The sequence below is a fragment of the Streptomyces olindensis genome (assembly GCF_040645895.1).
GTDB classification, from domain to species: domain Bacteria; phylum Actinomycetota; class Actinomycetes; order Streptomycetales; family Streptomycetaceae; genus Streptomyces; species Streptomyces olindensis.
In genome coordinates this window covers 1-107318 of the sequence record NZ_JBEYZD010000022.1, presented here as the reverse complement: position 1 = coordinate 107318, position 107318 = coordinate 1, and the positions used below count along the sequence as shown (strand labels likewise).

Annotated in this window: 120 protein-coding genes and 1 pseudogene (1 of these 121 running past the window's edge); 72 read left to right on the top strand and 49 right to left on the bottom strand. The window is 71.5% G+C overall.

Annotation, left to right across the window (positions count from 1 at the left end):
* On the bottom strand, positions 1-316 hold the 5' end (the start) of the coding sequence (locus tag ABZ948_RS16925) for an FAD-binding oxidoreductase (protein ID WP_359760224.1). It extends 1229 nt beyond the left edge of the window; only the first 316 of its 1545 coding nucleotides appear in the window; the start codon lies at positions 314-316; the stop codon falls past the left edge of the window.
* A 70-nt stretch (positions 317-386) separates the two neighbouring features.
* Positions 387-578, bottom strand: a complete 192-nt coding sequence (locus ABZ948_RS16920; protein WP_359760222.1) for a hypothetical protein — start codon at positions 576-578, stop codon at positions 387-389.
* A gap of 120 nt (positions 579-698) precedes the next feature.
* On the opposite strand from ABZ948_RS16920, the gene ABZ948_RS16915 reads away from it, so the two are divergent.
* On the top strand, positions 699-1550 hold the full coding sequence (locus ABZ948_RS16915; protein WP_359760220.1) for an SCO4651 family lipoprotein: 852 nt from the start codon (positions 699-701) through the stop codon (positions 1548-1550).
* A 91-nt stretch (positions 1551-1641) separates the two neighbouring features.
* Positions 1642-1809 (top strand): hypothetical protein, encoded by a 168-nt coding sequence (locus tag ABZ948_RS16910; RefSeq protein ID WP_356616644.1) that lies wholly within the window; start codon positions 1642-1644, stop codon positions 1807-1809.
* Positions 1810-1822: 13 nt separating this feature from the next.
* Here ABZ948_RS16910 and ABZ948_RS16905 read toward each other — a convergent pair whose 3' ends face one another.
* Complete coding sequence (locus ABZ948_RS16905; RefSeq protein ID WP_359760218.1) at positions 1823-2221, bottom strand: metal-sensitive transcriptional regulator; 399 nt, start codon at positions 2219-2221, stop codon at positions 1823-1825.
* A gap of 246 nt (positions 2222-2467) precedes the next feature.
* On the opposite strand from ABZ948_RS16905, the gene ABZ948_RS16900 reads away from it, so the two are divergent.
* Together ABZ948_RS16900 and ABZ948_RS16895 are read left to right on the top strand one after the other, a co-directional pair.
* Positions 2468-3088, top strand: a complete 621-nt coding sequence (locus ABZ948_RS16900; RefSeq protein WP_020269925.1) for a DUF47 domain-containing protein — start codon at positions 2468-2470, stop codon at positions 3086-3088.
* 7 nt (positions 3089-3095) lie between these two features.
* Positions 3096-4094, top strand: a complete 999-nt coding sequence (locus tag ABZ948_RS16895) for an inorganic phosphate transporter (RefSeq protein WP_359760216.1) — start codon at positions 3096-3098, stop codon at positions 4092-4094.
* A 114-nt stretch (positions 4095-4208) separates the two neighbouring features.
* Here ABZ948_RS16895 and pstB read toward each other — a convergent pair whose 3' ends face one another.
* The 7 genes from pstB to ABZ948_RS16860 form a co-directional block, all read right to left on the bottom strand.
* Positions 4209-4985, bottom strand: coding sequence for a phosphate ABC transporter ATP-binding protein PstB (gene pstB / locus ABZ948_RS16890; protein ID WP_359760214.1), 777 nt, complete (start codon positions 4983-4985; stop codon positions 4209-4211).
* 40 nt (positions 4986-5025) lie between these two features.
* Positions 5026-6087 (bottom strand): phosphate ABC transporter permease PstA, encoded by a 1062-nt coding sequence (gene pstA / locus ABZ948_RS16885; protein ID WP_359760212.1) that lies wholly within the window; start codon positions 6085-6087, stop codon positions 5026-5028.
* Positions 6084-7085: a phosphate ABC transporter permease subunit PstC gene (gene pstC, locus ABZ948_RS16880; RefSeq protein ID WP_359760210.1), complete on the bottom strand. Its 1002-nt coding sequence runs from the start codon at positions 7083-7085 to the stop codon at positions 6084-6086. Before pstC ends, pstA begins: the two co-directional genes overlap by 4 nt.
* Positions 7086-7218: 133 nt before the next feature.
* Positions 7219-8346, bottom strand: a complete 1128-nt coding sequence (pstS, locus tag ABZ948_RS16875) for a phosphate ABC transporter substrate-binding protein PstS (protein WP_359760208.1) — start codon at positions 8344-8346, stop codon at positions 7219-7221.
* A 247-nt stretch (positions 8347-8593) separates the two neighbouring features.
* The gene (locus ABZ948_RS16870) at positions 8594-9040 is read right to left on the bottom strand and encodes an NUDIX hydrolase (protein ID WP_359760206.1); all 447 of its coding nucleotides are present in this window, start codon (positions 9038-9040) and stop codon (positions 8594-8596) included.
* A complete protein-coding gene (locus tag ABZ948_RS16865) occupies positions 9037-10110 on the bottom strand; it encodes a CHAD domain-containing protein (protein WP_359760204.1) in 1074 nt (357 codons plus the stop codon). Before ABZ948_RS16865 ends, ABZ948_RS16870 begins: the two co-directional genes overlap by 4 nt.
* On the bottom strand, positions 10091-12457 hold the full coding sequence (locus ABZ948_RS16860; RefSeq protein WP_359760202.1) for an RNA degradosome polyphosphate kinase: 2367 nt from the start codon (positions 12455-12457) through the stop codon (positions 10091-10093). Before ABZ948_RS16860 ends, ABZ948_RS16865 begins: the two co-directional genes overlap by 20 nt.
* A gap of 193 nt (positions 12458-12650) precedes the next feature.
* On the opposite strand from ABZ948_RS16860, the gene ABZ948_RS16855 reads away from it, so the two are divergent.
* Genes ABZ948_RS16855 through ABZ948_RS16830 form a run of 6 tightly spaced genes read left to right on the top strand, consistent with a single transcriptional unit; the run spans position 12651 to position 17974 of the window.
* A complete protein-coding gene (locus ABZ948_RS16855) occupies positions 12651-13193 on the top strand; it encodes an RNA polymerase sigma factor (RefSeq protein ID WP_359760201.1) in 543 nt (180 codons plus the stop codon).
* The gene (locus ABZ948_RS16850; RefSeq protein WP_359760199.1) at positions 13190-14026 is read left to right on the top strand and encodes a cupin domain-containing protein; all 837 of its coding nucleotides are present in this window, start codon (positions 13190-13192) and stop codon (positions 14024-14026) included. The genes ABZ948_RS16855 and ABZ948_RS16850 overlap by 4 nt, the downstream gene beginning before the upstream one ends.
* Positions 14023-14883: an ABC transporter ATP-binding protein gene (locus ABZ948_RS16845; protein ID WP_359760198.1), complete on the top strand. Its 861-nt coding sequence runs from the start codon at positions 14023-14025 to the stop codon at positions 14881-14883. The genes ABZ948_RS16850 and ABZ948_RS16845 overlap by 4 nt, the downstream gene beginning before the upstream one ends.
* Entirely contained in the window at positions 14880-16397 is a 1518-nt protein-coding gene (locus tag ABZ948_RS16840) for an ABC transporter permease (protein WP_359760196.1), read from the top strand. Before ABZ948_RS16845 ends, ABZ948_RS16840 begins: the two co-directional genes overlap by 4 nt.
* Positions 16385-17032 carry an ABC transporter gene (locus tag ABZ948_RS16835; RefSeq protein ID WP_359760195.1) on the top strand — a complete coding sequence of 216 codons (648 nt, stop codon included), beginning with the start codon at positions 16385-16387 and terminating at the stop codon, positions 17030-17032. Before ABZ948_RS16840 ends, ABZ948_RS16835 begins: the two co-directional genes overlap by 13 nt.
* A 12-nt stretch (positions 17033-17044) precedes the next feature.
* Positions 17045-17974: a LysR family transcriptional regulator gene (locus ABZ948_RS16830; RefSeq protein WP_359760194.1), complete on the top strand. Its 930-nt coding sequence runs from the start codon at positions 17045-17047 to the stop codon at positions 17972-17974.
* 1 nt (position 17975) lies between these two features.
* On the opposite strand, the gene ABZ948_RS16825 is transcribed toward ABZ948_RS16830, so the two are convergent.
* The 3 genes from ABZ948_RS16825 to ABZ948_RS16815 are packed head-to-tail and all read right to left on the bottom strand — an operon-like array spanning position 17976 to position 19344.
* Positions 17976-18323 (bottom strand): DUF397 domain-containing protein, encoded by a 348-nt coding sequence (locus ABZ948_RS16825; protein WP_359760192.1) that lies wholly within the window; start codon positions 18321-18323, stop codon positions 17976-17978.
* On the bottom strand, positions 18320-18523 hold the full coding sequence (locus tag ABZ948_RS16820; protein ID WP_359760190.1) for a DUF397 domain-containing protein: 204 nt from the start codon (positions 18521-18523) through the stop codon (positions 18320-18322). Before ABZ948_RS16820 ends, ABZ948_RS16825 begins: the two co-directional genes overlap by 4 nt.
* Complete coding sequence (locus tag ABZ948_RS16815) at positions 18520-19344, bottom strand: helix-turn-helix domain-containing protein (protein WP_359760188.1); 825 nt, start codon at positions 19342-19344, stop codon at positions 18520-18522. The genes ABZ948_RS16820 and ABZ948_RS16815 overlap by 4 nt, the downstream gene beginning before the upstream one ends.
* Before the next feature lie 134 nt (positions 19345-19478).
* Here ABZ948_RS16815 and ABZ948_RS16810 point away from each other — a divergent pair, with 134 nt between their 5' ends.
* The 4 genes from ABZ948_RS16810 (at position 19479) to ABZ948_RS16795 (ending at position 23016) form a co-directional block, all read left to right on the top strand.
* Positions 19479-19640, top strand: a complete 162-nt coding sequence (locus ABZ948_RS16810) for a hypothetical protein (protein ID WP_359760186.1) — start codon at positions 19479-19481, stop codon at positions 19638-19640.
* Positions 19637-19894, top strand: coding sequence for a hypothetical protein (locus ABZ948_RS16805; RefSeq protein ID WP_359760184.1), 258 nt, complete (start codon positions 19637-19639; stop codon positions 19892-19894). Before ABZ948_RS16810 ends, ABZ948_RS16805 begins: the two co-directional genes overlap by 4 nt.
* A gap of 128 nt (positions 19895-20022) precedes the next feature.
* Entirely contained in the window at positions 20023-20871 is an 849-nt protein-coding gene (locus ABZ948_RS16800) for a hypothetical protein (RefSeq protein WP_359760182.1), read from the top strand.
* A gap of 84 nt (positions 20872-20955) precedes the next feature.
* Positions 20956-23016, top strand: coding sequence for a pectinesterase family protein (locus ABZ948_RS16795; protein ID WP_359760180.1), 2061 nt, complete (start codon positions 20956-20958; stop codon positions 23014-23016).
* Between the two features lie 74 nt (positions 23017-23090).
* On the opposite strand, the gene ABZ948_RS16790 is transcribed toward ABZ948_RS16795, so the two are convergent.
* The 3 genes from ABZ948_RS16790 to ABZ948_RS16780 form a co-directional block, all read right to left on the bottom strand.
* A complete protein-coding gene (locus ABZ948_RS16790; protein WP_359760178.1) occupies positions 23091-24113 on the bottom strand; it encodes a glycoside hydrolase family 5 protein in 1023 nt (340 codons plus the stop codon).
* A gap of 178 nt (positions 24114-24291) precedes the next feature.
* Positions 24292-25524 carry an LmeA family phospholipid-binding protein gene (locus ABZ948_RS16785; RefSeq protein WP_359760176.1) on the bottom strand — a complete coding sequence of 411 codons (1233 nt, stop codon included), beginning with the start codon at positions 25522-25524 and terminating at the stop codon, positions 24292-24294.
* Positions 25525-25582: 58 nt separating this feature from the next.
* A complete protein-coding gene (locus ABZ948_RS16780) occupies positions 25583-27400 on the bottom strand; it encodes a bifunctional metallophosphatase/5'-nucleotidase (protein ID WP_359760174.1) in 1818 nt (605 codons plus the stop codon).
* A gap of 145 nt (positions 27401-27545) precedes the next feature.
* Here ABZ948_RS16780 and mshD point away from each other — a divergent pair, with 145 nt between their 5' ends.
* Both mshD and ABZ948_RS16770 read left to right on the top strand, forming a co-directional pair.
* Positions 27546-28472, top strand: coding sequence for a mycothiol synthase (gene mshD, locus ABZ948_RS16775; RefSeq protein WP_359760172.1), 927 nt, complete (start codon positions 27546-27548; stop codon positions 28470-28472).
* A gap of 54 nt (positions 28473-28526) precedes the next feature.
* Positions 28527-29093 (top strand): GNAT family N-acetyltransferase, encoded by a 567-nt coding sequence (locus tag ABZ948_RS16770; RefSeq protein ID WP_359760170.1) that lies wholly within the window; start codon positions 28527-28529, stop codon positions 29091-29093.
* 132 nt (positions 29094-29225) lie between these two features.
* Here the strand turns inward: ABZ948_RS16770 and ABZ948_RS16765 are convergent, their stop codons facing one another.
* The 6 genes from ABZ948_RS16765 to ABZ948_RS16740 all read right to left on the bottom strand — a co-directional run bounded on the left by ABZ948_RS16765 (position 29226) and on the right by ABZ948_RS16740 (position 34765).
* Positions 29226-30683, bottom strand: coding sequence for a HAMP domain-containing sensor histidine kinase (locus ABZ948_RS16765; protein WP_359760168.1), 1458 nt, complete (start codon positions 30681-30683; stop codon positions 29226-29228).
* Positions 30680-31417, bottom strand: a complete 738-nt coding sequence (locus ABZ948_RS16760) for a response regulator transcription factor (protein ID WP_359760166.1) — start codon at positions 31415-31417, stop codon at positions 30680-30682. The genes ABZ948_RS16765 and ABZ948_RS16760 overlap by 4 nt, the downstream gene beginning before the upstream one ends.
* A 119-nt stretch (positions 31418-31536) precedes the next feature.
* Positions 31537-31713: a hypothetical protein gene (locus ABZ948_RS16755; RefSeq protein WP_359760165.1), complete on the bottom strand. Its 177-nt coding sequence runs from the start codon at positions 31711-31713 to the stop codon at positions 31537-31539.
* A 20-nt stretch (positions 31714-31733) separates the two neighbouring features.
* Positions 31734-32735, bottom strand: a complete 1002-nt coding sequence (locus tag ABZ948_RS16750) for a S1C family serine protease (protein WP_359760163.1) — start codon at positions 32733-32735, stop codon at positions 31734-31736.
* 100 nt (positions 32736-32835) lie between these two features.
* The gene (locus tag ABZ948_RS16745) at positions 32836-33858 is read right to left on the bottom strand and encodes a LacI family DNA-binding transcriptional regulator (RefSeq protein WP_359760161.1); all 1023 of its coding nucleotides are present in this window, start codon (positions 33856-33858) and stop codon (positions 32836-32838) included.
* A gap of 127 nt (positions 33859-33985) precedes the next feature.
* A complete protein-coding gene (locus ABZ948_RS16740) occupies positions 33986-34765 on the bottom strand; it encodes a response regulator transcription factor (protein ID WP_359760159.1) in 780 nt (259 codons plus the stop codon).
* Positions 34766-34936: 171 nt separating this feature from the next.
* Between ABZ948_RS16740 and ABZ948_RS16735 the strand changes: the two genes are divergently transcribed.
* From ABZ948_RS16735 to ABZ948_RS16695, 9 genes are all read left to right on the top strand, one after another.
* Positions 34937-35788 (top strand): alpha/beta hydrolase, encoded by an 852-nt coding sequence (locus ABZ948_RS16735; RefSeq protein WP_359760157.1) that lies wholly within the window; start codon positions 34937-34939, stop codon positions 35786-35788.
* 56 nt (positions 35789-35844) lie between these two features.
* Entirely contained in the window at positions 35845-36099 is a 255-nt protein-coding gene (locus ABZ948_RS16730; RefSeq protein WP_359760155.1) for a MoaD/ThiS family protein, read from the top strand.
* A 2-nt stretch (positions 36100-36101) separates the two neighbouring features.
* Entirely contained in the window at positions 36102-37232 is a 1131-nt protein-coding gene (locus ABZ948_RS16725) for a hypothetical protein (protein ID WP_359760154.1), read from the top strand.
* A gap of 127 nt (positions 37233-37359) precedes the next feature.
* Complete coding sequence (locus tag ABZ948_RS16720) at positions 37360-38100, top strand: LmeA family phospholipid-binding protein (protein ID WP_359760152.1); 741 nt, start codon at positions 37360-37362, stop codon at positions 38098-38100.
* A 196-nt stretch (positions 38101-38296) separates the two neighbouring features.
* On the top strand, positions 38297-38377 hold the full coding sequence (locus tag ABZ948_RS16715) for a putative leader peptide (protein ID WP_350310325.1): 81 nt from the start codon (positions 38297-38299) through the stop codon (positions 38375-38377).
* A gap of 138 nt (positions 38378-38515) precedes the next feature.
* Positions 38516-39361 carry a sulfurtransferase gene (locus tag ABZ948_RS16710; protein ID WP_359760150.1) on the top strand — a complete coding sequence of 282 codons (846 nt, stop codon included), beginning with the start codon at positions 38516-38518 and terminating at the stop codon, positions 39359-39361.
* 42 nt (positions 39362-39403) lie between these two features.
* A complete protein-coding gene (locus ABZ948_RS16705) occupies positions 39404-39691 on the top strand; it encodes a DUF1416 domain-containing protein (RefSeq protein ID WP_031121416.1) in 288 nt (95 codons plus the stop codon).
* A gap of 85 nt (positions 39692-39776) precedes the next feature.
* Entirely contained in the window at positions 39777-40037 is a 261-nt protein-coding gene (locus ABZ948_RS16700; protein WP_359760148.1) for a DUF3099 domain-containing protein, read from the top strand.
* A gap of 17 nt (positions 40038-40054) precedes the next feature.
* Positions 40055-40429, top strand: a complete 375-nt coding sequence (locus ABZ948_RS16695; RefSeq protein ID WP_359760146.1) for a VOC family protein — start codon at positions 40055-40057, stop codon at positions 40427-40429.
* Here ABZ948_RS16695 and ABZ948_RS16690 read toward each other — a convergent pair.
* Positions 40423-40785, bottom strand: coding sequence for a DsrE family protein (locus ABZ948_RS16690; RefSeq protein ID WP_359760145.1), 363 nt, complete (start codon positions 40783-40785; stop codon positions 40423-40425). The genes ABZ948_RS16695 and ABZ948_RS16690 overlap by 7 nt on opposite strands.
* A 203-nt stretch (positions 40786-40988) precedes the next feature.
* Between ABZ948_RS16690 and ABZ948_RS16685 the strand changes: the two genes are divergently transcribed.
* From ABZ948_RS16685 to ygfZ, 3 genes are read left to right on the top strand one after another with little or no spacing between them, the layout of a single operon-like run.
* The gene (locus ABZ948_RS16685; protein WP_031121412.1) at positions 40989-41564 is read left to right on the top strand and encodes a heme-binding beta-barrel domain-containing protein; all 576 of its coding nucleotides are present in this window, start codon (positions 40989-40991) and stop codon (positions 41562-41564) included.
* Between the two features lie 16 nt (positions 41565-41580).
* Entirely contained in the window at positions 41581-42018 is a 438-nt protein-coding gene (locus ABZ948_RS16680; protein ID WP_031121411.1) for a Fur family transcriptional regulator, read from the top strand.
* A 10-nt stretch (positions 42019-42028) separates the two neighbouring features.
* Positions 42029-42994 (top strand): CAF17-like 4Fe-4S cluster assembly/insertion protein YgfZ, encoded by a 966-nt coding sequence (gene ygfZ / locus ABZ948_RS16675; protein ID WP_359760143.1) that lies wholly within the window; start codon positions 42029-42031, stop codon positions 42992-42994.
* A gap of 19 nt (positions 42995-43013) precedes the next feature.
* Here the strand turns inward: ygfZ and dtd are convergent, their stop codons facing one another.
* Positions 43014-43439 carry a D-aminoacyl-tRNA deacylase gene (gene dtd / locus ABZ948_RS16670; protein WP_359760141.1) on the bottom strand — a complete coding sequence of 142 codons (426 nt, stop codon included), beginning with the start codon at positions 43437-43439 and terminating at the stop codon, positions 43014-43016.
* Between the two features lie 212 nt (positions 43440-43651).
* On the opposite strand from dtd, the gene ABZ948_RS16665 reads away from it, so the two are divergent.
* From ABZ948_RS16665 to ABZ948_RS16655, 3 genes are all read left to right on the top strand, one after another.
* On the top strand, positions 43652-44293 hold the full coding sequence (locus tag ABZ948_RS16665) for an RsiG family protein (protein WP_359760139.1): 642 nt from the start codon (positions 43652-43654) through the stop codon (positions 44291-44293).
* A 76-nt stretch (positions 44294-44369) separates the two neighbouring features.
* Positions 44370-45632 carry a GNAT family N-acetyltransferase gene (locus ABZ948_RS16660; RefSeq protein WP_359760137.1) on the top strand — a complete coding sequence of 421 codons (1263 nt, stop codon included), beginning with the start codon at positions 44370-44372 and terminating at the stop codon, positions 45630-45632.
* A gap of 263 nt (positions 45633-45895) precedes the next feature.
* Positions 45896-46798, top strand: a complete 903-nt coding sequence (locus ABZ948_RS16655) for a FadR/GntR family transcriptional regulator (protein ID WP_359760135.1) — start codon at positions 45896-45898, stop codon at positions 46796-46798.
* Between the two features lies 1 nt (position 46799).
* Here ABZ948_RS16655 and ABZ948_RS16650 read toward each other — a convergent pair whose 3' ends face one another.
* Positions 46800-46988, bottom strand: a complete 189-nt coding sequence (locus ABZ948_RS16650; RefSeq protein ID WP_010036177.1) for a hypothetical protein — start codon at positions 46986-46988, stop codon at positions 46800-46802.
* 138 nt (positions 46989-47126) lie between these two features.
* Between ABZ948_RS16650 and ABZ948_RS16645 the strand changes: the two genes are divergently transcribed.
* The 6 genes from ABZ948_RS16645 (at position 47127) to ABZ948_RS16620 (ending at position 55122) form a co-directional block, all read left to right on the top strand.
* Positions 47127-48005, top strand: a complete 879-nt coding sequence (locus tag ABZ948_RS16645; protein ID WP_359760133.1) for a GntR family transcriptional regulator — start codon at positions 47127-47129, stop codon at positions 48003-48005.
* A 29-nt stretch (positions 48006-48034) separates the two neighbouring features.
* Entirely contained in the window at positions 48035-48745 is a 711-nt protein-coding gene (locus tag ABZ948_RS16640) for an HAD family hydrolase (RefSeq protein ID WP_359760131.1), read from the top strand.
* 613 nt (positions 48746-49358) lie between these two features.
* Complete coding sequence (locus ABZ948_RS16635; RefSeq protein WP_359760129.1) at positions 49359-51476, top strand: aminoglycoside phosphotransferase family protein; 2118 nt, start codon at positions 49359-49361, stop codon at positions 51474-51476.
* A 296-nt stretch (positions 51477-51772) separates the two neighbouring features.
* Positions 51773-52396: a TetR family transcriptional regulator gene (locus ABZ948_RS16630; RefSeq protein ID WP_359760127.1), complete on the top strand. Its 624-nt coding sequence runs from the start codon at positions 51773-51775 to the stop codon at positions 52394-52396.
* Positions 52397-52437: 41 nt separating this feature from the next.
* A complete protein-coding gene (locus ABZ948_RS16625) occupies positions 52438-54453 on the top strand; it encodes a HelD family protein (protein ID WP_359760125.1) in 2016 nt (671 codons plus the stop codon).
* A 24-nt stretch (positions 54454-54477) separates the two neighbouring features.
* Entirely contained in the window at positions 54478-55122 is a 645-nt protein-coding gene (locus tag ABZ948_RS16620; RefSeq protein ID WP_359760123.1) for an RraA family protein, read from the top strand.
* 30 nt (positions 55123-55152) lie between these two features.
* On the opposite strand, the gene ABZ948_RS16615 is transcribed toward ABZ948_RS16620, so the two are convergent.
* Positions 55153-56082: an NAD(P)-dependent oxidoreductase gene (locus tag ABZ948_RS16615; protein ID WP_359760122.1), complete on the bottom strand. Its 930-nt coding sequence runs from the start codon at positions 56080-56082 to the stop codon at positions 55153-55155.
* 84 nt (positions 56083-56166) lie between these two features.
* Between ABZ948_RS16615 and ABZ948_RS16610 the strand changes: the two genes are divergently transcribed.
* Positions 56167-56517, top strand: a complete 351-nt coding sequence (locus tag ABZ948_RS16610) for a winged helix-turn-helix transcriptional regulator (protein ID WP_359760120.1) — start codon at positions 56167-56169, stop codon at positions 56515-56517.
* Positions 56518-56638: 121 nt separating this feature from the next.
* On the opposite strand, the gene ABZ948_RS16605 is transcribed toward ABZ948_RS16610, so the two are convergent.
* The 4 genes from ABZ948_RS16605 to ABZ948_RS16590 all read right to left on the bottom strand — a co-directional run bounded on the left by ABZ948_RS16605 (position 56639) and on the right by ABZ948_RS16590 (position 59874).
* The gene (locus tag ABZ948_RS16605; RefSeq protein ID WP_359760119.1) at positions 56639-57469 is read right to left on the bottom strand and encodes a transglutaminase-like domain-containing protein; all 831 of its coding nucleotides are present in this window, start codon (positions 57467-57469) and stop codon (positions 56639-56641) included.
* A gap of 40 nt (positions 57470-57509) precedes the next feature.
* Positions 57510-58691, bottom strand: a complete 1182-nt coding sequence (locus ABZ948_RS16600; protein WP_359760117.1) for a GDSL-type esterase/lipase family protein — start codon at positions 58689-58691, stop codon at positions 57510-57512.
* Positions 58692-58695: 4 nt separating this feature from the next.
* Entirely contained in the window at positions 58696-59283 is a 588-nt protein-coding gene (locus ABZ948_RS16595) for a TetR/AcrR family transcriptional regulator (protein WP_359760115.1), read from the bottom strand.
* 69 nt (positions 59284-59352) lie between these two features.
* On the bottom strand, positions 59353-59874 hold the full coding sequence (locus ABZ948_RS16590) for a DUF2269 domain-containing protein (RefSeq protein ID WP_359760267.1): 522 nt from the start codon (positions 59872-59874) through the stop codon (positions 59353-59355).
* 202 nt (positions 59875-60076) lie between these two features.
* Here ABZ948_RS16590 and ABZ948_RS16585 point away from each other — a divergent pair, with 202 nt between their 5' ends.
* Positions 60077-60724: a class I SAM-dependent DNA methyltransferase gene (locus tag ABZ948_RS16585; protein ID WP_359760113.1), complete on the top strand. Its 648-nt coding sequence runs from the start codon at positions 60077-60079 to the stop codon at positions 60722-60724.
* Positions 60725-60743: 19 nt separating this feature from the next.
* Here ABZ948_RS16585 and ABZ948_RS16580 read toward each other — a convergent pair whose 3' ends face one another.
* Positions 60744-61463, bottom strand: a complete 720-nt coding sequence (locus tag ABZ948_RS16580; protein WP_359760111.1) for a hypothetical protein — start codon at positions 61461-61463, stop codon at positions 60744-60746.
* 153 nt (positions 61464-61616) lie between these two features.
* Here ABZ948_RS16580 and ABZ948_RS16575 point away from each other — a divergent pair, with 153 nt between their 5' ends.
* Positions 61617-61982 carry a VOC family protein gene (locus ABZ948_RS16575; RefSeq protein ID WP_435857516.1) on the top strand — a complete coding sequence of 122 codons (366 nt, stop codon included), beginning with the start codon at positions 61617-61619 and terminating at the stop codon, positions 61980-61982.
* Here ABZ948_RS16575 and ABZ948_RS16570 read toward each other — a convergent pair.
* The gene (locus tag ABZ948_RS16570) at positions 61975-63507 is read right to left on the bottom strand and encodes a VWA domain-containing protein (RefSeq protein WP_359760107.1); all 1533 of its coding nucleotides are present in this window, start codon (positions 63505-63507) and stop codon (positions 61975-61977) included. The genes ABZ948_RS16575 and ABZ948_RS16570 overlap by 8 nt on opposite strands.
* A 350-nt stretch (positions 63508-63857) precedes the next feature.
* Positions 63858-65048: an AAA family ATPase gene (locus ABZ948_RS16565; protein WP_359760105.1), complete on the bottom strand. Its 1191-nt coding sequence runs from the start codon at positions 65046-65048 to the stop codon at positions 63858-63860.
* Positions 65049-65326: 278 nt separating this feature from the next.
* On the opposite strand from ABZ948_RS16565, the gene ABZ948_RS16560 reads away from it, so the two are divergent.
* Positions 65327-66160 (top strand): NAD(P)H-binding protein, encoded by an 834-nt coding sequence (locus ABZ948_RS16560; protein ID WP_359760103.1) that lies wholly within the window; start codon positions 65327-65329, stop codon positions 66158-66160.
* Positions 66161-66225: 65 nt separating this feature from the next.
* Here ABZ948_RS16560 and ABZ948_RS16555 read toward each other — a convergent pair whose 3' ends face one another.
* Complete coding sequence (locus ABZ948_RS16555) at positions 66226-66594, bottom strand: winged helix-turn-helix transcriptional regulator (RefSeq protein ID WP_435857514.1); 369 nt, start codon at positions 66592-66594, stop codon at positions 66226-66228.
* 198 nt (positions 66595-66792) lie between these two features.
* Here ABZ948_RS16555 and nadC point away from each other — a divergent pair, with 198 nt between their 5' ends.
* A complete protein-coding gene (gene nadC / locus ABZ948_RS16550) occupies positions 66793-67686 on the top strand; it encodes a carboxylating nicotinate-nucleotide diphosphorylase (protein ID WP_359760099.1) in 894 nt (297 codons plus the stop codon).
* Between the two features lie 178 nt (positions 67687-67864).
* Positions 67865-68161 carry a DUF1330 domain-containing protein gene (locus ABZ948_RS16545; protein WP_359760097.1) on the top strand — a complete coding sequence of 99 codons (297 nt, stop codon included), beginning with the start codon at positions 67865-67867 and terminating at the stop codon, positions 68159-68161.
* Positions 68162-68385: 224 nt separating this feature from the next.
* Here the strand turns inward: ABZ948_RS16545 and ABZ948_RS16540 are convergent, their stop codons facing one another.
* Positions 68386-68895 (bottom strand): NUDIX hydrolase, encoded by a 510-nt coding sequence (locus tag ABZ948_RS16540; protein WP_359760265.1) that lies wholly within the window; start codon positions 68893-68895, stop codon positions 68386-68388.
* A gap of 161 nt (positions 68896-69056) precedes the next feature.
* On the opposite strand from ABZ948_RS16540, the gene ABZ948_RS16535 reads away from it, so the two are divergent.
* The 3 genes from ABZ948_RS16535 to ABZ948_RS16525 all read left to right on the top strand — a co-directional run bounded on the left by ABZ948_RS16535 (position 69057) and on the right by ABZ948_RS16525 (position 70886).
* Positions 69057-69665, top strand: a complete 609-nt coding sequence (locus ABZ948_RS16535; protein ID WP_359760095.1) for a helix-turn-helix domain-containing protein — start codon at positions 69057-69059, stop codon at positions 69663-69665.
* A gap of 88 nt (positions 69666-69753) precedes the next feature.
* Complete coding sequence (locus ABZ948_RS16530) at positions 69754-70419, top strand: hypothetical protein (RefSeq protein WP_359760093.1); 666 nt, start codon at positions 69754-69756, stop codon at positions 70417-70419.
* 134 nt (positions 70420-70553) lie between these two features.
* Positions 70554-70886 (top strand): DUF2516 family protein, encoded by a 333-nt coding sequence (locus ABZ948_RS16525; protein WP_359760263.1) that lies wholly within the window; start codon positions 70554-70556, stop codon positions 70884-70886.
* A 91-nt stretch (positions 70887-70977) separates the two neighbouring features.
* On the opposite strand, the gene ABZ948_RS16520 is transcribed toward ABZ948_RS16525, so the two are convergent.
* The 3 genes from ABZ948_RS16520 to ABZ948_RS16510 all read right to left on the bottom strand — a co-directional run bounded on the left by ABZ948_RS16520 (position 70978) and on the right by ABZ948_RS16510 (position 74791).
* Positions 70978-72321, bottom strand: coding sequence for a PP2C family protein-serine/threonine phosphatase (locus ABZ948_RS16520; RefSeq protein WP_359760091.1), 1344 nt, complete (start codon positions 72319-72321; stop codon positions 70978-70980).
* Positions 72322-72637: 316 nt separating this feature from the next.
* Positions 72638-73714, bottom strand: a complete 1077-nt coding sequence (locus ABZ948_RS16515) for a C40 family peptidase (RefSeq protein ID WP_359760089.1) — start codon at positions 73712-73714, stop codon at positions 72638-72640.
* A gap of 258 nt (positions 73715-73972) precedes the next feature.
* Entirely contained in the window at positions 73973-74791 is an 819-nt protein-coding gene (locus tag ABZ948_RS16510; protein ID WP_359760087.1) for a class I SAM-dependent methyltransferase, read from the bottom strand.
* Between the two features lie 513 nt (positions 74792-75304).
* Here ABZ948_RS16510 and mshA point away from each other — a divergent pair.
* Positions 75305-76642, top strand: coding sequence for a D-inositol-3-phosphate glycosyltransferase (gene mshA / locus ABZ948_RS16505; protein ID WP_359760085.1), 1338 nt, complete (start codon positions 75305-75307; stop codon positions 76640-76642).
* Complete coding sequence (locus ABZ948_RS16500) at positions 76635-77168, top strand: type III secretion system chaperone family protein (RefSeq protein ID WP_359760083.1); 534 nt, start codon at positions 76635-76637, stop codon at positions 77166-77168. The genes mshA and ABZ948_RS16500 overlap by 8 nt, the downstream gene beginning before the upstream one ends.
* On the opposite strand, the gene ABZ948_RS16495 is transcribed toward ABZ948_RS16500, so the two are convergent.
* Positions 77165-77983 carry a helix-turn-helix transcriptional regulator gene (locus ABZ948_RS16495; RefSeq protein WP_359760082.1) on the bottom strand — a complete coding sequence of 273 codons (819 nt, stop codon included), beginning with the start codon at positions 77981-77983 and terminating at the stop codon, positions 77165-77167. The genes ABZ948_RS16500 and ABZ948_RS16495 overlap by 4 nt on opposite strands.
* A gap of 49 nt (positions 77984-78032) precedes the next feature.
* On the opposite strand from ABZ948_RS16495, the gene ABZ948_RS16490 reads away from it, so the two are divergent.
* Together ABZ948_RS16490 and ABZ948_RS16485 are read left to right on the top strand one after the other, a co-directional pair.
* On the top strand, positions 78033-78479 hold the full coding sequence (locus ABZ948_RS16490) for a DUF2000 family protein (protein ID WP_359760080.1): 447 nt from the start codon (positions 78033-78035) through the stop codon (positions 78477-78479).
* Between the two features lie 116 nt (positions 78480-78595).
* Positions 78596-79315 carry a YqeB family protein gene (locus tag ABZ948_RS16485; RefSeq protein WP_359760078.1) on the top strand — a complete coding sequence of 240 codons (720 nt, stop codon included), beginning with the start codon at positions 78596-78598 and terminating at the stop codon, positions 79313-79315.
* Here ABZ948_RS16485 and ABZ948_RS16480 read toward each other — a convergent pair.
* Positions 79305-79763 carry a DUF5707 domain-containing protein gene (locus tag ABZ948_RS16480; protein WP_359760077.1) on the bottom strand — a complete coding sequence of 153 codons (459 nt, stop codon included), beginning with the start codon at positions 79761-79763 and terminating at the stop codon, positions 79305-79307. The two genes, ABZ948_RS16485 and ABZ948_RS16480, sit on opposite strands and share 11 nt — an antisense overlap.
* A 203-nt stretch (positions 79764-79966) precedes the next feature.
* Between ABZ948_RS16480 and ABZ948_RS16475 the strand changes: the two genes are divergently transcribed.
* Genes ABZ948_RS16475 through ABZ948_RS16465 form a run of 3 tightly spaced genes read left to right on the top strand, consistent with a single transcriptional unit; the run spans position 79967 to position 83380 of the window.
* Complete coding sequence (locus tag ABZ948_RS16475; protein WP_359760075.1) at positions 79967-82354, top strand: sensor histidine kinase; 2388 nt, start codon at positions 79967-79969, stop codon at positions 82352-82354.
* Positions 82351-83028 carry a response regulator gene (locus ABZ948_RS16470; protein WP_359760073.1) on the top strand — a complete coding sequence of 226 codons (678 nt, stop codon included), beginning with the start codon at positions 82351-82353 and terminating at the stop codon, positions 83026-83028. Before ABZ948_RS16475 ends, ABZ948_RS16470 begins: the two co-directional genes overlap by 4 nt.
* 22 nt (positions 83029-83050) lie before the next feature.
* On the top strand, positions 83051-83380 hold the full coding sequence (locus ABZ948_RS16465; RefSeq protein WP_359760072.1) for an SCO4225 family membrane protein: 330 nt from the start codon (positions 83051-83053) through the stop codon (positions 83378-83380).
* Positions 83381-83414: 34 nt separating this feature from the next.
* Here the strand turns inward: ABZ948_RS16465 and ABZ948_RS16460 are convergent, their stop codons facing one another.
* A complete protein-coding gene (locus ABZ948_RS16460) occupies positions 83415-83837 on the bottom strand; it encodes a nuclear transport factor 2 family protein (RefSeq protein WP_359760070.1) in 423 nt (140 codons plus the stop codon).
* 127 nt (positions 83838-83964) lie between these two features.
* On the opposite strand from ABZ948_RS16460, the gene ABZ948_RS16455 reads away from it, so the two are divergent.
* From ABZ948_RS16455 to ABZ948_RS16440, 4 genes and pseudogenes are all read left to right on the top strand, one after another.
* Positions 83965-84309 (top strand): PadR family transcriptional regulator, encoded by a 345-nt coding sequence (locus tag ABZ948_RS16455; protein WP_359760068.1) that lies wholly within the window; start codon positions 83965-83967, stop codon positions 84307-84309.
* Between the two features lie 42 nt (positions 84310-84351).
* A pseudogene (locus ABZ948_RS16450) lies at positions 84352-84511 on the top strand (Rho termination factor N-terminal domain-containing protein); the annotation flags it as partial.
* A gap of 5 nt (positions 84512-84516) precedes the next feature.
* Positions 84517-85050 carry a Rho termination factor N-terminal domain-containing protein gene (locus tag ABZ948_RS16445; RefSeq protein WP_359760261.1) on the top strand — a complete coding sequence of 178 codons (534 nt, stop codon included), beginning with the start codon at positions 84517-84519 and terminating at the stop codon, positions 85048-85050.
* A 155-nt stretch (positions 85051-85205) separates the two neighbouring features.
* Positions 85206-85448, top strand: coding sequence for a hypothetical protein (locus tag ABZ948_RS16440; protein ID WP_359760066.1), 243 nt, complete (start codon positions 85206-85208; stop codon positions 85446-85448).
* Positions 85449-85566: 118 nt separating this feature from the next.
* On the opposite strand, the gene ABZ948_RS16435 is transcribed toward ABZ948_RS16440, so the two are convergent.
* Entirely contained in the window at positions 85567-85755 is a 189-nt protein-coding gene (locus ABZ948_RS16435; RefSeq protein WP_359760064.1) for a hypothetical protein, read from the bottom strand.
* Positions 85756-85905: 150 nt separating this feature from the next.
* Here ABZ948_RS16435 and ABZ948_RS16430 point away from each other — a divergent pair, with 150 nt between their 5' ends.
* Positions 85906-86352, top strand: coding sequence for a hypothetical protein (locus tag ABZ948_RS16430; RefSeq protein WP_359760063.1), 447 nt, complete (start codon positions 85906-85908; stop codon positions 86350-86352).
* A gap of 765 nt (positions 86353-87117) precedes the next feature.
* On the opposite strand, the gene ABZ948_RS16425 is transcribed toward ABZ948_RS16430, so the two are convergent.
* Together ABZ948_RS16425 and ABZ948_RS16420 are read right to left on the bottom strand one after the other, a co-directional pair.
* A complete protein-coding gene (locus ABZ948_RS16425) occupies positions 87118-87780 on the bottom strand; it encodes a hypothetical protein (RefSeq protein WP_359760062.1) in 663 nt (220 codons plus the stop codon).
* A gap of 1251 nt (positions 87781-89031) precedes the next feature.
* Entirely contained in the window at positions 89032-89277 is a 246-nt protein-coding gene (locus ABZ948_RS16420; RefSeq protein ID WP_359760061.1) for a hypothetical protein, read from the bottom strand.
* A 35-nt stretch (positions 89278-89312) separates the two neighbouring features.
* Here ABZ948_RS16420 and ABZ948_RS16415 point away from each other — a divergent pair, with 35 nt between their 5' ends.
* Both ABZ948_RS16415 and ABZ948_RS16410 read left to right on the top strand, forming a co-directional pair.
* The gene (locus tag ABZ948_RS16415; protein ID WP_359760059.1) at positions 89313-90572 is read left to right on the top strand and encodes a tyrosine-type recombinase/integrase; all 1260 of its coding nucleotides are present in this window, start codon (positions 89313-89315) and stop codon (positions 90570-90572) included.
* Between the two features lie 394 nt (positions 90573-90966).
* Positions 90967-91152 (top strand): hypothetical protein, encoded by a 186-nt coding sequence (locus ABZ948_RS16410; protein WP_359760057.1) that lies wholly within the window; start codon positions 90967-90969, stop codon positions 91150-91152.
* An 80-nt stretch (positions 91153-91232) separates the two neighbouring features.
* On the opposite strand, the gene ABZ948_RS16405 is transcribed toward ABZ948_RS16410, so the two are convergent.
* A complete protein-coding gene (locus tag ABZ948_RS16405; RefSeq protein WP_359760056.1) occupies positions 91233-91994 on the bottom strand; it encodes a phosphoglyceromutase in 762 nt (253 codons plus the stop codon).
* Positions 91995-92175: 181 nt separating this feature from the next.
* Here ABZ948_RS16405 and ABZ948_RS16400 point away from each other — a divergent pair, with 181 nt between their 5' ends.
* The 4 genes from ABZ948_RS16400 to ABZ948_RS16385 all read left to right on the top strand — a co-directional run bounded on the left by ABZ948_RS16400 (position 92176) and on the right by ABZ948_RS16385 (position 95922).
* Positions 92176-93486: an MDR family MFS transporter gene (locus tag ABZ948_RS16400; RefSeq protein WP_359760054.1), complete on the top strand. Its 1311-nt coding sequence runs from the start codon at positions 92176-92178 to the stop codon at positions 93484-93486.
* A gap of 157 nt (positions 93487-93643) precedes the next feature.
* Complete coding sequence (locus ABZ948_RS16395) at positions 93644-94603, top strand: sulfotransferase family protein (protein ID WP_359760052.1); 960 nt, start codon at positions 93644-93646, stop codon at positions 94601-94603.
* 201 nt (positions 94604-94804) lie between these two features.
* Positions 94805-95365, top strand: coding sequence for a DinB family protein (locus tag ABZ948_RS16390; protein WP_359760259.1), 561 nt, complete (start codon positions 94805-94807; stop codon positions 95363-95365).
* Positions 95362-95922, top strand: a complete 561-nt coding sequence (locus tag ABZ948_RS16385) for a GNAT family N-acetyltransferase (protein ID WP_359760050.1) — start codon at positions 95362-95364, stop codon at positions 95920-95922. Before ABZ948_RS16390 ends, ABZ948_RS16385 begins: the two co-directional genes overlap by 4 nt.
* Before the next feature lie 20 nt (positions 95923-95942).
* Here the strand turns inward: ABZ948_RS16385 and ABZ948_RS16380 are convergent, their stop codons facing one another.
* The 3 genes from ABZ948_RS16380 to phoU all read right to left on the bottom strand — a co-directional run bounded on the left by ABZ948_RS16380 (position 95943) and on the right by phoU (position 97382).
* Entirely contained in the window at positions 95943-96194 is a 252-nt protein-coding gene (locus tag ABZ948_RS16380; RefSeq protein ID WP_359760048.1) for an SCO4226 family nickel-binding protein, read from the bottom strand.
* Positions 96195-96391: 197 nt separating this feature from the next.
* A complete protein-coding gene (locus ABZ948_RS16375) occupies positions 96392-96547 on the bottom strand; it encodes a hypothetical protein (protein ID WP_359760047.1) in 156 nt (51 codons plus the stop codon).
* A 133-nt stretch (positions 96548-96680) separates the two neighbouring features.
* Positions 96681-97382, bottom strand: coding sequence for a phosphate signaling complex protein PhoU (gene phoU / locus ABZ948_RS16370; RefSeq protein WP_359760257.1), 702 nt, complete (start codon positions 97380-97382; stop codon positions 96681-96683).
* A gap of 246 nt (positions 97383-97628) precedes the next feature.
* On the opposite strand from phoU, the gene phoR reads away from it, so the two are divergent.
* Both phoR and phoP read left to right on the top strand, forming a co-directional pair.
* Complete coding sequence (gene phoR, locus ABZ948_RS16365) at positions 97629-98921, top strand: two-component system sensor histidine kinase PhoR (protein WP_359760045.1); 1293 nt, start codon at positions 97629-97631, stop codon at positions 98919-98921.
* A gap of 5 nt (positions 98922-98926) precedes the next feature.
* A complete protein-coding gene (phoP, locus tag ABZ948_RS16360) occupies positions 98927-99598 on the top strand; it encodes a two-component system response regulator PhoP (RefSeq protein WP_465270560.1) in 672 nt (223 codons plus the stop codon).
* Positions 99599-99682: 84 nt separating this feature from the next.
* Here phoP and ABZ948_RS16355 read toward each other — a convergent pair whose 3' ends face one another.
* Complete coding sequence (locus ABZ948_RS16355) at positions 99683-100369, bottom strand: copper chaperone PCu(A)C domain-containing protein (protein WP_359760043.1); 687 nt, start codon at positions 100367-100369, stop codon at positions 99683-99685.
* 602 nt (positions 100370-100971) lie between these two features.
* Here ABZ948_RS16355 and ABZ948_RS16350 point away from each other — a divergent pair.
* From ABZ948_RS16350 to ABZ948_RS16325, 6 genes are all read left to right on the top strand, one after another.
* Positions 100972-101454: a CarD family transcriptional regulator gene (locus tag ABZ948_RS16350; protein ID WP_003953493.1), complete on the top strand. Its 483-nt coding sequence runs from the start codon at positions 100972-100974 to the stop codon at positions 101452-101454.
* Positions 101455-101774: 320 nt separating this feature from the next.
* Positions 101775-102527: a 2-C-methyl-D-erythritol 4-phosphate cytidylyltransferase gene (ispD, locus tag ABZ948_RS16345; protein WP_359760041.1), complete on the top strand. Its 753-nt coding sequence runs from the start codon at positions 101775-101777 to the stop codon at positions 102525-102527.
* On the top strand, positions 102517-103011 hold the full coding sequence (gene ispF / locus ABZ948_RS16340; RefSeq protein WP_359760039.1) for a 2-C-methyl-D-erythritol 2,4-cyclodiphosphate synthase: 495 nt from the start codon (positions 102517-102519) through the stop codon (positions 103009-103011). Before ispD ends, ispF begins: the two co-directional genes overlap by 11 nt.
* 44 nt (positions 103012-103055) lie before the next feature.
* Positions 103056-104450, top strand: a complete 1395-nt coding sequence (gene cysS / locus ABZ948_RS16335) for a cysteine--tRNA ligase (RefSeq protein WP_359760037.1) — start codon at positions 103056-103058, stop codon at positions 104448-104450.
* 94 nt (positions 104451-104544) lie between these two features.
* Entirely contained in the window at positions 104545-105480 is a 936-nt protein-coding gene (gene rlmB / locus ABZ948_RS16330; protein WP_359760035.1) for a 23S rRNA (guanosine(2251)-2'-O)-methyltransferase RlmB, read from the top strand.
* A 128-nt stretch (positions 105481-105608) separates the two neighbouring features.
* Positions 105609-107276 carry a DoxX family membrane protein gene (locus ABZ948_RS16325; RefSeq protein WP_359760033.1) on the top strand — a complete coding sequence of 556 codons (1668 nt, stop codon included), beginning with the start codon at positions 105609-105611 and terminating at the stop codon, positions 107274-107276.
* The last annotated feature ends 42 nt before the right edge of the window (positions 107277-107318 follow it).

Sequence of the window (107318 nt, the reverse complement as noted above, 5' to 3'; positions counted from 1 at the left end):
CGCGGGCGTAGGACAGGGCCGTGCGGATGTCGTCCGGGTGGGCCACGTAGGCGACGGCGGCGGGCTTCAGGTTGTCGAAGCGGGTGTTGTACAGCTGCCGGGCCGTCGGCCAACTGGTGTCGCCCGGGCGGACGAGGGGGCCGTCGAGGTCGCGGGCGAGGGCGGACCAGTCGGCGGCCGTGGTGCGTGTCCGCGTGGTCGTGGTGGTGGCCGTGGCCGTGGAGCGGGTGTCCGACTTCGTGCAGGCGGTGGTGAGGGGCGTGGCGGCCGCGGCGATGCCCGCCGTGCCGGCTGCGAGGAATGTACGCCGTTCCATGGGGCCTCCCGGTGGTTCCGTCTGGGGAGACGGGGTGGTGGGGCAACGGGTTCCACGCGATCCGGTGCCGCTAGGCGAGACCCTCGTGCCGCTCCGCGTCCGAGCGGGCCTGGCTTCGGGCCCGTCTCGCCGGGCCGCGCCAGCCGCATATGCAGCGGGCCATGCAGAAATGGCCCTTCTCCGTTGTCGTCGTGCGGTGTTCTGGGAGGTTGGGGGGAGGTTCCAGCCCGTCCTGCTGCGCCACGGCGACAACGTTACCCATCGCAGGTAAAGGGTGCGTAGGGCGGTGCCGGTGCGCTCGCGTGACGGGGGCACATACCCGTCGTTAACCGGAACAACAAGGGGGCCCGTGACGGACGTACCGGCTGGGGGTAGGCAGGCGATGACTGGGCGGCAGCGGGAGTGGCGGCACAGGCGGACGGGTGCGGCGCTCGCCGCGGCCGGGGCCGTGGCCGGCGCGGTACTGGGGGCGGGCGGGTGCTCCGGAGGAGACGCGGTCGCCGGGGACGCCCGCGGCGGGGACGCGGTCCTCGCGCTGCGCCGGGCCCCCGACCGGCTGGTGGACGCGGGGAGTTCGAAGGCCCGGACGTCGATGGAGATGGCCGCCGGCGGGACCCGGGTGACCATCCGGGGAGCGGGGGTCTACGACTACCGCAAGCGGCTCGGGCAGCTGAAGGTGCTGCTGCCGCAGGATCCGGCGGGGGCCGCCGAGCGCCGGCCCATCACCGAACTGCTCGCGCCCGGTGCCCTTTTCATGAAGAACCGGGGCGCCGGTGTGCCCCCGGACAAGTGGGTGCGGGTGGACACGCGGACCCTGTCCGACGGGAACCTCGTCACCGGCGGGGCCACCGACCCGTACGCCGCCGCCGAGGTGCTGCGCGGCACGCGGACGGCGACGTACCTGGGCAGGACGGAGGTCGCGGGCACCGGCGTGCGGCACTACCGGGGCACGGCCGACCTCGGCGACGCCGCCCGGCGCGCCTCCGACGGCAACGCGCAGTCGCTGGGCGCGGCGGCGAAAGGGTTCGCCACCGCCGAAGTGCCGTTCGACGCCTACCTCGACGACGAGGGGCGCGTCCGCAAGGTCCGCCACCGGTTCAGCTTCCTGAACGGGCAGCAGAAGAGCCCCGTCGCCGTCGCCTCGACCACTCTGCTCTACGATTTCGGGGCCTCGGTGCGCGTGCGGCTGCCGGACGACGGCGACATCTACGCGGGCAAGATCGCCGAGGAGTGACCGGCGCGAACTAGCCCGTCCGTGCCATGCGCGGTGTGTAGGCCGCTCCCTACTCTAGGAAGTCGGTAACGGCAGAGATGAGGTGATGCACGTGGCTCCGGTCGGCGGTACGGCAGTTCAGGACCACGTGGCCCTCGCCGAGATCGAGCTGTGCGGAGAGCTGATCATCGCGGCCTCGGCCGCCCAGGAGCGGCTCAGCCTGGAGAGCATCGACGAGGTGCTGAGAGTGGCCGAGGAACGGGACACCTCCGGGAGCTGAACCCGGGCCGGGCTCACGTCCGCAGCATGCGGGCGATCGCCTGGGTCGCCTCCTTCACCTTCGCGTCGATCTCGTCACCGCCCTTGAGGGCCGCGTCGGCGACGCAGTGGCGCAGATGCTCCTCCAGCAGCTGGAGGGCGAAGGACTGCAGGGCCTTGGTGGAGGCGGAGACCTGCGTGAGTATGTCGATGCAGTAGACGTCCTCGTCGACCATGCGCTGCAGGCCGCGGATCTGGCCCTCGATGCGGCGCAGGCGCTTGAGGTGTTCGTCCTTCTGCTTGTGGTACCCGTGCACACCGTGATCGTGATCGGTCATGACCTCGGCGGTGGGGGTGACTTCCGTGACGTCCGTGACGTTCGCGACATCCGTGCCGTCGGAGGGCGCTCCCGCGCCGGCCTTGGTGGTCGTCATCGCGTCCTCCTGGGCGGTGAGCCGACATATACCCCTGGTGGGTATATGGTACCGAACTTTACTGGGTATACGCCCCTTGGCCGATGGCGTACACAGTCGTGCGCAACGGCTGGATCCTGCCCCTGGACCGCCCCCGTGCTCATCACTGTGCCTGATGGGCGACACTGGTGGGCGGCCCGATAGCCGTGGCCGGATGATGCGCCTAGCATCAGCCTGACCGAAACCGAAGCACCCCGAGGACCCCACGTGCGCTTTCGTCTGACCCCCAGGGAGACGAGCTTCTACGACATGTTCGCCGCCTCCGCGGACAACATCGTCACGGGCTCGAAGCTCCTGATGGAACTGCTCGGGGCGGACGCTTCCGCCCGGGCCGAGATCGCAGAGCGTATGCGGGCAGCGGAACACGCAGGTGACGACGCCACGCACGCGATCTTCCACCAGCTGAACTCCTCGTTCATCACGCCGTTCGACCGCGAGGACATCTACTCCCTCGCCTCTTCCCTCGACGACATCATGGACTTCATGGAGGAGGCCGTCGACCTGGTCGTCCTCTACAACGTCGAGGAACTGCCCAAGGGCGTCGAGCAGCAGATCGAGGTCCTGGCGCGCGCCGCCGAACTGACGGCCGAGGCGATGCCGCACCTGCGCACCATGGAGAACCTCACCGAGTACTGGATCGAGGTCAACCGGCTGGAGAACCAGGCCGACCAGATCCACCGCAAGCTGCTGGCGCACCTCTTCAACGGCAAGTACGACGCCATCGAGGTCCTCAAGCTCAAGCAGATCGTGGACGTGCTGGAGGAAGCGGCGGACGCGTTCGAGCACGTGGCGAACACGGTGGAGACCATCGCCGTCAAGGAGTCCTGAGCCCTTCATGGACACCTTCGCTCTGGTCGTGACCATCGGGGTCGCGCTCTTCTTCACGTACACCAACGGTTTCCACGATTCGGCGAACGCCATCGCCACGTCCGTCTCGACGCGGGCGCTGACGCCGAAGGCCGCGCTGGCCATGGCCGCGGTGATGAACCTCGCCGGTGCCTTCATGGGCTCCGGGGTCGCCAAGACCGTCAGTGAGGGGCTGATCCAGACGCCCGTCGGCTCGAAGGGGATGGGGATCCTCTTCGCCGCGCTGGTGGGCGCGATCGTCTGGAACCTCATCACCTGGTACTTCGGGCTGCCCTCGTCCTCCTCGCACGCGCTGTTCGGCGGCATGGTGGGAGCGGCGCTGGCCGGCGGGACGACGGTCTACTGGCACGGGGTGCTGGAGAAGATCGTCATCCCCATGTTCATCTCCCCGGTCGTCGGTCTGCTGGCCGGCTACCTGGTGATGACCGCGATCATGTGGATATTCAGGAGGGCCAACCCTCACAAGGCCAAGCGCGGCTTCCGCATCGCGCAGACCGTCTCGGCCGCCGGCATGGCGCTGGGCCACGGTCTGCAGGACGCGCAGAAGACCATGGGCATCGTGGTCATGGCGCTCGTCATCGCGGACGTCGAGGACTACGGCGATCCGATCCCGGTCTGGGTGAAGATCGCCTGTGCGGTGATGCTGTCGCTGGGGACGTACGCCGGCGGCTGGCGGATCATGCGGACGCTGGGGCGGAAGATCATCGAGCTGGACCCGCCGCAGGGCTTCGCGGCCGAGACGACCGGCGCGTCGATCATGTTCACCACCGCGTTCCTGTTCAAGGCGCCGATCTCCACGACCCACGTCATCACCTCGGCGATCATGGGCGTGGGCGCGACCAAGCGCGTGAACGCCGTGCGGTGGGGCGTCGCCAAGAACATCATCCTGGGCTGGTTCATCACGATGCCGGCCGCCGCGCTGGTGGCCGCCGCGTCGTTCGGGATCGTGAACCTGGCGTTCCTGTAGGCGGTCGGAGCACGCGAAAAGGCCCGCCCCCGGGAGCCAGGGGCGGGCCCTTTTTCGGCCTCGCGGTGGCACCGCCATGCAGCACCGCGAGGAGTCTCGGCGGAGTCGGACCGGTCAGCCGAAGCGGCCGGAGATGTAGTCCTCCGTGGCCTGGACCGACGGGTTGGAGAAGATGCGCTCCGTGTCGTCGATCTCGATGAGCTTGCCGGGCTGGCCGACCGCCGCGAGGTTGAAGAACGCCGTGCGGTCGGAGACCCGCGCCGCCTGCTGCATGTTGTGCGTCACGATGACGATCGTGAAGCGCTCCTTCAGCTCGCCGATCAGGTCCTCGATCGCCAGGGTGGAGATCGGGTCCAGGGCCGAGCAGGGCTCGTCCATGAGCAGGACGTTCGGCTCCACCGCGATCGCCCGCGCGATGCACAGACGCTGCTGCTGACCACCCGACAGGCCCGAGCCGGGCTTGTTCAGGCGGTCCTTGACCTCGTTCCAGAGGTTGGCGCCCTTGAGCGAGCGCTCGACGACGTCCGCCAGCTCGCTCTTCTTGTAGTTGCCGTTCAGCCGCAGTCCCGCCGCCACGTTGTCGAAGATCGACATCGTGGGGAACGGGTTCGGCCGCTGGAACACCATGCCGACCTCGCGCCGCACCGACACCGGGTCGATGCTCGCGCCGTAGAGGTCCTCGTCGTCCAGCAGCACCTTGCCCTCGACCCGGCCGCCGGCCGTGACCTCGTGCATACGGTTCAGGGTGCGCAGGAACGTCGACTTGCCGCAGCCGGACGGGCCGATGAACGCCGTCACCGAGCGCGGCTCGACGGTCATCGAGATGTCCTCGATCGCCTTGTGGGAGCCGTAGTAGGCGGTCAGTCCGCTTACGTCGATTCGCTTGGCCATTACTACTTCACTTCCAGACTCATCAGTCGCTGTGGCCGCGTCAGCGACCGGTCTTCGGGGCCTTCCAGCGGGCGATGCCGCGGGCCACCAGGTTCAGGATCATCACGAAGGCGATCAGGGTGAGCGACGCCGCCCATGCGCGGTCGTACGCGGCACCGGAGCCCGCGCTGTTGGCCCACTGCTGGTAGATGTACAGCGGCAGCGAGGCCTGCGCCCCCTCGAAGGGGTTGGGGTTGATCAACGGGTTGCCCCACACCAGCAGCAGGACCGGGGCGGTCTCACCCGCGATGCGGGCGATCGCCAGCATGATGCCCGTGGTGATGCCGCCGATGGAGGTCGGCAGGACCACCTTCAGGATGGTGCGCCACTTCGGGACGCCGAGCGCCAGGGAGGCCTCGCGCAGCTCGTTCGGGACGAGCTTCAGCATCTCCTCCGTGGAGCGGACCACGACCGGCATCATCAGGATGGCCAGGGCCAGCGATCCGGCGAAGCCGAAGGGCTGCATCTCGAAGATCAGCATGAGGCTGAGGATGAACAGACCCGCGACGATCGACGGGATGCCGGTCATGACGTCGACGAAGAACGTGATGGCCTTGGAGAGCCGGCCCCGGCCGTACTCCACCAGGTAGATCGCGGTGAGGACGCCGATCGGCGCGGCGATCAGCGTGGCGAGACCGACCTGCTCCAGGGTGCCGAGGATGGCGTGGTAGATGCCGCCGCCCGGCTCGGTGTCGGCGACGACGCCCATGGAGTGCGTCAGGAAGTAGAGGTCGAGGACCTTCACGCCGCGCGCGACGGTCGACCACACCAGCGAGGCCAGCGGGACGATGGCGAGCAGGAAGGCGACCCAGACGAGGGAGGTCGCGATGCGGTCCTTGGCCTGCCGCTTGCCCTCGACGGCCGTGGCGATGCCGTACGTGCCGACGACGTAGAGGATCGCGGCGATCAGACCCCACTGGACGCGGCTGTGCAGGCCGGCGGCGAGGCCGATGCCGATCGCGACGGCGATCGAACCGGCGGCGATCCCGTAGGGGGCCCACTTGGGCAGGCGGGCGCCGCGCAGGGTGCTGGGGCCCTTCGGGGCGACGGTTGCGGTGCTCATGCGTTGGCCCCCGAGTACTCCTTGCGGCGGGCGATGATCGCGCGGGCCGCGCCGTTGACCAGCAGGGTGATGACGAACAGGACCAGACCGGAGGCGATCAGCGCGTCCTGGCCGAAGACACTGGCCTCACCGAACTTGCTGGCGATGTTCTGCGCGAACGTGCCGCCGCCCGGGTCGAGCAGGCTGGCCTGGATGTCGAAGGTCGGGGAGAGCACCGTGGCGACGGCCATGGTCTCGCCGAGGGCGCGGCCGAGGCCGAGCATCGAGGCGGAGATCACGCCGGAGCGGCCGAAGGGCAGCACCGCCATGCGGATCACTTCCCAGCGGGTGGCGCCGAGCGCCAGGGCCGCTTCCTCGTGCATCTGCGGGACCTGGCGGAAGACCTCGCGGCTCACGTTGGTGATGATCGGCAGGATCATGATCGCGAGCAGGATCCCGACGGTCAGCATCGAGCGGGCGGGTCCGCCCTCCCAGGAGAAGATGCCGGTCCAGCCGAGGTAGTCGTTCAGCCAGCCGAAGAGGCCGTTCATGTGCGGCACGAGGATCAGGGCGCCCCAGAGGCCGTACACGATGGACGGCACGGCGGCGAGCAGGTCGATCACGTAGGCGATCGGGCCGCTCAGCTTGCGCGGGGCGTAGTGCGTGAGGAACAGCGCGATGGACACGGCGATCGGGACCGCGATGACCATGGCGATGATCGAGGAGACCACCGTGCCGAAGGCCAGGACGGCGATGCCGAAGACCGGCGGGGTGGCGTTGGTGTCCCACTGGAACGTGGTGAGGAAGTTGCCCTCGTCCTTGCTGATGGCGAGGGAGGCGCGGTAGGTGAGGAAGGCCGCGATCGCGGCCATGATCACCAGCAGCAGGATGCCGGAGCCGCGGGAGAGACCGAGGAAGATCCGGTCTCCGGGCCGGGTGACCCCGCGCGCGACGCGCTTGTCGACGGCGGGCGGTGATGCGGGGGGAGGAGCGTCGGTTATCTGCGTTGATGTGTCCATCAGGTTCTCCGGTCTGCGGAGCCGTGCGCGGTCTGCGGCGGCTCTGCGGAGCCGTACGTGACGTACGGCCACTGGCGGCGGTGCACCGGACGGTGCGGCCCGGTCCCCGGGAGGAGACCGGGCCGCACTCGGATCAGCTCAGGCCCTCGATGGTGGTGCGGACCTGGGAGATGATGTCGGCGGGGATCGGCGCGTAGTCGTTCTCGGCGAGGACCTTCTGGCCGTCCTCGGAGGCGATGTAGCGCAGGAACGCCTTGGTGGCGGGCAGCGTGTCGGACTTGTTGCCCTTGTCGCAGACGATCTCGTAGGTGACGAGGACCATCGGGTAGGCGCCCTCGGCCTTGGTGCCGTAGTTCAGCTCCAGGGCGAGGTCCTTGCCCGTGCCGACGACCTTGGCCTCGGAGATGGCCTTGGTGGCGTTCTCGATGGTGGCCTTGACGGGCTGGGCGGCACCGGTGTCGAGGTCGACGGTCTTCATGCCGTCCTTGGCGTAGGACAGCTCGAAGTAGCTGATGGCGCCGTTGGTCTGCTTCACCTGCTGGGCGAGGCCGGAGGAGCCGGAGGCGGACTGGCCGCCCTTGGCCTGCCAGGTCTTGCCGCCCTCGTAGGGCCAGTCCTTCTTGGCCGTGGCGATCAGGTACTTGGTGAAGTTGTCGGTGGTGCCGGAGTCGTCCGAGCGGTGGAACGCCTGGATCTTGAGGTTCGGAAGCTTCGCGTTGGGGTTCAGCTTCTTGATCGCCGGGTCGTTCCAGTTGGTGATCTCGTTGTTGAAGATCTTGGCCAGGGTCGAGGCGTCCAGGACGAGGTTGTCCACGCCGTTGACGTTGTAGCCGACCGCGATCGGGCCGCCGACCATCGGCAGGTCGATGCCCTGGCCGCCGGAGCAGACCTTCTTCGACGCCTCGACCTCTTCGGGCTTCAGGGCGGAGTCGGAGCCGGCGAAGGCGACGCGGCCCTGGGTGAACGCGGTGACGCCGGCGCCGGAGCCGCCGCCCTTGTAGTTGATCTGCACGCCCTGGCAGGCGGCGGCGAACTGCTTCACCCAGGCGTCGATCGCGTTCTTCTGCGCGGACGAGCCGTCGGCCAGCAGCTGGCCCTTGGCGTCGTCGCACTTGACGTTGCTCGGCGCGGCGGCGTTGGAGGAGCCGCCGGGGGTGTTGCCGCCGGTGTCGTCGGAGCCGCACGCCGTGAGGGCCAGGGCGCCGGAGACGGCGAGAGCACCGAGAGCGAGGGCCCGCCGGTTCATGCGCTGAAGCTTCACTTGAGTTCCTTCCAGGAGCCGCCGTCCTGATCGGCGGCGTGCGAGGACTGGCTGACGCGGGACGCGACTGCACCCGACAGGGCGCGGCTCACGTCGGTAAGGCTGAAATTAGGCAGATCAGGTGAAGCCGCCGATGGGCGCAAATGAACGAGGGGTGAACCCCTGCCTAAGGCCTGGTTAGGTCACGGAACGCTTACGGGGAGAGCACGTACGCATTCCGCTTCGGGAGCGGACCGACGAAATCCGGTCAGCCGGCCGTGCGGGGCAGGTGAAGTACGGCGAGCAGCGCGTCGACCAGGGGCCGGTCGTAGGGCTGGGTGAGGCGGGCGCGGGCTGCCGCCGGAGCCAGCCACAGGACCCGGTCCACCTCGTCCGTCGGGGAAAAAGCGCAGGTCACCGCCTCGGCCGCCCAGTAGCGCACCTGCTTGGGGCGGCCGTTCGCCCGATAGCGCAGGGTGGGCAGCTCGGCGCCCGGCACGGCCCGGCAGCCGGTCTCCTCCGCGACCTCGCGCAGAGCGCCGGCGAGCGCGTCCTCGCCGCGCTTGAGCTTGCCCTTCGGCCAGGACCAGTCGTCGTATTTCGGCCGGTGGACGAGGCACAGTTCCAGCCCGGCGGTGGCGGGGGAGCGGCGCCACAGGACGCAGCCGGCCGCCCGGACGGTGCGGTCCTCGCCGGGACCGGGGCCGGGGTTCACCGGGTACTCACCGCCTCCTTCTGCCAGGACTGCTGGAACGCGAACCGCGCGGCCTCCACCTCGTGCCGCTGGTCGGCGTGGAGCACGCCGAGGGCGTACGCCGTGGCCGGGGCGATGCGGGGGGTGCGGGCCGCCTGGGCCGCTGCCGCCGCTGCCTCGGAGGCGTCGCGGTGGCGGTTCAGGGCCTGGCCCGCGGAGAGCAGGCGCAGGTCGACGACGGCGTTGCCCTTGGGGCCGCTGACGGCCTCGCGGGCGTAGCGGTGCAGGCGCAGCAGCAGGCGGACCTGGTGCCAGGGGGCGTCCTGCGGGTGCGGGACCGTGTCCGGGGACAGGCCGTGGACGAGCGCCGCGGCGTTGTACGGGCTGCCCGCGGTGATGAGCGGCAGGGCGGTGACGGCGTCCCTGAGGCGTTCCTCCGCCGCCGTGGCGTGGGGGCGGAGGTCGGTGGCGGCGGCCGTCGTGGTGAGGGGGACCTCGCTGGCCAGGACCGCGACCTTGTCTGCGATGGCGTGGAAGCGGCTGCTGCCCAGGGCTTGCAGGGCCGTGGAGTGGGCCCGGGTGCGGGCGAGGGTGAGCTGGCGGTCCAGCAGGGCGCCTGCTTTCGCTGCTCCCACGGTGAGGTTGCCGCGTTCCTGCGTCGCCGTCTGGTGGGACTGGGCGTCGGCCCGGTGCCCCGCGGCCGGCTCGGTCGCCTGTGCGGGGAACGCCGTCGACCCCGACAGGCGGTGCAGGGCCGACAGCAGGCGTTCCAGGCGGGCCGTGTACGCGTGCTCCATGGCCAGGGTGCCGGAGACCCAGGCCAGTTCCGGGCGCATGCCCTCGCACCAGTCCGTGTCCAGCAGGGGCTGGAACGTGTGCAGGCTGGCGCTGATGCGGCGGGCCGAGCGGCGCAGAGCGCGGGCCGCCTCGGCGGACCCCTCCGAGCCGCTCGCCCCGGACCCCGTCTCCCGGTGCAGGCGCAGCGCTCGGAGGAACTCCGTGGCCTGGGTCCGCAGGTAGCCCGCGAGGGCGTCACCGGTGGGGGCGGGACCGGCCACAGGGTTCGTCGGGTCAAGGTGTTGCTGTGCCACGCCGGCGCCTCCGGGCGTCTATGAGCATCTCCTGGACGTTGCGCAGGGGCTGGCCGTCCGCGTCGGTCGCATGCCGGGTCCAGTCGCCGTCCGGGCCGAGGTGCCAGGAGGCGGTGGCGTCGGACATGCCGGTCTCCAGCAGCCGGTTCAGGGCCGCCCGGTGGGCCGGGTCGGTGACCCGGACCAGGGCCTCTATCCGGCGGTCGAGGTTGCGGTGCATCATGTCGGCGCTGCCGAACCACACCTCGGGCTCGCCGCCGTTGCCGAAGGCGAAGACCCGGGAGTGCTCCAGGAACCGGCCGAGGATCGAGCGGACCCGGATGTTCTCCGACAGGCCGGCCACGCCCGGGCGCAGCGCGCAGATGCCGCGCACCCACACGTCCACCGGCACGCCCGCCTGGGCCGCGCGATAGCAGGCGTCGATGACGGCCTCGTCGACCATCGAGTTGACCTTGATGCGGACGTACGCGGGGCGTCCCGCACGGTGGTGCTGGATCTCCTTGGTGATCCGCGAGACCAGACCGTCGCGCAGCGACTTGGGCGCCACGAGCAGGCGGCGGTAGGTCTCGCGGCGCGAGTAGCCGGAGAGGCGGTTGAAGAGGTCCGAGAGGTCGGCGCCGACCTGCGGGTCGGCCGTGAGCAGGCCGAGGTCCTCGTAGAGGCGGGCCGTCTTCGGGTGGTAGTTGCCGGTGCCGACGTGGCTGTAGCGGCGGAGCGTCTCGCCCTCCTGGCGGACCACCAGCGACAGCTTGCAGTGGGTCTTCAGCCCGACCAGGCCGTAGACCACGTGGCAGCCGGCCTCCTCCAGCTTGCGGGCCCACTTGATGTTGGCGTGCTCGTCGAAGCGGGCCTTGATCTCGACCAGGACCAGGACCTGCTTGCCGGACTCGGCGGCCTCGATGAGCGCGTCGACTATGGGGGAGTCGCCGGAGGTGCGGTACAGGGTCTGCTTGATCGCGAGGACGTCCGGGTCGCCGGCCGCCTGCTCCAGGAAGGCCTGGACGGAGGTGGAGAACGAGTCGTACGGGTGGTGCAACAGCACGTCCCGCTCGCGCAGGGCGGCGAAGATGTCCGGCGCGGACGCCGACTCGACCTCGGCGAGGTCGCGGTGGGTGCCGGCGACGAACTTGCGGTACTTCAGCTCCGGGCGGTCCAGGGAGGCGATGCGGAACAGGCCCGTGAGGTCCAGCGGGCCGGGCAGCGGGTACACCTCGGCCTCGCTGATCTTCAGCTCGCGCACGAGGAGGTCCAGGACCTCGCGGTCGATGGACTCCTCGACCTCCAGGCGCACCGGCGGCCCGAAGCGGCGTCGCATGAGCTCCTTCTCCAGGGCCTGGAGCAGGTTCTCCGCGTCGTCCTCCTCGACCTCCAGGTCCTCGTTGCGGGTGAGGCGGAAGGCGTGGTGCTCCAGGACCTCCATGCCCGGGAACAGCTCCTCCAGGTGGGCGGCGATGACGTCCTCGATGGGGACGTAGCGGCCCGGGGAGCTCTCCAGGAAGCGGGACAGCAGCGGCGGTACCTTCACGCGGGCGAAGTGCTTGTGGCCCGTGACCGGGTTGCGCACGACGACGGCCAGGTTCAGGGACAGGCCGGAGATGTACGGGAAGGGATGTGCCGGGTCGACCGCCAGCGGGGTCAGCACCGGGAAGATCTGGTGCCGGAAGAGGGTGAACAGGCGGGCCTGCTCCTTCTCCTGGAGCTCGCTCCAGCGGACCAGGTGGATGCCCTCCTCCGCGAGTGCGGGGGCGACGTCCTCGTGGTAGCAGGCGGCGTGCCGGGCCATGAGCTCGCGGGAGCGGGCCCAGATCATCTCCAGCACCTCGCGGGGCTGGAGGCCGGAGGCGGAGCGGGTGGCGACGCCGGTGGCGATGCGGCGCTTCAGGCCGGCCACCCGGACCATGAAGAACTCGTCCAGGTTGCTGGCGAAGATCGCGAGGAAGTTGGCCCGCTCCAGCAGCGGCGTGTTCGGGTCCTCGGCGAGTTCGAGCACGCGCTCGTTGAACGCGAGCCAGCTGCGCTCCCGGTCGAGGAAGCGGCCCTGCGGCAGCTGGACGCCGTCGACCTGCGACTCCTCGTACGCGTCGAGGTCGGCGTCGATGTCGGGTTCCAGGTCGGAGACGGCCGCGGCCACCGTGTGCGGGCGGTGGGCTGCTATGGAGCCCACGGAGGGCTGCGCGTGCTGGACCTGTGCCTGGGTGTTCGGCTGGCTCATGGACCCATTCTTCCGCGCCGCGAGCATCACGGGCGCGTCGGAGAGCGCGGGTGGGAGCGGGGGCGTCACATGAGTGTTCCCGTTTCCCTCAGGCCCCTGCTGGGGCGGCGAAGGCTCTGGCACGGCGGGATTCATTGGCCGAGCTTCGCAAGCTCGTCTGAATCGATGGTTACGGAGACATGACGTGCGGGATAGCGGGGGGCGGCTCGCGGGCGTCCACAGGCCCGGGGCGGGGCGCGGGCGGCTGCCCACAGGCTGTGGACGGCGCCCGGGAAAGTCAAGCCGTGCTTTTGTGAACCGTTCCGGCCGGGCCGTGCGATGAGGGGACGTGAGCGAAACGAGAAGCGACGGGGAGCTGCTGCGGGCCGTTGCCGCGGACGCCGACCGGCGTGCCTTCGAGGAGCTGTACCGGCGGTACGCGCCGTGGCTCCGGGCCCGGCTGCGGGGGCGGTGCGCCGATCCGAGTGTCGTCGACGACGTCGTACAGGAGACGTTCCTCGCGGTGTGGCGGGGCAAGGCCCGCTACCGGGAGGACGGCGATGTGGCCGGGTGGCTGTGGCGCATCGGGTCGCGGCGGCTGGTGGACGCGCTGCGCGGGGACGGGGCGCGGGGGCGGCTGCGGCAGGCCCTGGCACGCCTGCGGCACCGGGACGAGGCGTCGGCGGAGGAGCGCGTGCTCGCGGGGGTGGAGCACGGGGACCTCGCCGGCGCCCTGGTCCGGCTGTCGCCGGAGCTGCGTGCGGTGCTGCAGGCGACGGTGATCGACGGGCTGACGACCCGTGAGGCGGCCGTGCTGCTCGGGATTCCGCCGGGGACGGTCAAGACGCGGGCCATGCGGGCCCGGAAGCAGTTGCGGGAGGCGTTGGCATGAGCTGGCACGTGCCTGAAGAGGATCTGCGCGCCTATGCGCGGGGGGAGCTGGCCGCGCCCGCGCTGTGGTCGGCGGACACCCATCTGACGTCGTGCGCCCGGTGCCGTGGCGCGCTCGCCGAGGTCGGTGACCCCGTCGAGCTCGACGCGGGCTGGGAGCGGCTCGACGCCGAGCTCGACGCGCCGCGGACCGGGGTGCTGGAGTCGCTGCTGGTGAGGGTGGGGGTGGCCGGGCACACCGCGCGGCTGCTGGCGGCGGCGCCGGTGCTGCGGCGGTCCTGGCTGGGGGCCGTCGTCGCCGTGCTGCTGCTGAGCGTCGGGGCGTCGCACGCCGTGCGGGGCGGGGAGTTCCCGACGCTGTTCCTCGCCCTCGCGCCCCTGCTGCCGCTGGCCGGGGTGGCGCTGTCGTACGGGCCGGCGCTGGATCCGACGTACGAGATGGCCGTGGTGGCGCCGCTGCACGGGTTCCGGCTGCTGATGATCCGGACGGTGGCCGTGCTGGGCGTGGTGCTGGGGCTGAACGGGCTGGCGACCCTGGCCCTGCCCGAGTACGGGCTGCGGGCCCTGGCCTGGCTGCTGCCCGCGCTCGCGCTCACCGCGACCGGACTGGCCCTGACGCCGCGGCTGGGGCCGGTGCTCGCGCCGTCGCTGGTCGGCGGGGCGTGGGTCGGGCTGCTGGTGACGGCCGACGCGCTGCGGGCGGGGGCCGAGGCGCCGCTCGCGCCGTTCACCCCGGCCGGACAGGGCGTGGCGGCGGCGGTCGCCGGGCTCGGCGCCGGGCTGCTCTATCTCCTCCGTGACCGTTTCGATCTCTTCCAGGGACGTGCCGTATGACTCCGACCGTGTCCGCCTCCGGCCTCAGCCTGCACTACGGCGGCACCCGTGCCCTCGACGACGTGTCGCTGCGGCTGACCGGCGGCGTCACCGGCCTGCTCGGGCCCAACGGCGCCGGCAAGACCACACTGCTGCGGGTGCTCGCCACGGCCCTGCCCGCCGACCGGGGCGCCTTCACCGTGCTCGGGCACGATCCGGGCACCACCCGGGGCAGGCAGGAGGTGCGCCGTCGCCTGGGCTACCTGCCGCAGACGCCGGGGCTCCACCCCGACTTCACGGCCTTCGAGTTCGTCGACTACGTGGCGATCCTCAAGGAGATGAACGGCCGGGCCGCCCGGCACCGCGAGGTGCGGCGGGTGCTCGACGAGGTGGGGCTGGCCGACGTCCGGGGGAAACGGATCCGCAGGCTGTCCGGCGGGATGCGGCAGCGCGTCGCCCTGGCAGCCGCCCTGGTCGGCGATCCGGGGTTCCTGGTGCTGGACGAGCCCACCGTCGGGCTGGACCCGGAACAGCGCATGCGCTTCCGGGAGTTGATCGCCGGGGCCGGTGAGGGCCGCACGGTGTTGCTCTCCACCCACCAGACGGAGGACGTGGCGATGCTCTGCCACCGCGTGCTCGTCATGGCCGGCGGCCGGGTCCGCTTCGAGGGAACTCCGGCCGAGCTGACGGCCCGGGCCTCGGGGAGGGTGTGGAGCAGCGCGGAGCGCGACCCGGGCGCCAAGGCGGGATGGCGTACCGGGACCGGGACCTTCCGGAACATCGGAGATCCGCCGGACGGGGCCGACCTGCTCGAACCCACCCTGGAGGACGGCTATCTGCTCACCCTCGACGGTGCCGGGGCGGGGGTGGCCGCATGACCGCCGTGGTGGACAAGCCGGTGCGGCCCGCTGTCCGGTCCGAGCCGGGCGGGCCCTGGGCCGCCGTGTTCGCGCTGGCCCTGTTCGAGACGCGCCGACTGCTGACGAGACTGCCGGTGATCATCGCCTTCGTCGGGTACGCCGGCTGGACCGTGTGGCGCTCCGGCAAGGCCTGGGGCGACTTTCCGGCCCTCCAGGACGCCGACCGCGACACCCAGGCGGCGCCGATGCTCATCGGCCTCGCGGTCCTGCTGTGCGTCAACCACGCCGCGCTGCGTTCGCGACGGCACGGGACGGAGCACCACTTCGGGGTGCTCGTGCTCCCGCCGTGGCGGCGTACGGTCGCCCACGCGCTGTCGGCCGTGACCGCGGCGCTGTTCGTCGCCGGGTGCGTGGCCGCGCAGTTCGGCCGGGAGGCGCTCAGGCCCGGCGCGATCGGGCGGGGGTCGGTGGGCGAACTGCTCGTGGGGCCGCTGACCGTGCTGCTGTTCGGGCTGGTCGGGCTGCTCCTCGCCGGTCTGGTGAGGTCGGTTCTCGCGGCCCCGCTGCTGGTCGTGGTCTTCCTGTTCCTGTTCCTGTTCTTCTCGGGCATGAGCGCCGACGGGAGCCGCTGGCTGCTGCCGGTGGTCGCCGAGGGCACCAGCAACACGCTGCCGTCCGACCTGATGGGCCGGCCCGCCGCCTGGCACGCCCTGTATCTGGCAGGGCTGGCCCTGTTCCTCGGGCTGCTCGCGGTGCTCGTCGCCGGGAACCGCAAGCCGCTGGTGCTGGCGGGTGTCGCCGGTGCGGTCGCGATGACGCTGGTCGGCGGGGTGGCCCAGGCGGGCGGCGACTCGCCCGAGCTGATCCGGGCCCGTGAACGGGCCACGCTCGACCCGGAGCGGGTGCAGTCCTGCGTCCGGCGGGACGGATCGACGTACTGCGCCTTCCCCGAGTGGGGGCCGCGGGTCGACGACTGGGCCGGGGTGGTGGACCGCGTCCGGTCCCTGGCCGGGGGCAGCGCCCACCGGCAGGACGTCGTCGTGCGCCAGCGGGTCGAGGCGCGCTACGGCCTCAGCGGCGACGGTGCCCTGATGCCTCTGGAGCGTCCGCACGAGGTGACCGTGGGCACCCAGTGGGGCGGGAACCGCGTCCCCGAGTTCTCGGCCGCCGTGGCCGGTGTGCTGGTGGCGGGGAACGAGAAGGCGTCCACCTCGATGTGCGACGGCCGCATGGTCACGGTCATGTGGCTGACCGTGGGCTGGGAGTCCGACCCGTTGGCGGCGCTGCGCCGCGTCCGCCTCAACGACACCGTGACCGGCTCGGACCTGGTGCTCCAGCCGACGGACGGGCTGTACATGACGGACGCCCAGACCGAGGTGCTGCGCGAACTGCTGCGGCGACCCCGGAGTGAGGTCACCGCACGAGTCAAGGCCCACTGGGCCGAGCTGACGGCGCCGAAGGTGACGGCGGCCCGGGCGGCCGGACTGCTGGGCGTCGAGGCACCCGAGGGGGACGACAAGTGCCTGGACTGAGGGTCGAGTTGACCGTCGCCGTCGCCCGGACCCTGCCGTGGGGCGTGGTCGGCGCGGCCGGTGCGACGGGGCTGCTGATCGCCGCGCTGTCCCGGACGGCGGGCGAGGAGGGCGACTGGCTCGCGCTGCCCCTGCTGCGCGCGGCGATCCTGGCCTTCGCGATGGGCCTGGTGTTCCTCCTGGACGACCCGGCCCGGCACACCACGTCGACGGTGCCGACTTCGCGCCCGCTCCGCGTCGCGCTGCGGGTGGCCCTCGTCGCCCCGGCCGTGGCGGCCTGGTGGACGGTCGCGCTGCTGCTCGTGCCGCCGGACATCCGGCCGCCGGTCGCCGCCGTGACGCTGGAGGCCGGTGCGGCCTTCGCGCTGGCGGTGGCCGGTGCGGTGGCCGTGGTGCGCTGCAGCGACCTCACCCGGCCCGGCCCGCCGGTCGCGGCCGGCCTGCTGACCTCGTCGCTGCTGGCCCTGCTGCTCTCGCCGCCCTGGTGGGCGTTGTTCGTGCCGGTCGACGACGACCGGTGGGCGGCGGCGCACGACCGGTGGGCGGTGCTGCTGGCCGGGGCGGTGGCCGTGGGGGTCGTCGGCGCGGTGGAGCCGGTGCGCCGGTGGTCCTTGCGGCGGGCCGGGCCCCGTTAGGACCATGCACCGGTGGACCTCAAAGCCGTACGGGCCTTCGTCGCGATCGCGGACTCCGGGCAGTTCCAGAAGGCCGCGGTGGATCTCTCGCTCACCCAGCAGGCCGTGTCCAAGCGGATCGCCGCGCTGGAGAAGGACCTCGGGGTGCGGTTGCTGGTCCGTACACCGCGGGGAGCGGAACTCACCATCGACGGGCAGGCCCTCCTGCCCCACGCCCGCGCGCTGCTCCGGGCGGAGGAACGGGCGCTGGCCGCGGTACGCCCGGGGGACCGCGCGCTGCGTGTGGACGTCGTGGGCCGCAGGGCCGCCACGGCCGGCCTGGTACGGGACTTCCACGGCGCCCGTCCGGAGATCGCGCTGGACGTCATCGCGCTGTTCGGCGCGGACGCGGCGGTGACGGCCGTGCGGGACGGGGCGGTGGACGCCACGTTTCGCGCGGTGACCATGCCCGGGCACCGGCTGCCGGACGGTGTCTCGGCCGTTCCCGTCCTGGACGAACCGCTCCGTCTGTGCGTCGGCCCCGGCCACGAGTTCGCCGACGCGCCCTCGATCACTCCGTCGCGGCTGGCCGGGCAACGGATCTGGATGCCGGGCAACACGCCGGGGACGGAATGGTCCGCCTACTACGACGAACTCGCCGAGACGTTCGGCCCGACGATCGACACGATCGGCCCCGACTTCGGCATCGAAGCGCTCCTCGACACCATCGCGGACTCCCCGACCCTGGCGACGTTCCTCAGCGAACGCACGCCCCTGGTCTGGCCGGCCGACCACGACCTACGCCTCGTCCCGGTGATCGATCCGACCCCGGTGTACCCCCACTCCCTGCTCTGGCGGACGGACAATCCCCATCCGGGCCTGGCGGCACTCCGCGACCACTTGGTGGCCACGCGGCCGCGGCTGACGGAGGGGGAGGTGTGGAAGCCGGGTTGGGCGAGGTGAGTCAGCCCTTCACCCCGCTGAGAAACGCCGCCCACGGCCCCGACCGGAACACGAGCACGGGGCCGTGCGGCGTCTTGCTGTCGCGGACCGGGACTATGCCGGGGTGGTTGTCGGCGACTTCGAGGCAGTCGTTGGCTCCCCCTTCGCTGTAGGAGGACTTACGCCAGACGGCAGTAGTGAACGAGGACCAGGTGCTTGCGCCGAACACGACTACTGGACCGTGCGGCTGCTTGCTGTCGCGGACCGGGACTATGCCGAGGTCGTTGTCGGCGACCTCGACGCAGTTGTTGTCTCCTCCGTCGCTGTAGCTCGACTTGCGCCACACAGCGCTGCTGAGCTCGGGGATCACGCGGTCTCCCGCACGCCGCGCACGAATGCGGACCAGGACGCGGCGGAGAAGAGCAGCGGGCGGGCCGCGGGTGTTTTGCTGTCGCGGACGGGGACTATGCCGGGGTGGTCGTCGGCGACTTCGAGGCAGTTGTTGGCGCCCCCGTCGCTGTAGCTCGACTTGCGCCACAGGGCGGTGGTGAGGTCGAGGTTGTTCGTCATGATCTGTGCTCCTCCCGTACGTCCCTGATGAACGTGAGCGAATCCGACGGGGACAACGCCAGGTCGCGAAGCCGATCGTAGGACGCTCGCTCCCGAAGAACCTCGCCCGGATCCTCGATGAGCCGACCGCTGCTGTTGCCTTCCGTGTAGGCAACAGCGCTTCCGTCCAACTGCCAGAGCAGCGTCAGCGACCCGTTCATATGGTGGTGCGCTCCCGCTGAGAACGGCAGTACCTGGAGCGCCATGTTGGGCCACAACGCGGCGCTCTCGAGGTGCAGCAGCTGGTCCTCCCAGGTCTTGCCCTGGGCAGCGGGGCGTCGGAGTGCGAACTCGTCGACGATGACGCGGACTTCGGGTTCCGGCTTCTGACGCAGCAGGTACTGGCGACCGAGCCGCGCCGCCACCTGTTCCTCGACGACCTCGTCCCCGTCGGCCGTTGTCTGGGCCCCAGACAACACCTCCCGGGTGAAGTCCTCGGTCTGCAGAAGCCCTGGCACACCCAGCGAGAACACCCACATGATCCGTGCTGTCGCCTCCAGGGCCATGTACTCCTTGTACTGGTCCTTGAACGCGTCCAGCCGAGCCGCCTTCCAGTGGCTCAGCAGCAGGTCACCGGTGCCGTAGTAGCCGTCCAGGTCCTCCATGACAGTGACCTTGGAGAGCCGCTCCCCGGACTCCAGCCGGCTCAGATAGCTCTTCTCGTACCCGGTCTCGTCGGCCAGTTGCCCCAGTGACTTCCCGGCCTTCTCCCGCAGGACCTTGAGCGTCTGCCCGAGCATCGCCCGCCCGGAGACCGGCTGAGCGTCAACCTTCTCCCCCATGTCACCCCTCCCCGTTGCCTGGCCCGCCAGACAACACCTGGCCTCTTCCGCAGCGTACGCGCGATCAGTGACGATCGAGACACGAACGGTAATCACCGCTCGTCATCCCCCTGCTCATGCCGAAGGGCACCGCCATGCCTCTGCGTCTGCGTCTGCGCCTCGCCGGACTCTGCGAGACGGTCCTGCTCGCTCTCCTACGGCTCCTGCTCCCCTCGGAGGGGCGCCACCGAGCCACACAGCCCCAGCTCGTACACCCGTACCTGCCGACCACCGAAGCGATGGAGGTCTCCGCATGAGGCTGCTCCCCTGGACCGACGCCGACGGCAAGCCCTGCTACCTCAGCACCGACAACCCGCACAGCCTGCTCTCCCAGCTCGCCGACGACATCGAGGCCGCCCAACTGGCCTCCGCGGAGCAGGTGCTCGCCGGCGCCAGGGCCGTGCTGGGTGACCCCAAGGCCGGTGATCGCGCCCTGCGCTTCGCGTTGACCCGTGCCCTGGAGTCGCTCGGGGACGTGCTGCGGGTCGCCGTTCGGAAGGGCGCCGGGTGACAAAGCCGGACAGGTGCCCCCAGCCAGCTGTCAATGTCCTGTCATACCCGTCGGTAGCGCGAACTCCCGCCTCTCATCTGACATCTTCATCGCCGTCAGAGAACCGCAAGCAGGAGTGAGCCCCCCACATGCGACTCACACGCAAGTCAACTCTGAAGCAGTGCGGCGCAGTTGCTGCTTCCGTCGTCCTCGCCATAACCGGTCTGCTGACCGGCGCGGGGACCGCCACGGCCGGGCCCGCCGGGGCCACCAACATCCGGGGTGTCGACCCGGGCGACACCGACCGGATGATCGAGCGGCTCTGCGGTCAGGAGACGAGCCTCACCGGCGTCTACGGCGCCCTGAACGTCGACACCGGTGAGTTCAAGACCCGCGACGAGTACCTGCGGGACGTCTTCGGGCTGTGGCAGCCGGCAGGGCCGTGGGAGCTGTTCCGCGGCTGGTGCGGGTACGCCGAGGCCTCCACCTGGTCGATCAAGGGCGACACCGTCCGCACCTCCCGGTGGATCGGCAACAAGGGGTCCGCCGACGACAAGGAGACCTTCGTCAGCAGCTACAGCACCAAGACCTTCGCCAAGAAGAGCGTCGGCGGCACCATCAGCCTCTCCCTCGCCAAGAGCATCTTCTCCGGCACTGTGGGCGGCAGCGCCGGCTACGAGTGGGGCTGGGAGAAGGAGTCCCGGTTCGAGACCCGCAGCGAGAAGACCATCCCGCCCTGCCGGCAGGTCGCCGTGACCTGGACGCCGTACCAGCGCGTGGTGCGCGTGAACCCGGTGTTCCACGTCGAGGACTACGAGTGGAACAAGGGCGACGGCGACCGGACCGTGCACAGCTGGCGCGACCGGGGCTACCGGACGATCTACTCGCACGGGTACTACATCGACGGCATCTCCGACAAGCTCCTCCCCAACGGCCAGCCCGACGGCCGTGAGGACAAGATCGAGGAGAAGCTCGACCCCAAGTCCTGCACGCAGTAGGCGGCTTGGGCAAGGCGGCAACCTTTTCGTGCGGGGCGGCGACCCCATCGCGGATCATCCCCCCGCACGGAACGGATTCGCCGCATGAGTGAGCCGCGAAGCACCCCCCGCCACCGCAGAAGCCGCACCGCCCTGGCGGTCGGGGTCCCCCTGGCCCTGACCGCCGCCGGCACCCTCGCCTACGGCACCGACCTCGGTGTCCTCGGCCTCACCGCGCAACAGGCCTCCGCCGCCGCCCCCTCCTGGGCCACCGACACCGCCGACGGGTTCGCCTCCGTCAACTCCCTCGGACAGAACGGGACGTACGGCGGGCGCGGCGGTCAGGTCGTCACCGTGAAGACGCAGGCCGAGCTGGAGAAGTACGCCACCGCGACCCAGCCGTACGTCATCGTCGTCGCCGGGGCCATCACCATGAACCCGGTCGGCAAAGAGATCAAGGTGCAGTCCGACAAGACCATCGTCGGGGCCGGGACCTCCGGGCACATCGTGGGCGGGGGGTTCTTCCTCGGCCAGGGCGTGCACAACGTCATCATCCGGAACCTGACCATCCGGGACTCGTACCAGGGCGTCTGGAACGACAAGGACCACGACTTCGACGCGATCCAGATGGACGGCGCCCACCACGTGTGGATCGACCACAACGACCTGCGGCACATGGCCGACGGGCTCATCGACGTCCGCAAGGACTCGACGAACGTCACCGTGTCCTGGAACAAGCTGAGCGACAACAACAAGACGTTCGGCATCGGCTGGACCGAGAACGTCAAGACCGACATCACGATCCACCACAACTGGATCCGCGAGACCGAGCAGCGCAACCCGTCCACCGACAACGCCGCCCACGCGCACCTCTACAACAACTGGCTGGAGGACGCCCCGGGCACGAGCATCAACTCGTCGTACGGGAACTACTCGCGCGGCGCGACCAAGATGGTCCTGGAGAACTCCTACTTCCAGGGCGTGAAGAACCCCGTCATCAAGGACAGCGGCGCCGCCGTCGTGCAGCGCGGCAGCGTCTTCTCCGGGACCAGCGGGCGCAACGAGAGCGGCGGGACGGCCTTCGATCCGAAGACGTACTACCCGTACACCCTCGACAAGGCCGCCGACCTGCCGTCGGTCCTGAAGTCCGGTGCCGGGCCCCGCGCCTCCATCGGCACGACCGCCGCCGCGTCCGCCAAGGCCGCCGCCGCGACCACCCTCACCGTCGCCAAGGACGGCAGCGGGCAGTACACGAGCGTCCAGGCCGCCGTGAACGCCGTGCCCGCGGGCAACCCCTCCCGTGTCGTCATCGCCGTGAAGCCGGGGACGTACCGGGAGCTGGTGAAGGTCCCCTCCAACAAGCCGCACGTCACCATCCAGGGCACCGGCGGCAGCCGCAAGGACACGACGATCGTCTACAACAACGCGTCCGGGACGCCGAAGCCCGGCGGCGGCACGTACGGGACCGGCGGCAGCGCCACCGTCGCCGTCGAGGCCGACGACTTCCAGGCGCGGAACCTGACCATCTCCAACGACTTCGACGAGAAGGCCAACCAGTCCCTCAACGGGCATCAGGCCGTCGCGTTGCGGACCGCCGCCGACAAGGTGTTCCTGGACGGGATCATCGTCAGCGGCGACCAGGACACGCTGCTCCTGGACACCGCGTCGAAGGACCGGCTGGGCCGGGTCTACGTCAGCAACTCCTATGTCATCGGCAACGTCGACTTCATCTTCGGCCGGGCCACGGCCGTCGTCGACAAGTCCGTCATCACGCTGAAGAAGCGCTGGGACGGCACCTCGTCCGGGTACATCACCGCGCCCAGCACGGCCGCCAACCGCAAGGGCATCCTGATCGCCAACTCCACGGTGAACGGGGACGTCTCGGCCGGCAGCTTCTACCTCGGCCGGCCCTGGCACGCGGGCGGGGACGCCTCCCTCGACCCGCAGACCACCGTCCGCAACACGAACCTGAGCAGCGCGATCAAGTCGGCCCCGTGGACCGACATGAGCGGCTTCTCGTGGAAGGACGACCGGTTCGCCGAGTACAAGAACACCGGTGCGGGGGCGGGTTCGGCGAGCTCCAACCGGCCGCACCTGACCGACGCGCAGGCCGCGAACCAGGAGGTCGCGGACTGGCTCGCGGGCTGGACGCCTTCGGCGTCCTGACGGCTCCCTTCCGGGTTCGGCTGACCATCCGCGCCGAACCCGGAAGGGCCACCATCGGCTCCCGTGGGGGGCGTCTACTGCTTCCAGGCCCAGTGCAGCCGGTCCAGGCCGCTCTGGTTGTTCACCGTCAGGCTGAGGTTCGTGCCCGTGCCCTGGAGCGTGGTGAGGGAGTAGGTGTCACCGTTGCGCAGGCCGGGCCAGTAGACCGAGCCCAGGCCCAGCTCCCGGATGGTGTCGGTCGCGGCCTGGATGTAGGCGACCTCGTTGGAGCCGTTGACGGGGCCGTTGTAGTCCAGCCCCGTGGTCATCGAGGCGCCGAACTCGTCGAGGATCGTGCGCGAGGCGCAGTCCCCGATGCGGGCCTTGAAGTCCTGCTTCCACTGGTCGACGCTGGTCCAGTCGGTGTGCCAGAAACCGTAGTTGTGCAGGGCCAGGCGGGTGCCCTTCAGGCGCGGGTCGGCGCAGACCGGCTTGACGTCCTCGCTGTACTTGTAGCCGCCGATCAGGACCCGGTCGCGGGGCACGTTGTTGTGGACGGTCACCCACTTCGCCGCTATGTCGGTCCACTCCTGCGCGGTGTAGCCGAACGGCTCGTTCATCGGCTCGAAGTACACCTTGGAGTTGCGGGCGTAGGCGGACGTGATCCGCGCCCACATCTGGTCCCAGGACGCCTGGTTGTCGATCTTGCCGTCCTTGGCGTTGTCGGCCTCCCAGTAGCCCAGGATGACCTTGAAGCCCTTGGCGGTGGCGGCGTCGATCGCGCCCCGGTACGACTTCCAGAACGGGCCGTTCACCGAGGTCGGGTTGACCGGGAGGCGGACGGTGTTGGCGCCCAGCTTGGAGAAGCCACCGATGATCGCTCTGGACTTGGCGTAGGTGGTGGCGTAGCTGTCGGAGGTGGACAGGCCCGAGGGCACGACCGCGTCGTCGGCGTAGTTGTCGCGCGGGTCGGCCCAGTTGACGCCCTTGAAGTCGCTGACGGGCGGCGGTGCGGTGGGGGAGGCGGCCGCGGGGGAGGCGAGGACCCCGCCGAATGCCGTGGCGCAGGCCAGCAGCGCCCCCAGGCCGGCTGTCCCCCGATGAGTCTTTCGTGACACGACGTCCCCTTCTGAGCAGTTGCGTGCGCGAGAACTCGCGTACTGATCGGCGGCTCGTTGGCTCCCGCAAAGTAGAAGAGGGGTCGAACAGAGGTCAACACATCTGCACACCAAATCTCATCAAGAATGCAGCCGCGCCCCCGCCGTCGGCCCGGCTGTACCCCCGCCGCCGGCGCGGCTACGACCCCACCGAGAGCCCCGATCCCGACACCCGCACCCGGATGCCGTCCTCCTCCACCCGTACGTCGTCCAGCCGTACGTTCCCCTGCTCCGGCTTCGGCAGTTCGAACGCCAGCGACAGCCGGTCGGCCAGGACCGGCCGGGTCAGCCCGGACAGGGAGTCGAGCAGGCCGGGGTCGAGGCCGAGGCGGCGCAGCACCTCGGGGTTGTCCAGGGCCAGGTCGATGAGGTTGAGGCGTTCGGCCTGGCGGGCGAAGCGCGGGGAGCCGGTCAGTTCGGCGAGCTCGCCGTCGTCGGCCAGGGCCTGGCGGACCGTCGCCTCGGGCACGCCCATGCGCTGCACGATGGCCGGGACCGACAGCAGCGCCCTGGCCTTGCGGGTCTCCCGGGCCAGGTCGGCGCTCCCGCGGGGGGTCAGGTGCAGGCCCTCCGAGGCGCGGGTGCCGGGGCGGTAGGTGGCCAGCTCCCCGATGTCCAGGCGCATGCCGCCGATCTCCGTGGCGATGCCCCGTTCGCCCTGCCGCTGGATCCGGGCCTCGGCCCGCAGCCGCAGGTTGTGCCCGGCGACCGGCAGGGTGCCGCGGGCCCGGACCCGGTCGCGGCCCTCGCCGGTGAACGTCACCTGGGAGGCGCCCAGTTCGCGGTTGAGGTCGGCGAAGGACAAGATGACGTCCCCCTCGAACCGGGGGACGTGGGCCCCGCGCACGGAGGTGAGCCCGTCGGCGTCCAGCCGGATGTCATGGGCCGTGGCCGACACCTTCGCGAGCGAGATCCGGTCGGCGGCGACGTCCGGGACGGTCACCTTCACCGAGTCCAGCCGTTTGTCGGCGAGTTGGGTGAGGAAGGGGAACCCGCCGATCTCCACCTCGGGCGCGGCCGCCAGGTCGAGGCGGTCCTTGAGGGTGTCCGCGGCCCGGTGCTCGGCGTAGAGCACGGCCCAGCGGTCGCCGAGCGCGGTGAACGCGGCGAGCACGGCGAGGCCGACCACCGCCTTCACCGCGAGCGGCAGTCCGGCGAAACGATTCTTCCTCCTACGGCCGCCCCGGCGGTGCACCGGTGGGGCCCAGGCGTCCTCGGCGGCCTCCTCGGAGCCCTCGGAGCCCTCGGAGTCCCAGGGCTCCTTCCGGAACTCCTCCAGAGGGGTCTCCTCCAGCGGCCCGTCGTCGAGGGCGCCGAGTTCCTCGTACGGGTTCGGACGCGGATGCGCATCAGTGTGGTGGGGGGTACGCATCGATCCATCCGACCATGCGCACCGCCCCCACCCGCAACCTGAACTCCAGGTATGCGATTTACTTCACGATCGTGATCCGGTCCGCCTTCGGCGGTGCGAGCGGGCTGCCGGCCGAGGAGTTGGCCGTCAGGTACTGCTCCAGCGCGGCGAGGTCGTCGCTGCCGACGACGTCGTTGGCGCCCTGGCCGAGGGTCGGAAAGCCGTCGCCGCCGCCCGCGAGGAAGCTGTTCGTCGCGACGCGGTAGGTGGCCGCCGGGTCGATGGCCGCGCCGTTCAGCCGGATCGAGTCCGTGACGACCCGGTCGGCACCGGACTTGGTGAGGTCCAGCGTGTAGGTCAGGCCGGAGGAGACCTGGAGCACCTTCGGCGACGCCGCGTTCGGGCCGGTCACCTGCTCCTTGAGCACCTGGATCAGCTGGGCGCCCGTGAAGTCCTGGAGGTTCACAGTGTTGGCGAACGGCTGGACCGTGAAGCCCTCGGCGTACGTCACGACACCGTCGCCCTCACCGGCCTTGGCCGCGTAGGTCAGCGGTGCCCGGATGCCGCCGGGGTTCATCAGCGCCAGGTCGGTCTCCGGGTCGAGCTGCTTGCCGTGGGCGAGCTGGGCGTCGGCGATGAGGTCGCCGAGCGGGGACTCGGTGCCGGTGTTGCCGATGTCGCCGGAGATGTAGCCGATCGGGCGGTTGCCGATGGGCGCGGCCAGGGTGTTCCACTTGCCGATCAGCTCGGTCATGTCGGGCGCCTTGGGGACGTCCCGGGTGACCACGTGGTTCGCCGACTTCACGGCCGTACGGGCGATGTCGCCGGTCAGCCGGTCGTACGTCAGTGTCGTGTCCGTGTAGAGACGGCCGAAGGACGCGGCCGAGGTGACCATGCGGGGCTTGCCCGCCGGGTCGTTGATCGTGCACACGTACGGGGCGTGGGTGTGCCCCGTCACCAGCGCGTCGACCTGCGGCGTGATGTTCTTGGCGATGTCCACGATCGGGCCGGATATGCCGTCGCCCGCGCCCGGGGAGTCGCAGTCGTAGTTGTACGACGCCGACGCCGGGAAGCCGCCCTCGTGGATGAGGGCGACGATCGACTTCACGCCCTGCTTCTGGAGCACCTTGGCGTACTTGTTGATCGTCTCGACCTCGTCCTTGAAGGCGAGGCCCTTGACGCCCTCGGCGGAGACGATGTCCGGGGTGCCCTCCAGGGTCACCCCGATGAAGCCGACCTTGACGTCCTTCTTCTTCCACACCCAGTAGGGCTTGAGGATCGGCTTCTGCGTCTTCTCGTCGAGGACGTTGGCGGCCAGGTAGGGGAAGTCGGCGCCCTCGAACTCCTCGTCCGTGTAGCAGCCGTCCTTCGGGTGGCAGCCGCCGTTCTGCAGGCGGGCCAGCTCCTTGGCGCCCTCGTCGAACTCGTGGTTGCCGACGGAGGTGACGTCCAGGTCGAGCTTGTTCAGCGCCTCGATGGTCGGCTCGTCGTGGAAGAGGCCGGAGATCAGCGGGGAGGCGCCGACCATGTCGCCGCCGGCGGCGGTGATGGAGTACTTCTCGCCCTGGCGGGCCTGCCGCAGGTGCGTGGCGAGGTACTCGACGCCGCCCGCGTCGATGGTCTTCGTCGTGCCGTCGTGCTGGTGCTCGGTGACCCGGCCGGACGAACCCGTCGGCGGCTCCAGGTTGCCGTGCAGGTCGTTGAAGGACAGCAACTGCACGTCCTGGTAGCGGCCGGGCCAGTGGCCGCCCGTGCGGTGGTCCTCACCGGCGGTCGCCGCCCCCGGCAGCGCCGCGGCGGCCAGCGCGCCGACGGTGACGACACCGGCGGCAAGAGCGACAAAACGGTACGTACGACGTCTCCGGTGCTCCGGATGCGCCGCGGAACTGGCTGGCATACGCCCCCCTGTGGGTCTGCTGGGACAGTGATGTCGTCCGGCGCAGCCTAGAGTCAACGCGCGTAGCGCGACAGGCCCTTCGTGGTTACGACCTGGTTGCTTCTTTGCCGCCGATTTGCCGGTGGGGGCCCGTACCCTCATACGCATGACCAGCGACGACACCGTAAGGCCCGGCCGCCCCCGCTCGATCGACACCCTTGCCGCGCTCTCCGCGGAGCAGACCGAGGCCGTGCTCGGACTGCTCGCCGAGGCGGCCCGGACCGACGGGCAGCAGGCGGTGTCCGAACAGGGCCGGTTGCAGTTGCGCGGTGGGGAGCGGGAAGGCGTTTCCCATCTGCTGCTCACCGTGGACGGCGAACTCGTCGGCTATGCCCAGTTGGAGGACACGGACCCGGTGGAGCCGCCGGCCGCCGAGCTGGTCGTCCACCCCGGGCACCGCGGGCACGGGCACGGCCGGGCGCTCGGCTCGGCGCTGCTGGCCGCCTCCGGCAAGCGGCTGCGCGTGTGGGCGCACGGCGGCCACTCCGCCGCCCGGCACCTCGCCCAGGTCCTGGGCCTGACGCTCTTCCGTGAACTGCGCCAGATGCGGCGCCCATTGACGGACTTCGACGCACCCGAGCCGGTGCTGCCGCCGGACGTCACCGTCCGCCCCTTCGTCCCCGGCCAGGACGACGCGGCCTGGCTCGCGGTCAACGCCGCCGCCTTCGCCCACCACCCCGAGCAGGGCTCCCTCACCCAGCGCGACCTCGACGACCGCAAGGCCGAGCCGTGGTTCGACCCGGCGGGTTTCTTCCTCGCCTTCCGCGGCGACGAACTCGTCGGCTTCCACTGGACGAAGGTGCACGCCGAGGAGGGCCTGGGCGAGGTGTACGTCCTCGGAGTCGCCCCGGGCGCCCAGGGCGGCGGCCTCGGCAAGTCCCTCACCACGATCGGGCTGCGGCACCTGGCGGGGCGGGGGCTGCCGACCGCGATGCTGTACGTCGACGCCGACAACAAGGCGGCGGTGTCGGTGTACGAGCGGCTGGGGTTCGTGACGCACGAGGTGGATCTGATGTACCGGACGGAGACGTGATAACCGGACGGAGGCGTGATAACCGGACGGAGACGTGATGTACCGGACGGAGACGTGACCGCGCCCGTGGTGCGTGATCTGCGCGTCCGCCCCGCCACCGAGTCCGATCTGCCCACCCTTGTCCGCCTCCGCGACGACGCCGCCCGCTGGATGCTGGCCCGCGGCATCACCGGGCAGTGGCGGCCCGGCGAGCTGGACGAGAACCACTTCCGCCGGGTCATGGCACACGGCGAGGTCTGGCTCGCGGAGACCGGCGGGCACCTCGCCGGCGCCTGGGAGCTGTGGTGGGAGGACGAGTCCGCCTGGGGCCCGCAGCCGCCCGTCGCCGGATACGTGCACCGGCTCATGGTGAACCGGAGCACCGCCGGGCCGGGTACGGGGCGGCCGCTGCTGAGCGCGGCGGAACACCGGGTGTCCGAGGCGGGCCGGAGCCGCGTACGCCTGGACTGCCTGGCGGGCAACGCGCGGCTCAACGCGTACTACAAGGACGCCGGTTACCGCGTGGTGGGCCACAAGGAGGGCAAGCCGCAGCCGGGCGGGGTACCCAAGTCCTTCACGCTGCTGGAGAAGGACTTGGGCGGCCAGGTGTTGTCTGGCGGGCCAGGCAACGGGGAGGGGTGACAGGGGGGAGAAGGCTGACGCTCAGCCGGTCTCCGGGCGGGCGATGCTCGGGCAGACGCTCAAGGGTCTGGCGTTGCTCCTGGCCGGTGTCAGGAACCCGTGACACCGCGCCGGCCTTGACGGTCGTTTCCGTCAAGGCACCTCCGGCGGCGGCGTAGGCGCCCCCGGCAGCCGTACCGTCGCCACCGTGCCGCCGGTCTCCGCCGGGGACAGGGACACCTCGCCGCCCGCCTGCTGCACCGTGCGCGCCACGATCGACAGGCCGAGGCCCGAGCCGGGCAGGGCCCGCGCGCTCGGGGAGCGCCAGAAGCGGTCGAAGACGTGGGGGAGTTCGTCGGCGGGGATGCCCGGGCCGTGGTCGCGGACCGTGAGGACGCCCTCGGAAAGCCGGACCTCGATCGTGCCGCCCTCGGGGCTGAACTTCACGGCGTTGTCGAGGATGTTCACCACCGCCCGCTCCAGCGCGGTCGGCTCCGCGCGCACGAACCACGGCTGTACATCCGCCGTGATCGTCAGCTCCGGGCCGCGCAGCCGGGCCCGCCGCAGCGCCGAGTCCACGATGTCCTGCCAGGCGACGATCTGGGTCCGGCCCGAATGCTGGCCCGTGTCCGGACGGGACAGCTCCTGGAGGTCGCCGATGAGCGCGGCCAGCTCCGTCATCTGCGCCTTCACCGACGCGAGCAGTGCCTTGCGGTCCGCCTCCGGGATGGGGCGGCCCGTCTCCTCACTGCGGGTGAGGAGTTCGATGTTGGTGCGCAGCGAGGTGAGCGGCGTGCGGAGTTCGTGGCCGGCGTCCGCGATGAGCTGTTGCTGGAGTTCGCGGGAGCTGGCCAGGGCCGAGGTCATCGAGTTGAAGGAACGGGAGAGGCGGGCCACCTCGTCGTCGCTGTCGTCGTCGACGGGGATGCGGACGTCCAGGTCCTCCGTGCGGGCCACGTGCTCGACGGCCTCGGTCAGCTTGTCCACGGGACGCAGACCCGCCCGGGCCACCGTGAGGCCCGCCGCCCCGGCGCCCACCACCCCGATGCCCGACACCAGCAGCAGGATCAGCGCCAGTTCGTTGAGCGTGGACTCCGTGCCCTTGAGGGGGACCGCGATGACCAGCGCGTAGTCGGCTGCGACGCTCTGGTCGAAGGGGCTTTCCTTGACGATGACCGCCGTGGTCAGCACCCGCACCGAGTTGCCGTCGCTGTCCTTGCCGTTGCGCAGCCGGGCCGTCCTGGGGTCGGGATCCTTCGCCACGGCCTTGTCGGCGCTCGTGACCCTCACCTGCGGCATGTTGTTGCTGAACAGGCAGACCCTGCCGTCCACCCGCACCAGCTGCGCGTACGTCTGCGGGCGGGGAGCGCCGCCGAGCGTGCTGGACGGCGTCTGGGGGCACGTCCTGACCAGCGCCTCGAAGTCGTCCTCCAGGATGGTCCGGTAGGACGACTTCAAGTCCCCGTCCACCTGGTCGTACAGCTTCCCCTGCACGATGAACCAGCAGGTCACCGACACCGCGGCCACCGCGAACGCCACCGCCGCCGCCACCAGCAGCGCCAGGCGCGACCGGATCGGCAGCGAGCGGAAGCGGCGTACGACCCTGCTCACTCCGCGCCGCCCTGCCGCAGCACGTAGCCCACGCCCCGCACGGTGTGCACGAGCCGCGGCTCGCCGCCCGCCTCGGTCTTGCGCCGCAGGTACATCACGTACACGTCGAGGGAGTTCGACGACGGCTCGAAGTCGAAGCCCCAGACCGCCTTGAGGATCTGCTCGCGGGTGAGGACCTGGCGGGGGTGCGCCATGAACATCTCCAGGAGCGTGAACTCCGTGCGGGTCAGCTCCACCTGGCGGCCGCCCCGGGTGACCTCGCGCGTCGTGAGGTCCATGCGCAGGTCCGCGAAGGTGAGGGCGTCGTCGTCGCCCGTGCCGCCCGCGCCCACGGCCGCCGCGTAGGAGCTGCGGCGCAGCAGGGCGCGGATGCGGGCGAACAGCTCGTCGAGTTCGAAGGGCTTGACCAGGTAGTCGTCGGCGCCCGCGTCGAGGCCGGTGACGCGGTCCCCGACGGTGTCGCGGGCCGTGAGCATCAGGATCGGGGTGGTGTCGCCGGTGGCGCGGATGCGGCGGGCTGCCGTCAGGCCGTCCATGCGGGGCATCTGGATGTCGAGCACGAGCAGGTCGGGGCGGTAGGCCGCGGCCTTCTCCAGGGCGTCCGCGCCGTCGACGGCGACCTCCGTGTCGTACCCCTCGAAGGCGAGGCTGCGCTGGAGTGCTTCGCGTACCGCCGGCTCGTCGTCGACGATCAGGATGCGCTGCGTGTCACGGTCGCCGTCTGCGGGGCTCATGGGTCGGGGTTCCTCGGGTGTGAAGGGGGAGGGGGTGCTCTGACGCTCTCAGCCTCGCACGACCGCGGGCGGGGCCGGGAGGAGCGCAGGGCCCTTCCGGTGGGGCTCAGCCGTCGGGCTCAGCCCCGTACGGTGCGGCGCCGGGCGGTCCGGTGCCGGTGGGTGGTCCCGGTGGGGGCGGGCGCCACCTCGGGTGCCCGGGCCGTCGGCGCGTGCAGTGCGTGCGCCACCGCCAGGGCCAGCGCTACCTGCGCCGGGTCGGTGCCGGGCTCCGTGTGCGCGACCTGCTCGATCATCGCCGTGCTCCTCGTGTGACTCAGTCGGTGGCGCCGGCCCGCAGCTTGGCGAGGTCGGCCTTGACGGTGTTGACCGGGATGGCGAAGCCCAGGCCCACGCTGCCCGCGTCGGAGGACGAGGAGGCGGTGCCCGTCGGCGAGTACATCGCGGAGTTGATGCCGATGATGTTGCCGTTCATGTCGATCAGCGCGCCGCCGGAGTTGCCCGGGTTGAGGGACGCGTCGGTCTGCAGCGCCTTGTACGTGGTCGTGTCGGAGCCGGTGTCGCCGTTGAACTGGCGTCCGCCGAACTCGAACGGCCAGCCGTCGCCCTGCTGGTACTGCTGCTGCCCCTGGTCCTCGTCGGTCGGGACGGTGACGTCACGGTCGAGCGCCGAGATGATGCCGCTGGTCACGGTGCCGGAGAGCCCCTCGGGGGAGCCGATCGCCACGACCTGGTCGCCGACCTGGACGCCGGAGGAGTCGCCGAGCGTGGCCGCCTTCAGGCCGGAGGCGTTCTCCAGCTTGATCAGCGCCAGGTCCTTCTTGCTGTCGGTGCCGACGACCTTCGCGGTGTACGACTTGCCGTCGCTGGTCGTCACCTTGATCTGCGAGGCGCCGGATATGACGTGGTTGTTGGTGACGATCTCGCCGTCGCTCGTGATGATCACGCCGGAGCCGGTGGAGGACCCGGCGTTGGAGTCGGCGTTGATCTCGACGATGCTGGGGCTGACCGCCTTCGCGACCCCGGCGACCGTGCCCTTCTGGCTGGACGGCACCACGTTGGTGCTGGTCGAGCTGGAGGCGACGGTGTCGTGGCCGGTCAGCTCCTGGATGCCGTAGGCGGTGCCGCCGCCGATCGCCGCGGCGACGATCGCCACCGCGGCGATCAGGGCGACGGGGCCGCGGTTGCGCTTCTTCGGATGCGGAGCGTGTGCCGGGGCGTACGCCGGCGGGGGCGGCCACTCGGGGTTCACCGGGGCCTGCTGCTGACCCTCGTAAGGGTTCTCGTACTCGCCACTGCGGTGGAAGCTCTCGGTCATGGAAACGAGCTTGTCGCCCGACCATGAGAGCTTCCTGAGTGCTTGCTGAGAAGCCCGACAGAACCTCGTATGCCCGATATAAAGACGCCCCCGGCCAGGGTCAGGCGCAGCCGCAGGACTGGCGGACCACCAGCCGCGACGGGAACACCTTCAGCCGCTCCCGCCGGGCCCCCGCGACCCGCAGCCCGTCGTCCAGGACGAGGTCCACCGCGGCCCGGGCCATCGCCGGGCGGTCGGAGGCGATCGTCGTCAGGGGCGGATCGGCCAGCGCCGCCTCCTTGATGTCGTCGAAGCCGGCCACCGCCAGCTCGCCGGGGACGTCGATCCGCAGCTCGCGCGCCGCCCGCAGCAGGCCGATCGCCTGGTCGTCGGTGGAGCAGAAGATGGCCGGCGGGCGCTCGGGCCCGGAGAGGATCTTCAGGGCGGCCTGGTAGGCGTCGTAGCGGTTGTAGAGGGCCTCGAAGAGGCGGCCCTCCGTGGAGATCCCGGCGTCGTCCATCGCGCGGCGCCAGCCCTCGACGTGGTCGGAGACCGGGTCGCCGACCGCCGGGGTCTCCGCTATGCCGCCCATACAGGCCACGTACTCGTAGCCGTGCTCCAGCAGGTGCCGTACGGCGAGCTGGGCGCCCCCGAGGTCGTCCGTGACGACGGCGACGTCGTCGATGGCCTCGGGGCGTTCGTGCAGCAGCACCACCCGGGCGTCCCAGGCCTCGATCTCGGCGGCGGCCAGGTCGTTGAGCGCGTGGCTGACGAGGATGAGCCCGGAGACGCGCATCCCGAGGAAGGCCCGCAGGTAGTGGACCTCGCGCTCGCCCACGTAGTCCGTGTTGCCGACGAGGACCATCTTCCCGCGCTCGGAGGCCGCCTGCTCGACCGCGTGCGCCATCTCCCCGAAGAAGGGCTGGCGGGCGTCCGGGATGATCAGGCCTATGAGGTCCGTGCGCCGCGAGGCCATCGCCTGGGCCACCCGGTCGGGCCGGTACCCCAGTTCCTTGATCGCGGCGAGGACACGCTCGCGCGTGGCCGGGGCGACCGGCCGGGGTCCGTTGTTGATGACATAGCTGACCACGGCAGTGGAAGTCCCTGCCAGCCGCGCCACATCATCCCGAGTCACCTTGGCCACGCGCGGAGTCTACGCGGATATACCCGCTCTGGGCAGGGCGTAAAGGAGGTTCCGTACGATATCCCGACCGCCGTCCGGTGCGCTCCGTGCGAAGAGCGATGCCCAGGTCGGCGCCGGGATACGCCTTTCACGCCTCGGCGCGGACCTCGGCGGCGTCCAGATCGGTGGACTCGTCCTTGTTGTCCGGCTTTGCCTTGGCGGCCTTGGCCTTCGCCTCCTCGGCGGCGCGCTCCACCTTCTCCGGCGTAACGAATCGATAACCGACGTTCCGGACGGTGCCGATGAGCGACTCGTGCTCGGGGCCGAGCTTGGCGCGCAGCCGCCGTACGTGCACGTCGACCGTGCGGGTGCCGCCGAAGTAGTCGTAGCCCCAGACCTCCTGGAGCAGCTGGGCGCGCGTGAAGACGCGGCCGGGGTGCTGCGCGAGGTACTTCAGGAGCTCGAACTCCTTGAAGGTGAGGTCGAGGACGCGGCCCTTGAGCTTGGCGGAGTACGTCGCCTCGTCGACCGACAGGTCGCCGTTGCGGATCTCCATCGGGGAGTCGTCGCTGACGATCTGCTGCCGCCCCATGGCGAGCCGCAGGCGGGCCTCGACCTCCGCGGGGCCGGCGGTGTCGAGCAGGACGTCGTCGATGCCCCAGTCCGCGGTCACGGCGGCGAGACCGCCCTCCGTGACGACGAGGATCAGCGGGCAGCCCGGCCCGGTGGAGCGGAGCAGCTGGCACAGGCTGCGCACCTGCGGCAGGTCGCGCCGGCCGTCGACGAGGATGACGTCGGCACCGGGGGTGTCGACGAGGGCGGGGCCTTCCGCGGGGGCCACCCGCACGTTGTGCAGGAGCAGGCCGAGGGCGGGGAGCACCTCCGTCGACGGCTGGAGGGCGTTGGTCAGGAGCAGCAGAGAACTCATACGTCTGGTTCCTCCTCGGTCCCTGCGAGGACGTTTGTTGGCACAGCACTGCTCTGCGATCCCGAAGGCCCGTACACCTGCGGTTTCCCGCGTCGTATACAACGCTTCCGAAAGCACAAAAGGACCCGGGGGCTACGCTGCCCGAGTCCTCTGCCCAGCAGAATAGCCCACATGAGCTCTGGTCCGGCAGGTCATGTGGCGCGTTCCACCGATCGTCCGCACTCCGAGACGACCCGTGGAGCGTCTGTGCGGAGGTTCACACGGAGGTTTCTGCGCACGTCGGACGGCGTGGCGATCGACGCCGTATACGACCCGGGTGCCGCCGTATACGACGGTTCCCGGACACCTTCCGCTCACCCCGTGTTCGTCGTCGCCCACGGCTTCACCGGGGCCGTCGACCGGCCGCACGTGCGGCGGGTGGCCCGGGCCTTCACCCGGTACGGGGCCGTCGTCACGTTCTCCTTCCGGGGGCACGGGGCGTCCGGCGGACGGTCCACGGTCGGGGACCGGGAGGTGCTGGACCTCGCGGCGGCGGTGCGCTGGGCGCGGGAGCTCGGGCACGCGCGCGTGGGCACCGTCGGGTTCTCCATGGGCGGCTCGGTGGTGCTGCGGCACGCGGCGCTGCATCCACGGCAGACCGACGCGGTGGTGTCGGTGAGCGCGCCCGCCCGGTGGTACTACCGGGGCACCGCCCCCATGCGGCGGCTGCACTGGCTCGTGACGCGGCCCGAGGGGCGCGTGGTGGGGCGCTACGGCTTCCGCACGCGCATCCACCACCGGGACTGGGACCCGGTGCCGCTCTCCCCGGTGCAGGCCGTGCCGCGGATCGCCCCGACCCCGCTGCTGATCGTGCACGGCGACGCCGACGGCTACTTTCCCGTCGACCATCCGCGCATGCTGGCCGCGGCCGCCGGTGACCAGGGCGAACTGTGGCTGGAGCCCGGCATGGGGCATGCCGAGCACGCGGCGAGCGACGAGCTGCTGGGCCGGATCGGGGCGTGGGTGGCCGGCCGGGCGGGCTAGCCTGACGGGGTTCACCGTCGGGTGAGTCCGTTGTGACTGTGCGATTGAGGAAGCAGATGCCAAAGGTCACGGTGCGCTACTGGGCCGCCGCCAAGGCCGCGGCCGGGGTGGCCGAGGAGCCGTACGAGGCGGCCACGCTCGCCGAGGCGCTCGCCGGGGTGCGCGAGCGGCACCCGGGCGAACTGGAGCGCGTCCTGCGGCGCTGCTCGTTCCTCGTCGACGGGGACCCCGTGGGCACCCGCGCCCATGAGACGGTACGGCTGGCCGACGGCGGCACGGTCGAGGTGCTCCCGCCGTTCGCAGGAGGGTGACGATGACCAACCAGCCGTACGACGGTTACGACGGCTACGACGGCTACGACCCGTACGGGCAGCAGCCGCAGCACGGGCAGCACGCGCAGCATCCGCGGCACCCGCAGCACCCGCAGGGCCAGGCGCCGCAGGCGTGGCCCGGGCAGGGGTATCAGCAGGGCCACCAGGCGTATCCCGGGTACGAGGACCCGCACGCCGCTCAGCAGTACACGCAGCAGTGGCAGGGCCAGACCTGGGAGACGCAGACGCACCAGCAGGTGTCCGCCCCGGCCGCAGCCGAGGCGTATCTGCCGCCCCAGGGGTACGCGGCTCCGGCTCCTGCCGAGGTCGCCGACCCGTCGGGTGACGGGTACGGTCCCGCCACCGTCGGCGGGAACACGCGTGTCACGGACGCCCAGCGGGCGCGGGCGGAGGGCCGGTCGCCGATCATCGAGCCCGGGATGCAGCCGGCCGCGCTGACCGCGCTGCTCGGACTGCTGCTCGCCGGTGCGGCGGCGGTCGGGACGTACGCGCTGCTGGTGCCGCTCGTCGTCCTCCAGGCCGTCACCGCGGCGGGCTGGTTCCGGCTGAACGGGATGTGGCCGGCGCGGCAGGGCATCGCGCTGGGCTTCGCCGGGGCGCTGGCCGCGGATGCCGCGCTGCTGGCGTCGGGGCGCTCACCGGCGGCGATCCTGGGGACCCTGGGCGTGTGGGTGCTGCTCGCGCTGGTCCTGCAGCTGCGGTCGCACGCGGATCCGGACGAGCGGATGTACGGCCTGATGGCGACGGTCGCGGCGGCGGCGCTGGCGATCGTGGCGGGCGGGTATCTCGCGGCCGACGCGGACGCCGTGACGGTGGGTGCGGTGGCCGTGGCGGTCGCCGTCCTGGCGCGGGCGCTGCCGTTGCCGACGGCGGCGTCGGTGGTGGTGGCGCTGCTCGCGGCGGCGGGCGGCGGTGTCGCGGCCGGGTCGATGACGGGCCTCGGCACCTCGGGCGCCCTGCTGGGCGCGGGCGCGGCGGCCTGCGCCCTGATCGGCCACCGGGTCGCGAGCTACGACTACCCCTCCCGCTTCGTCCACTTCACGGCGGGCGTGGCCCTGCCCCTGTCCGCCGCGGCACCGGTGGTGTACGTCCTGGGGCGAGCCCTGGCGTAGGGCCCCGGCTGTCACAGATGATCGACAAACCCCGGGCCCGCGCACCACACGGAGTTACCCTCACGCAAGGGACGGCCACCCGGTCGTCGGGGACCGCCGTCGAACGACTGGGTGAGGGACACACCGCATGCGCGCACTGCGAATACTGCTGATCTTCGTCGTGATCCTGGGGGGACTCTTCGTCATCGCCGACCGCGTCGCCGTCCACTTCGCCGAGGGCGAGGCCGCCGACCGGCTGAAGACGACGGAGAACCTCGCGTCCACCCCGGACGTCAGCATCAAGGGCTTCCCGTTCCTCACCCAGGTCGCCGGCGGCTCCCTGGACGACATCGAGGTCGGCATCCAGAACTACGAGGCCGCCGCGGGCGACGGCGCCCAGAAGATCCGTATCGACGACCTCCGGGCCGACATGAAGGGCGTCGAGTTCTCCGGCGACTTCAGCTCCGCCACCGCCACCAGCGCCACCGGCACGGCGACCATCTCCTACGACGAGCTGCTGAAGACGGCGAAGTCCGAGCCCACCCGGGTCGCGCCGGGCGTCACCGCCCAGGTCGTGGGCCTCTCCGACGGCGGCAACGGCAAGATCAAGGTCACGGTCGAGGCCACCGTGCTCGGCACCGAGCTGCCCGAGCCGGTCTCCGTGCTCAGCACGGTGACGGTGGTCGACGGCGACACCGTGCGGGTCAAGGCCGACGGCCTGCCCAAGTTCGCCGGTGTCGACCTCGCCGAGAACCGGGTGCGCACCATCACCGACTTCCAGCAGAAGATCGACGGCCTGCCCGGCGGCATCAAGCTGGACAAGGTCCAGGCGGCCCCGGACGGCGTCGAGATCACGGTGAAGGGTTCCGACGTCCGGCTCGCCGGGTAGGCAGGAACGGGCACGGCGGGCCCGACCAGCGCCGTCCGGTGGGCGAGACGGCGGCGTCCGCAGCGTAGATGTGACGGCGGATACGGGTGGCCGGAGGGTAGGCGGCGAGCGCCCCGATCTCATATCCCGGACCATCTCGTCTCAATATGCGACACACCGGTGACACGCGCGCCCTGCCGTCCCTACGATCGACGGCATGAAGCGACAGGCGGACCTCACGAAGCGGCGGGCAGTAGACCTGTGCCGCGTCGCCGCCATGCTCTGTCGCACCTTCTGAGCGACCGCGTCGGCCGATGAGCCGGCGCGCGCATCCCCGCCGCCCTGCATCAAGGGCACCCGTGCGCCGCCCTCGTCATGGGCGCGCGCCCCGCAGATCTCGCACGCCCCGCCGCAACTGCCCCGGAGGAGAAAGAGCATGAGCCGCAGCGACGTCCTGGTCGACGCCGACTGGCTCCAGGAGCACCTGGACGACCCGACCATCGCCATCGTCGAGGTGGACGAGGACACGTCCGCCTACGAGAAGAACCACATCAAGAACGCGATCCGCATCGACTGGACCAAGGACCTCCAGGACCCGGTCCGCCGTGACTTCGTCGACCAGGAGGGCTTCGAGAAGCTCCTGTCGGAGAAGGGCATCGCCAACGACCACACCGTGGTCCTCTACGGCGGCAACAACAACTGGTTCGCCTCCTACGCGTACTGGTACTTCAAGCTCTACGGCCACGAGAACGTCAAGCTCCTCGACGGCGGTCGCAAGAAGTGGGAGCTCGACGCCCGCGAGCTGGTCGCCGGCGACGAGGTGCCGGAGCGCGCGAAGACGGACTACAAGGCCAAGGCCCAGGACACGTCCATCCGCGCCTTCCGCGACGACGTCGTCGCCGCCATCGGTTCGCAGAACCTCGTCGACGTGCGCTCGCCCGACGAGTTCTCCGGCAAGCTGCTCGCCCCGGCCCACCTGCCGCAGGAGCAGTCCCAGCGCCCCGGCCACGTGCCGAGCGCCCGCAACATCCCGTGGTCCAAGAACGCCAACGACGACGGCACCTTCAAGTCGGACGAGGAGCTCAAGGCCCTCTACGAGGAGGAGAGCGTCGACCTGGCGAAGGACACCATCGCCTACTGCCGCATCGGTGAGCGCTCCGCGCTGACCTGGTTCGTCCTGCACGAGCTGCTCGGTGTGGAGAACGTCAAGAACTACGACGGCTCCTGGACCGAGTACGGCTCCCTGGTGGGCGTGCCGATCGAGCTCGGCGCCAACAAGTAAGCGACCCCGACCGACCTTTCCAGACCTCTTCAGGAGTACGACATGTGTGGTGCGAAGGCCGGCGGCCCCGACGCCTCGACGATCAAGCCCGGTGAGACCACGATCCAGGGTCAGGTGACCAAGGACGGCGAGCCCGTGGTCGGCTACGTCCGTCTGCTGGACTCGACCGGCGAGTTCACGGCCGAGGTGCCGACCTCGGCGACCGGACAGTTCCGCTTCTACGCGGCCGAGGGCACCTGGACCGTCCGCGCCCTCGTGCCCGGCGCCACCGCCGACCGCACGGTCGTCGCCCAGAAGGGCGGCCTGGCGGAGGTCGCGATCGCCGTCTGACGGCGACAGGTCCTCAAGGGCCGCACCCCTCGGGTTGGACGCCTGGGGTGCGGCCCTTCGGCCTGCCCGGACCTACGCTGGACGTATGTACGCACGGCGACGGCACACGTACTTCGCGATGATGGGCCTGTGCATCGGCCTCTTCGTCCTGGCCTGGGGCGTCGTGCGGCTGTGGTCCGTGCCCGTGGCGGTGGGGATGTGCGTCGTCGCCATGGTCATCCCGCCCGTGGCGGCCATGGTCGCGAACCGGCGCGGGCCGGACGACCGCTGGTGGGACGACCCGTCCGGGGATCCGCAGTCGGACGAGTGGTGGGACGAGCTGGACGGCAAGAAGCGCCGGCAGTGAACCGGCAGGGGAGGGCCATGCGCTTGGCGGCGGCGACTTTGGACGCACCGGACGCCCGCGAACTGGCGGACTTCTATCTGCGGCTGCTGCCCGGCTGGGCCGTACGGCCGGGCGAGGACGGCCCGGACTGGGTGCACATCCGGCCGCCCGGCGGCGGTACGGGGCTGTCCTTCCAGACCGAGCCCGCGTACGTCCCGCCCGTCTGGCCGAGCGGTCCGGGGCGGCAGCAGATGATGATGCACCTGGACATCGAGGTCGATGACCTGGCCGGGGCGACGGACCGGGCCGTCGCCGCCGGGGCCCGGCTCGCCGCCTTCCAGCCGCAGGACGACGTGCGCGTGCTGCTGGACCCGGTCGGGCACCCGTTCTGCCTGTACACGGAGTCTCAGTAGACGAGCGCCTGCGTCCCGTCCGCCAGGGCCTCCTGGACGAAGACCTGCGCGCCCGCGATCCGCACGCCCTCGACGACGTCCTGCTCCGTGATCTCGCGCCGGGCCGCGCACTGCGTGCACAGCGTGACGCGGCCGGCCGCGAGGATCGAGTCCAGCAGGTCGGGCAGGGGCGCAGCGTGCGGCAGCTCGAACTCGGCGGCGCGGCCGGGCAGGGCGAACCAGGAGGACTCGCCGGTCAGCCACAGGGAGACGTCGACGCCGCTGGCCACCGCCACCGCCGCCACCGTGAACGCCTGGGAGCACCGCTCGGGGGCGTCCGCCCCGGCCGTCACCTTGATCACCAGCTTCTTCGCCATAGCCGGAATCGTAGTGCCGAAGGGGCCCGCGTAAGCTGGGGCCGGCCCTGTGCACACATCCGCACCCCGCTCAAGGAGCACCCCGTGGAGCTTTTCTTCGAAATCCTGTTGGTCCTGGTCGCCGTCGGCGTCCTCGCGTTCGCCGGACTGACCGTGAAGAAGCTGTACCAGGGCCAGCGCTGACCCACCTCTAGGAAGTTCTGATGATCGAGATCCCGTCCGACCTCCACAAGGACCTCGTCCCGCTCGCCTTCCTGCTCGGCAACTGGGCGGGCGCCGGAGTGCACGACTTCCCCGGCTCCGAGAAGTGCAACTTCGGGCAGGAGGTCGCCTTCACCCACGACGGCCGGGACTTCCTGGAGTACCGGTCCCACTCGTGGGTCCTGGACAAGGACGGCAACAAGGTCCGCCCGCTGGAGTCCGAGCACGGCTTCTGGCGGATCGACGCCGACCGCAAGGTCGAGGTGACGATGACCCGCGACGACGGCGTCATCGAGATCTGGTACGGCGAGCTCGCCGACAAGAAGCCGCAGATCGACCTCGTGACCGACGCGGTGGCCCGCACGGCGGCCTCCCGGCCCTACAGCGGCGGCAAGCGGCTGTACGGCTACGTCAAGAGCGACCTCATGTGGGTCGGCGAGAAGCAGACCCCCGAGGTCGAGCTGCGCCCCTACATGTCGGCCCACCTGAAGAAGGCCGTCACGCCCGAGGAGGTCGAGCGCTGGGCCAAGGCCCTGCCGGACGACCTGCCCGACGACGGCATCGCTTTCTTCAAGTAGTTCTAGACTCGTCCGTGTGGTGAGCACCGACTGGAAGAGCGATCTGCGGCAGCGCGGCTACCGGCTGACCCCGCAGCGGCAACTCGTGCTCGAAGCCGTGGACACCCTGGAACACGCGACCCCCGACGACATCCTCGTGGAAGTGAGGAAGACGGCGTCGGGGGTCAACATTTCCACGGTGTACCGCACGCTGGAGCTGCTGGAGGAGCTGGGGCTGGTCAGCCACGCCCACCTCGGGCACGGGGCGCCGACGTACCACCTCGCGGACCGGCACCACCACATCCACCTGGTGTGCCGGGACTGCCAGAACGTCATCGAGGCGGACGTCTCCGTGGCCGCCGACTTCACGGCGAAGCTGCGGGCCGAGTTCGGCTTCGACACCGACATGAAGCACTTCGCGATCTTCGGCCGCTGCCAGGACTGCACGCTCAAGGCTTCAACTACCGAGTCGTAGGCTTACGGATATGAAGAGCCCCCTGCTGACCCTGCCCGGCGCCGTCCCCGCCGAGGGCGTGGACGAAGGCGTCGCCGCCCACTACGGCGACCTGTTCCGCGAGCAGCGCGCCCTCGCCGACGGCACCGGCTTCGTGGACCTCTCGCACCGCGGGGTCGTCGCCGTCACCGGCGAGGACCGGCTCGCCTGGCTGCACCTGCTGCTCACCCAGCACGTCAGCGAGCTCCCGGCGGGCCAGGCCACCGAGGCGCTGATCCTCTCCGCCAACGGCCACATCGAGCACGCGCTGTACCTCGTCGACGACGGCGCGACCGTCTGGGCCCACGTGGAGCCGAACACCCAGGACGCGCTGATCGCGTACCTGGAGTCGATGAAGTTCTTCTACCGGGTCGAGGTCGCCGACCGCACGGCCGACACCGCCGTCGTCCACCTCCCGGCCGGCTCCATCGCCGAGGTCCCCGAGGGCGCCGTCGTCCGCGAGACGCCGCACGGCCGGGACCTGTTCCTGCCGCGCGCCGACCTGGAGGCGTACGCCGCGCAGGCCGGGCCGCCCGCCGGGCTCCTCGCCTACGAGGCGCTGCGCGTGGAGCAGCACCGGCCCCGGCTCGGCTTCGAGACCGACCACCGCACCATCCCGCACGAGCTGGGCTGGATCGGCTCGGCGGTGCACCTGCAGAAGGGCTGCTACCGGGGCCAGGAGACGGTCGCCCGGGTGCAGAACCTGGGCAAGCCGCCGCGCCGGCTGGTCTTCCTGCACCTGGACGGCAGCGAGGTCCACCTGCCGGTGGCCGGGACGGAGCTCCGCCTCGCGGACGACGGCCCCGACGGCCGGAAGATCGGCTTCATCACGACCTCCGCGCGCCACCACGAGCTGGGCCCGGTCGCCCTCGCCCTGGTGAAGCGGAACGTGCCGGTGGACGCGCCCCTGGTGGCCGGTGACACGGCCGCGGCCCAGGAAGTCGTCGTCGAGCCGTAAGGCTTGTAGACCTTTCGGGTCAGATTTCGATCAGCACGGTGAACGGGCCGTCGTTCGTCAGTGATACACGCATCGCCGCCCCGAAACGGCCCGTGGCCACCGTCGCGCCCAGCGAGCGCAGCCGGGCGACCACCTCGTCGACCAGCGGCTCGGCGACGTCCCCCGGGGCGGCCGCGTTCCAGGTGGGGCGGCGGCCCTTGCGGGCGTCCCCGTAGAGCGTGAACTGGCTGATCACCAGCAGCGGGGCGTCGATGTCGCTGCAGGACTTCTCGTCGTGCAGCATGCGGATCGACCAGAGTTTGCGGGCCAGCTGGGCCGCCTTCTCCTTGGTGTCCTCGTGGGTGACGCCGACGAGGACACACAGCCCCTCGCCCTCGATCGCCCCCACGGTCTCGCCGTCCACGACGACGCTCGCGCCGTCCACCCTCTGCACCACTGCTCGCATACGTCCATCATGCAGGGCGGTGAAGTCAGCGCCGCGCGTGGTGTACGCATGGCCCGAAAGGGTGGTTTGCGCCGGGCGCCAACTGCCTGCGCTGGACCGTATTTTGCTGCTTAACCGCCCATCTGGGGTCTATCGGGGGCACTCGTTCCCATAGCGGCCACTTGGGGTGGCACGATGCTTGCACACACCGGTCGAGGGGACGGTCGAGGCACATGAGCACACCAAGCACCGGGCAGCAGCCGGGGGCTGTCTGGTCGGCGTACACGGGGATCACGGGGACCGGGGCGCCGGAGTACCACCGGCCCCCCACACAGCGCACGGACAGCCCGCGGCTGCCCTCGGACACTCCCGAGCACCACCTGACCGCACTGAGCCTGCCCGAGCTGCGCACGCTGCGCCGCGAGGCCCAGCGCGACGAGGCCGACCTCAGCTACGTACGGCGGCTGCTGCAGGGCCGGATCGACATCCTGCGCGCGGAGCTGGCACGGCGTACCCCGGAGGGCGAGTCGGCCGTCGCCGCACCCGCCGAGGCGTCCGTCGTCGAGCGGCTCGCGGAGATCCTGCGCGACGCCCCCGCCCGGCACCGCTCCTCCGCCCGGCACGTGACCCTGGGCACGCCCCAGGGCGAGGAGTACCGGCGGCTGGCCGCCGAGATGCTCGCCGAGGTCGAGCTGTCCGATCTGGACGCGCGCACGGACCTGGAACTGAACACGGGGATCGGGCGGCTCGTGCGCTACGAGCAGCAGGTCTCCCGGCGCCGCCAGCGGCTCCAGCGCACGGCCGACGAGTGCAGCGCGGAGATCGCCCGCCGGTACCGCGAAGGGGAGGCGCAGGTCGACGATCTGCTGGTGTGAGCGCCCCTGGGGGCGTCGGGGAGGGCCGGTCGGATATTCACGCGACACCGACCGGCCCTCCCCTTAGCGTGAGGCCATGGCCTCCCCATCGCGTGCCGACGGCATCGACGTGCGTCCCGTCACCGAAGCCGAGTTCACGGACTGGCTGCGGGCCGTGAACACCGGCTTCCTGCGGGTGCCCGTCCTGTCCGAGGAGGAGATCGAGGGACGCCGCGAGCGGTTCGTCCCCGGCCGTTACCTCGGTGCCTTCGACGGCGGCCGGTGCGTGGCGACCTTCCGTTCCTTCGACCAGGAGCTCACGGCCGTGGGCGGGGCGAGGGTCGCGGCCGACGCCGTCTCCGGCGTCACCGTCCACCCCACCCACCGCCGCCGCGGGCTGCTCAGCCGCATGATGGCGCGGGACCTGGCCGCCGCGAAGGAGCGCGGGGACGTCGTCGCGACGCTGATCGCCGCCGAGTACCCGATCTACGGCCGCTACGGCTTCGGGCCGGCGACCTGGACGGCGGAGTGGACGGTCGACGTGCCGCGCTCCGGCCTCGACGCCCGCTGGGCGGGTCCGGCGGACGGCGGGCGGATCGACCTGGTGGACGGCGAGGAGGTCCGCGAGCTCGGCCCCGATCTGCACGCCCGGCTGTGCCGCCGCCGGCCCGGCGCGATCGACCGCGACGAGGTGTGGTGGAAGTGGAACACCGGCGCCGTACAGGTCGAGCCCTCCTGGAAGCAGCCCTTCTTCGCCGTGTACCGCTCGGCGTCCGGCGAGGTCGAGGGCATGGCCGCCTACGACGTGGACGACAACTGGGGCGACGCCAAGCAGCCGTTGAACACGGCGGCCGTGCGGTGGCTGACCGGCGTCACCCCGGCCGCGGAGCGCGCCCTGTGGCAGTACCTCTGCTCCATCGACTGGGTGGTGCGGGTCAAGAGCGGCTACCGGGCGCCCGACGACCTGCTCCCGCTGTTCCTGCCGGATCCGCGGGCGGCCGCCATCACGTCGCTGGCGGACTGGCTGTGGGTGCGGATCCTCGACGTCGAACGGGCGCTGGAGGCGCGGACGTACGAGGGGGAGGGGACGCTGGTCCTGGAGGTCGCCGGGGTGGACGGGCTGACCGGCGGGCGCTACCGGCTGGAGGCCTCCGCCGAGGGGGCGTCCTGTACGCCGACCCGCGAGAGCGCCGAACTCGTGGTGGGCCTCGGCGATCTGGGGGCGCTGTGGCTCGGGGACGAGTCGGCGGTGCGGCTCGCGGCGGCCGGGCGGGTGGCGGAAGAACGAGCGGGCGCCGCCCGGAAGGCCGACGCCCTGCTGCGTACGTCCAGGCGGCCGTGGTGCCCGGACGTGTTCTGAGCCGCTCCCTTCTGCCGGTGGACGGGGACCCGCATCCGTAGCGAGCTGTTCGGTTGTGGTTGTTGTGCGGTGCTGCCGGCCTGGCGGGGCTCCCGGCTCCCCTCCGGAAGGGAGTCCCGTGGCGGGTGGCCAACCTCCGGGAGGTCTGACCATGTCGCTCAAGTTGGCGACCAACTTCACAGTACTTATCTCCGCTTGGAAGCGTCTCATAACCACCTTTCCCTGAACTGCCGAAAGATGGCGGGAAGTTGTAGCGTTGAGTCGTGGACCCGGAACACGCCTCCGTCAATGGACGGAAGAGGTCGCTACGGCCACAGCGGACACATCACGAGGTGGCCGACGAGCTGCGCGCCCGGATCAGGTCGGGCGCACTGCGGCCGGGTGAACGCATGCGCACCCAGGCCCAGCTGGCACAGGAGTTCGGCGTCGAGCGCGGGGCGGTGCGCCAGGCGCTGCGCGTCCTGCAGTCCGAGGGGTTGCTCACCAACGTGTCCAAGGGCAGCCCGGCGACCGTGGCTCCCGATCCCGCCGGGGCGCTGACCGGCCCGGAAGCCCCGCCCCTGCCCACGACGGTGGGCCTCGCGCCCCGTATCGCGGCGGCGTTCGCGGCGGAGCACGTCGAGATCGACGCCGTGTGCCTCACGTCCATCTCCCTCACCCTCGCCATCGGCGAGCCGCTGCGCCAGATCCACGCCGGGCGGCTGAAACCGGCCAAGGTCGACGTCCGGGTGCTGCTGCCGAGCCGGGACATCGACCTCGCCTTCCCGGTGCCGGTCGAGCAGGACCGCGACGACTGGGTGCACGAGCGCTGGCTGTCGATGCGCAACGCGCAGGGGCAGGTGCTGCGGCACAACCTGTTGGCCCTGCGCTCCACGCACGGCATCGACGTCCATGTGACGTTCCGGGCGCTGCCCTTCACGCCGCCGGTGAAGCTGTACCTGCTCAACGGGGAGGAGGCGCTGTTCGCGTACTACACGCTGATGCGCCGGGAGGCCCAGATCGACCACGAGAACCTGGAGATGTACGACGCCCAGGGCACCCAGTCGATGCTGTTCTCGTTCCGGCAGGGGCAGGGCCTGCGTGACACGACGTTCGTGGAGCAGTCACACCTGTGGTTCAACGCACTGTGGGAGACGATCAGTTCGGAACTGGTGCTCACGAGCTGACCTAGCGGGCGGGCCCCGTCATCAGCAGGGCGAGCACGACCGCTCCCGCGGAGCTGACGGCCGGGCTCTTGGCCTTGATGCCCACGGTGAGAAGGATCAGCCCGACGATTCCGGCCGGGCCGTACTTCCACTGGACGAGCTGCTCGAAGGCGACGACGAAGGCGGCGGAGAGGAGAGCGAGGGCGGGCATCGGATTCCCCCTTCGGAAGCAAAACTTCCGCCAACTGAGGTAAGTTGGCAACCAACTCTGATTTAGTTGTCCCCACTTGGCCCCTAGGTATAAACAACTTTCAAACAACTCCCGCCAGATGGATCAGAGTTGTAGCGTTTGGTCGTGACCCAGGAGAACGTGGCAGTGAACGGCAGCAGAAGGCTCTCGCCCCAGGAGATCGCCGACACCCTGCGGGAACGTATCCGCGCGGGTGAGCTCAGGCCCGGGGACCGCCTGCCCACCCAGGCCGAACTCGCGGACGAGTTCGGCGTGGAACGCGGCGCCGTCCGCCAGGCCCTGAAGGCACTCCAGGAGGACGGACTCCTCACCAACGTCAGCAAGGGCAGCCCGCCGCGGATCGCCGAGCCCGCACCGGCCCGGGGCGAACCGCAGCGGACCATGGTGGGGCTGGCGCCGCGCCTGACGGAGGCGTTCTCGGTCCCGCGCGTCCGCGTCGACGTCGTCTGCCACACCGCGGAGACGCTGATGGTCGCCATCGGGGAGCCGCTCCGGCTGATCCACGAGGGCCGTATCCGCCCCGAGTCGATCGACGTGCGCATTCTCGTCCCGTCCCGGGACATCGAACTGGCATTCCCCGTGCCCGTGGAGGCGCACGGCGACGACAACCCGGTCCACCAGCGCTGGCTGTCGATGCGCAACGCGCAGGGGCAGGTGCTGCGGCACAACCTGCTGGCCCTGCGCTCCACGCACGGCATCGACGTCCATGTGACGTTCCGGGCGCTGCCCTTCACGCCGCCGGTGAAGCTGTACCTGCTCAACGGGGAGGAGGCGCTGATCGGCTACTACATGCTGACCAGGCGCGAGGAGGAGTGGGGCAGCCAGACCCTGGACATGTACGACGTCCTCGGCTCGCAGTCCCTCCTCTTCTCCTTCGTGAAGCGGGCGGGTCGGCGGGACGCGGCGTTCGTGGAGGAATCCCAGAAGTGGTTCGACGCCCTCTGGGAAACCATCACCACGAACCTGACACTCTCCTAGTGACTTCTGATACGACGCAGACTGGTGCGGTGACGGCATCGACCGAAGACTTGCGGAAACTGCTCGCTCCTGTTCGCTACGTCCTCTGGGACCTCGACGGTCCGATCTGCCGGCTGTTCGCCGGTCACCCGGCGGACGATGTCGCCCGGGAACTGGTGAAGTTGATCCAGGGGCGGGGGCTGGGCGGGCTGCTCAGGGAGGAGGAACGTTTCCACCCGGACCCGCAGGCCGTGCTGCTCGGCGTCAACGAGCGGCACCCGGACAGTGATCTCATCACCCTGCTCGAGGACTGGCTCACCCAGCAGGAACTCACCGCCGTGCCGACGGCGTTGCCCACGCCGTACGCGGATCCGCTGATCAGGACGTGGTCGGCGCTCGGGGCGAGATTCGCCATCACCACGAACAACTCCGCGCTCGCGGCGGCCTCGTATATAGAGACCCGGTACCTCAAGGGCTGCTTCCCGTACATATACGGCCGCACGAAGGACCTCGGCCAGATGAAGCCGCACCCCCACTTCCTCTCCCAGGCCCTGAAGTCCCTGGGCGCGGACCCGTCGCAGGCACTGATGCTGGGCGACGCCGGGACGGACTACGAGGCCGCGCAGAAACTGCACGTCCCGTTCCTGGGCTACGCGCGTAACGACGAGAAGCTGAACCTGCTGCTGACCGCGGGCGTCGAACGAACCCACATCGTGCGCTCACTGGAAGAGGTACTGGTGGCGCTGAAGGGTGCGAACTGACCCACCGCGTGGACGAATAGCCCACTCTGGTCGAGCGGGGCTGCCCCGAGGGACTAACGTTCCGCCACGCCTTCCGACTCCCGGTCCCTGCCGACGCGTCGTGCTCGTCAATTGGGAGCGCGGGTGCGTTCTCACGGCTCGGGGCCGTACCCCGGTGCCGGTTCGGGCCGGCTGGGAGGTGGTTGCCTTGAGGCTTCTGCGGAGTCTTGGGGCGCGTTGGCGGCGTCGCGACTGGTCGAAGTTCCCGAAAGTCACTGCCGACCATGTGTCGACGACCCTCGTGGTCGTGGACACGGTGGTGACCGTGGGGAACCAGCTCGGCTGGTGGTGACGACGGTCCCGACCGGGTGACCGGCCGGGACCACCGCTTTCCTGTGTGTGTAGCCGTGCGGGTAGCGGAGTGTCACGGTTACCTCATTGAGACCAGGGATCGGTCGACTCGAGTCGTGGGGGCATCGGGGCGGCGATAGGCTCTGCGAAACTTTCCGGAGCCTCGCACTTGATCCAGGAGCAGCCGGTGCACGCGCAGCCGGTTCCCCCACCTCCCCCGGGGAGGTTCCCCGCGCACGATCCTTACGGGGAGTTCGTGCGGCGGGCGAAGACAGACGGCGTGATGTACGACGGCCATCACAACCGGAACTTCGTGTTGCCCCTGACCGAGCCCATGGCCCGGTACGTGGGGCGCGAGGCCGGCACCCCGGCGATAGTGCGGCTGCGGGTCCGCAACGCGCTGCCCGTGGTGATCCGCACCTGGGAGGAACCCGACGTCCTGCGTGCCATCAACGGCGTGCTGCCCGGGACCCCCGAATGCCTGGCCTGGCGGAACGGTTCAGCGGTCCACAGCTATGTGGAGGGCGTCCCCCTCTCCAGCCTCCGCGGGAACGGCGAGCCGGTCGACCGCCCCCTGATCACCTCGCTGATGCGGACCGTCGCCCGGATGTCCCAGGTCCGCCGGGAGGCCCTGCCACCCGTGCCCGGCGCACGGCCGAGCAGCGACAAAGACAGCAGGGGGTTCCTGCGGACCCTGGCCCTGCTGGCCGACCGTCAGGTCCGGCAGCCCAACTGGAGTGCCTTCGGCGGGCTGTTCGAGGCCCTGGGCGTCCCCGCTGACGCCCTGACCAGGCTGGCCGAGCGGATCCCCGCCATGGCGCGGCGGCCGTACACCCTGCTCCACACCGACCTGCACCGCGCCAACCTCATCGTCTCCGCGGAGGACCGGTCCGTCGCCTGCGTCGACTGGGAGCTGGCCACCTATGGCGACCCGCTGCACGAGCTGGCGACCCACCTGGTCCGGATGCGGTACCCGGCCTCGCAGTGGGACGAGGTCCAGCAGGCCTGGGCCGAGGCCATGGAGGAGTGCCGGCCCTCGGCGGTCAAGGGCCTGACCAGGGACCTGCGCCACTACGTCGCCTTCGAGCGGGCCCAGTCGGTCTATCCGGACGTGATGCGCGCCGCCCGGTCGCTGGACGACCGGCTCGACGACCGGAGCCTGGCCGAGGCCACGGCCACCGTGCACCGGGCGCTGGCGGCCGCCGCCGAGCCGCTCGGGCTGGCCAGGGTGCCGTGCGAGACGGAGATCGAGCGGGTGCTGCTGCGCCGCCGGGACTCCCGGCACCGGCGGACCACCGCCCTCCGGCCGGTCCCCACCCTCACCTGGACCCCCGACAAGCGGGTGCCCGAACACCCCGGCTTCCCGCACACCGCCGTACGCGACGCCCTGCTCGCGGAGGGCACGGCCCCGGCCGGCCGGGTGTTCAAGGGCACCGCGCACCTCAACTCCGTCGTCCGCGTGCCGGGCGTCGACGTGCCCGTGGTGGTGCGGCGCAGGATCGCCTCGTTCCGCCGCCGCGAGCCCAGCCACCTCAGCGAGCACGCCGTGCTGCGCGCCATCGCCCGCTCCGAGGTCGACGTGACGGCCCCCCGGGTGCTGGCGCTCGGCAGGAGCCACGGCGGGGACGCCTTCGCCGTCCACACCTACGTCGGACCGCTGCACAGCGACCGGCCGCCCAGCCACCCGGTGAACGGCCTGCTGCCGCACGAGGCGGACGGACTCGTGTACCAGCTCGGCCAGCTCACCCGGGTCGACTGCACCGGGCTCGACCCCCTCGCCGGGGAGTGGGACTTCTACACCTGGCTCAGCCGGCAACTGGTCGACCTGGTCCGGGGACTGCCCAAGGAGTCGCAGCAGCGGGCCAAGGCGCTGGGCCTGCCGGACGCCGACCGGCTGAGCGAGATCCTCGCCCGGCACCGCCTCACCCCGCGCCGGCACGCCCTGCTGCACGGCGACCTCAACCCCTGGAACCTCGTCAGGCACTCCAGGCGGGACCATCTCGCCCTCACCATCATCGACTGGGAGATGGCGATGGTCGGGGACCCGCTGTACGACCTGGTGCGGCACATCCACCTCACCCCGACCAGGCCGGAGATCCGCGAGCGCATGTTCCGGCAGTGGGAGAACGCGCTGCCCGCCGAGTACACCAGGGACTGGCGGCGGGACTGGCGTGTCTACCGCTGGGTCGAGATCGTCCGGTCCGCGTACGTCGACCTCGACCGGCTGGTCACGGGAGCCGGGCTGGACGCGCCCAACGTGCGCCGGGCCGTGGACTCGTACGCCATGACCCTCGCGGCCGCCACGGCCTCGCTCGGCCTGCCGGCCCGCTCCGTCGCCCTGACCCGGGCCCTGCCCCAGGCCGCACCGGCCGCCCCCGGCCGGGCCCGCGCCCTCGCCTAGGGCCTGTCGTTTGGATCACGCCGCAGACGCGGGGCCTGGCACGCACATCTGCCGCGTTGTCGTCGGTTGCCGACTCCCCCAAGCTCTCGGCTTCGCTCGAGCAGGGGGCACCCCCATCGCGTCGACGCCCTCCTCCGCCTTGCAGCTGCACGCTCCCCCAAGCTCTCGGCTGCGCTCGAGCAGGGAGGTACCCCCATGACCCCGCTCACCGGCACTGAACAGCACCGTCACTGTCCTGCGACCTGATCCAAACGACAGGCCCTAGCGGCAGGCGGCGGGCTGCGTAGGCTCGCCCCATGAGCGAGACCGGGCTGCGTGAGCGCAAGAAGCGGCGGATGTACGAGACGGTGTCGGACATCGCCATCCGGCTCTTCCTGGAGAAGGGGTTCGACGCGGTGTCCGTCGCGGAGGTGGCGGCGGCGGCCGAGATCTCCAAGCCGACGCTGTTCCGGTACTTCCCGGCGAAGGAGGATCTGGTGCTGTACCGGATCGCCGACCACGAGGGGGAGGCCGCCCGGGTCGTGGCGGGGTCGGCACAGGCCCCCGTGGAGGCGCTGCGGCGGCACTTCCTGGAGGGGCTGGAGCGGGGTGATCCCGTGACCGGGCTCAACGACGATCCCCGGGTGCTCGCCTTCCACGGCCTCCTCTACGAGACGCCGTCCCTGGTCGCCCGGGCGCATCTGCACCAGGAGCGGTCCGAGGCCGCGCTCGCCGAGGTGCTCGGGGGTGATCTGGACGCGCGGCTGGCGGCGGGGCAGATCATGGCCGTGCAGCGGATCCTCGCGCTGGAGAACTGGCGGCGGATCGCGGCGGGGGAGCGGGCGGCGGACGTGCGGGCCGAGGCGGTGGCGGCGGCGGAGCGGGCCTTCGAGCGGCTGGCGGCCGGGCTGCCGCCGGGCCTCCCCTCCGAAACTCGGTAATAAATTTAACTCGGTCACATTTTTTGGGTACGCTCGGTGGAATGACGTCCACCGAGCCTGTCCTCCAGCACGCCCTCGACCAGGAACGCGCCCACCACGACCGCTGCCGCGAGGCCCTCACCGCGATGGTCGAGGGCGCCGGTCGACAGGTCGTCGTCGGCGAGGACGTCTCGGCGTCCGGTGCCGACGCCGAGGTCCTCGGATACCAGCTGCGCAGCAGGGCCAAGGCGCTGCGGGAACTGCCCGAGGGGCCCCTGTTCTTCGGGGCGCTGCGGGGCGAGCAGGGCGAGCTGCACATCGGGCGGCTGCGCATCTCCGAGCACCCGGCCGAGCCGCCCCTCGTCGTCGACTGGCGCGCACCCGTCTCGCGCGCCTTCTACCAGGCCTCCGCCCGGGACCCGCAGGGCGTCGCCGTACGCCGGAGGTTCGGGTGGGCGCCCGGCAGCCGGGGCGACTCCGCCGACCTCACCGGCCTGGAGGACGAACACCTCGGGCAGGGGGAGAGCCGGGCCAGCGAGATCGTCGCCCGGGAGATCGAACGGCCCCGGGTCGGGCCCATGCGGGACATCGCCGCGACCATCCAGCCCGAGCAGGACGACCTCGTCCGCGGGGACCTCGCGCTGTCGGTGTGCGTGCAGGGCGCGCCCGGCACCGGCAAGACCGCCGTCGGCCTGCACCGGGCCGCGTACCTGCTCTACACGCACCCGCAGCGCGTCCGGCGCGGCGGCCTGCTGATCCTCGGGCCCAACCGCACGTTCCTGTCGTACATCGCGGAGGTCCTGCCGGCCCTCGGCGAGACGGGGGTGCGGCAGTCGACGCTCGCCGAGGAGATCGCCCGGTGGCCGGTCCGCGCCGTGGACGACGAGGCCGCCGCCGTCGTCAAGCACGACGCCCGGATGGCCGGGGTGCTGCGGCGGGCCCTGTACGCGAGGGTGCGCCCGGAGGGGGCGGGTGAACTCGCCGTGCCGGACGGGTCGTACCGGTGGCGGGTGCGGGCGGAGGAGCTGGCGCGGATCGTGCGGGACGTACGGGAGGAGGAACCGCCGTACGGGGTCGGGCGGGAGCGGGTGCGGGCGCGGATCGTGCGGTGCCTGCGCGAGCAGGCCGAGCGGCGGGCCGGGCCGCCCCCGAACGCCTGGGTGCGCCGGGTCGAGCGGGCGCGGCCGGTGACGGCGTGCCTCGACGCCGTCTGGCCGCGGGTGCGGCCCGAGGAGGTCGTGGCGGAACTGCTCGGCGACGAGGCGGTGCTGGCGTCGGCCGCGGACGGGCTGCTGGACGCCGCCGAGCGGCGGGCGCTGCTGTGGGGCGGGCGGCCGCGGTCGTGGAAGTCGGCGCGCTGGTCGGCCGCCGACCTGGTGCTGCTCGACGAGGTGGCCGGGCTGATCGAGCATCCGGAGGGGTACGGGCACGTCGTCGTCGACGAGGCGCAGGACCTGTCCCCGATGGAGTGCCGGGCCATCGCCCGGCGGGCGCCCTTCGGGTCGCTGACGGTGCTGGGCGATCTGGCGCAGGGGACGACGCCGTGGGCGGCACGCTCCTGGCGCACGGTCCTCACGCATCTGGGGAAGCCGGACGCGGCCGTGGTCGAGCTGACCACCGGCTTCCGCGTGCCGCGGGCGGTCGTCGGGCTGGCCAACCGGCTGCTGGAGCGGCTGGACGTGGACGTGCCGAAGGCCCGCTCGCTGCGCGGGGACGGCGAGTTGCGCATGCGGGAAACCGCTTTGGACGCGGTGCCGTCGGCGGTCGTGGACGCCGTACGGGACGCGCTGGGGAGGGAGGGCTCGGTCGGGATCGTCGCCGCGGACGCCGACGTGCCCCGCGTGCGGGCGGCCCTCGACGCGGCCGGGATCGCCGCCGCGGGCCCGGAGGAACTCGGCGCGCGGGTCTCCCTCGTGCCGGCGAGCGTGGTCAAAGGCCTGGAGTACGACCAGGTCGTGGCCGTCGAACCGGCCGCGATCGCCGAGGCGGAGGAGCGGGGGCTGCACCGGCTGTACGTGGTGCTGACACGGGCGGTGTCGCGGCTGGAGGTCGTGCGGGGAAAGCCGCTGCCGTTCTGATCAGGGGCGGCTAGTGTGCGTCACATGGCTGACGTAGACGTGTTCTCGGACATACCCACGACCACGCTGGCCGATCTGCTGGGCCGCGGGCAGGTGATGGACATCGGGATCCGGCCGTTGTGGGGGCCGGTGCCGAGGGTGGCCGGGCCGGCCTTCACCGTGCGATGTCCGCCCGGGGACAACCTGATGCTGCACGCCGCGATCTACCGGGCCGCCCCCGGCGCGGTCATCGTCGTGGAGTCGGGCGACCTGGACTACGCCCTGGCCGGCGGCAACGTCTGCGCCGTCGCCCAGCGCCGGGGCGTCACCGCGTTCGTCGCCGACGGGCTGATCCGCGACCTCGCCGAGGTGCGGGAGGCCCGCTTCCCGGTGTTCGCACGCGGCGTCATCCCCATCCCGGGCACCAAGTCGGCCGCACGGCCGCTGAACGAGCGGGTGCGCTGCGGCGGTGTGTCCGTCGACCCGGGCGACGTCGTCGTGGCGGACGAGGAGGGCGTCGTGGTGGTGCCCGCCGCCCGTCGCGAGGAGGTCCTGGCGGCGGCCCGGGCGAAGCTGGCGAAGGAGGCCGAGGAGACCCTGGACGCCTGGGAGTCGGCCCACCGGGCGAAGGTCGACGGCATCCTGAGGGGGCAGGGGTTCGAGGACGTCCAGGGCGGCGTCCGGGGCTGAGGGGGCCCTGCCCCACGCCCCGGCCCGGTCTCACCGTCGTCCGATGACCTCCGCGATGCGCAGGAAACCGTCCTCCCCGTGGCCGAGCCCGATGGTCCGGCGGGCCATGCCCTCGGCGGCGCGCATGACGCCGGCGTCGATGCCGTGCTTCTCCGAGACGTGGACGATGTGCGCCATGGACGACGCGGCCGACGTCAGCGGATTGTCCTCGCCGGTGTAGATGCCGGCGTCGACGTCCGCGGCGGCCTCCGCGAAAGCCGGCGGCAGGATCGCTCCGATGCCCTGGGCGAAGGGCGCCAGTTCGGTCGCGGAGACGCCCTCGGCCCGGGCCACCGCCAGGGCGTGCGCGTAGCCCGCCATCGCGGTCCAGAAGATGTCGAGCAGAGCGATGTCGTAGGCCGCGGCCCGGCCCGGATCCTCGCCCAGGTGGGTGTGGGAGCCGCCCAACGCCTCGCGTACGGGCGCCAGTTCCTCGTAGAGGGGGGCCGGTCCGCTGTACAGGAACACGGCGTCGGGGGTGCCGATGGTGGTGGTCGGCGTCATGATCGCGCCGTCCAGGTAGCGGACCCCGTGCCGTGCGGCCCAGTCGGCGGTGTCCCGGGCCCTGGCCGGGGTGTCGGCCGTCAGGTTCACGACCGTCCGGCCCTTGAGGGCGGTGGCGACCTCGTCCTGACGCAGGACGGCGTCGACGGCGTCGTAGTTCACCACGCAGACGACGGTCACCTCGCTCGCGGCCACCGCCTCCGCCGCCGACGCGGCGCCCGCCGCACCGCGGTCGAGCAGCTCCCGGTCCCGGCCCGGGGTGCGGTTCCAGACCGTGGTGCGCAGGCCCGCCGCCACGAACGCCCCGGCCAGGGCCCGGCCCATCGGGCCGAGACCGAGGACGGTGACCGTGCCGGCGCGCTCGGCGAGCGGGTGGCCGGAAAGCTCCGTGGACGAGGACGTGCTGTACGTGGACACGCTTGAAACTCCTTCGGAAGCGATGACCATGGACGGACCGTGACTGTCGAGTGCGGTGACCATGGATGACGAAGAGGGGCGAGGATGACGCGCCGGCGCCAGGATCCGAACGTCTGCGGAGTGACGGCCGCGATCGCCGTGATCGACGGCAAGTGGAAGACGGCCCTGCTGTGGCTGCTGGAGTCGGGCCCGCGCCGCCCGGGCGAACTGCGCCGGCAACTGCCCGGCCTCACCGAGAAGGTGCTGACCGAGGCGTTGCGGGAGATGACGGCGGACGGGCTGGTGCACCGGGAGGTCTACGACGTCCTGCCGCCGAAGACGGTCTACTCCCTGACCCCCTTCGGCCGCGAACTCGCCGAGGCCCTGGCCCCGTTGTCCGACTGGGGCCACCGCCGCCTGGAGAAACTGACGGAGGCCACCCGCCCGGCCTCCTGATGAGCACGTCACCCCCGTCCCGTCCCGCTCCGGCGCCTCCCCGGCCGCCCTGCGACAAGCTTGGCCCGGAGCCGGGGCCGCTGCCCAGTACCCACAAAAAAGTGGGTGTCGGCGAGGCTGCCTACGGGAGGAGGTGCCGCGGCACGGCGAAGTGCGGGTCCGTGAACAGGCGGGCCAGGGCGGCCGGGTCGTCGGCGGCACAGGTGGCGGCGAGGGTGTCGATGCGGCGGTCGTAGTCGGGACCCGTCCGGCCCTCGTAGGCCTCGGCCATGCGGCCCCACTCGTCCCAGTTGAGCATCTCGTGCTTGCAGAGGGCCGCGAGGTCGCGGACGGCGTTGCCGCTGATCTCGTGGGGGCCCCAGGCGTGGTCGGTGCCGGCCACGCCGTAGCGGCCGGGGTCGATCAGGCCGGCGCGGTAGCGGGTCCAGGCCTCGCCGCCGGTCAGGAACTCGCCCGGCGCGAGGTCCTCGGGGTGTTCGACGTGGCCGTTGCCGAGGTGCTCGGTGTCGACACGCACCCAGCGCTGTTCCCCCGCGTGCCAGTACTCGGTGATCCAGTGGTCGAGGCCGTGGCCCTCGGTGAAGTAGGTGCCGAAGCCGCAGCGGGCCCGGGCGGGGACGCCCCGGGCGCGGAGCAACGCGCAGGCCAGGGTGGCGAAGTGGCGGCAGGTGCCGACGACCCGGCGCTCCGGGCTGCGGGGGTGGTGCAGCGGGGCGGGGTCGAGGGCGGTCAGAGCCGCGATCAGCCCGGCGGCCGGCCGGATGTCCTTCTCGGCGATCCGGGCCTCCGGGAGGCCGAGCCGGGCGGCGTCGGACGGCTGGATGACCAGGCTCGTGACGGCGGCGCAGATTCCGGCCGGGTCGGCCGGCAGGCCCGTGAGGAGTGCCGGTTGCCCGGCCCCCAGGCGGGTGTGGGGGCCGGGGCGGGAGTAGTCGGGCGCGGTGGCGGTCATGTCCCGGGAGGGTAGGGGGCGGGTCTGACACCCGCCCTGTTCAGCCGCGTTCCGCGAAGGCTCCTCCCGGGGCGAAGGCCAGTTCCGCGAAACGCTCGCCGATGTGGTGGTGGGTGGCCGCGTCCGGGTGGACGTTGTCGGGGAGAGGGTGTTCGGCCGCGTCGGTTTCGCCGTAGAGGGCGAGGCCGTCGAGGTAGTGGAGGTTCGGGTCGTCGGAGGCGCGCAGGCGCACGATGCGGGAGAGTTCCTCGCGGATGACGCCGAGCGTGAGCTTCCCCGCGGCCTTCTCCGCCGGGTCGCCCATCGCGGCGAACCGCAGCCGGCCCTCGCTGATCCCGTCGAGGTCCGGGGCGGAGGGGCCGGGCGTGTCCTCGTGGATGGCGCAGTGGACCGGGGAGACGACCAGCAGCGGCGTGTCGGGGTGCCCCTCCCGGATCGTGTCGAGGAAACCGTGCACGGCCGGGCCGAAGACCCGCAGCCGCATCGCGTCGTGGTTGACGACGTTGATGCCGATCTTCACGCTGATCAGGTCCGCCGGGGTGTCCCGCATGGCCCGCGCGGTGAACGGGTCCAGCATCATGCTGCCGCCCATACCGAGGTTGACCAGCTCCACCCCGCCGAGGGACGCGGCGACCGCGGGCCAGATGGCCGTGGGGCCGGCGGCGTCGGAGCCCTGGCTGATCGAACTGCCGTGGTGCAGCCACACCCTGCGGCCCCGGTCCGGCAGGGGCGCGACGGGCGCGTCGGTGCGCAGCTCGACCAGCTCGGTGGTCTCGTTGTGCGGCAGCCAGATCTCGACGTCCTTCTCGCCCGCCGGCAGACCGGTGAAGCGGACCGTGCCGACCGGGCCGGGCGTGAACTCCGTCTTCCACGTGGCCATGTCGACCGTGAGGACGTTGCCGCCGGTCGCGGAGGCCTGACCGGCCGGACGGCCGTCCACGAGCAGGTCGTACCGCCCGTCCGGGCGGGGCGGGGCCCCGATGTAGTCGCGCTTGGTGCGCAGCGTGTCCAGTTCCACGGCGGTCGCGGCGGTACGGAAGGCCAGGCGTACGCCGGAGGGCTGGGATTCGGCCATGGCCAGCTGCGCGTCCGAGTTCTGGGCGCGGGCCCTGGCGGGCAGCCGGTGCGGGAGCAGGCCGTGCTCGGTGCGCTCCAGGTCGAGGGCGCCGCGCAGCAGCTCCATGGTGAGGGGGGTGGTGATCCAGTCGGACTCGGTGTGCATGGTGTCAGCCTTGGGTTTCCGTGGGGGGCGGGGGCCAGTTGCGGAGCAGCGTGTCGAGGGCGTCGAGGACGCGTACCCACGTCTCGTCGGTGTCGGGCGCGCTGTGGCTGAAGCCACCGCCCAGCTCCAGGCTCACGTACCCGTGGAAGACGCTGCCCAGCAGCCGGACCGCGTGGGTCTGGTCCGGTTCCGTCAGGTCGTAGCCGCGCAGCAGGGCCCGGGTCATCTGCGCGTGCCGGACGCCCGCGCTCGCGGCCGCGGTCGCCGGATCGAGCCGCAGCTGGGCCGCGGCGTAGCGGCCGGGGTGTTCCCGGGCGTAGTCGCGGTACACGTTCGCGAGGGCGGCCAGCGCCTCCTTGCCGGAGCGGCCGGCCAGGGCGTCGGCGGCCCGGTCGGCCAGTTCCGCGAGGGCGAGCAGGGCGATCCGGGTCTTCAGGTCCTGGGAGTTCCTCACGTGCGAGTACAGGCTCGCGACCTTGACGTCGAACCGCCGGGCGAGCGCCGAGACGGTCACCTGGTCGAAGCCGACCTCGTCGGCGAGTTCCGCGCCCGCGAGGGTCAGACGCTCCGCGGTCAGGCCCACCCGTGCCATATCGCTTCTCCCTTCTGCCTGAAGAGAGTGTGCCTCTGCCTAATAGCTTTAGGCAAATCTGCTTGGTCTTCAGGCATCCTTGAAGGCGCGCCGGGCGGGTGTCCGCAGTCGCTTGCCGCGCCTGGTCAGACCCCACGGCTTCAGGACGGAGATCACCGTCATGAAGACGTAGGCGGACAGCGAGACGACCGGCCCGAACAGCACGTCACCGGCGTCGGGCAGCGGCCCGCCCGCGGCGACGGCGGTGACCGCGGCGTTCACCCCGGGCCGCAGGGCGAACACCGTGGCCGTGGTCGTGGCGAGGGTCAGCCAGAACTTCGTCCAGACCCACCGGTGCCGGGCCAGGCCCCATGCCGTGCCGAGCGACAGCACCAGGCCGCTGAGGAGCGTGAGGAACGCGACGGGGAGCAGGAGCCAGTCGGCGAAGAGCTTCATGGCCCGGACGGACGCCTCCACGGTCACGGCGGACCCGGTGGTGGCGGCCGTGGTCCCGAGGGCGAGCAGCCCGAGCGTGAGGCCGAGCCAGCTCGCGGAGGCGGTGACGTGGACGACGAGGACGGCCCGTCGCGTCCGGCGGCTGAGTTTCGGCATCACGAGCGGCTCCCGGTTCGACCCCGCGATCGGCTTCGGGTTCTTCGGCATCTCTTTCGGTTTCGTCCGCACGCGGAACACGGTGCCGGGGCGGGGCCGCGGGGTCGTCTGACGGCGGGAGTAACCCGGCGTACTGGCGTGGGCGTACGTGCGTCCGAGGTGGTGTCGGTGCCGTCGCCCGGCCTCGGCCTAGGGTCGCGGCATGAGCGAACCTCCCCACCTCGCCGCGATCCGCGAGTCCTACGACGCCGTCGCCGCCGACTACGCGCGGCGCGTCAAGGAACCGGCCGAGCTGGACCCGGTGTCCCGGGCCATGCTGGGTGCCTTCGCCGACCTCGTACGGACCCGGGGGCCGGTCGCCGACCTGGGCTGCGGCCCCGGCAAGGTGACCGCACACCTCGCCGCGCTGGGTGTGCCGGTGTTCGGCGTGGACGTGTCGCCGAGGATGATCGAGCTGGCCCGGGCCGCCCACCCGGAACTCCGCTTCACCGTCGGCTCGATGACCGCGCTGGACATCGGCGACGGCGAACTCGGCGGCATCCTGGCGTACTACGCCACCCACCACACCCCGCCGCAGTGGCTGCCGACCGTCTTCTCCGAGTTCCACCGCACCCTCGCGCCCGGCGGCGTGCTGATGCTGGCCGGCCATGTGGGCGAGGAGGAGCACCTGCGTCCCACGCACGCGTACGGCGGCCATCCGGTGTCCTACGAGTCGTACCTGCTGCCGCCGGACCGGATCGCCGAACTGCTGCGCCGGGCCGGGCTGGAGGTCACGACCCGGATGGTGCAGGAACCGGAGGGCGGGACGAAACGGCAGGTGGGCACGTTCCTGGCGCACAGGCCGGAGTGACCGACCCGCCGGGTGCGGTTCAGGCGGTCGGGTCGTGCAGCCACACCCGCAGTGGGCCGAGTGCCTCGAAACCGTGCCGGAGGGCGGCCGCCAGGTCCTCGCCCGTCTCGTAACCGACCACGGGCAGCGCGGGGAAGAGCCGGTGGAGCGCGTGCAGGACGAGGGGCCAGGCGGTGTCGGGCCCGCCGTCCCGTCCGAAGACGTTGGAGACGCCGACCACGTGCTCGCCGCGACGGGCCACCGCTCCGGCGACCACCCGCCCGTCGGCGGAACGCCCGGCCAGCACGAAGACGTCCGGGTCGGTGAGCAGCCCGGCCCGGAAGAGGTCCGCGTGGCCGGCGCCGTCGTCCCAGGCCAGCGCCCAGGCACGCAGCGTCGCCGGATCGCCCGCCACCTCCCACCCGAGCTCCGGAGCCACGGCGGGCGGCCCGGCCGGCCGGTGGATCCACCGCGCCTCGAACAGCACCCGGAACCCCGCCTCCGTCAGATCGAGGTCGGCGAAGCTGTCCTTGACCGAGGCGCCGGGCGACGCCAGGTCGATCCGGGCCGTGAGCCTCTCCGGGTCGGCGCCCGGGACCAGCGTCACCGCGTCGGGGTAGAAGAGCGGTGCACGCGCCGCGGCGGACCAGGCCTCCTCCCGGAACTCCCCGGTGACGCCGTGCGCCCGGCACATCGCCGCGCACCACTCGGCGTTGTCGCGGGCGGCGGCCCGGATGAGGAAGCGGTGTGAAGTCGTCACGAGTGCGGATCATGGCCGGGGGTGCCTGGCACGTCGAGTGAATTACGGCAATGGGCCCGGGGTCCTGGGGCCCCGGGGTGGTGGGCGGTCGCTTCTAGGGTGTGCTCGCGAGAGTTCCCGACGAACCGGCCCGAAGGCGGCGTGCCCGTGCACATGAAGCTGAGCGCGATCACCCTGGACTGCCCCGACCCGCTCGCCCTGGCGGCGTTCTACCAGCAGGCCACCGGCCTGGCGCCGCACCCGGAGTCGAACGCCGACTTCGCCGCCCTGGACGGCGCGGAGGGGCTCACCCTCGGTTTCCAGCGGGTCGACGACCACCGGCCGCCGAGCTGGCCCGACCCGGCGGTCCCGCAGCAACTGCACTGCTGCTTCCGGGTCGTGGACCTGGACGAGACGGAGGCCCGGCTGCTGGAACTGGGCGCGGGCAAACCGGAGCGGCAGCCGGACGAGGACAGGTGGCGGGTCCTCACGGATCCGGCCGGGCACCCCTTCTGCATCGTCGGCGGCCTGGTCAGATGAGGCGGAACAGGTCGGCGGCGGCGTGCACGTCGGCCAGGTCCTCGACACCGCGGAGGTTGTCGCACAGGGCGTCCAGGACCGAGTCGGCCTCGGCGACGCGCGGGGCGCCGACGGCCACGCCGAACACCCGGAAGCCCAGCCGCCGCTTGGCGTCGTTCCAGCGGCGCATCCACGCCTCGGTGACACCGCAGTCGTCGTCGGTGATCATCACGATGTCTCCCCGCCCGCGGGCGGTGTCCTCGAACTCCTCCTCCAGCAGCTCCGCGGCAGCCGTCAACGGCCTCTGGTAGCTGGTGCCGCCGCCGAGGAACGTCTCCGCGAAGTCGAGGGTGTCGAGGGTCCGCGCGATGCCGGCGGGGCGGTCGGCCGGGAAGCGGAACACCTGGAGCCGGTCGGCGGCGGAGAACAGGATGCCGACGAAGTCCCGTTTGGCGTGGCGGGCCTGGTCCAGCAGGGCCAGGGCGCAGGCCTTGGCCCAGGCCTCCCGGGTGACGCCGCCCGGCCCCGCCTCGTACATGGAGTGCGAGGTGTCCACGCACGCGATGATCGCGCCCCGGCCGGTGGCCTGCTCGCCCTGGCTGTCGTAGAGCATCAGCTCCCCGGCGGCGTAGCGCGCGGCGAACACCGCGCGCAGTTCGGGCGAGCCGAGGCAGGCCAGTTCGGAGGGGATGACGCGGGAGAGGTCGTCGCCGAGCGTGACGCCGACCAGTTCCCCGGTGGCGTTCTCCACCTTGCGGGCGCGCTCGCCGTCGGCCATCTGCCGGAAGCGGCCGATCAGGTCGGCCCAGCGGGCGAGCCGGCCGGTGCGCAGCCGTTCGGCCAGCCGGGCGCGCTCGTCGAACGGCATCCGCTCCAGCTCGCCGGACCCGACGCCCCAGGCCCGCATCAGCGCGGTCTCTCCCCGGACGGCCTCGGCGGCCTTCGCCGCCGCCGTCCGCACGGCGGCGCGGATGCCGGGGGCCGCTGTCGCGAGGGCCTGTTCGGCGTCCTGGTGCGCCTGCCGCGCCCGGGCGTCGGCGGCCTCGGCGGCCCGGATGGCCTGCCGTACGGCGTCGGCGGCCGCGGGTGGCACGGTGCCGTCCTCGTCGGCCCGGTCGGCGGCCTGCCCCAGCGCCTCGCTCACGGCGTCCGCCGCGACGTCGGCGTCCCGCCGCGCCTCGTGCGCCCGCCCGGCCTGCTCCCGGGCCCGGCGGGCTCGGTCCAGCAGGTCGCGCAGGGCGCCGGACAGGGCGAGCACGGCCAGGGCGGCGGCGTAGGGGTCGCCGGCCGTCTCGCGGTGCAGTTCGGCGAAGCGGGGTGACTCCACCAGGGAGGTGACGATCCGGTGGTCCACGAGCCGGGCCGGGTCCATCTCGGCGCTGTCGCGCAGCCGGGGCCGGGCCTTGTAGGCGGCCAGGAACACGTCGGTGAGAAGCTCCATGGCGTGCGGGCAGCGCTCGCCCAACTCCTCGGCCAGCTCGCGCAGTCCGGCCGACTGCGCGTAGGTGTCGTGCCAGGTGATCCGGTCGAAGGGGTCCGCGACCACGACCGCGGTGTACCGCCCGGGACCGGCAGCGGCCGGGCCGAGCCCTGTCCCGCCCGGGTTCGTCGGCTGGTCGAGTCCGTCGCGTCCGAGTTGTGTCGGGCTTGGGTTCGTCGGCTCGTCGGGTCCGTCCTGGTCCGGCCCTGTCTCGCTTGGGTTCGTCGGCTGGTCGAGTCCGTCGTGGCCGTGTCGCGTCCCGCCCGGGTTCGTCGGCATGTCGAGCCCGTCCCCGTCCAGCCGCGTCCCGCTTGGGCTCTCCGGCTCCTCTAGCCCATCCCGGCCGAGCCATGTTCCGCCCCGGCTCTCCGGCTCGTCGAACCCCTCCCGTCCGCTGCTCGGCGCTTCGCCGGTCGTCACAGCCGGTCCTGCAGCATGCTCGCGTCCATGCCGAGGGCCTCGGTGAGGACGCGGGCGCGGACGGCGCGCTGGCGGCCGGTGACCCGGTCGATCGCGGCGGTGGAACGGCCGGCGCCCGCCGCCTCCGCTCGGAGCTTCTCCAGCCGCTTGCCCGCCATGGCGAGCTGGTGGTGCGCCTTCTTGATGACCCATTCGCTCAGCGCTTCGCGGGACTGCCCGGCCATGGCGTCGAGCTGGGCCTCCAGCTCCTCGATGGTGTCGGCCAGGTCGAGCGCCTCCTTGGCGTCGGGGTTGACCAGGTGCAGCACCTCGCGTTCGACGGCGGGGCGTTCGGCGGGGGAGTTCCACAGCACGTGGGTCAGCACGGACAGGTCGGCCTCGGCGACCTCCGGGCGGCCGTCGAGGTACGCGGACGCCTGGAGCAGGCCGACCGCCTGCCGCCAGCGGCGGTCGGAGGCGACGAGTTCCCTGCGGCGCAGGGCGGCCCGCAGCGTGCACACCGCGTCCACGATCGCGTCGGGGACGTCCACGGCCGGGACGGCTTCGGCCACGGCGTGCCGCAGCGCGGCGAGGCTGACGGTGGTCCGTCTCGGTGCCGCCGGGCGGCTGACGGCGGAGCGCACCAGGGCGGCGAAGTTCGCGGGGTCCTCCAGGTAGCCGACCTCGATCCGCACGAGCAGCCGGTCGTAGATCGCGGCCGCGTCCTCCTCGGCGGGCAGTTCGTTGCTCGCCGTGATGGCCCCGATGAGGGGGCAGCGGATCGGCTCGCCGCCGTTCTCGGGGTGGTAGATCCGCTCGTTGAGGTAGCCGAGCGTCTCGTTCAGCGCGGCCGTGGAGCACTTGAAGATCTCGTCGATGAACGCGACGTGCGCGGTGGTGGCGCGGCCGTCGTAGACCTGGCGGTACTCGCCGCGGGCCAGCGCGGCGACGTCGATGGGGCCGAACATCCGCGTCGGCGCGGTGAACTTCGACAGCAGGATCTCCCAGTAGGACGCCCCCTCGATCCGGCCCGTCAGCTCCCGGGCCAGCTCGGACTTCGCCGTCCCGGGCGGACCGAGCACCAGCGAGTGCTGCCCGGCCAGCAGCGTCACCACCAGCGTCCGCACGACGTCGTCCCGCTCGTAGAACCGCTCCGACAACTCCTCCACGACCGCCCGCAGCCTCTCGGCGGTGTCCTGCGCGTCCATCACCAACTCCTTGCCCGCGACTCCCCGTTGGGCCACCGGACGGCCCTTCCCCCGAAGCTACTGTCCCGTCCGGACGAGTCCGGGCGCCTCGGGCCGATTCGTGTGCCTCGGGCAGATTCATGTGCCTCGGTGGCGGGCCGCACGGAGGAGAGTCGCTCGCGAGCGATGACTTCGCCGGCGCGTCGTCCCGAGCAGCACGGCTTCCTTGACCCCAAGCGAAGTTGAGGTCTTAGCGTGCCGTGGACGTGATCACAGGCTGACGGCAGGAAGAGACCACGATGATCCTCGTGACCGGCGCGACCGGGAACATCGGAAGTGCGCTGCTGAGGGAGTTGCACGAGGCCGGTGCCGCACCGGTGCGCGCTCTGACTCGGGATGCGGGACGGGCCTCATTCCCCGAGGGGATCGAGGCTGTCGAGGGTGATCTCGCGCAGGCGGATTCCCTGAAGGCCGCGCTGGAGGGAGTGCGCTCGCTGTTTCTGTTGTCGGGCATGGGCGCGGAGGCGGAGGTCCTGGCGGCTGCCCGGCAGGCAGGCGTGGAGCATGTGGTGCTCGTGTCGTCGATCACCGTGCAGACTCATCCGCATCTGCCCGCGGCCGGCGAGAACCTGGCCGTGGAGCGGCTGCTCAAGGACAGCGGCATGGCCTGGACCGTGCTGCGGCCGACGCAGTTCGCCTCGAACACGCTGTGGTGGGCGCAGTCGATCCGCGAAGAGGGCGTGGTCCGAGCGCCGTATGCGGACATCGGTCTCCCGGCCATCCACCCCGCGGACATCGCGGCGGTGGCCCGTGCGGCGCTGACCGAGCCGGGCCACCAGGGGCAGACGTATGCGTTGACCGGGCCGGAGCGCATCACGGTCCGACGGCAGGTCGCGGTCATCGCCGCGGCGTCGGGACGGGAGGTGGCCTGCATCGAGATCAGCCGGGAGGAAGCCCACCGGCAACTCGCTCCCCTCCTGGGAGACGAGACCGCGGATGCCGTCCTCGACTTGATGGGCGGGGACGTCAACGAGGAGTTGCTGACGGTGCGCGACACCGTTCCCCGGGTCACCGGGTCCGCGGCCAGGTCGTTCCGGCAATGGGCGTCGGAGCAGGGTGCCGCCTTCCGCTGAGGCCGCGTCGAGACTGAGCACGGTAGGTGTCGTCATCTTCCCTGCCTCCGATCCGAGGCGGGGTGTCAGTCCGCGGAGCCCCTCTCCGGCGTCCCGTCGCCCATGGTGTCCGGATGTGAGACGCGGCCGGCGGACTGGTCGTCGGTGTGGTCCGCCCCTTGGGGGTCGATCGTGGCCGCCCAGCGTTCCGCCCAGCGGACGAGGGGGTTCAGGGCGTCGCGCGCCTCGTGTCCCAGCGGGGTGAGCTCGTAGCGGCTGTCCGGTAGTTGGTGAATCACCTGGGCATCCAGCAGTTCGGTCAGGCGCTGCCGCATCACGCTGGAGGACATGTCGTCGCACCGCTTCTGCAAGGGGCGGAATCCAAGCGGACCCCCGCGAAGCTCCCACAGGATGCGCAGACTCCACCGCCGCCCGAACAGATCGAGTGCGGCCATGAGAGGGCGGCCGGTGGTCGAGCCGCGAACAGGGCTGCCGGGTCGGGGTGTTGCCATGTCGGGATGTCCAGCTCTGGAGGGTTGATGCTTCGAATTCCGACACGCTAGCATCGGTGACCGCTTCGGAAATCGAAACGGGGGAGACGGGTGACCGGCACGCCGCCATCAAGCCGACGTCCACTCAGAGCCGGAGACCAGATGACCACGACCGAGTTTCCCTCTGCGGCAGCACGGACCGCCGTCGCTGCCGCTCTGGCCGAGGACGCGTCAGGGAAGGACATCACCACCGAGTGGAGCGTTCCCGAGGACCTGGCGGCCACGGCCGAGATCCGCACCCGGCGCAGCGGCATCGCCGCCGGCCTCCCCGTGGTCACCGAGGTCTTCGCGCAGGTCGACCCCGAGGTCAAGGTCGAGCCGGCCGTCGCCGACGGCGCCCGGCTGGCCGACGGCCAGGTCCTGGTGCACCTGTCCGGTCCGGCGCGCAGCCTGATCACCGGGGAGCGTACGGCGCTGAACTTCCTGCAGCGCATGTGCGGCATCGCGACGCTGACCGACCGCTACGTCCAAGCCGTGGCAGGGACCGGGGCGCGCATCCTGGACACGCGCAAGACGGCGCCGGGCCTGCGCGCCCTGGACAAGTACGCGGTCGCCGCCGGCGGCGGCCACAACCACCGCCTCGATCTCGCGGCGATGGTCCTGCTCAAGGAGAACCACATCGCCGCGGCGGGCGGGGTGACCGCCGCGATCGAGGCCGTCAGGCGCGGGATGGCGCGCACCGGGCAGACCGTGGAGAGCGATGTCGAGGTGCAGACCGTCACCCAGGCCGTCGAGGCCCTCGACGCCGGAGCCCGCTGGATCATGCTCGACAACATGCCGGTGGCCGACATCGAGCGGGTCGTGAGGCTCCGGGACGGGCGGGCCGACGCTTCCCGGATCCTGCTGGAGGCCTCGGGCACCATCCGCCTGGACACAGTTCTCGCCATCGCCGGGACGGGCGTCGACCTCATCTCGGTCGGGGCGTTGACGCACAGCGCGCCCGCACTGGACCTGACCATGCTGCTGACCACGGGCCCGGTGCCATGTCCGAGGTAGCGGTCGTCGACGCGTGTCAGCAGGACGGCGCGGGTGGCGGCCCGACCGCCGTTCTGGATGACGCGCCGTCCACCGGCGAGGAGTGATGCCGCATTCCCACGGACCAACGCCCGCCACAGCGAGCCGGCGATGGATCTGAGCATATTTCTGGTGATCAATTCCGAACACAGGAGGAACCGTGGCCAAGGGCTACTGGGTCAGCGTCTATCCCACCGTCACAGACCCTGAGGGGCTTGATGGCTACAACGAACTGGCCGGTCTGGCCGTCATGGCCGCAGGCGGGCGGCTGCTCGCCGGCATCGGCAGCCGGGTCGTCGCACACGAAGCCGGAATCGCCGAGCGCGTTGTCCTGATCGAGTTCGACAGCTTCGAACAGGCGGTCACCGCATACGAGAGCGCGGCCTACCAGAAGGCGCTGGCCGAACTCCCCGCCGGCTTCGAGCGCGACTTCCGCATCATCGAAGGCCTCGACTGACGAGCGATGGTGCGGATGTCACCCCGACGTTCTTCGAGGTAGTCGAAGAGGCCTCCGGCCAGAACCAGATCGAAGGGGCTGTGCCGGCGGCCAGGTGTGCGGCGGTGCGAAGGACGCTGCCGGGTCCGCGTTGGCGATCGCCGGGAGTTCGGCCATGGCGATCAGCCGCTCTCACAAGGCGCGTTGGCCGCAAGCAGGCGTCCCAGCCCGCGAGGCGAGAGAGGTCAGGACTGCGCGGTCCGGAACGCGAGATACCGGCTGAAGGCTTCGTGGCTGTCGGGGGTGAAGCGCCACTCCCGCAGGGCCGAGTCGAGCTCCGGCTCGGTCAGCCAACCAAGCCAGGCGACCTCATCGGGATCGGGGACCATGGCGTCCCGCACCACGGCTTCGTGCACGCCGAGCCAGTGAGGGCTCAAGCCGCTGCGGTTGATGAACGTGAACAGCAGGCGCGGCAGCGCACGAACGCCCAGCTCTTCGGCCAGCTCCCGCGCGGCGGCCTGTTCATAGGACTCGCCGACATGCGCGGCGCCACCGACCTCGACCTCGTAGAGCCCTGGGAAGCGCGATACCTGCTCCGACCGCCGGTGGATGAGGATCCGCCCACGCTCATCACGGCACACCGTCACGGCGACCCGGTGCAGCCAACCCTCCCGGATGGCCTCCTGACGGCTGACCACCCCCAGCACGTGATCTCGACCGTCGACACGCTCCACCAGTTCATCCACGTCGCACACACTGGCAGAGTCCACCGACAACGTCCTTTCTCGGCGACTCGCGAGGCCGGCCCCAGAGCACCTGCACCAGGAGGCCGGACGCGGGACGCGTCCCGCGTGGCGTGGCGCACTATTGCAAGCGGGTGCTTGCAATAGTTAGCGGGGTGCGGCACTGTGGAGGCATGGCATCGCTCAACGTCGGCAATCTCGGTGACTACCTGCGCGAGCAGCGGCGCAACGCGCAGCTGTCGCTGCGGCAGCTCGCCGACGCCGCCGGGGTGTCCAATCCGTATCTGAGCCAGATCGAGCGCGGGCTGCGCAAGCCGAGCGCGGAGGTGCTGCAGCAGGTCGCCAAGGCCCTGCGGATCTCCGCCGAGACGCTGTACGTCCGGGCCGGCATCCTCGACGCCGAGCGCGACCGGGACGAGGTGGAGACGCGCGCCGTCATCCTCGCGGACCCGACGCTGCACGAGCGGCAGAAGCAGGTGCTGCTGCAGATCTACGAGTCCTTCCGCAAGGAGAACGGGTTCGGGACCGACGGCGACGGCGACCTCGCCGGCGGCTCGGGCGGCTCCGCCGTCGTCGGCATCGTCGTCGGCGACGACGCGGCGGACACGGACGGATCCGCCCCGGACGGCGGCACCGGGATACGACGGACCCGCACGGCCGACGGCGAACCGCCCGCCGAGCGCCGTACCGGCGGGAACGACGGCGGTACGTCCGCCAAGCCCCGCCGCACCCGCAAGGCCACCGGCGGCAGCGACACCGATCCGCAGCAGACGGCCGGCTGAGCCGGACCAGGGCACCGGCCGCCGACTGCGGATCACACAACCCTCAGCCGAACCCTCAAGCGAGACAGAATCCGGGAGGACCATCACCATGGCCATCACCGACGACCTGCGCAAGACCTTCAGCGACCCGACCCCGCTCTACTTCGCCGCAGGCACCGCCGACCTCGCCCTTCAGCAGGCCAAGAAGGTGCCGGCCCTGGTGGAGCAGCTGCGCGCCGAGGCCCCGGCGCGGATCGACGCCGTGCGCAACACGGACACCAAGGCCGTCCAGGAGAAGGCGTCCGCCCGGGCCAAGGAGGCCTCCGCCCGCGTCAAGGAGACGCAGCAGACCCTCCAGAACAAGGTCACCGAGTTCATCGGCTCCATCGACGTCGACATCAAGAAGCTCGGCAGCACGATCGACGCGGACCTGAAGAAGGTCGGCGAGACCGCCCAGGACTTCGCGCTGCGCGGCGTCGGCGTGGCCGCCGAGTACGCCGTCAAGGCCCGCGAGACCTACGAGAAGGTCGCCGAGCACGGCGAGCAGGCCGTGCGGACCTGGCGCGGCGAGGCCGCCGAGGGCATCGAGGACGTCGCCGAGGGCGTCGAGGAGCTGGCCGTGGCCGTCGAGCCGAAGCCGGAGCCGGTCGCGGTCAAGGAGGAGCCGGCGAAGCCCGCCGAGGCCAAGACCGCCGCCGCGAAGAAGGCCCCGGCCAAGAAGGCCCCGGCGCGCAAGCCCGCCACGGCGAAGAAGACGACGCCGCCGGCGAAGTAGGCACAAGAGAAGCAGGCGCGAAAGAAGTAGGCACACGAGCCGACGCGGGCCGGGCACCCCGGGGGTGCCCGGCCCGTTGTACGGGTACGGTGACCGCGTAGGACGAGCCGAGTCGGGTGGTGGACATTGTGCTGATGCAGGGCTTCGAAGGGTTTATGTCGCTTCTGAGCATGGCCCTGATCGTTTTCAGCGGCTTCGCGTTGATCGACGCGGCCGTGCGCCGGGAGGACGCCTACCGCGCGGCGGACAAGAAGACCAAGCCGTTCTGGCTGATCATCCTCGGGCTCGCCTTCGTGGTGAACCTGCTCTTCCCGATCCTGTCGTTCCTGCCGATCATCGGCCTCATCGCGACGATCGTGTACATGGTCGACGTCCGCCCCGCGATCCGGGCGCTCCCGGGCGGCGGCCGCAGCAACCGCGGCTCCAGCAGCGACGGCCCGTACGGCCCGTGGAACGGCGGCCGGTAGCGGCTTCGGCAGCCCCGCAGCCTCTACCGGCGGTCGGTGGAGCCTCTACCGGCGGTCCTGGAGCCTCCCTCGGCAGTCCCGGAGCCCGGGGCTACGGCACCCGGTCCAGCAGCAGTACCGCCACGTCGTCCGTCAGCTCGCCGCCGTTGAGGTCGCGGACCTCGTTCACCGCCGCCCGCAGCAGCTGCTCGCCCCGCAGGCCCTCGGCGAACTGGCGGCGGACCATCTCCGTCATGCCGTCCTGCCCGAGCCGCTCCCGGCCCTCGCCGACCCGGCCCTCGATCAGGCCGTCGGTGTAGAGCATCAGGCTCCACTCGGCCCCCAGCTCCACCTGCATCCGCGGCCAGCGGGCCCCGGGCAGCAGCCCGAGGGCCGGCCCGTTGTTGTCGTAGGGCAGCAGGCGGGCCGGCCGGCCCGGGCTGGCGAGCAGCGGCGAGGGGTGGCCCGCCAGGCACAGGCCCGCGCGGCGGCCGTCCGGCGCGATGTCCACGGTGCACAGGGTCGCGAAGATCTCGTCGTCGGCCCGCTCGTGCTCCAGCACCTGCTGCAGCGTGCCCAGCAGCTGGTCGCCGCAGAGGCCCGCCAGCGTCAGCGCGCGCCACGCGATCCGCAGCTCCACCCCGAGCGCGGCCTCGTCCGGGCCGTGGCCGCAGACATCGCCGATCATGGCGTGCACGGTGCCGTCCGGCGTGCGTACGACGTCGTAGAAGTCACCGCCGAGCAGGGCGCGCGAGCGGCCCGGGCGGTAGCGCGCGGCGAACCGCAGCGGGGAGCCGTCCAGCAGCGGCGTCGGCAGCAGACCGCGCTCCAGGCGGCGGTTCTCCTGGGCGCGCAGCCGGCCCTCTGCGAGCCGGCGCTCGGCCGACTCGGAGCGCTTGCGCTCCACCGCGTAGCGAATCGCGCGGCTGAGCAGCCGGCCGTCCAGCTCGTCGCGGAAGAGGTAGTCCTGGGCGCCCACGCGCACGGCCTCCGCGCCGCGCTCGGCGTCGCCCGAGGCGGTCAGCGCGAGGACGGCGTGCCGGGGCGCGAGCTCCAGCACGTGCTTGAGCACGGCGAGCTCGTCGTCGGAGTCGCTGCGGCCGGGCGCGGACAGCGCGAGGTCCAGCAGGATGCAGTGGACGTCGTCGGTCAGCAGCCGCTCGGCCTCGGTGAGGTTGCGGGCCGTGCGGACGCGGATCGGCTTGCCCGCCTGGTCGAGCATGTCGGGCACGATCGGCGAACCCGCCGGATCGTCCTCGATCAGCAGCAGGGTGAGATTCGTGTGGGCGGTCTGGTTCTCCACCTTGTCCGTGGTGTTCCCGGCGTCCGGCGTGCGGGCCGCGGCCGAGGCGTCCGTGACGGAGTCCTCGGCGGAGCCGCCGCGCGGGGACGCGGCCTGCGCCTGACCACTCTCCACGGCCGGGATCGCTCTCTGCCGCGGTATGGGTACGGGCATCGTCTTGGGTTCCTTCCCTCCCCCCGAGGGCATGGCGGGGGCGAGGGACCTCGACCCACCGACGGGGACCATAGCGGGTGTCGGCGCCGCATTGGAATGGTGTGAGCCACGCCGCTGCGCCACCGGCCAGTGTCATATGCCGCGATATGCCCCGCAGTTGGACAGGCCGGAGATGCCGTGGGAATGACGAACGTCACGCCGACGCGGCGTTTGGCGGCTGGTTCGGGGTGGGGTGGGTCACGTGGGCCAGGTCACCGGGGGTGTCCACTGTCCGATATCCGGTGCGTGCTCGGGGATCCGGTATGCGCTCGGGCGTTCAGCCCGCGTCGGGCCGCACTACTCCCAGGATGGGCATGGAGCCCGCCCCCGCGAGGGTCACGTCCCGTCCGGGCCGGGGCGCGTGCACGATCGCGCCGTCTCCGACGTACATCGCGACATGGCTGGCGTCGTCGAAGTAGATGATGAGGTCGCCGGGCCGCATGTCCTGGACGTCGATGTGGCGGAGCTGCTTCCACTGCTCCTGCGAGGTGCGCGGGATGCCGCGGCCGGCGGATATCCAGGCCTGTGAGGTCAGCCCCGAGCAGTCGTAGCTCTTCGGGCCCTCGGCGCCCCACTGGTAGGGCTTGCCGATCTGGGCCGTGGCGTACGCGACGGCCTTCTTGCCCTGCTCGGAGGCCTTTCCGCTGATCTCCTGGAGGATGCCGGAGTCGAGCCAGGCGGTCTGCGCCTTGTCCGCGGCCTCCTTCTCCAGCTGGGCGAGGCGCTCCTGCTCCTCCTTCTGCAGCTCGGATTCCAGCTTCTCCGCCTGCGCGATCTGCTTCTCGATCTTCTTCTGCGCGACGGCCTTGGCCTTGCGGCCCGCCTCCAGCTTCTTCCACTGCGCGGAGGCGTCCTCGGCGTACTGCTCCAAGTCCTCCTGGGTGCGGGTCAGTTCGCCGATCAGGCCCTTGGTCGCGTGGTGGCCCTCGCGGACCCGGCCGGCGCCGTCGAGGAACTCCTGCGGGTCGTCGCTGAGCATCAGATGGGCCTCGGGCGGGAGTCCGCCGCCGCGGTACTGGGCGGCGGCCGCGGCGCCCGCGCGCTCCTTGAGCTGCTCCAGCCGCTCCTGGCCCTTGACGATCTTCTTGGCCAGTTTCACGATCTCGTCGGACTGCTTGTCCGCCTTCTCCTCGGCGGCGTTGTACTCGTCGGTGGCGCGGGCCGCGGCGCGGTAGAGCTTGTCGAGCTTCTCGCGGACGGCTTCGAGGTCCTTGCCGGGGGCGAGCGTCGGGCCCGTGCTCGGGGTGGGGGAGGGGCTGGGACTCGCGAACGCCGTGCCCGGTGCCGCCAGCACCGAGACCGCGCAGACCACGGTCACGGCCGTCGCGATCAGGCCACGCTTGCCCCTACGCATACTTCGTCCCCCAAACTGATTAACCGTCAGTAACTTCCGGTTCGCCTGGGGATGCTGCCATGTCGGCGGGCAAAGCGACAGAGGTAGTACTTCCCGCCGCCCCCTCCCCGGTATGCCCCCGGCATGACGATCTCCCCGGGTGTGTGACGAACGACTCAAAGAGATCGTTCCCGGCGGTATCCCGGCGGTATCCCGGCGGTACCCCCGCGGGTTGAGCCGGGCGGCTCGGGCCGCCCGGCTGGGGCCGCGGCCCGGGGCTCAGGACCGGGGTGCCAACGCCTCCCAGCGGACCGTCACTTCGCCCTGCCGCCAGCGCACCGGCCCGTCGGCCACCGGCCAGTCGGCCGTGAGGTCCCGTACCGCCCGGATCCAGCGCTGGCGGGCACCGTAGGAGGCGTAGGGCGCGGCGGCGGCCCAGGCGCGGTCGAAGTCGCGCAGGAAGGCGTGCACCGGCTCGCCCGGGACGTTGTGGTGGATGAGCGCCTTCGGCAGGCGTTCCGCCAGGTCCGAAGGGCGCTCCAGGGAGCCGAGGCGGGTCGCGAAGGTGACCGTGCGGGGCCCTTCCGGGCCGAGCGCGACCCACACGTGCCGGCGGCCGATCTCGTCGCAGGTCCCCTCGACCAGCAGCCCGCCGCGCGAACCGCCCGCCGGGTCGGCCGGCGCGAGCCGCGCGCACAGCCGCTGCCACACGGCGGCGACCTCGGCCTCCTCGTACTGCCGCAGCACGTTCGCCGCGCGCACCAGCAGGGGCCGCTGCGGGATCGGGATCTCGAAGCCGCCGTGCCGGAAGACCAGCCCCGGCCGCTCGTACGGCAGCGCCGCCGCGACCCGGGCCGGCTCGATCTCGATGCCCACGACACGCGCGCGTGGCGCGACCGTCCGCAGACGGTGCAGCAGTTCGACGGCCGTCCAGGGGGCGGCGCCGTAGCCGAGGTCGACCGCCACGGGGTCGGCGGCGCGGCGCAGCTCCGCGCCGTGCGTGGCCGCGATCCAGCGGTCCATGCGGCGCAGCCGGTTGGGATTGGTCGTCCCGCGCGTCACCGTGCCCAGGGGGCGGGGGGTCGCGCGGGCTGTCATGCCTAAGAGGGTATGCGCCCTCCGCTAGCCCTCGGCCCGCCCCCGCCGCCCCCTCGGCCCGTCCCCGCAGGTCCCCGGTCTCTCCTCGCAGGTCCTCGGTCTCTCACCGCTGGCCCTCGGCCCGTCCCCGCCCGCCCCGGCACGTCCCCCCGCCGTCCCCGGCGCGTCCCCCCGCCGGCCTCGGCCCGTCCCCATCGGCCCCCGCCCCGTCACGGCCGACCCCCGCCCCGCCCCGGCCGACCCCCGGCCCGCCCCCGCCGCCCCTCGGCCCGCCCCGTAACCGTCGGCTCGTCCGCCCGCCTCGGCCCGTCACCGTGTACCCCCGGCCCGCCTCCCGCCCCGGGCAACGCACTCCCCCCCCTCGAACGGTTGAGCGACCTCTGGTAATGGCTCGGCAAAAACGGCCCCCTCGGAACCCCGGCAGGAATGGGAATGCGTCCCTCCGGTGTTGCACCGGCTTGGAGGGCACCCGCGCCTCCATCCGGTATGCCCGCAGCCAAGGAGGAAGGCCACGTGAGCCAGTACATCGGCAGGCTCGGGCGGCGCTCCGCGTCCTCGCCCGCGCGCCTCCGGCTGCACCGCAGGCCCCGCCGGGTGGCCATGCTCTCCGTGCACACCTCCCCGCTGCATCAGCCGGGCACCGGCGACGCCGGCGGCATGAACGTCTACATCGTGGAGCTCGCGCAGCGCCTCGCCGCGATCAACATCGAGGTCGAGATCTTCACGCGCGCGACCGCTGCCGCCCTCCCGCCCACCGTCGAACTGGCCCCCGGCGTCCTCGTCCGGCACGTCGACGCCGGTCCCTACGAGGGCCTCAACAAGGAGGACCTCCCCGCCCAGCTGTGCGCCTTCACGCACGGCGTGATGCAGGCCTGGGCAGGCCACCGCCCCGGCCACTACGACCTGGTCCACTCCCACTACTGGCTCTCCGGACACGTCGGCTGGCTCGCCGCCCAGCGCTGGGGCGTCCCCCTGGTGCACGCCATGCACACCATGGCCAAGGTCAAGAACGCCAACCTGGCCGACGGCGACACCCCCGAGCCGGCCGCCCGGGTCATCGGCGAGACCCAGATCGTCGACGCCGCCGACCGGCTCATCGCCAACACCACCGAAGAGGCCGACGAACTCGTCCGGCACTACGCGGCCGACACCGACAAGGTCGCCGTCGTCCACCCCGGTGTGAACCTGAGCCGCTTCTCGCCCGCCGACGGCCGCGCCGCCGCCCGGGCCCGCCTCGGCCTGCCCCAGGACGCCCTCATCCCGCTCTTCGCGGGCCGCATCCAGCCCCTCAAGGCCCCCGACGTGCTGCTGCGTGCCGTCGCCGTCCTCCTCGACCAGCGCCCCGAGCTGCGCTCGCGCATCCTCGTGCCGGTCGTCGGCGGCCCCAGCGGCAGCGGCCTCGCCAAGCCCGAGGGACTGCAGAAGCTCGCCGCCCGCCTCGGCATCGCGGACGTCGTACGGTTCCACCCGCCGGTCGGCCAGGAGCAGCTCGCGGACTGGTTCCGCGCCGCCTCCGTGCTGGTCATGCCCTCCTACAGCGAGTCCTTCGGCCTGGTGGCTATAGAGGCCCAGGCGGCCGGCACTCCGGTGCTCGCCGCGTCGGTCGGCGGCCTGCCGGTCGCCGTGCGCGACGGGCACACCGGTTTCCTCGTCCGCGGCCACGATCCGGCCGACTACGCGCGCGTGCTGCGCGACTTCGCCGACGACCCGCGGCTGTCGCCCCGGATGGGCGCGCAGGCCGCCCGGCACGCCCAGTCCTTCGGCTGGGACACCGCGGCCGCCACCACGGCGGACGTCTACACGGCCGCGCTGCAGGCGCACCGCCGTCGCGTACGCTCGCACCATGGGTGACGCACAGAAGGCGGCAGCACAGACCGTCGAGGCCGTCCTGAAGGACGCCGAGCTGGAGTGGGAGAGCCCCGAGCCGGGCACGTACGTCGCGCAACTCCCCGGCACCCGCAAACTGAAGACGACCGTCTCCCTGATCGTCGGCCGCCACTCCCTGTCCCTGAACGCCTTCGTCATCCGCCACCCCGACGAGAACGAGCAGGGCGTCCACCGCTGGCTCCTGGAGCGCAACCTCAAGCTCTACGGCGTGAGTTACGCCGTCGACCAGCACGGCGACGTCTACGTCACCGGCCGGCTCTCCCTGTCCGCCGTGACCGCCGAGGAACTCGACCGCCTGCTCGGCCAGGTCCTGGAGGCCTCCGACGGCGGCTTCAACACCCTGCTGGAGCTGGGCTTCGCCTCGGCGATCCGCAAGGAGTACGAGTGGCGGGTGTCCCGGGGCGAGTCGACACGGAACCTGGACGCCTTCGCGCACCTGACGCAACGCCCGGAGCGCCCGGAGCGCCCGGAGCGCCCGGAAGGCCCCTAGGGCGCCACGCGGTAGCTCCCGGGCGGTACCCCCACCAGCTTCCGGAAGTGCCGGGTGAGATGGGACTGGTCGTAGAACCCGGTCGCCACCGCGACCTCGCTCGGTGACCGTCCTTCGAGCAGCAGCCGGCGTGCCCGGCCCACGCGCAGGGACGTCAGGTACTGGTGCGGGGCGATGCCGTACGCGGTGCTGAACGCCCGTACCAGGTGTGACGGATGGGCGCCCAGCAGCCCGGCGGCCTCGGTCAGCCCGATGCCCTCGACGACCCGCTCGTCCAGCAGTTCGCGCAGCCGGCGCGCGAGGACCGGGTCCGCGGGTCGGGGCCTGTCGCTCTCCCCGCGCAGATGCCCGCGCAACCGCTCCCCGACGAACATCAGCCTGCTCTCGGCCTCCAGCTCCTCACCCGGCCGCACCAGCGCGCCGTGCAGCTGTCCGACGCGCCGCCGCAGCAGCGGATCGCGCAGGTCGGGCCGGTCGACGGCGGCCCCGATGAGCTCGTCCCCGAGGTACGTCCCGTCGAGGTACAGCACCCGCTTGCGGAAGCCCTCCGGGGTGACGGGGGAGCCGTTGTGCGGCACGTGCGGCGGCAGCAGCGACACCGTGTCGTGCGGGGTGCCGTGCTCGTGCCGGTCGAGGTCGTACCGTACGGCGCCGGTGTCGACGATCAGCAGCGTCCAGGCCTCGTGGACGTGCATCGGATACGCGTACTCGGTGAACCGGGCGTGGAAGACCTCGACCACACCCGGGACGGCCGGCCGCCAGGCGGAGACGATCCGCTGCCGGTCCGGGGTCGTGCGGGCGGGCTGTGAGGCCATGCAAAGAACGTACAAGACCCGGCCCGGGGCCGCCGGGCACGCTCGGATCATGAACACGATCACCGAATCCCCGGGACCGGAGCCGATCCGCTTCGACACGAAGATCGCCGTGCTGCTGCGCGCCGACCTGGAGCCCTGGCAGCGCCTCAACGTCACGTCCTTCCTGGTCAGCGGCTTGGGAACGCAGATCCCCGAGGTGATCGGCGAACCGTACGAGGACGCGGACGGCGTGCCCTACCTGCCGATGTTCCGCCAGCCGGTCCTGGTCTTCGAGGCCACGAAGGAAACCCTCGCCACGGCCCACACCCGCGCCCTGTCCCGCTCCCTGCCCCGCTCGGTCTTCACGTCCGACCTCTTCACGACGGGCAACGACCGCGACAACCGCGCGGCCGTACGGGCGGTGCCGACGGCGGAACTGGACCTGGTGGGACTCGCGGTCCACGGCCCGAAGAACGCGGTGGACAAGGTGGTGAAGGGGGCGCGGATGCACCCCTGAGCCGGGACGGCGGACGCCCCCGGAACCGGCGCGCGGGCGGGGCGGCGACCAAAGTCGCGGACCGGTAGACCAACGGCTGATGACAGGGCCGCGGGCCCCTCCGCAGACTCGATGCCATGGAGGAAGCCAGGAACGTGCCCCTGCACAAGAGCCCCGGGCCGCGGGCGGACGAGGCCGCGGAACTCAAGGAATCGGCCTGGGTCATCATGCTCTTCTGCGTCGCCTGCGGTGCCGTCGCCGGTGCGCTGCTGCCCCTCCTCGCCCGCCTGCTGCTGTCCCTGCCGTGGGCACCGCTGAAGGGTCCGGCCGAACTGCTGACCTCCCTCCCGGAACCCGTCCTCACCCTCGGCACGACCGCGGTGGGCGTGCTCGGCGGACTGCTGCTCGGCGTCTCGGCGGTGCACGACTCGCTGTCGGTCCGCGTCGGCGACACCCACGTGACGCTGACGATCAGGGACGGCTCCCAGGAGTTCGCCCGCGAGGAGATCTCCGCGCTGTTCCGGGACGGCAAGCACCTCGTCGTGCTGGCCCCGAGCGGCATGGAACTGGCCCGGGAGCACTGCGGCCTGCCCTGGCAGCGCCTCGCGGACACCCTCACCGAGCGCGGCTACACCTGGGCGCGGGAGGACCCGTACCGCGCCGAGTTCCGCCGCTGGGTCCCCGGCACCCCCGGCCTCCCCCCGGGCGCGGACGCCCTGCTCCGGGCCCGCGCGAAGGCCCGCAAGGACGAGGACGGCGCCGAGGAGGCCAGGGAGTTGCGCGGGGAACTGCTGCGGCTGGGCGTGGTCGTACGGGACGAGGACAAGCGGCAGTACTGGCGGGTCGTCAGCGGCTGACCTCGAAGGTGGCGGCGCGGGGCACGAAGGCCGTGCCGCCGTCCTCGGCGGTGACCAGCGCGGAGACGTACCAGGTGCCGGTGCCGAGCTCCGCCGCCTCCTCCTTCGAAGCCCGCACGGTGTAGGTGCAGCGGGACGTGTCCTCGCCGGTGCTCTCGCACGTGGCGCGCTCGGCGGACCGCAGCTCGGCCTCGGTCGGGTCGAGCTCCGAACGCGCGGGCCAGGCCAGGACGTTGAGGCTCCGGACGCCCGAGTCGTCCGTCACGTCCGCGGTGAAGGTGAGCGTGCCGGTGCCGGTGCCGGTGCTGGTGCCGGTGAAGCGGGCCGAACCGTTCTTCAGGGCCGGCTCGGTGGTGCCGGAGGCGGAGGCCACGGCGATACCGCCCGCGGCGATCCCCCCGATGACGACGACGCCGACGAGCGAGGACACGAGAATGCGCTGGGACATGGGAGATCCTCCGGAAATCGGTGGGTGAACGCGACGTCTCCCGATGCGGGAGGTCGATGTGATCGAGCCTAGGGACGCCGCTCCGCACGGCCATCGGGCTCCGGAAGGGTCGTATCCGCGGGGTCTGTAACCCAGGTAAGAGACCCGGATCCGCCCTCAGCCGGAGGGGGACCGCCGGTCCGCGGTCCTAGCCTGGTCACCTCATGAATCGAACCGACGACCGACTTCTCCCGGTCGCGCTGCTCTGCGCCCAGGCCGCCGCATGGCCCGGCGCGGCACTGGCGCGCGGAACCGTACCGCCCGGGTCCGCGCTGCTCGTGGCGGCCCTGGTCGGCGGAGTGGTGACGGCCGCTCTCGCCCTGCGCCGGGCCCGCCCGGTGACCGCCCTCGCCGTGGTCACCGCCGCCTGCGCCCTGGGCGCCGGCCCGCTGCCCACGGGCGCGGTGGCGGTTTTCGGCACCGCGGGCGTCGCCCTGGCCCTGTTCACCGCCGCGGCGGAACGCGACACGTTCACCGCCGTGCTGTGCGTCGTGACGCTCGCCGCCTGGCAGTCGCTGCACGGCATCACCCTGCACGGACTGAGCGCCCCGGACGGCCTCGACCTCGCCCTGACCGCCCTGCTGTACGCCGCCGCGTGCGGCTCAGGCCTGCTGGCACGGCGTGCCCGTCGCGCCCGGCGGGCCGCCGAGCACCTGCTGCGGCGGGCCGAGGCCGAACGTCACCGGCTCCCGGAGGCCGAGCGGCGCCGTATGGAACGGGAGCTGCACGACGTCAGCGCCCACCACCTGACCGCCGTCGTCGTCACGGCCGGGGCGGCCCTCGGGCTGCGCGACCGTCGCCCCGAACTGGCCGCCGAAGCCCTGGAGTTCGCGCGGGAGACCGGCCGTGAGGTCACCCGGGCCCTCGGAGCGGTCCGGGCACCGGCGCCGTCGCGTGAGGAACTGCCGTCGCCCCAGGAGCGGTTGCGGGCACTGGTCGCCGGGTTCCGCAGGCTCGACCAGCGGGTGGACTGCGAGATCGACGCCCTCCCCGACGGCACCGTCGCGGACGCCGCGTACGGCATCGTCCGCGAGGCCCTGACCAACGTGACCCGGCACGCGCCCGGTGCGCACACCACCGTCCTGTGCCGGTACGGCGACACCCGCACGGACGTCGTGATCACCAGCGCGGCCCCACCCGCCGGCACACCGTCGCACGGATCCGGTCTCGGCTCGGGCCGGGGCCAGGGCTTCCTGCGGTCCCGGGCCCGCGAGGCGGGCGGCACCCTCACCAGCGGCCCGACGGCGGACGGCGGCTGGGAGGTACGCGCGACCCTGCCCGGCCGGACCGCCGGCCCCGTGGAACAGACCGTGCCGCGCGGTTACCGCGCGGCCCAGCTGACGGCCGCCCTCGGCCTGTTCCTCCAGCCACTGCTCCCGGCCCTGGTCATCCGCGCGGACAGCGCGTCGAGCGGACCGCGGGTGTCCGCGGGCGTCCTCTTCGCCCTGCTGGCCGCGGCCCAGGGCATCGCCCTGCTGTGGCTGCGACGGGCACCCCGGACGGCCTTCGGGACCCTCCTCGGGCTGGCCCTGCTCTGGCCACCGGCGATGGCCCTGGGCGAGTACGGCGGTCCGGTGCTGCTGCCGCCCCTGCTGAGCGTGCTGCCCACGGGTGGGGCGGTGGTGGCGGCCACGGCGGGGTGGCCGGGTGCGCGCGGCGCAGGGGGCCAGTCGAGCGGACACCCCGGGCGGCCTGCCGGGCAGGTCGGGCGGTCCGCGTGGCGGATCGGGTTCGGGCGGTCCGCGTGGCAGATCGGGCGGCCCGCGTGGCAGGTCGCGGCCGCGCTGGCGCACGCGACCGCCGCGACCGCCGCCGTCCTTGACCGGGGTACGGCGTTCCCCGTCTGGGCGGTAGCGCTGTGCGCGGCAGCCGGAGCGGCCCTGGCGATCGGCACGGCCCGCTGGTACGGGACCAGGAGAGGCCGCCGCGACCGGGCCGACCGGGACACGCGCGAGGAACGCCTGGCCGCCTGGACCGAGGAGGCCGTCCGGGAGGCCTGGGCGGAGCGCCGCCGTATCGCCACCGGCCTGGAGACCACCGTCCTGGCCCGCACCGCCGACATGGTCGCCGCGGCGGAGGCCGGCCGCCTCGACACGACGGCGGAACGCGCCCGTGAGGCACTGGCGGCGATGCGCGCCCTGCTGGACACGGTCACCGAGGGCGAGGCGACACCGCCCGGCCGCCGGCCGCAACCCACCCTCCAGGCCCTCGACCTGCTGGCCCACCAGTGCCGGGCCACCGGCAGGGACGTGGAGATACGACGGACGGACCGGATCCCCGAACGCCTGCCCACGGCCGTGGACCTGGCCGCCTACCACGCCGCCGAGACCGTGCTGGCGGCAGGCGGCGAGGAACCGGCCCTCCTCGAACTCGACACGGACGGCGATACGTTGACCCTCACGGCCACCGGGGTGCCCGAGGCAGCCGGACCCGCCCTGCGCGAGCGCCTGGCGGCCCGGATCGAGACCCTCGGCGGCACCCTGACCACGGGCCCGGACGGCACGCTCCGCCTCCGGCTGCCCCTGTCCGGAGAAGAGGGAACCGAGCGATGAGCCTCAAAGTGCTGGTCGTCGACGACCAGGGCATCGTCCGGGCGGGGTTCGCGGCCGTGATCGACGCCGAGGACGACATGACGGTCGTGGGCGAAGCCGCCGACGGCGCGGCAGCCGTACGCCTCGCCGACGAACTGTCGCCCGACGTCGTCGTCATGGACGTACGCATGCCGGAACTGGACGGCATCGCCGCCACTCGCATCATCACGGGCCGGGAGAACGCGCCCCGGGTCCTCGTCCTGACCACCTTCGACCTGGACGCCTACGTCTTCGACGCCCTGCGCGCCGGCGCCTCCGGCTTCCTCCTGAAGGACGTACACGCCTCCGAACTCCTGCACGGCATCAGGGTCGTGGCGACGGGCGAATCGGTCCTGGCCCCCTCGGCGACCCGCCGCCTCATCTCCCACTACGCCTCGGCCCCGGAACGACCGACCACCGGCGGCCCCCGCCAACTCGACAGCCTCACCACCAGCCAGCGGAACGTACTGGGCCTGCTCGCCGCCGGCCTCAACAACGCGGAGATCGCCGAATCGCTGGGCATCACGGTGGGCACGGTCAAGTCCCACGTGAACGCGCTCCTGCGCAAACTCGGCCTGCGCGACCGCGTCCAGGCGACGATCCTCGCCTACGACCTCGGCCTGGCCCGCCCCAACCCGCCCGGCCCCCACCTCTGACCGCCCCGACCAGGAGTCCCCCATGACGACCCCGGCTTCCGGCCGCTCGCTCCCGCGCGAGGCGGCCCACCGCCTGCGCCACGCCCTGCGGCACCCCGCCGCCCTCGTCTACCTCGCCGCCTGCGCGATCCTGCTCGGGTGGGCGGTGACGGTGACCCTCATGGACAGCTCGGACGAGTCGATGGCGGGCGTCATCCCGCTCCTCGCCACGGCCCCGGCCAGCCTGGTCCTGCTCGTCCTCCCGGACCACGGGACGATGCTCATCACCGCCGTCGTACTCGGCGCGCTGGTCAACGCCACGATCATCGGCGCCTGCGCCCGGGCGCTGAGCCGGGGTCGCAGCGCCAACTAGGCATCAACGCGTCGAGGTACGCGGGCACAAGGCCTCAAGGCGTGCAAGCCGCGGCGATCGACACGCTGTTCTCGTACAGGTGGTGCCGGGTGATCCGCCCGTTCTCCACGGTGAGCCGCAGGGCGAACGGCCCCGAGAAGGACTTGCCCGTCGCCCGGACGGTCCCCGAGACGTGCCCCGTCAGAACGGCGTCGGCCCCGTCGACGAGGAAGGCGTCGACGGACGCGCGCGCCTCCTCGGGCACGGTGTACCGGGCCAACTCCTCGGCCTGGGCGGCGCATTCGGCGGCGGTGGACCGGGGCCGGATCCAGGGCACCCCGGGATTCTCGGCAAGCATCCAGTCGACCTCGTCGGCGAAGAGCGCGGTGAGCCCCGCGGTGTCACCGGCGAGACGGAGTTCGAGGAACCTCTGGACGGTCGCGCGGGTGGCCTCTGACGTGCTGGTGGTTGTCGTCATGGGGCCAGCTTGCCGAGGGCCGCGGCGGACGTCGATTACGTCGCGGGTCATGACGTTCGCGCCGAGCCCGCTCCCTCCTTTCTCCTAGGAGGTTGTTTGCAGGTCAGTCCCATACTAGAGTTTTGGCATGGCTAGAACGCCGCGCATGACCCTGCAGACACAAGTGGTGTTGCGGACTCTCCTGGAGACCCCGGCCAAGGCGCGCTACGGCCTGGAACTCTCGAACGCCGCAGGCCTGCCCACCGGCACGATCCACCCCATCCTCGCCCGTCTCGAGGCGGCCGGCTGGCTCGAATCGTTCTGGGAGGACCAGGCCGAGATCGAGAAGACCGACCCGCCGCGCCCGCGTCGCCGTTACTACCGCTTCACCACCAACGGAGCGGAATCCGCCCGCCTGGCACTGGCCGCCGCCTACCAGGGCGGTGCCGCGTCCGCCCGACTCCGCCCGGCGCCCGGTGGGTTGGGGAGCTGAAGCCGCCAGATGCCTGAGTACGAGCACCAGCACGAGCATCCTGCGTCTGCCCGACCCGCCGGCTCCCGGCGCCGCCGTGGCATGGGCCTGGAGGGCATGGTCCTGGCCGAACTGCAACAGATCGCAAGGGGCCTGGGCATCGAGAACGCCACGCGCATGCGTAAAAGCATGCTGATCGACCTCATCCGTGAGGCACAGGGCGACGACATGAGGGCCGCCCCGCGCCCGCGCCACCGGACTGCCGCGCACGGCCGCCCGGCGACCCCTCCTCCACCGGCTTCGGCCGCTCCACGAAGCGGTGGCCTGGGCCTGGGCCTGGAAGGCATGATGCTGGTCGAACTCCAGCAGGTGGCAACGGGGCTCGGAATCCGGGGAACGGCGCGCATGCGTAAGGACCAGCTGATCCAGGCGATCCGCGACCGCCAGCACGAGCAGGCGAGGGAGGCCGCACCGCAGGGCACGATCCCCGAAGCCACCACCGACGTCCCGCCGCGGCACCCGGACACCCCACCCCCACCCGCCCGCTTCACCACCCTCGGGATCCGCGCCATCTCCCTCGGCACCCAGCTGCTCCCCGCGGCCGCCCGCGAACGCTGGCAGGAGGAGTGGAGAGCGGAGTGGGCGGACCTGTCCGACCGGCCGCGCCGCACGCGCCTGACGTACCTCATCCGCATCACGGTGAACAGCGCGCCGCGTCTCGCCTGGAGCCTGCGCCGGGCTTCCCGCAGGGAGACGGCGTGAACGCCCGCGCTTCGGCCGCCGGTACCGCGGACGCCAGTGCCCGTGTCCTCCTCGCACCCGCAGAACCGGCACCGCGCCCCAAAAACAACCCGCCGCTTCCCTCTCGGCCTAGGAACCGTGGAAGCGGCGGGAACCACCAGATAGGAGACCACCTGATGTCGATCCAGGATCGCACGCCGCTTCCCCGCCCGGAAGCCCCGCCCGAGCCCGGCCGCCACCTGACCATCCCCCTGCGCTACCTCCCGGGAACCGGCTTCGCCCTCGCCGGCGCCATCACCGCCGGCATCACGTGGCAGTACGTCCCCCAGCAGAGCGTCTGGCCGCTGGCCGTCCTGGGCGCGGTGGCGATGCTCTGCGACGCGGTGATCGTGGGGTGCCGGGGGGTGCGGCGCGGCTGACCGCTCCGAGACGCGTGGCCCCCTTGGCCCAGGCCACGGGGGCCACGCGCCCGGTCACATCCACCCTCACCGTCACCCTCACCCTCGACCGGCGCGATTCGCGACTTCCGGGCGGGAGCTACCGCTTCTGCGCTCTGTAGCGCTTCATCAGCGCGGTGATCCTCGCCTGGTCCGCCCGGCCATTGAGCTCGGCCAGGAGATCGTCGGGGCACAACTCGTAGAAGTCGCCCCACCATCTGTGTCCGCGGTTGTCCCAGATCCGGTATCCACCCGGCACGCCCCGGGCAACGTAGCGTCTCCTGCTCACTGTCCCCTGCCCCCCCCACCCGGCTGGCGCCGTCCCCCGACTCGTCCCCGAACAGGACCATACGCAGCCCCTGATGATGTCGGCGAGGCAATACACGGCAGGCCGGCGTCCACCCCGCGCCCCCCGACGGGCCGATGGCAAGCTGTGCCGATGAGCGACTACCGCTACCGCCTCTGGCTCGCTGCGATCCCACAGCCCCTGGCCGAGGCCGACGCGCGGGCGTACTGGAACCTCAAGGACCCGACCCCCGCCCTCACGGAAGCGCTGGCCGGTGCGGCGTACCTCTACGTCGGCTCCTGGCAGGAGACGCACATCTCCGAGCGCCCCCAGTCGGGGCGCAGCCCAGCGCTGCGACTGTTCGACTGGCTGTTCCTACGAGGCACCATCGACACCTACCAGGCTCCAGCACTGGACCCCCGACTACGGGACGAACTGACCGCGCTCTACCGACCTCACCCGGACGACCTGCCGTCCGAGCACGTACCGGCCCAAGACCTGGAGACCTTCCTGACGGACCACCTGACCTGGCACCTACTCCCTGAGGAGAGGCCCCCGACAATGACGAGCCCCCTACCCGCGGAGGGCAACCGCAGGTAGGGGGTTCTAGGGCTTACTTCTTCTTCCCCTGGGTGTTGCCGGGGATCTTGGTGAGCTGGCTTTTAGCTGGTCAGGGGCGGTGGGATCTTGCGGTTGGTAGTCGTCGTTGGTCGTCATTGGCCACTGTTGAGCGCCCTCGGACGGCCCAGAGACGGCCCGGCCAGCACCGTCATGAGCGTCGGCTTACCGCGTTACGCAGTGCCTCGAACCAACCCATGAAGAGCCACCTCAGCCACCAGAACCAGTCTCTCCGCCTGCCTTGTGGCTGCGGTTCTGGACGCGCCGGCATGCGCGGAAGCCGGGGAGGAGTGGAGACACGTGGGCTTCGGCTTCGTCGGCCTCCACCACCATGCATATAGCAGTAGCCGTTCCATCCAGCCGGGTTTCCGCACGCTCGTCCCCGCCTTGTCACCCCAGCGCAACGCCCCATGAAGCGAGTCTGGCAGAGCCTGTGCGGGCAGGGGACGCCTGTGGGGCAACTGCTCGCGAGAGTTACTGAGTTTCACATGCGGAGCCATCAGCTTGGGAAAGTGCGGTTACTTGAGGCTGGCTCGGGCGCTGACCTGGGCGTACGACTGGGCAGCGCGCTCGTTGGCCAGGGCTGCTTTGACCGTGATTCCCCGCTGTTCCCCTCTCGATCTGGTGCGCTTGTGGCGCGGTGCCCAGACGAATGAATACGCAGGAGGCAGCACGTAACGATGGGTACTGACAGCGACCAAAGCCCCCGACGCCTTAGTTGAGGGCCGGGGGCTCGACGGTGGCTGGTCAGGTGAGGTCGACGAGCGTGGGCGTCACTTCGTTCTCAAGGTCGTACTCGGAGAACTCCCATGTCGTGACCACCGCGTCTTTGGGAACGCGGTAAACGAACTGCATCTCGTCGTCGAAGCCGGGCTGCAGCTGCGCGTTACATTCCGGGTTGCCGGCGACGTCGTAAAGATCTTCGATCGTGTCGAAGCGACGACCCTGGTCGTCGATGAGCGCGTTAACGATGGGCAGTGAGCAGGTCAGGTCCATGCTGGCCTTGCCCTCATTACTGACGACAGTCTTGAGGATGACGTATTTCGCGTCGGCGCCTGCGGATTTGCGGGCTCCGGCGAGCGTGATGCTGTCGGCTTCCACCATCTTCGTGACCTTTACGACGGCTCCACCGTTCCGGGCCTCCTCGCCGACCTTGGGGTCTGTGCTCTCGTCGGTTGCCGCTGCGGCCTCCTCTTCGACCGCGGGCTCAGGCTCAACGGTTTCCGTCACAGTGACCGTGGGCTGTGGCTTCGCCGTGTCGTCGCCGCTGCCCGAGACGGCGATCCCTGTGCCGACGATGGCGGCAGCGATGATGGCCGCGCCGCCGATGATGTAGGCGTTGGTGTGGTTCTTCTTGCCGGGCTGCGGCGGCTGAGCCGGCATCGGCGGAGGCGTGATGTTGGTACTCATGATCCCCCCTGGGATGGTGCTGCTGTGAGGTGAATCATCCCTTGTGAACGGTTGCGCTGACAGCAGTTGGGCCCACAGCGGCGGCAAGCTGATGAGTACAGCCACTCCAGGCCGTAGCCGGTGTGGTGCTGTTGTCGCGCGTGGGTGGTGGCGGTGTGTACGCAGCTGGCTGACTCGTTGGTCCGGCGGCCGATCTTTCGGCCACGGTGATCGTGACGGACGTCGACCTTGCCGAAGTCCGAGACCCGCTTTAGGAGTTCGATCCGAACCTTGCCCGGTGGCGGCAACACTCAGTGGGGTCGAACGTGCCGAGCCGTGCATGGGTGCTGGCGGCCGGTGTCGTTGATGTCACCCGTGGATGTCAGCCGGAGCTAGCGCTTCTTGCGGCATCTGCGCTTGTCGTGCACGGGCGTATGGTGAGATCAACAGGGTGGAGCTCAATAGGCTCGGTCGCTGTCAACGCTGTTTCAGGTGGGCGTGGTTGGAGGGCGATGTCTCGATACGTGAGAGTCAGGTTCGTCACGCCGGAGGAGGAGGAAGCTCGTCGGAGAGCCGGCATCGTTCTCGCATCCGTAGCGCTTGCGACTGCTGTTCAGATGGCGGGCATCTTCTACCTCTCCAGGGCGCTGCAAGGCGGGCATCTTGGGCACGCCTCGCTAGGGTCGCTCTGCGTACTCCTGGCGGCTTGGGTCGCTCAACTCGTGGATGCCAAAGGCCGCCGTCGTCCGTTCCGCGTGCGAAGGTTCATTCTCAGCGTCTGTCTCTCGTTTGGCCTTGTACTTGCCCTGCCCAACCTCTTTTAGGGGAATCCTGGCGTGCTACTCGCCGAGGGTGTCTCATCAAGTATCGAGTCAGGCACGGCGGGGTTGCTGCAGAGCGCTAACTTGGAAGATCGCGTATGCGGATCGGCGCTGACCTGGCAAGACGGTGACCTGCGCATTCCCCGGTAGCTTGCCGACGCTCCCCGTTGTTCCCCGCCGCAGGCCATCTGACCGGGCACGTGGGGGCATGGCCACGGACCCCCTTGCGGGGCCGCGGTTCCTCGGTTCGCCTACGAGGAGCTCCGCTCTGTCTGGCTGATCAGCGCACCAGCAGCGCATCGTCGAACGTGATCAGCCTGGTCCGGCATCGGCGAACCTGAGATCATGCCGCGTGCACTGGTGTGGACGACCTGTCCATCTCCGTGGTGCTTTCGACCGCAGACACTCCTGAGGAGAAGCTTTCGTGAAGAAGAACAGCATGACCACTGGCTTACCCCTCGTCATCGGCACCGTGATTGCCGCTGGCGTCCTCGTTCAGGACAACTACGGCGGCGCCGTCTTCGCCGTCGTGGCCGGTGCCGGCGCCTCGCTTGTCCTGCACTTCCGGTCTAGCCGCAACCAGGGACGCGCTGAGTAGCTGCGAGCCGGGCAGCACGAAGCCCAGGACAAAGACGTCCTTGGCGATCTCGCCCGTCTGCCGGTCGCGGACCTTGGGCTCGGCGTGCCGGTCATCCACCTGATCCGTACCGCGTTCGACCAGGAAGCTGCCTGATGGCCGGGCACATCCAGGACCGTTGGTACAAGACCGAGGTTGGCCCGGACGGCAAGACCAGCAAGGTCAAGACCGAGCGGTACGGCTCGGGCATGCGGTACCGCGCCCGGTACGTCGGCCCGGACGGCACCGAGAAGTCGAAGAGCTTTCCTGATCGGCAGAAGCGGCTCGCCGAGCAGTGGTTGACTCAGACTGAGGCCGACATGGCGCGCGGGCAGTACATCGACCCGCGTGCGGCACGGATCACGTTCCAGCAGTACGCCGAGAACTGGGTGACTTACGCACCCGATCCGAACACCCAGGCGTCGATGGAGTCGCAGCTTCGGCTGCACGCGTTCCCGTACCTGGGGTCGCGTCCGCTCGGCTCCTTCCAGCCCGCTCACATCCGTGACTGGGTGAGGCAGCTCCAAGAGAACGGCGTCCGTGGCTCGTACGCTCGGACGATCTATTCCAATGTGCGGGCGGCACTGAGCGCTGCCGTGGACGATGGGCATCTTCCCCGGAACCCGTGTGCTGCTCGCTGGGTCCGGCCGCCGACCGTGGACAGCAAGCGAGTCGTCCCATGGACGGCGGAGCGGGTCTTCGCAGTCCGGGCCGGCATGCCCGACCGGTGCCAAGCCATGGTCGACCTGGGCGGCGGCTGCGGTCTCCGCCAGGGGGAGATCCTTGGTATCGCCGTCGACGCGATCGACTTTGCGGCGGGCACGCTCCACGTGGTCCAGCAGCTCAAGCTGAGCCGCAGCAAGCCCGTGTTCGCCCCGCCCAAGGGCGGAAAGCTGCGGGATGTGCCGCTGCCAGGTCCCGTCGCCGATGCCCTCCGGGATCACATGAAGCGGTTCCCGCCGGTGGAGATCACCTTGCCGTGGAAGGTGGCGGACGGGCCTCCGGTGACCATGCGGCCGATCTTCACCGGTCCGCGTGGCGGCCACGTCTGGCGGACGTCGCTCAACGAGGAAGTGTGGAAGCGGGCGCTCGCCTCGGCCGGAGTGATCCCTGAGCGGAAGCCGGGCGAGTCCTACGCCGAGTCGCGCGAGAACGGCATGCACGCCCTTCGCCACTTCTACGCCTCGGTGCTCCTGGACGCGGGAGAGAACATCAAGGCCCTCGCCGAGTACCTCGGCCACTCGGACCCGGGCCTCACGCTGCGCGTCTACGCCCACCTCATGCCATCCAGCCAGGAACGCACACGAAATGCCGTAACTCAAATCTTCCACGCGCAGCAAAATTGCAATGCCGCAGATTCGACAAGCATTTGGTGACTGCAGCATTGCACATCGCCCGGCAGTTCAAAATGTGTGACCAAATGCTGCGCTTGGATTTTCCGTCGCGACATTTGGGCGACGAGCCAAATCGAGTGGCGAACTTTCGAGGCGGACCCACTGGCACACCCTCCACCTGTGTGCATGCCTGCACACCACGTGCGTGCATGCACGCACAAGCAAGATCTCAAAACAGCCAGCGAAGCCTCGGCGCTACACCAGCGAGTCAGCCCAAGGTGAGGCAATCACCCAACTAACTAGGGCCCCACCTGGAGATTTGCGGACGGCAGATAAAGCCAAATAAAGTCAGCCTGAAATGTAGGGCCGCTCCTGCCGGGGAGCGGCCCTGTCTCCATGAATGCAAGTAGCGCATACCAACACCTGGAGGACACCCATGTTCGCACGCCCGGGGCTCACCATCCACATCTCCCCCTATCCACTGCCGATGCCCTTGATCGGCTGCGTGATCGCGATGCTGCCCATCTGGATCGACCTTCCGCAGGAAGCTGCCGCGCTCATCGGCTTCCTCGTCGCGTTCCGCCTGCGCATGCACCGGACGCGTAGGCCCACCCGAGTCTGACGGCCCAGGGGCGGCCCTGCCCCACCAAAAAGCCCCCGCCCAGCGAGAAACTCGCAGGTCGGGGGCTTATCGGCGTGGCGTTACTTCTTCTTCCCCTGGTTCTTGACCGCCTCGATGGCCGCCGCAGCCGCCTCCGGGTCCAGGTACGTGCCGCCCGGGTTCAGCGGCTTGAAGTCGGCGTCCAGTTCGTAGGAGAGCGGGATGCCCGTCGGGATGTTCAGGCCCGCGATGTCCGCGTCCGAGATGCCGTCCAGGTGCTTGACCAGGGCGCGCAGGGAGTTGCCGTGGGCCGCGATCAGGACCGTGCGGCCGGTCAGCAGGTCGGGGACGATCGCGTCGAACCAGTACGGGAGCATGCGGACGACGACGTCCTTCAGACACTCCGTGCGGGGACGCAGCTCCGGCGGGAGGGTCGCGTAGCGGGCGTCGGAGAACTGGGAGTACTCGGCGTCGATGTCCAGCGGCGGCGGCGGGGTGTCGTAGGAGCGGCGCCACAGCATGAACTGCTCCTCGCCGAACTCGGCGAGCGTCTGCGCCTTGTCCTTGCCCTGGAGGGCGCCGTAGTGGCGCTCGTTCAGGCGCCACGAGCGGTGGACCGGGATCCAGTGGCGGTCCGCGGCCTCGAGGGCCAGCTGGGCCGTGCGGATCGCGCGCTTCTGGAGGGACGTGTGGACCACATCGGGGAGGAGATCGGCGTCCTTCAGGAGCTCGCCACCGCGGACTGCCTCCTTCTCGCCCTTCTCGTTGAGGTTCACGTCCACCCAGCCGGTGAACAGGTTCTTCGCGTTCCACTCGCTCTCGCCGTGGCGGAGGAGGATCAGCTTGTACGGTGCGTCGGCCATGCCCCAGAGCGTAATCCACGCATTCGCCCGTTCGCGTGGCTGCCCGGCAGGCGGACGTTTGACGGGTTCTGTTAATTGAGTGGTCCCCGTCAAGCAGTGGCTTGTAACGTGCGGTAGCAGCCAGCACCACTTACAGCTAGTTGCGCCGCTTCCAGGCATCGCCGTTACATCGGGGGAATCCGTGCCGTACGCCCTGCGCGCCCGTCGTGCCGTCCGAGAGACGGTCTCCGGGCTGCCCCGCGAATTCTGGTGGCTGTGGACCAGCACGCTGGTCAACCGGCTCGGCGCCTTCGTCGCCACCTTCATGGCGTTGTACCTGACGCTCGACCGCGGCTACTCCGCCACGTACGCCGGCCTGGTCGCCGCCCTGCACGGGCTCGGCGGGGTGATCTCCTCGCTGGGCGGCGGGGTGATGGCCGACCGGCTGGGGCGGCGGCCGACCCTGCTGATCGCACAGGCCTCGACGGCCGTCTCCGTCGCGCTGCTGGGGTTCGTGCGCGACCCGGTCGCGATCGCCGGCGTCGCCTTCCTCGTCGGCATGGCGAGCAACGCGTCCCGGCCGGCCGTGCAGGCGATGATGGCGGACATCGTCCGGCCCGAGGACCGCATCCGGGCCTTCTCCCTCAACTACTGGGCCATCAACCTCGGCTTCGCCATCTCCTCCATGGCCGCCGGGTTCATCGCCGAGGCCAGCTATCTCGCCGGATTCCTGATCGAGGCGGCGATGACGATGGCCTGCGCGATCCTCGTCTTCCTGCGGCTGCCCGAGTCCAGGCCAGATGAGACGGTCAAGGCGGCCCCCGGCCGGTCCGGCGAGACCGCCAAGGCCGCCGCCGTCCCGTCCGACGACTCCGTGAGTCTCGGGACCGTCCTGCGCGACGGGCGCTTCATGAGCGTCGTCGGGCTGTCCTTCCTCGTCGCCCTGGTCTTCCAGCAGGGCTCGGTGGGACTGCCGGTGGCGATGGGCGAGGCCGGGTTCACGCCGGCCGAGTACGGCATGGCGATCGCCGTCAACGGCGTACTGATCGTCGTGCTCCAGATCCCGGTCACCCGCTTCATCGAGCACCGGGACCCGCGCCGGCTGCTCATCGTCTCGTCCGCCCTGGCGGGGTACGGCTTCGGGCTCACGGCCTTCGCCGGCTCGGTCGGCGTCATCGCCCTGACGGTGTGCGTGTGGACACTGGCGGAGATCGTCAACGCGCCGACGCAGACCGGGCTCGTCGTACGGCTGTCGCCGCTGCACGGGCGCGGGCGCTACCAGGGCATGTACACGATGTCCTGGGCCGTCGCGGGCCTCGTCGCCCCGCTGCTGTCCGGCTTCGTCATCGACCGGTTCGGGGCGGAGTGGCTGTGGGGGTCCTGCGCCGTGGTGGGGACCGTGGCCGGGCTGGGGTACGGGGTGCTGATGAGGCGGGTGCCGGAGGAGAAGCCCGCGGCGGTTTCCGAACCCGAGGTGGGGGTGCGGGCGCAGCCGGAGGTGGGGGCAGGGTGAAGCGGACAGACCTGCCGGCAGCCAGGACGACGACCCGGCTGCCACGCTGCGCGTCGGCCGGCAGCCCTCGGTGCGCCCGAGTGTGCCCTGCCGACGGAATCGGGCAAGCGGGATAATTCCCTTGCGCGAGCGCACTGCCGCGGCTTGGCTGAACGCCATGACTGCCCCCTCACCGGTCTTCGTCGCGGGTACGGGTCGCTCGGGAACGTCGCAGCTCGCGGACATCATCGGCGAGCATCCGCGCATCCACAGGATTCCGATCGAGACCCGGTTCCTCGTCGATCCGGGTGGCCTGCGGGACCTGGCGGACGCGCTCACGAGCCGCTACGACCCCTTCGTCGGGGACGACGCCCTGCGCAGGCTGAGCGAGCTGCTGACCGTGCGTCTGGCCGGCAGGCGTGACGTCGATCGCGGTCACACCGTGCCCACGGCCATCGGCGAGCGGCACTACTGGGAGGCCGTGGGACGCCTGTGGTCGGAGCTCGTCGCCTGTACGTTCGACGAGTCCGTTCCTGCGGCAGGGGCCGGGCACGGCGACTGGCCTGCCGGGCCGTTCGAGCCCCAGAGTCACCGGCGGGCGATCCCGAGGTACTTCGGCGACCGGCGCGAACTGATCGGGATCCTTCGTCGCGCGGTCACCACGATGTTCGGCGGAGCGGCTGCCGACGCGGGAAAGCCGACCTGGTGTGAGAAGACGCCGTTCAACCTCCTGTACATGGACTTCCTCTGGGAGATCTTCCCCGAGGCGACCATCGTCCACATCAAGCGCCACCCGGTCGCGGTGGTCGCGTCACACGTCGACCAGCCCTGGGCACCGCCCACGGTCGACGGCGCGCTCGCATGGCTCAGACCGGTCTACGACCGATGGCTCGCCTGGAGCGCCACGGCCGATCTGACGAGCAGGCGGTACGTGGAGGTGAAGGCCGAGGACCTCGCGGCCGACTGGCCCGGGCAGCGCCGCGCCCTGTTCGAACGGCTCGGCGTCGACGACTTCGCGACCAGGTCGACGTTCCAGTCGCACAGGCTGGAACACCGTCACGGCCAATTCGACCGCCGGACGCGTGAGTTCGTGGAGCGAACACTCGACGGTGTCATCCCGGCCATGGGTTACGCGTGACTGATACGCGTGACTGCTGCGCGACTGATACCCCTGAGGGATACGCGTCCCGATATTCGGTGGCGGGCCCACTTCCGCCCGGTCCACGATGCCCGCATGGTCTCGCGTGAGCACACCACTGATCCCGACCACACCACCGCCCCCCAACCCGCTGGCGAAGAAGCGGCGGCCCGGTGGACGAAGTCGACCGTGTACCCCGACATGTGGGTCGACCCGGACGACGACCCGCGCGAGACCAGCGACCCCCGCGGGAGCGACGGCGAGCCCCTCGACGAGCGCGGCATCCTGCTCGACTACCTGCGCGCCTACCGCCTCACCCTGGAGATGAAGTGCGCGGGCCTGGACGCCGAGCAGATGGCCCGGCGATCCGTGCCGCCGTCCACGATGTCCCTGCTCGGTCTGGTGCGGCACCTCACCGACGGGGAGCGGCATTTCCGGCGGGTGATGGCGGGCGAGGACGCGCCGAAGCTGTACCGCACCGACGAGGACCGCGACGGCGACTTCAACGGCGCGGTCGCCGACCAGGCGGTCGTGGACGAGGCCTGGCGGCAGTGGCGGACCGAGGTGGAACGCACCGACCGCTACCTCGCCGGCGTCACCGACCTCGGCACGCACAACGCCGGCCACTCCGACCTCGGCCCGGAACCCGGCGGACAGCACCAGCTGCGCGACGTCCTCGTGGCGCAGATCGCCGAGTACGCCCGGCACTGCGGCCACGCCGACCTCCTGCGCGAACGCATCGACGGCCGGGTAGGGCAGTGATCTACGGAGCCGGCCGGCACCCCGAGCGCCACACCGAGCGGCTCCGGCTGCGCCAGTGGACGGACGCCGACCTCGACCCGCTCGCGGAGCTGGACGCGGACCCCGAGGTCATGCGGTACATCGGGGACGGCTCGCCCGGCACCCGTGAACGGACCGCCGCCGCGCTGGCCCGGGCCCGCGCGGCCTGGGACGAGCGCGGTTACGGCCTGTTCGCCGCCGAGGAGACCGCGACCGGCGAGCTGATCGGCTGGGTGGGGCTGAGCATCCCCGGCTACCTGCCCGAGATCATGCCCGCGGTGGAGATCGGATGGCGGCTGCGGCGCCGCTCCTGGGGCCGGGGCTACGCCACCGAGGCGGCCAGGGAGGTCCTGGCGTTCGCCTTCGACGAGGTGGGCCTGGAACGCGTCGTCAGCATCTGCCACGTCGACCACCACGCCTCGGCACGCGTCATGGCCAAGCTCGGCATGGCCCACGAGCGCACCACGCGCGTCCCCGCCCACGGTCAGCCGGTGCAGGTCAGGTCACTGACCCGGGCGGAGCACCGCGCCTCGGCGTAAGGCCGGGCCCTCACCTCGCCTCACTGCACCGTCAACGGCACCGGATGGATCTCGTCCGCCTTGTGCCCGGCCCGCTCGTGGATGCGCTGGACCGCTTCGGCCGAGGGTGCCTCGGAGAGGCAGTAGACGACGCCGGACTCCGGGTCGGCCCACGCCCTCTCGAAGTGGACCTGCTCCTCCTTCTCGATGGCGAGGTCCGCGTTGTGGGCCTCGCGCAGCTGATCCTCCGTGATGCCCTTCATGCTGTGGTGGACATCCATGAACTTGGCCATGGCCCGTGCCTCCTTCCCGGTACGGCACTGTGTACAGGACTCCGTACGGCACTCCGCACGGAACTCCGTATGGCCCTGCACCCCCGTCACCCCGTACCTTCCATGCTCCGCCCGTCCGGTCCCGCAGGCGACCGCAACGCCGTGGGGCCCCGGCGCACCGCCGGGGCCCCACAGGTCGTACGAACATCGTGCCGGCGTCAGCCGCACTGGCAGGGGCTGCCCGACTGGCACCCGCAGCCGCAGCCCGAGCCGCAGCCGCACGCGGCGACCAGGGGCAGACTCCTGATCTCGGCGGGCTGCTCGGTCTCGCGCTCCTGCGTGGGGTCGGGCGTGACGCTGGGGGATTCGGCCATGGGTCCCTCCTCAAGGCTGGTGCCTGAGCCCATTGGACGCCCGTTCCGCTGGGCGCATCAACGGCGCACAGAGGCGCCCGCGCGCCCCGGCCGATCCCCGCCCGGCCCGTTCACGCCCTGGCAGGACGGGTGGTCAGGCGCTCTCCGCCCCCGGGACCGCCTGGATCTCCGGCTGCACATCCGTCTGGAGCTCGTCCGCGTGCTCGCCCGTCACCAGGTACACCACGCGCTTGGCGACCGACACCGCGTGGTCGGCGAACCGCTCGTAGTAGCGGCCCAGCAGGGTGACGTCCACGGCCGTCTCGATGCCGTGCTTCCAGCGGTCGTCCATCAGGTGCTGGAAGAGGGTGCGGTGCAGCAGGTCCATCGCGTCGTCGTCCTGCTCCAGCTGGAGCGCCAGGTCGACGTCCTTGGTGATGATCACCTCGGCGGCCTTGGCCATCAGGCGCTGGGCGAGCTGGCCCATCTCCAGGATGGTGGCGTGCAGGTCGCTCGGAACGGCGCGATCCGGGTAGCGCAGGCGCGCGAGCTTCGCCACGTGCTGGGCGAGGTCACCCGAGCGCTCCAGGTCGGCGGACATCCGCAGCGACGTGACGACGATGCGCAGGTCCGTCGCGACCGGCTGCTGCCGCGCCAGCAGGGCTATCGCCCGGGCCTCCAGGTCGTGCTGGAGTTCGTCGACCTTCTGGTCGGCCTCGATGACGTTCTCGGCGAGCTTCAGGTCGGAGTCGAGCATGGCGGTCGTGGCGCGCCCGATCGCCGACCCGACCAGCCGGGCCATCTCCACCAGACCGTCGCTGATCGAGTCCAGTTCCTCGTGGTACGCGTCCCGCATCAGGTGTCCCTCTCGTGCGTTCAAGTCGGGGGTTCCAAGGGCCGGGGCCCACCGACAAACCGGCGGTACGACCGTCTTATAACCAACGGTCCGCACCCCACGCTCCCACGTTCAGGCCTCTACGCGTCCGTTTCCGGCATCCCAAATGAACCAATACTGGCTCCAAGGTGAACTCTGGGCGACGAGTGTTCGAGCCGACAGCCCGACGGCTGTGGCCGGTGCCCGACCCATGCCTAACCTGGGTGCATGGACGTGAACGCGGCGGTCGCCGCAGCGGCTGCGATCGCCGGGGTGCTCACCGGCGTCATCGCCATGCTGGCGTTCCGCTGGAGCGAGCGCGAGCAGAAGCGCCCCACACGTACCTCCCTGCACACCGACCCGGTGCTCCCGCCGGGCGTGGACACCGTCCTGTCGGTCCTCAGGTCCTCCGCCGTCGTGCTCGACGAGGCGGACGGCGTGGTCAAGGCCAGCTCGGCGGCGTACGCCCTCGGCCTGGTCCGCGGCGGCAAGCTCGCCGTCGAACCGATGCTGCAGATGGCCCGGGACACCCGGCGCGACGGGGAGATACGCCAGGTCGAGCTGGACCTGCCGCGGCGCGGGACCGGACGCGGGGAGGCCCTGGCCGTCTCCGCGCGGGTCGCGCCGCTCGGCTCCCGGCTGGTGCTGCTGCTCGTCGAGGACCTGACCGAGGCCCGCCGCATCGAGGCGGTCCGGCGCGACTTCGTCGCCAACGTGAGCCATGAGCTGAAGACGCCCGTCGGCGCCCTCTCCCTGCTCTCCGAGGCCGTCATGGACGCCTCGGACGACCCCGAGGCCGTGGAGCGGTTCGCCGGGCGCATGCAGATCGAGGCGACCCGGCTGACCAGCCTGGTGCAGGAGCTCATCGACCTCTCGCGGGTGCAGAACGACGACCCCCTGGAGGACGCCGAGCCGGTCCGGGTCGACGAGCTCGTCGCCGAGGCCATCGACCGCTGCCGGCACCAGGCCGGCAGCAAGGAGATCACCATGGCCGCCGGCGGCACCGCCGACCTGGCCGTGTGGGGCAACCGCGGCCAGCTCGCCGCGGCCCTCGGCAACCTCGTCGAGAACGCCGTCAACTACTCGCCCGCCCGCACCCGCGTCGGCATAGCGGCCCGCAGGGTGAACGCGCCCGGCGGGGACCACATCGAGATCGCCGTCACCGACCAGGGCATCGGCATCTCCGACAAGGACAAGGAGCGCATCTTCGAGCGCTTCTACCGCGTCGACCCGGCCCGCTCCCGTGCCACGGGTGGTACGGGGCTGGGTCTGGCGATCGTGAAGCACGTGGCCGCCTCGCACGGCGGGGAGGTCACGGTGTGGAGCGCCGAAGGCCAGGGCTCCACCTTCACCCTGCGGCTGCCTGAGGCCGGTGCGGCCCGCGACCGCGCACATCAGCAGCCCGCCCGAGATGAACGCGCTCCAGGCGCGGGCCTCGACGTGGAGGCCGGGCGGTCCACTCCCACATCCCCTGATTCCACCGCGTACGAAACGCTTCCCGCCCCGGAGGTCCTTCCGTGACCCGTGTGCTCGTCGTCGAGGACGAGGAGTCCTTCTCCGACGCCCTGTCGTACATGCTCCGCAAGGAGGGCTTCGAGGTCGCCGTCGCGACCACCGGGCCCGACGGACTCGACGAGTTCGAGCGCAACGGCGCCGACCTCGTCCTCCTCGACCTGATGCTGCCCGGCCTGCCGGGCACCGAGGTCTGCCGCCAGCTGCGCGGCCGCTCCAACGTCCCCGTCATCATGGTGACCGCCAAGGACAGCGAGATCGACAAGGTCGTCGGGCTGGAGATAGGAGCCGACGACTACGTCACCAAGCCGTTCTCCTCGCGGGAGCTGGTCGCCCGCATCCGCGCCGTGCTGCGCCGCAGAGGCGAGCCGGAGGAGGTGACCCCGGCCGCGCTGGAGGCGGGCCCGGTCCGCATGGACGTCGACCGGCACGTGGTCACCGTCGGCGGCACCAAGGTCGACCTCCCGCTGAAGGAGTTCGACCTGCTGGAGATGCTGCTGCGCAACGCCGGCCGCGTGCTCACGCGCATGCAGCTCATCGACCGCGTCTGGGGCGCCGACTACGTCGGCGACACCAAGACCCTCGACGTCCACGTCAAGCGCCTGCGCGCCAAGATCGAACCGGACCCGGGCGCCCCGCGCTACCTGGTCACGGTCCGCGGCCTGGGCTACAAGTTCGAGCCGTAGACCGGCCCCGGCACCACGAAAGGGCGGGACCCCTCCGAGAAGGAGGGGTCCCGCCCTTTCGCTACGGCTGTGATGGCCGCGGGCTCAGTGCCCGGCGCCGCCCGTCGCGCTCGCGGAGGCCGCGTCGGTCGGCGTGGCCGGCGACTCGTGGCCGCCCGGCGTCTCGCCCGCGGCGGGGCTCTCGGTGCCGGCCGGCGAACCCGAGGGGCTGCCCGACGGCGAACCGGACGGGGACGCCGAGCCGCCCGGCGCGGCCGGGACCTCGGTCGGGCCCCACTCCTTGAAGTAGTGCTCGGCCGGGACGACGAAGGCGCGCAGGCTCACGTCACCCGTCTTGCTGAAGGTGAAGGTGACCTTCTGGGCGTTGCCGTCCTGCACGGCCTCGCGGCTGCTCGGCAGCATCGCCGTGGCGTTGTCCTTGCCGCCCAGGACCAGCGAGCCGCCGGCCGGGACGGTGAGGCTGCCGCCCTTGGCGGGCTTGAGCTCGGCGGTCTTGCCGGTGCCCGGGAGGGTGATGGACTCCAGCTTCTCGTCGGTGGTGCCGGAGTTGAAGAAGGTCGCGGCGATCGCGGCCGGGCCGGTCGACTCGAGGTCGGGCTGCGTGATCACGACCGCGTTCTGGATCTTGATGTCGCCGACGCTCGTCGCCGCGTTGTCCGGCTTGATCTCCAGGGTCTGGGCGTTGTTGCCGGCTCCGCACGCGGCGAGCGAGGCGATCGAGAACGCGATGGCGGCAGCGGCGAGGGCGCCGCGTCGAAGGCTGCTGCTCACGGCGGCGGCAACTCCTTGACTCGAGCAGAGCGGCCGATAAAGCCGCCCTAAGTGTCTGTCAGCAGGCCTCAGGTTACCGAGCCGTCCCCGCACGGCCGCACCCGACCCCCCGGCGCTCCCGCATCCCACATCCGTCACAGGAGTCTCGCGAGTCACACATGACTCCTGCGTCACATTGCCGGAGTGCTCGTCCGGCATTCACATAAGAGCGCCGGACGGCAGGGCGCATTTTCTGTGAAGGAATGCGCGGACGACCTCGGAATTGATCACCGGGCCGCCCGCCCCGGAGCGGCGTGATCAATTCCTGATTCGACCGGAACCCCGCTCGGGCCACCGAACGGAGTAGCGGAAGTCGATCACATGGAACCGGACATATGGGGATGTTCGGCCGTCTGGAGGGGGCTCCGGATGCGTGTAACGTACGCGTTTCCCTCACCCCGGACAGCCGCTCCGACCTGCGAATACCTTCTTCCACTCCCTGTCCGAAGCACGTTCCTGTCGGAGTTGTCAAGCCCCGAGATATGCCCTGACCTGCGAAAACGCCATTCAGAACCGTCAGTTTCCGTGTTACCCTGGATAGCCACGGAAGGGGTACCTGTCACATGACGTTCAAGGTTGGCGACACCGTGGTCTATCCCCATCACGGGGCCGCGCTGATCGAGGCTATCGAAACTCGCCAGATCAAAGGCGTGGACAAGACCTACTTGGTGCTGAAGGTCGCCCAGGGTGACCTGACGGTACGTGTGCCAGCGGACAATGCGGAGTTCGTCGGCGTGCGTGATGTGGTCGGTCAGGACGGGCTGGACCGGGTCTTCGAGGTGCTGCGCGCGCCGTACGCCGAGGAGCCCACGAACTGGTCCCGTCGATACAAGGCAAACCTGGAGAAGCTCGCCTCGGGCGATGTCATCAAGGTCGCGGAAGTGGTGCGTGACCTGTGGCGTCGTGAGCGCGAGCGCGGACTCTCCGCCGGAGAGAAGCGCATGCTCGCCAAGGCCCGCCAGATCCTGGTGAGCGAGCTGGCCCTCGCGGAGAACACCAACGAGGACAAGGCCGAAGCCCTGCTCGACGAGGTTCTCGCCTCCTGAGGCGAAGCCCGTCGCTCAGCATCGCTCAGCACTCTGCTGATCAAGGCAGCTGATCAAAGCTGATCAAGCGCCTGCACATCGAAATGCCGCGGTGCCCGATGACTCTTTCCTGTCGCCGGGCGCTGCGGCATGTTCGTACTCGGACGCCGATGCGCCGTCAGCCCGGGATGTGTTATCACTCACGACCCGGTTGTCTGGCGTGCCGGGCCCGGGCAGCCGGCTCGACCAGCGTCACGGAAGGGTCCGGTCGAGCGCGTCGCGCCCGGCACTCCTCCAGGCCATACCCACGCCAGGCCAGCACACAAACCTGACAGGAACCGATGTCTGACGATTCGCGTCCCTCGCCGCCGGCGGCCTCCGCGGCGGCCGTGATCCCGGCCGCCGGCCGGGGTGTACGGCTCGGCCCGGGCGCCCCCAAGGCGCTCCGCGCGCTGGGCGGCACCCCCATGCTCATCCACGCGGTCCGCGCGCTGGCCGCCTCGCGCGCCGTCGCCCTGGTCGTGGTGGTGGCCCCGCCCGACGGCGCCGCCGAGGTCAAGTCACTGCTCGACGCGCACGCGCTGCCCGAGCGGACGGACTTCCTCGTCGTCCCCGGCGGGCAGACCCGCCAGGAGTCCGTGAAGCTCGGCCTGGACGCGCTGCCGCCCGGCCACGACATCGTGCTGGTGCACGACGCGGCCCGGCCGCTGGTCCCGGTCGACACGGTCGACGCCGTGATCGAGGCCGTCCGCGAAGGCGCCCCCGCCGTGGTCCCCGCGCTGCCGCTCGCCGACACGGTCAAGCAGGTCGAGCCGGCCCGGGTGCCGGGAGAGCCCGAGCCGGTCGTCGCGACGCCGGAGCGCGCGCTGCTGCGGGCGGTGCAGACGCCGCAGGGCTTCGACCGGGCCACGCTCGTCCGGGCGCACGAGACGGTGACCGGCGAGGTCACCGACGACGCCGGCATGGTCGAGCAGCTCGGCCTCACGGTCGTGGCCGTCCCCGGCCACGAGGAGGCGTTCAAGGTCACGCGCCCCCTGGACCTGGTCCTCGCCGAGGCGGTCCTGGCCCGCAGGAGGCTCAACGATGGCTTCTGAGGAACCGCTCCTGCCCCAGGTCGGCATCGGCACCGACATCCACGCCTTCGAGGAGGGCCGCGAGCTGTGGTGCGCCGGCCTGAAGTGGGAGGGCGAGGGCCCGGGCCTGGCCGGCCACTCCGACGCCGATGTCGTCGCGCACGCCGCCTGCAACGCCCTCTTCTCCGCCGCCGGCCTCGGCGACCTCGGGCAGCACTTCGGCACGGGCCGTCCCGAGTGGTCGGGCGCGTCGGGCGTGACCCTGCTGACCGAGGCGGCCCGGATCGTCCGCGAGGCCGGCTTCCGGATCGGCAACATCGCCGTCCAGGTGGTGGGTCCCCGGCCGAAGATCGGCAAGCGCCGGGACGAGGCGCAGAAACTCCTGTCGGAGGCGGCCGGGGCACCGGTGTCGGTCTCGGGCGCCACGACGGACGGCCTGGGCTTCCCGGGCCGCGGGGAGGGCCTGATGGCGGTGGCGACGGCCCTGGTCGTGCGGGTGGTGTGAGGGACGGCCCCACCCACCCCCCACGGCCCACTACCCTAGGAACCGTGACTATTCGCCTGTACGACACCAGCGCCCGGCAGATCCGTGACTTCTCCCCGCTCAAGCCGGGTTGTGTCTCGATCTACCTGTGCGGCGCCACCGTGCAGGCCGCTCCGCACATCGGGCACATCCGGTCCGGGCTGAACTTCGACATCATGCGCCGCTGGTTCGAGTACCGCGGCTACGAGGTCACGTTCGTGCGGAACGTCACCGACATCGACGACAAGATCATCGCCAAGTCGGCCGACCAGAACCGCCCCTGGTGGGCCATCGGCTACGAGAACGAGCGGGCGTTCAACGACGGCTACCGCGCCCTCGGCTGCCTGCCCCCGACGTACGAGCCGCGCGCCACCGGCCACATCACCGAGATGGTCGAGATGATGCGCGGCCTCATCGAGCGCGGGCACGCCTACGTCGCCGACGGCAGCGTCTACTTCGACGTCCGCTCCTTCCCGGAGTACCTGGCGCTGTCCAACCAGGACATCGACGACCTGCGCCAGCCCGACGAGGGCGTCTCCGGCAAGCGCGACCCGCGCGACTTCGCCATGTGGAAGGCGACCAAGCCGGGCGAGCCCGACTGGGAGACGCCCTGGGGCCGCGGCCGTCCCGGCTGGCACCTGGAGTGCTCGGCGATGGCCCACAAGTACCTCGGGTCCGCCTTCGACATCCACGGCGGCGGCCTCGACCTGGTCTTCCCGCACCACGAGAACGAGATCGCCCAGGCCAAGGCCTACGGCGACGACTTCGCCCAGTACTGGGTGCACAACGCCTGGGTCACCATGAGCGGCGAGAAGATGTCCAAGTCGCTCGGCAACTCCGTGCTGGTCAGCGAGATGGCCAAGCGCTGGAGGCCGATCGTGCTGCGCTACTACCTCGGCACCCCGCACTACCGCTCGATGATCGAGTACAGCGAGGAGGCCCTGCGCGAGGCCGAGTCGGCGTTCGCGCGGATCGAGGGCTTCGTGCAGCGCGTGGTGGAGAAGGCCGGCGTCGTCGAGCCCGCCGCCGAGGTGCCGCTCGCCTTCGCCGAGGCCATGGACGACGACCTGGGCGTGCCGCAGGCGCTCGCCGTGGTGCACACCACCGTCCGCCAGGGCAACAGCGCGCTGGCCGCCGACGACAAGGAAGCCGCGGTGGCCCGGCTCGCCGAGGTCCGCGCCATGCTCGGCGTCCTCGGTCTCGACCCGCTCGACGAGCACTGGGCCGGGGAGAGCGACCGCGGCGACGACCTGCACGGCGTGGTCGACTCGCTCGTCCGCATGGTCCTCGACCAGCGCGAGGCCGCCCGGGCCCGCAAGGACTGGCCCACCGCGGACGCCATCCGCGACCAGCTGAGCCAGTCCGGCCTGGTCATCGAGGACAGCCCGCAGGGACCGCGCTGGAGCCTCGGCCCGCGCTGAGACCGGCGCGACCGGTGATCGATTGTGCCGCCCGGGCCTCCGGGCGGCACACTGCATAGACGTACGTACGAACGCTCACACAGACAGGTAGGTCATGGCCGCAAACAACCGCCGCATGTCCGGCAAGAAGGGCGCGCAGGTCGGCAGCGGCGGCAAGCGGCGCCGGAGCCTGGAGGGCAAGGGCCCGACGCCTCCCGCCGAGATGCGCAAGGGACACGCCAAGCAGCGCGCGGCGCAGGCCAAGTCGCGCCGCGCCCAGACCCGCACCAAGGGCCCGCGCGGCAAGGGCACCTCCGAACTCGTCGTCGGGCGCAACCCCGTCGTCGAGGCGCTCCGCGAGGGCGTGCCGGCCTCGACGCTGTACGTGCAGCAGTTCATCGACAGCGACGAGCGGGTCCGCGAGGCCCTGCAACTGGCCGCCGAGCGCGGCGGCATCAACCTCATGGAGGCGCCGCGCCCCGAGCTCGACCGGATGACGAACGGCCTGAACCACCAGGGGCTCGTGCTCCAGGTCCCGCCGTACGAGTACGCGCATCCCGAGGACCTCGCCGACGCCGCCGCCGACGAGGGGGAGGACCCGCTCATCGTCGCGCTCGACGGGGTGACCGACCCGCGCAACCTGGGCGCGGTCGTCCGGTCCGTCTCCGCCTTCGGCGGCCACGGCGTCGTCGTGCCCGAGCGGCGGGCCGCCGGGATGACGGCCGGTGCCTGGAAGACGTCCGCCGGCACGGCCGCCCGGACGCCCGTCGCCCGCGCCACCAACCTGACGCGCGCGCTGGAGGCGTACAAGAAGGCGGGCATCGTCGTCGTCGGTCTCGCCGCCGACGGGGACGTCGAACTGACCGAGCTGGAAGCCCTGGAGGGGCCCGTCGCCATCGTCGTCGGCAGCGAGGGCAAGGGGCTGTCCCGGCTGGTCGGGGAGACCTGCGACTTCCGGGTGCGGATCCCGATGCCGGGCGGCGCCGAGTCCCTCAACGCCGGTGTGGCGGCGGGGATCGTGCTCTACGAGGCGGCCCGCCGACGCGCCTGAACAGACGTCCGGCACCTCACCCGAACAGGTTAATTCCGGGGACATCGGGGCGACGAGGACAAGCTTGACGGGGTCCGGACAGATCCGGCGAGTCAAAGCAGTGTCCTATCCCGACGTCACTCGGTTAGATGAGTGTGGACACCAGAACACCCCGCACACCCACGGGGGACCGCTCGTCGGGACTCGACGACGCTCCCGCGCTGAGCATGGTGAAGGTGCCGAGCGACCCGGCGCAGGTCATCGTCAATCACGCGAGTTTCCGCGTGCAGTTGGGCGTCTCGACGCGTCGCGTCCAGTCCCGCCGGGTCGCACGGCATCTGACCGCCACCGAGGACACCGCCCGCATCCCCGTCGTCGCCGGGAGCGAGGCGGACGGGGCCACCGCCCGCCGCCGGCCCGTCGTCTGGAGCGGCAGATCCGCGCCCGACGACACCGGCGCCCACCGGCTCCTCCAGGCCGTGCGGCACGAGAGCGTCCGCCACGCCGATGACCCCGCCTCCGACGCCGGAGCCACCCAGGTCATCTCCCGCGTGGACACCGGTCACGAGGGCGCGGGCTACGCCACCGGCTACGAGGACGACCTCACCCAGACCGTCGAGACCCCCGTCGTCGGCCCGCAGCGCACCCACGACCCCGCGGACGGCACCCGGCTGCTGCCCCCCATGCGTACGGTCGGCAGCGTCTACGACGAACCCGCCTACACGCACGGCGACTTCGAGGACCTCCCCGCCGAGGGGGACGAGGCCGAGCGGCGCGTCCGGCGGCACGGCGACGACCCGGCGCGGCACGCCTACTACCCGGGCCGCCGGATGAACCTCGGCGTCGTCCTGCTCCCGCTGCGCGTCTTCCTCGGCTTCATCTCCATCTACGCCGGCATGGGCAAGCTGTGCGACCCCGTCTACTTCGACGGCGGCAAGCGCGGCTCCATGGTCAAGTGGCTCAACGCCCTGCATCCGTGGGAAGTCGCCGAGCCCTTGCGCCAGTTCGCCCTGGAGCACCCGGTCGGCTCCGGCCTGGTGATCGCCTTCGCGCAGGTCATCGTCGGCGTGCTGACGGTCCTGGGCTGCTGGCAGCGCGTGGCCGCGGCCTTCGGCGCCCTGCTCTCCGCCGCGCTGCTGGTCACCGTCAGCTGGAAGAGCGTCCCCGCCTACGAGACGCCCGACATCATCTACCTCGCCGCCTGGTCCCCGCTGATCATCGCCGGCGCCCCCGTCTACTCCGTCGACGGCCGCCTGGCCGGCAGCGCCTGGCGGCGCCTCGGACCCCGCGCCGCCATCTGGGACCTGCGCCGCTACGTGCTGCGCCGGGGCGCCCTCGTCACGGCCATCGCGACCGGTCTCACCCTGCTCGTCGGCTCGCTGCTCGGCGGTGCCGTCCGCGACGCCGACCGGGTCGTCGTCCCGGGCCCCGGCGAGGCCCCGCGCAACGAGCTGCCCGGCTCCCCGCTCCCGGGCGAGCCCGGCGAGCGGCAGCAGAAGCGGACCCCGTCGGCCTCCACCTCGCCCACCCAGGGCGCCACGGCCGGCTCGGCCAGCCCCAGCGCGGGCACCACGACCAGGCCGGGCGCCACCCGGGACGCGGGCACCGTCACCGGCGGCTCGCCCAGCCAGACCCAGGGCACCGCGGGCCAGGCCCCGCCCCAGCAGTCCACCCCGGAGAACCAGGCGCCGAGCACCACGTCCGGCCCCACCTCCGGCGGCACGGCCACGGGCGGCACGGGCTCGTCCGGCGGCTCGGGCACCGGCGGCTCCTCGTCCACCGGCCGGCCGGGCCTGGTGGGCGGTCTCCTGGGCTGACCGGCCGACCCACGTGAGAGGGGCCCCGCACCACACGGTGCG

What these genes read in the sequence shown, in the direction of transcription:
- ABZ948_RS16850 (WP_359760199.1), top strand. Translation starts at nt 13,190, where the DNA reads ATGAGCTGGCACGTGCCTGAAGAGGATCTGCGCGCCTATGCGCGGGGG.
- phoR (WP_359760045.1), top strand. Translation starts at nt 97,629, where the DNA reads ATGGACGTGAACGCGGCGGTCGCCGCAGCGGCTGCGATCGCCGGGGTG.
- ABZ948_RS16495 (WP_359760082.1), bottom strand. Translation starts at nt 77,983, where the DNA reads ATGGCCTCACAGCCCGCCCGCACGACCCCGGACCGGCAGCGGATCGTC.
- ABZ948_RS16455 (WP_359760068.1), top strand. Translation starts at nt 83,965, where the DNA reads ATGGCTAGAACGCCGCGCATGACCCTGCAGACACAAGTGGTGTTGCGG.
- ABZ948_RS16700 (WP_359760148.1), top strand. Translation starts at nt 39,777, where the DNA reads ATGTACGCACGGCGACGGCACACGTACTTCGCGATGATGGGCCTGTGC.
- ABZ948_RS16610 (WP_359760120.1), top strand. Translation starts at nt 56,167, where the DNA reads ATGACGCGCCGGCGCCAGGATCCGAACGTCTGCGGAGTGACGGCCGCG.
- mshD (WP_359760172.1), top strand. Translation starts at nt 27,546, where the DNA reads ATGACCAGCGACGACACCGTAAGGCCCGGCCGCCCCCGCTCGATCGAC.
- ABZ948_RS16905 (WP_359760218.1), bottom strand. Translation starts at nt 2,221, where the DNA reads ATGACGACCACCAAGGCCGGCGCGGGAGCGCCCTCCGACGGCACGGAT.
- ABZ948_RS16445 (WP_359760261.1), top strand. Translation starts at nt 84,517, where the DNA reads ATGAGGGCCGCCCCGCGCCCGCGCCACCGGACTGCCGCGCACGGCCGC.
- ABZ948_RS16860 (WP_359760202.1), bottom strand. Translation starts at nt 12,457, where the DNA reads ATGAATCCCGCCGTGCCAGAGCCTTCGCCGCCCCAGCAGGGGCCTGAG.
- ABZ948_RS16390 (WP_359760259.1), top strand. Translation starts at nt 94,805, where the DNA reads ATGTGGGTCGACCCGGACGACGACCCGCGCGAGACCAGCGACCCCCGC.
- ABZ948_RS16425 (WP_359760062.1), bottom strand. Translation starts at nt 87,780, where the DNA reads ATGAGTACCAACATCACGCCTCCGCCGATGCCGGCTCAGCCGCCGCAG.
- ABZ948_RS16730 (WP_359760155.1), top strand. Translation starts at nt 35,845, where the DNA reads ATGCCAAAGGTCACGGTGCGCTACTGGGCCGCCGCCAAGGCCGCGGCC.
- ABZ948_RS16795 (WP_359760180.1), top strand. Translation starts at nt 20,956, where the DNA reads ATGAGTGAGCCGCGAAGCACCCCCCGCCACCGCAGAAGCCGCACCGCC.
- ABZ948_RS16520 (WP_359760091.1), bottom strand. Translation starts at nt 72,321, where the DNA reads ATGCCCGTACCCATACCGCGGCAGAGAGCGATCCCGGCCGTGGAGAGT.
- ABZ948_RS16595 (WP_359760115.1), bottom strand. Translation starts at nt 59,283, where the DNA reads ATGGCACGGGTGGGCCTGACCGCGGAGCGTCTGACCCTCGCGGGCGCG.
- ABZ948_RS16755 (WP_359760165.1), bottom strand. Translation starts at nt 31,713, where the DNA reads ATGATCGAGCAGGTCGCGCACACGGAGCCCGGCACCGACCCGGCGCAG.
- ABZ948_RS16620 (WP_359760123.1), top strand. Translation starts at nt 54,478, where the DNA reads ATGGCTGACGTAGACGTGTTCTCGGACATACCCACGACCACGCTGGCC.
- ABZ948_RS16405 (WP_359760056.1), bottom strand. Translation starts at nt 91,994, where the DNA reads ATGGCCGACGCACCGTACAAGCTGATCCTCCTCCGCCACGGCGAGAGC.
- ABZ948_RS16490 (WP_359760080.1), top strand. Translation starts at nt 78,033, where the DNA reads ATGAACACGATCACCGAATCCCCGGGACCGGAGCCGATCCGCTTCGAC.
- ABZ948_RS16750 (WP_359760163.1), bottom strand. Translation starts at nt 32,735, where the DNA reads ATGACCGAGAGCTTCCACCGCAGTGGCGAGTACGAGAACCCTTACGAG.
- ABZ948_RS16895 (WP_359760216.1), top strand. Translation starts at nt 3,096, where the DNA reads ATGGACACCTTCGCTCTGGTCGTGACCATCGGGGTCGCGCTCTTCTTC.
- ABZ948_RS16690 (WP_359760145.1), bottom strand. Translation starts at nt 40,785, where the DNA reads ATGGCGAAGAAGCTGGTGATCAAGGTGACGGCCGGGGCGGACGCCCCC.
- ABZ948_RS16470 (WP_359760073.1), top strand. Translation starts at nt 82,351, where the DNA reads ATGAGCCTCAAAGTGCTGGTCGTCGACGACCAGGGCATCGTCCGGGCG.
- ABZ948_RS16815 (WP_359760188.1), bottom strand. Translation starts at nt 19,344, where the DNA reads ATGGGGGAGAAGGTTGACGCTCAGCCGGTCTCCGGGCGGGCGATGCTC.
- ABZ948_RS16560 (WP_359760103.1), top strand. Translation starts at nt 65,327, where the DNA reads ATGATCCTCGTGACCGGCGCGACCGGGAACATCGGAAGTGCGCTGCTG.
- ABZ948_RS16480 (WP_359760077.1), bottom strand. Translation starts at nt 79,763, where the DNA reads ATGTCCCAGCGCATTCTCGTGTCCTCGCTCGTCGGCGTCGTCGTCATC.
- ABZ948_RS16715 (WP_350310325.1), top strand. Translation starts at nt 38,297, where the DNA reads ATGAAGCGACAGGCGGACCTCACGAAGCGGCGGGCAGTAGACCTGTGC.
- pstB (WP_359760214.1), bottom strand. Translation starts at nt 4,985, where the DNA reads ATGGCCAAGCGAATCGACGTAAGCGGACTGACCGCCTACTACGGCTCC.
- ABZ948_RS16585 (WP_359760113.1), top strand. Translation starts at nt 60,077, where the DNA reads ATGAGCGAACCTCCCCACCTCGCCGCGATCCGCGAGTCCTACGACGCC.
- ABZ948_RS16600 (WP_359760117.1), bottom strand. Translation starts at nt 58,691, where the DNA reads ATGCACACCGAGTCCGACTGGATCACCACCCCCCTCACCATGGAGCTG.
- pstA (WP_359760212.1), bottom strand. Translation starts at nt 6,087, where the DNA reads ATGAGCACCGCAACCGTCGCCCCGAAGGGCCCCAGCACCCTGCGCGGC.
- ABZ948_RS16325 (WP_359760033.1), top strand. Translation starts at nt 105,609, where the DNA reads ATGAGTGTGGACACCAGAACACCCCGCACACCCACGGGGGACCGCTCG.
- ABZ948_RS16845 (WP_359760198.1), top strand. Translation starts at nt 14,023, where the DNA reads ATGACTCCGACCGTGTCCGCCTCCGGCCTCAGCCTGCACTACGGCGGC.
- ispD (WP_359760041.1), top strand. Translation starts at nt 101,775, where the DNA reads ATGTCTGACGATTCGCGTCCCTCGCCGCCGGCGGCCTCCGCGGCGGCC.
- ABZ948_RS16460 (WP_359760070.1), bottom strand. Translation starts at nt 83,837, where the DNA reads ATGACGACAACCACCAGCACGTCAGAGGCCACCCGCGCGACCGTCCAG.
- ABZ948_RS16575 (WP_435857516.1), top strand. Translation starts at nt 61,617, where the DNA reads ATGAAGCTGAGCGCGATCACCCTGGACTGCCCCGACCCGCTCGCCCTG.
- dtd (WP_359760141.1), bottom strand. Translation starts at nt 43,439, where the DNA reads ATGCGAGCAGTGGTGCAGAGGGTGGACGGCGCGAGCGTCGTCGTGGAC.
- ABZ948_RS16785 (WP_359760176.1), bottom strand. Translation starts at nt 25,524, where the DNA reads ATGCGTACCCCCCACCACACTGATGCGCATCCGCGTCCGAACCCGTAC.
- ABZ948_RS16415 (WP_359760059.1), top strand. Translation starts at nt 89,313, where the DNA reads ATGGCCGGGCACATCCAGGACCGTTGGTACAAGACCGAGGTTGGCCCG.
- ABZ948_RS16475 (WP_359760075.1), top strand. Translation starts at nt 79,967, where the DNA reads ATGAATCGAACCGACGACCGACTTCTCCCGGTCGCGCTGCTCTGCGCC.
- ABZ948_RS16720 (WP_359760152.1), top strand. Translation starts at nt 37,360, where the DNA reads ATGCGCGCACTGCGAATACTGCTGATCTTCGTCGTGATCCTGGGGGGA.
- ABZ948_RS16590 (WP_359760267.1), bottom strand. Translation starts at nt 59,874, where the DNA reads ATGCCGAAACTCAGCCGCCGGACGCGACGGGCCGTCCTCGTCGTCCAC.
- ABZ948_RS16800 (WP_359760182.1), top strand. Translation starts at nt 20,023, where the DNA reads ATGCGACTCACACGCAAGTCAACTCTGAAGCAGTGCGGCGCAGTTGCT.
- ABZ948_RS16380 (WP_359760048.1), bottom strand. Translation starts at nt 96,194, where the DNA reads ATGGCCAAGTTCATGGATGTCCACCACAGCATGAAGGGCATCACGGAG.
- ABZ948_RS16410 (WP_359760057.1), top strand. Translation starts at nt 90,967, where the DNA reads ATGTTCGCACGCCCGGGGCTCACCATCCACATCTCCCCCTATCCACTG.
- ABZ948_RS16725 (WP_359760154.1), top strand. Translation starts at nt 36,102, where the DNA reads ATGACCAACCAGCCGTACGACGGTTACGACGGCTACGACGGCTACGAC.
- ABZ948_RS16565 (WP_359760105.1), bottom strand. Translation starts at nt 65,048, where the DNA reads ATGGACGCGCAGGACACCGCCGAGAGGCTGCGGGCGGTCGTGGAGGAG.
- ABZ948_RS16810 (WP_359760186.1), top strand. Translation starts at nt 19,479, where the DNA reads ATGCCTCTGCGTCTGCGTCTGCGCCTCGCCGGACTCTGCGAGACGGTC.
- ABZ948_RS16350 (WP_003953493.1), top strand. Translation starts at nt 100,972, where the DNA reads ATGACGTTCAAGGTTGGCGACACCGTGGTCTATCCCCATCACGGGGCC.
- ABZ948_RS16500 (WP_359760083.1), top strand. Translation starts at nt 76,635, where the DNA reads ATGGGTGACGCACAGAAGGCGGCAGCACAGACCGTCGAGGCCGTCCTG.
- ABZ948_RS16535 (WP_359760095.1), top strand. Translation starts at nt 69,057, where the DNA reads ATGGCATCGCTCAACGTCGGCAATCTCGGTGACTACCTGCGCGAGCAG.
- ABZ948_RS16625 (WP_359760125.1), top strand. Translation starts at nt 52,438, where the DNA reads ATGACGTCCACCGAGCCTGTCCTCCAGCACGCCCTCGACCAGGAACGC.
- phoU (WP_359760257.1), bottom strand. Translation starts at nt 97,382, where the DNA reads ATGCGGGACGCGTACCACGAGGAACTGGACTCGATCAGCGACGGTCTG.
- ABZ948_RS16780 (WP_359760174.1), bottom strand. Translation starts at nt 27,400, where the DNA reads ATGCCAGCCAGTTCCGCGGCGCATCCGGAGCACCGGAGACGTCGTACG.
- ABZ948_RS16805 (WP_359760184.1), top strand. Translation starts at nt 19,637, where the DNA reads ATGAGGCTGCTCCCCTGGACCGACGCCGACGGCAAGCCCTGCTACCTC.
- ABZ948_RS16530 (WP_359760093.1), top strand. Translation starts at nt 69,754, where the DNA reads ATGGCCATCACCGACGACCTGCGCAAGACCTTCAGCGACCCGACCCCG.
- nadC (WP_359760099.1), top strand. Translation starts at nt 66,793, where the DNA reads ATGACCACGACCGAGTTTCCCTCTGCGGCAGCACGGACCGCCGTCGCT.
- ABZ948_RS16760 (WP_359760166.1), bottom strand. Translation starts at nt 31,417, where the DNA reads ATGAGCCCCGCAGACGGCGACCGTGACACGCAGCGCATCCTGATCGTC.
- ygfZ (WP_359760143.1), top strand. Translation starts at nt 42,029, where the DNA reads ATGAAGAGCCCCCTGCTGACCCTGCCCGGCGCCGTCCCCGCCGAGGGC.
- ABZ948_RS16920 (WP_359760222.1), bottom strand. Translation starts at nt 578, where the DNA reads ATGGGTAACGTTGTCGCCGTGGCGCAGCAGGACGGGCTGGAACCTCCC.
- ABZ948_RS16710 (WP_359760150.1), top strand. Translation starts at nt 38,516, where the DNA reads ATGAGCCGCAGCGACGTCCTGGTCGACGCCGACTGGCTCCAGGAGCAC.
- ABZ948_RS16820 (WP_359760190.1), bottom strand. Translation starts at nt 18,523, where the DNA reads ATGACGAACAACCTCGACCTCACCACCGCCCTGTGGCGCAAGTCGAGC.
- ABZ948_RS16635 (WP_359760129.1), top strand. Translation starts at nt 49,359, where the DNA reads ATGTACGACGGCCATCACAACCGGAACTTCGTGTTGCCCCTGACCGAG.
- ABZ948_RS16630 (WP_359760127.1), top strand. Translation starts at nt 51,773, where the DNA reads ATGAGCGAGACCGGGCTGCGTGAGCGCAAGAAGCGGCGGATGTACGAG.
- ABZ948_RS16375 (WP_359760047.1), bottom strand. Translation starts at nt 96,547, where the DNA reads ATGGCCGAATCCCCCAGCGTCACGCCCGACCCCACGCAGGAGCGCGAG.
- ispF (WP_359760039.1), top strand. Translation starts at nt 102,517, where the DNA reads ATGGCTTCTGAGGAACCGCTCCTGCCCCAGGTCGGCATCGGCACCGAC.
- ABZ948_RS16440 (WP_359760066.1), top strand. Translation starts at nt 85,206, where the DNA reads ATGTCGATCCAGGATCGCACGCCGCTTCCCCGCCCGGAAGCCCCGCCC.
- ABZ948_RS16665 (WP_359760139.1), top strand. Translation starts at nt 43,652, where the DNA reads ATGAGCACACCAAGCACCGGGCAGCAGCCGGGGGCTGTCTGGTCGGCG.
- ABZ948_RS16740 (WP_359760159.1), bottom strand. Translation starts at nt 34,765, where the DNA reads ATGAGTTCTCTGCTGCTCCTGACCAACGCCCTCCAGCCGTCGACGGAG.
- ABZ948_RS16705 (WP_031121416.1), top strand. Translation starts at nt 39,404, where the DNA reads ATGTGTGGTGCGAAGGCCGGCGGCCCCGACGCCTCGACGATCAAGCCC.
- ABZ948_RS16685 (WP_031121412.1), top strand. Translation starts at nt 40,989, where the DNA reads ATGATCGAGATCCCGTCCGACCTCCACAAGGACCTCGTCCCGCTCGCC.
- ABZ948_RS16430 (WP_359760063.1), top strand. Translation starts at nt 85,906, where the DNA reads ATGAGCGACTACCGCTACCGCCTCTGGCTCGCTGCGATCCCACAGCCC.
- pstC (WP_359760210.1), bottom strand. Translation starts at nt 7,085, where the DNA reads ATGGACACATCAACGCAGATAACCGACGCTCCTCCCCCCGCATCACCG.
- ABZ948_RS16525 (WP_359760263.1), top strand. Translation starts at nt 70,554, where the DNA reads ATGCAGGGCTTCGAAGGGTTTATGTCGCTTCTGAGCATGGCCCTGATC.
- ABZ948_RS16660 (WP_359760137.1), top strand. Translation starts at nt 44,370, where the DNA reads ATGGCCTCCCCATCGCGTGCCGACGGCATCGACGTGCGTCCCGTCACC.
- ABZ948_RS16465 (WP_359760072.1), top strand. Translation starts at nt 83,051, where the DNA reads ATGACGACCCCGGCTTCCGGCCGCTCGCTCCCGCGCGAGGCGGCCCAC.
- ABZ948_RS16695 (WP_359760146.1), top strand. Translation starts at nt 40,055, where the DNA reads ATGCGCTTGGCGGCGGCGACTTTGGACGCACCGGACGCCCGCGAACTG.
- ABZ948_RS16485 (WP_359760078.1), top strand. Translation starts at nt 78,596, where the DNA reads ATGGAGGAAGCCAGGAACGTGCCCCTGCACAAGAGCCCCGGGCCGCGG.
- ABZ948_RS16840 (WP_359760196.1), top strand. Translation starts at nt 14,880, where the DNA reads ATGACCGCCGTGGTGGACAAGCCGGTGCGGCCCGCTGTCCGGTCCGAG.
- ABZ948_RS16510 (WP_359760087.1), bottom strand. Translation starts at nt 74,791, where the DNA reads ATGACAGCCCGCGCGACCCCCCGCCCCCTGGGCACGGTGACGCGCGGG.
- ABZ948_RS16915 (WP_359760220.1), top strand. Translation starts at nt 699, where the DNA reads ATGACTGGGCGGCAGCGGGAGTGGCGGCACAGGCGGACGGGTGCGGCG.
- ABZ948_RS16395 (WP_359760052.1), top strand. Translation starts at nt 93,644, where the DNA reads ATGACTGCCCCCTCACCGGTCTTCGTCGCGGGTACGGGTCGCTCGGGA.
- ABZ948_RS16650 (WP_010036177.1), bottom strand. Translation starts at nt 46,988, where the DNA reads ATGCCCGCCCTCGCTCTCCTCTCCGCCGCCTTCGTCGTCGCCTTCGAG.
- ABZ948_RS16735 (WP_359760157.1), top strand. Translation starts at nt 34,937, where the DNA reads ATGAGCTCTGGTCCGGCAGGTCATGTGGCGCGTTCCACCGATCGTCCG.
- ABZ948_RS16605 (WP_359760119.1), bottom strand. Translation starts at nt 57,469, where the DNA reads ATGACCGCCACCGCGCCCGACTACTCCCGCCCCGGCCCCCACACCCGC.
- rlmB (WP_359760035.1), top strand. Translation starts at nt 104,545, where the DNA reads ATGGCCGCAAACAACCGCCGCATGTCCGGCAAGAAGGGCGCGCAGGTC.
- ABZ948_RS16555 (WP_435857514.1), bottom strand. Translation starts at nt 66,594, where the DNA reads ATGGCCGCACTCGATCTGTTCGGGCGGCGGTGGAGTCTGCGCATCCTG.
- ABZ948_RS16515 (WP_359760089.1), bottom strand. Translation starts at nt 73,714, where the DNA reads ATGCGTAGGGGCAAGCGTGGCCTGATCGCGACGGCCGTGACCGTGGTC.